Source organism: Roseateles sp. GW821-FHT02E12 (genome assembly GCF_059421665.1).
In genome coordinates this window covers 1-115078 of the sequence record NZ_JBWKVK010000005.1, presented here as the reverse complement: position 1 = coordinate 115078, position 115078 = coordinate 1, and the positions used below count along the sequence as shown (strand labels likewise).

96 protein-coding genes and 4 tRNA genes (1 of these 100 cut by a window edge) are annotated in these 115078 nt (G+C 67.3%); 32 read left to right on the top strand and 68 right to left on the bottom strand.

What is annotated here, in order from left to right; genetic code table 11:
• The 8 genes from tssH to AC07V5_RS27865 all read left to right on the top strand — a co-directional run.
• Positions 1–2516, top strand: the 3' portion of a protein-coding gene (tssH, locus tag AC07V5_RS27900) for a type VI secretion system ATPase TssH (RefSeq protein WP_495118875.1). The gene continues 160 nt to the left of window position 1, outside the view; the window shows 2516 of its 2676 coding nt (coding positions 161–2676); its start codon lies beyond the left edge, outside the window; the stop codon is at positions 2514–2516.
• 27 nt (positions 2517–2543) lie between these two features.
• Complete coding sequence (locus AC07V5_RS27895) at positions 2544–5315, top strand: type VI secretion system Vgr family protein (RefSeq protein WP_495118874.1); 2772 nt, start codon at positions 2544–2546, stop codon at positions 5313–5315.
• 63 nt (positions 5316–5378) lie between these two features.
• Positions 5379–5918, top strand: coding sequence for a DUF4123 domain-containing protein (locus AC07V5_RS27890; protein ID WP_495118873.1), 540 nt, complete (start codon positions 5379–5381; stop codon positions 5916–5918).
• A 4-nt stretch (positions 5919–5922) separates the two neighbouring features.
• Entirely contained in the window at positions 5923–7689 is a 1767-nt protein-coding gene (locus AC07V5_RS27885; RefSeq protein WP_495118872.1) for a hypothetical protein, read from the top strand.
• Positions 7689–8507 carry a hypothetical protein gene (locus AC07V5_RS27880; RefSeq protein WP_495118871.1) on the top strand — a complete coding sequence of 273 codons (819 nt, stop codon included), beginning with the start codon at positions 7689–7691 and terminating at the stop codon, positions 8505–8507. The genes AC07V5_RS27885 and AC07V5_RS27880 overlap by 1 nt, the downstream gene beginning before the upstream one ends.
• Before the next feature lie 59 nt (positions 8508–8566).
• A complete protein-coding gene (gene tagH, locus AC07V5_RS27875) occupies positions 8567–10381 on the top strand; it encodes a type VI secretion system-associated FHA domain protein TagH (protein ID WP_495118870.1) in 1815 nt (604 codons plus the stop codon).
• 10 nt (positions 10382–10391) lie between these two features.
• Positions 10392–11141: a PP2C family protein-serine/threonine phosphatase gene (locus tag AC07V5_RS27870; RefSeq protein ID WP_495118869.1), complete on the top strand. Its 750-nt coding sequence runs from the start codon at positions 10392–10394 to the stop codon at positions 11139–11141.
• A gap of 72 nt (positions 11142–11213) precedes the next feature.
• Positions 11214–11567 (top strand): energy transducer TonB, encoded by a 354-nt coding sequence (locus AC07V5_RS27865; RefSeq protein ID WP_495118868.1) that lies wholly within the window; start codon positions 11214–11216, stop codon positions 11565–11567.
• A gap of 171 nt (positions 11568–11738) precedes the next feature.
• Here the strand turns inward: AC07V5_RS27865 and AC07V5_RS27860 are convergent, their stop codons facing one another.
• Together AC07V5_RS27860 and AC07V5_RS27855 are read right to left on the bottom strand one after the other, a co-directional pair.
• Entirely contained in the window at positions 11739–12146 is a 408-nt protein-coding gene (locus AC07V5_RS27860; protein ID WP_495118867.1) for a DUF4280 domain-containing protein, read from the bottom strand.
• A 171-nt stretch (positions 12147–12317) separates the two neighbouring features.
• Complete coding sequence (locus AC07V5_RS27855; RefSeq protein ID WP_495118866.1) at positions 12318–12824, bottom strand: OmpA family protein; 507 nt, start codon at positions 12822–12824, stop codon at positions 12318–12320.
• A 243-nt stretch (positions 12825–13067) separates the two neighbouring features.
• Here AC07V5_RS27855 and tssK point away from each other — a divergent pair, with 243 nt between their 5' ends.
• From tssK to AC07V5_RS27815, 8 genes are all read left to right on the top strand, one after another.
• The gene (gene tssK, locus AC07V5_RS27850; RefSeq protein ID WP_495118865.1) at positions 13068–14405 is read left to right on the top strand and encodes a type VI secretion system baseplate subunit TssK; all 1338 of its coding nucleotides are present in this window, start codon (positions 13068–13070) and stop codon (positions 14403–14405) included.
• Between the two features lie 37 nt (positions 14406–14442).
• Positions 14443–15786 carry a DotU family type VI secretion system protein gene (locus tag AC07V5_RS27845; RefSeq protein WP_495118864.1) on the top strand — a complete coding sequence of 448 codons (1344 nt, stop codon included), beginning with the start codon at positions 14443–14445 and terminating at the stop codon, positions 15784–15786.
• A gap of 2 nt (positions 15787–15788) precedes the next feature.
• Complete coding sequence (gene tssM, locus AC07V5_RS27840; protein ID WP_495118863.1) at positions 15789–19334, top strand: type VI secretion system membrane subunit TssM; 3546 nt, start codon at positions 15789–15791, stop codon at positions 19332–19334.
• Positions 19331–19945 carry a type VI secretion system-associated protein TagF gene (gene tagF, locus AC07V5_RS27835; RefSeq protein ID WP_495118862.1) on the top strand — a complete coding sequence of 205 codons (615 nt, stop codon included), beginning with the start codon at positions 19331–19333 and terminating at the stop codon, positions 19943–19945. The genes tssM and tagF overlap by 4 nt, the downstream gene beginning before the upstream one ends.
• A gap of 9 nt (positions 19946–19954) precedes the next feature.
• Positions 19955–21706 carry a type VI secretion system contractile sheath domain-containing protein gene (locus AC07V5_RS27830; RefSeq protein WP_495118861.1) on the top strand — a complete coding sequence of 584 codons (1752 nt, stop codon included), beginning with the start codon at positions 19955–19957 and terminating at the stop codon, positions 21704–21706.
• A 37-nt stretch (positions 21707–21743) separates the two neighbouring features.
• Positions 21744–22700, top strand: a complete 957-nt coding sequence (locus tag AC07V5_RS27825) for a hypothetical protein (RefSeq protein WP_495118860.1) — start codon at positions 21744–21746, stop codon at positions 22698–22700.
• A gap of 119 nt (positions 22701–22819) precedes the next feature.
• Positions 22820–23422, top strand: coding sequence for a hypothetical protein (locus AC07V5_RS27820; protein ID WP_495118859.1), 603 nt, complete (start codon positions 22820–22822; stop codon positions 23420–23422).
• Positions 23423–23655: 233 nt separating this feature from the next.
• The gene (locus AC07V5_RS27815) at positions 23656–24342 is read left to right on the top strand and encodes a hypothetical protein (RefSeq protein WP_495118858.1); all 687 of its coding nucleotides are present in this window, start codon (positions 23656–23658) and stop codon (positions 24340–24342) included.
• Between the two features lie 177 nt (positions 24343–24519).
• Here AC07V5_RS27815 and AC07V5_RS27810 read toward each other — a convergent pair whose 3' ends face one another.
• The 3 genes from AC07V5_RS27810 to AC07V5_RS27800 are packed head-to-tail and all read right to left on the bottom strand — an operon-like array spanning position 24520 to position 40628.
• Positions 24520–25965 (bottom strand): caspase family protein, encoded by a 1446-nt coding sequence (locus AC07V5_RS27810; protein WP_495118857.1) that lies wholly within the window; start codon positions 25963–25965, stop codon positions 24520–24522.
• Positions 25962–38867, bottom strand: a complete 12906-nt coding sequence (locus AC07V5_RS27805) for a two-partner secretion domain-containing protein (protein WP_495118856.1) — start codon at positions 38865–38867, stop codon at positions 25962–25964. Before AC07V5_RS27805 ends, AC07V5_RS27810 begins: the two co-directional genes overlap by 4 nt.
• Before the next feature lie 27 nt (positions 38868–38894).
• The gene (locus AC07V5_RS27800) at positions 38895–40628 is read right to left on the bottom strand and encodes a ShlB/FhaC/HecB family hemolysin secretion/activation protein (protein ID WP_495118855.1); all 1734 of its coding nucleotides are present in this window, start codon (positions 40626–40628) and stop codon (positions 38895–38897) included.
• 210 nt (positions 40629–40838) lie between these two features.
• Here AC07V5_RS27800 and AC07V5_RS27795 point away from each other — a divergent pair, with 210 nt between their 5' ends.
• The 5 genes from AC07V5_RS27795 to AC07V5_RS27775 all read left to right on the top strand — a co-directional run bounded on the left by AC07V5_RS27795 (position 40839) and on the right by AC07V5_RS27775 (position 48062).
• On the top strand, positions 40839–41867 hold the full coding sequence (locus AC07V5_RS27795) for a ligase-associated DNA damage response exonuclease (RefSeq protein WP_495118854.1): 1029 nt from the start codon (positions 40839–40841) through the stop codon (positions 41865–41867).
• Positions 41864–43507, top strand: a complete 1644-nt coding sequence (locus tag AC07V5_RS27790) for an ATP-dependent DNA ligase (protein WP_495118853.1) — start codon at positions 41864–41866, stop codon at positions 43505–43507. The genes AC07V5_RS27795 and AC07V5_RS27790 overlap by 4 nt, the downstream gene beginning before the upstream one ends.
• A 585-nt stretch (positions 43508–44092) precedes the next feature.
• Complete coding sequence (locus AC07V5_RS27785) at positions 44093–46603, top strand: ligase-associated DNA damage response DEXH box helicase (RefSeq protein WP_495118852.1); 2511 nt, start codon at positions 44093–44095, stop codon at positions 46601–46603.
• A complete protein-coding gene (gene pdeM / locus AC07V5_RS27780) occupies positions 46600–47256 on the top strand; it encodes a ligase-associated DNA damage response endonuclease PdeM (RefSeq protein WP_495118851.1) in 657 nt (218 codons plus the stop codon). Before AC07V5_RS27785 ends, pdeM begins: the two co-directional genes overlap by 4 nt.
• A 59-nt stretch (positions 47257–47315) precedes the next feature.
• Entirely contained in the window at positions 47316–48062 is a 747-nt protein-coding gene (locus tag AC07V5_RS27775; protein WP_495118850.1) for a hypothetical protein, read from the top strand.
• A gap of 68 nt (positions 48063–48130) precedes the next feature.
• On the opposite strand, the gene AC07V5_RS27770 is transcribed toward AC07V5_RS27775, so the two are convergent.
• The 35 genes from AC07V5_RS27770 to rpsL form a co-directional block, all read right to left on the bottom strand.
• Positions 48131–48304, bottom strand: a complete 174-nt coding sequence (locus AC07V5_RS27770; protein WP_495118849.1) for a hypothetical protein — start codon at positions 48302–48304, stop codon at positions 48131–48133.
• A 179-nt stretch (positions 48305–48483) separates the two neighbouring features.
• Entirely contained in the window at positions 48484–48873 is a 390-nt protein-coding gene (rplQ, locus tag AC07V5_RS27765; protein ID WP_495118848.1) for a 50S ribosomal protein L17, read from the bottom strand.
• Positions 48874–49021: 148 nt separating this feature from the next.
• Complete coding sequence (locus AC07V5_RS27760) at positions 49022–50011, bottom strand: DNA-directed RNA polymerase subunit alpha (protein WP_056194188.1); 990 nt, start codon at positions 50009–50011, stop codon at positions 49022–49024.
• A gap of 138 nt (positions 50012–50149) precedes the next feature.
• Positions 50150–50773, bottom strand: a complete 624-nt coding sequence (gene rpsD, locus AC07V5_RS27755; RefSeq protein WP_348010325.1) for a 30S ribosomal protein S4 — start codon at positions 50771–50773, stop codon at positions 50150–50152.
• Positions 50774–51012: 239 nt separating this feature from the next.
• A complete protein-coding gene (gene rpsK / locus AC07V5_RS27750) occupies positions 51013–51417 on the bottom strand; it encodes a 30S ribosomal protein S11 (RefSeq protein WP_056194196.1) in 405 nt (134 codons plus the stop codon).
• A 26-nt stretch (positions 51418–51443) separates the two neighbouring features.
• Complete coding sequence (gene rpsM, locus AC07V5_RS27745) at positions 51444–51809, bottom strand: 30S ribosomal protein S13 (RefSeq protein WP_119046648.1); 366 nt, start codon at positions 51807–51809, stop codon at positions 51444–51446.
• 36 nt (positions 51810–51845) lie between these two features.
• Complete coding sequence (gene rpmJ / locus AC07V5_RS27740; protein ID WP_056194202.1) at positions 51846–51959, bottom strand: 50S ribosomal protein L36; 114 nt, start codon at positions 51957–51959, stop codon at positions 51846–51848.
• A gap of 58 nt (positions 51960–52017) precedes the next feature.
• Positions 52018–52236: a translation initiation factor IF-1 gene (gene infA, locus AC07V5_RS27735; protein WP_007869286.1), complete on the bottom strand. Its 219-nt coding sequence runs from the start codon at positions 52234–52236 to the stop codon at positions 52018–52020.
• A 52-nt stretch (positions 52237–52288) separates the two neighbouring features.
• Positions 52289–53599, bottom strand: a complete 1311-nt coding sequence (gene secY / locus AC07V5_RS27730) for a preprotein translocase subunit SecY (RefSeq protein ID WP_495118847.1) — start codon at positions 53597–53599, stop codon at positions 52289–52291.
• A gap of 27 nt (positions 53600–53626) precedes the next feature.
• Complete coding sequence (rplO, locus tag AC07V5_RS27725; protein WP_495118846.1) at positions 53627–54058, bottom strand: 50S ribosomal protein L15; 432 nt, start codon at positions 54056–54058, stop codon at positions 53627–53629.
• Positions 54059–54083: 25 nt separating this feature from the next.
• Entirely contained in the window at positions 54084–54266 is a 183-nt protein-coding gene (gene rpmD, locus AC07V5_RS27720; protein ID WP_056194210.1) for a 50S ribosomal protein L30, read from the bottom strand.
• Positions 54267–54280: 14 nt separating this feature from the next.
• A complete protein-coding gene (rpsE, locus tag AC07V5_RS27715; protein WP_495118845.1) occupies positions 54281–54802 on the bottom strand; it encodes a 30S ribosomal protein S5 in 522 nt (173 codons plus the stop codon).
• 18 nt (positions 54803–54820) lie between these two features.
• The gene (rplR, locus tag AC07V5_RS27710; RefSeq protein ID WP_495118844.1) at positions 54821–55180 is read right to left on the bottom strand and encodes a 50S ribosomal protein L18; all 360 of its coding nucleotides are present in this window, start codon (positions 55178–55180) and stop codon (positions 54821–54823) included.
• 11 nt (positions 55181–55191) lie between these two features.
• Entirely contained in the window at positions 55192–55725 is a 534-nt protein-coding gene (rplF, locus tag AC07V5_RS27705) for a 50S ribosomal protein L6 (RefSeq protein ID WP_495118843.1), read from the bottom strand.
• 20 nt (positions 55726–55745) lie between these two features.
• Positions 55746–56141 (bottom strand): 30S ribosomal protein S8, encoded by a 396-nt coding sequence (rpsH, locus tag AC07V5_RS27700; protein ID WP_495118842.1) that lies wholly within the window; start codon positions 56139–56141, stop codon positions 55746–55748.
• A gap of 24 nt (positions 56142–56165) precedes the next feature.
• On the bottom strand, positions 56166–56471 hold the full coding sequence (gene rpsN / locus AC07V5_RS27695; protein WP_056194224.1) for a 30S ribosomal protein S14: 306 nt from the start codon (positions 56469–56471) through the stop codon (positions 56166–56168).
• An 8-nt stretch (positions 56472–56479) separates the two neighbouring features.
• Positions 56480–57019 carry a 50S ribosomal protein L5 gene (rplE, locus tag AC07V5_RS27690; RefSeq protein WP_495118841.1) on the bottom strand — a complete coding sequence of 180 codons (540 nt, stop codon included), beginning with the start codon at positions 57017–57019 and terminating at the stop codon, positions 56480–56482.
• Between the two features lie 10 nt (positions 57020–57029).
• On the bottom strand, positions 57030–57344 hold the full coding sequence (rplX, locus tag AC07V5_RS27685) for a 50S ribosomal protein L24 (RefSeq protein WP_056264780.1): 315 nt from the start codon (positions 57342–57344) through the stop codon (positions 57030–57032).
• 23 nt (positions 57345–57367) lie between these two features.
• Positions 57368–57736 (bottom strand): 50S ribosomal protein L14, encoded by a 369-nt coding sequence (gene rplN, locus AC07V5_RS27680; protein ID WP_056194233.1) that lies wholly within the window; start codon positions 57734–57736, stop codon positions 57368–57370.
• A 263-nt stretch (positions 57737–57999) separates the two neighbouring features.
• Positions 58000–58509, bottom strand: a complete 510-nt coding sequence (locus AC07V5_RS27675) for a peroxiredoxin (RefSeq protein ID WP_495118840.1) — start codon at positions 58507–58509, stop codon at positions 58000–58002.
• Positions 58510–58604: 95 nt separating this feature from the next.
• Positions 58605–58880 (bottom strand): 30S ribosomal protein S17, encoded by a 276-nt coding sequence (rpsQ, locus tag AC07V5_RS27670; RefSeq protein ID WP_495118839.1) that lies wholly within the window; start codon positions 58878–58880, stop codon positions 58605–58607.
• A complete protein-coding gene (rpmC, locus tag AC07V5_RS27665; RefSeq protein WP_056877733.1) occupies positions 58877–59077 on the bottom strand; it encodes a 50S ribosomal protein L29 in 201 nt (66 codons plus the stop codon). Before rpmC ends, rpsQ begins: the two co-directional genes overlap by 4 nt.
• Before the next feature lie 10 nt (positions 59078–59087).
• Positions 59088–59504: a 50S ribosomal protein L16 gene (rplP, locus tag AC07V5_RS27660; RefSeq protein ID WP_056264769.1), complete on the bottom strand. Its 417-nt coding sequence runs from the start codon at positions 59502–59504 to the stop codon at positions 59088–59090.
• A gap of 2 nt (positions 59505–59506) precedes the next feature.
• A complete protein-coding gene (gene rpsC / locus AC07V5_RS27655; RefSeq protein WP_495118838.1) occupies positions 59507–60370 on the bottom strand; it encodes a 30S ribosomal protein S3 in 864 nt (287 codons plus the stop codon).
• 14 nt (positions 60371–60384) lie between these two features.
• On the bottom strand, positions 60385–60714 hold the full coding sequence (rplV, locus tag AC07V5_RS27650; RefSeq protein ID WP_057297242.1) for a 50S ribosomal protein L22: 330 nt from the start codon (positions 60712–60714) through the stop codon (positions 60385–60387).
• Positions 60715–60725: 11 nt separating this feature from the next.
• The gene (rpsS, locus tag AC07V5_RS27645) at positions 60726–61004 is read right to left on the bottom strand and encodes a 30S ribosomal protein S19 (RefSeq protein ID WP_056877737.1); all 279 of its coding nucleotides are present in this window, start codon (positions 61002–61004) and stop codon (positions 60726–60728) included.
• A 10-nt stretch (positions 61005–61014) separates the two neighbouring features.
• Positions 61015–61839 carry a 50S ribosomal protein L2 gene (rplB, locus tag AC07V5_RS27640; RefSeq protein WP_495118837.1) on the bottom strand — a complete coding sequence of 275 codons (825 nt, stop codon included), beginning with the start codon at positions 61837–61839 and terminating at the stop codon, positions 61015–61017.
• On the bottom strand, positions 61840–62154 hold the full coding sequence (gene rplW / locus AC07V5_RS27635) for a 50S ribosomal protein L23 (RefSeq protein WP_495118836.1): 315 nt from the start codon (positions 62152–62154) through the stop codon (positions 61840–61842).
• Positions 62151–62771 carry a 50S ribosomal protein L4 gene (rplD, locus tag AC07V5_RS27630; protein ID WP_457419526.1) on the bottom strand — a complete coding sequence of 207 codons (621 nt, stop codon included), beginning with the start codon at positions 62769–62771 and terminating at the stop codon, positions 62151–62153. Before rplD ends, rplW begins: the two co-directional genes overlap by 4 nt.
• Positions 62771–63442, bottom strand: a complete 672-nt coding sequence (gene rplC / locus AC07V5_RS27625; RefSeq protein WP_495119340.1) for a 50S ribosomal protein L3 — start codon at positions 63440–63442, stop codon at positions 62771–62773. Before rplC ends, rplD begins: the two co-directional genes overlap by 1 nt.
• Before the next feature lie 280 nt (positions 63443–63722).
• Positions 63723–64034: a 30S ribosomal protein S10 gene (gene rpsJ / locus AC07V5_RS27620; protein WP_056194266.1), complete on the bottom strand. Its 312-nt coding sequence runs from the start codon at positions 64032–64034 to the stop codon at positions 63723–63725.
• A 66-nt stretch (positions 64035–64100) separates the two neighbouring features.
• Entirely contained in the window at positions 64101–65291 is a 1191-nt protein-coding gene (tuf, locus tag AC07V5_RS27615; protein ID WP_444764031.1) for an elongation factor Tu, read from the bottom strand.
• A 138-nt stretch (positions 65292–65429) separates the two neighbouring features.
• Positions 65430–67532 (bottom strand): elongation factor G, encoded by a 2103-nt coding sequence (gene fusA / locus AC07V5_RS27610; protein WP_495118835.1) that lies wholly within the window; start codon positions 67530–67532, stop codon positions 65430–65432.
• A gap of 69 nt (positions 67533–67601) precedes the next feature.
• The gene (gene rpsG, locus AC07V5_RS27605; RefSeq protein WP_057297389.1) at positions 67602–68072 is read right to left on the bottom strand and encodes a 30S ribosomal protein S7; all 471 of its coding nucleotides are present in this window, start codon (positions 68070–68072) and stop codon (positions 67602–67604) included.
• Between the two features lie 146 nt (positions 68073–68218).
• Positions 68219–68593 (bottom strand): 30S ribosomal protein S12, encoded by a 375-nt coding sequence (gene rpsL, locus AC07V5_RS27600; protein ID WP_056194784.1) that lies wholly within the window; start codon positions 68591–68593, stop codon positions 68219–68221.
• A gap of 168 nt (positions 68594–68761) precedes the next feature.
• Here rpsL and AC07V5_RS27595 point away from each other — a divergent pair, with 168 nt between their 5' ends.
• Positions 68762–69235 (top strand): putative toxin-antitoxin system toxin component, PIN family, encoded by a 474-nt coding sequence (locus AC07V5_RS27595; RefSeq protein WP_495118834.1) that lies wholly within the window; start codon positions 68762–68764, stop codon positions 69233–69235.
• Positions 69236–69302: 67 nt separating this feature from the next.
• Here the strand turns inward: AC07V5_RS27595 and rpoC are convergent, their stop codons facing one another.
• The 13 genes from rpoC to AC07V5_RS27530 all read right to left on the bottom strand — a co-directional run bounded on the left by rpoC (position 69303) and on the right by AC07V5_RS27530 (position 83454).
• Positions 69303–73520: a DNA-directed RNA polymerase subunit beta' gene (gene rpoC, locus AC07V5_RS27590; protein WP_495118833.1), complete on the bottom strand. Its 4218-nt coding sequence runs from the start codon at positions 73518–73520 to the stop codon at positions 69303–69305.
• 11 nt (positions 73521–73531) lie between these two features.
• Positions 73532–77653, bottom strand: coding sequence for a DNA-directed RNA polymerase subunit beta (gene rpoB, locus AC07V5_RS27585; protein ID WP_495118832.1), 4122 nt, complete (start codon positions 77651–77653; stop codon positions 73532–73534).
• 346 nt (positions 77654–77999) lie between these two features.
• Positions 78000–78380, bottom strand: coding sequence for a 50S ribosomal protein L7/L12 (rplL, locus tag AC07V5_RS27580; RefSeq protein WP_495118831.1), 381 nt, complete (start codon positions 78378–78380; stop codon positions 78000–78002).
• 51 nt (positions 78381–78431) lie between these two features.
• Complete coding sequence (gene rplJ, locus AC07V5_RS27575; protein WP_495118830.1) at positions 78432–78968, bottom strand: 50S ribosomal protein L10; 537 nt, start codon at positions 78966–78968, stop codon at positions 78432–78434.
• 290 nt (positions 78969–79258) lie between these two features.
• Complete coding sequence (gene rplA, locus AC07V5_RS27570) at positions 79259–79969, bottom strand: 50S ribosomal protein L1 (protein ID WP_495118829.1); 711 nt, start codon at positions 79967–79969, stop codon at positions 79259–79261.
• Between the two features lies 1 nt (position 79970).
• Entirely contained in the window at positions 79971–80408 is a 438-nt protein-coding gene (gene rplK, locus AC07V5_RS27565) for a 50S ribosomal protein L11 (protein ID WP_056265790.1), read from the bottom strand.
• Positions 80409–80632: 224 nt separating this feature from the next.
• Positions 80633–81208 carry a transcription termination/antitermination protein NusG gene (nusG, locus tag AC07V5_RS27560; protein WP_495118828.1) on the bottom strand — a complete coding sequence of 192 codons (576 nt, stop codon included), beginning with the start codon at positions 81206–81208 and terminating at the stop codon, positions 80633–80635.
• Positions 81209–81244: 36 nt separating this feature from the next.
• A complete protein-coding gene (gene secE / locus AC07V5_RS27555) occupies positions 81245–81631 on the bottom strand; it encodes a preprotein translocase subunit SecE (RefSeq protein ID WP_495118827.1) in 387 nt (128 codons plus the stop codon).
• 142 nt (positions 81632–81773) lie between these two features.
• Positions 81774–81849, bottom strand: a tRNA-Trp gene (locus AC07V5_RS27550).
• A 15-nt stretch (positions 81850–81864) separates the two neighbouring features.
• Entirely contained in the window at positions 81865–83055 is a 1191-nt protein-coding gene (gene tuf, locus AC07V5_RS27545; RefSeq protein WP_444764031.1) for an elongation factor Tu, read from the bottom strand.
• A 54-nt stretch (positions 83056–83109) separates the two neighbouring features.
• A tRNA-Thr gene (locus AC07V5_RS27540) sits at positions 83110–83184 on the bottom strand.
• 72 nt (positions 83185–83256) lie between these two features.
• Positions 83257–83330 (bottom strand) — tRNA-Gly (locus AC07V5_RS27535).
• 39 nt (positions 83331–83369) lie between these two features.
• A tRNA-Tyr gene (locus AC07V5_RS27530) sits at positions 83370–83454 on the bottom strand.
• A 586-nt stretch (positions 83455–84040) separates the two neighbouring features.
• Here AC07V5_RS27530 and AC07V5_RS27525 point away from each other — a divergent pair.
• On the top strand, positions 84041–86746 hold the full coding sequence (locus AC07V5_RS27525) for a TonB-dependent receptor (RefSeq protein WP_495118826.1): 2706 nt from the start codon (positions 84041–84043) through the stop codon (positions 86744–86746).
• Positions 86747–86929: 183 nt separating this feature from the next.
• On the top strand, positions 86930–88537 hold the full coding sequence (locus AC07V5_RS27520; RefSeq protein ID WP_495118825.1) for a tryptophan halogenase family protein: 1608 nt from the start codon (positions 86930–86932) through the stop codon (positions 88535–88537).
• An 87-nt stretch (positions 88538–88624) separates the two neighbouring features.
• On the opposite strand, the gene AC07V5_RS27515 is transcribed toward AC07V5_RS27520, so the two are convergent.
• The 10 genes from AC07V5_RS27515 to AC07V5_RS27470 form a co-directional block, all read right to left on the bottom strand.
• A complete protein-coding gene (locus tag AC07V5_RS27515; RefSeq protein WP_495118824.1) occupies positions 88625–89632 on the bottom strand; it encodes a cupin-like domain-containing protein in 1008 nt (335 codons plus the stop codon).
• Between the two features lie 72 nt (positions 89633–89704).
• Entirely contained in the window at positions 89705–90775 is a 1071-nt protein-coding gene (locus tag AC07V5_RS27510) for an acyltransferase family protein (protein ID WP_495118823.1), read from the bottom strand.
• On the bottom strand, positions 90772–91902 hold the full coding sequence (locus tag AC07V5_RS27505) for a glycoside hydrolase family 18 protein (protein WP_495118822.1): 1131 nt from the start codon (positions 91900–91902) through the stop codon (positions 90772–90774). Before AC07V5_RS27505 ends, AC07V5_RS27510 begins: the two co-directional genes overlap by 4 nt.
• Entirely contained in the window at positions 91899–92744 is an 846-nt protein-coding gene (locus AC07V5_RS27500) for a glycoside hydrolase family 16 protein (RefSeq protein WP_495118821.1), read from the bottom strand. Before AC07V5_RS27500 ends, AC07V5_RS27505 begins: the two co-directional genes overlap by 4 nt.
• Complete coding sequence (locus AC07V5_RS27495; protein WP_495118820.1) at positions 92741–94018, bottom strand: MFS transporter; 1278 nt, start codon at positions 94016–94018, stop codon at positions 92741–92743. The genes AC07V5_RS27500 and AC07V5_RS27495 overlap by 4 nt, the downstream gene beginning before the upstream one ends.
• On the bottom strand, positions 94018–95490 hold the full coding sequence (gene nagZ / locus AC07V5_RS27490; RefSeq protein WP_495118819.1) for a beta-N-acetylhexosaminidase: 1473 nt from the start codon (positions 95488–95490) through the stop codon (positions 94018–94020). Before nagZ ends, AC07V5_RS27495 begins: the two co-directional genes overlap by 1 nt.
• A gap of 2 nt (positions 95491–95492) precedes the next feature.
• On the bottom strand, positions 95493–96515 hold the full coding sequence (locus AC07V5_RS27485; protein ID WP_495118818.1) for an SIS domain-containing protein: 1023 nt from the start codon (positions 96513–96515) through the stop codon (positions 95493–95495).
• On the bottom strand, positions 96496–97620 hold the full coding sequence (nagA, locus tag AC07V5_RS27480; protein ID WP_495118817.1) for an N-acetylglucosamine-6-phosphate deacetylase: 1125 nt from the start codon (positions 97618–97620) through the stop codon (positions 96496–96498). The genes AC07V5_RS27485 and nagA overlap by 20 nt, the downstream gene beginning before the upstream one ends.
• Positions 97620–98348, bottom strand: a complete 729-nt coding sequence (locus AC07V5_RS27475; protein WP_495118816.1) for a GntR family transcriptional regulator — start codon at positions 98346–98348, stop codon at positions 97620–97622. Before AC07V5_RS27475 ends, nagA begins: the two co-directional genes overlap by 1 nt.
• Entirely contained in the window at positions 98345–99250 is a 906-nt protein-coding gene (locus AC07V5_RS27470; RefSeq protein WP_495118815.1) for a glucosamine kinase nucleotide-binding domain-containing protein, read from the bottom strand. The genes AC07V5_RS27475 and AC07V5_RS27470 overlap by 4 nt, the downstream gene beginning before the upstream one ends.
• Before the next feature lie 186 nt (positions 99251–99436).
• Here AC07V5_RS27470 and AC07V5_RS27465 point away from each other — a divergent pair, with 186 nt between their 5' ends.
• Positions 99437–100927, top strand: a complete 1491-nt coding sequence (locus AC07V5_RS27465) for a hypothetical protein (RefSeq protein WP_495118814.1) — start codon at positions 99437–99439, stop codon at positions 100925–100927.
• On the opposite strand, the gene AC07V5_RS27460 is transcribed toward AC07V5_RS27465, so the two are convergent.
• On the bottom strand, positions 100924–101682 hold the full coding sequence (locus AC07V5_RS27460) for a TIGR03915 family putative DNA repair protein (RefSeq protein WP_495118813.1): 759 nt from the start codon (positions 101680–101682) through the stop codon (positions 100924–100926). The two genes, AC07V5_RS27465 and AC07V5_RS27460, sit on opposite strands and share 4 nt — an antisense overlap.
• Complete coding sequence (locus AC07V5_RS27455; protein ID WP_495118812.1) at positions 101682–102935, bottom strand: putative DNA modification/repair radical SAM protein; 1254 nt, start codon at positions 102933–102935, stop codon at positions 101682–101684. Before AC07V5_RS27455 ends, AC07V5_RS27460 begins: the two co-directional genes overlap by 1 nt.
• 124 nt (positions 102936–103059) lie before the next feature.
• Here AC07V5_RS27455 and AC07V5_RS27450 point away from each other — a divergent pair, with 124 nt between their 5' ends.
• Positions 103060–105144, top strand: coding sequence for a catalase (locus tag AC07V5_RS27450; RefSeq protein WP_495118811.1), 2085 nt, complete (start codon positions 103060–103062; stop codon positions 105142–105144).
• A gap of 57 nt (positions 105145–105201) precedes the next feature.
• A complete protein-coding gene (lplT, locus tag AC07V5_RS27445) occupies positions 105202–106500 on the top strand; it encodes a lysophospholipid transporter LplT (protein ID WP_495118810.1) in 1299 nt (432 codons plus the stop codon).
• A 142-nt stretch (positions 106501–106642) separates the two neighbouring features.
• Here lplT and AC07V5_RS27440 read toward each other — a convergent pair whose 3' ends face one another.
• On the bottom strand, positions 106643–107884 hold the full coding sequence (locus AC07V5_RS27440; protein WP_495118809.1) for a glycosyltransferase family 4 protein: 1242 nt from the start codon (positions 107882–107884) through the stop codon (positions 106643–106645).
• A gap of 116 nt (positions 107885–108000) precedes the next feature.
• Here AC07V5_RS27440 and AC07V5_RS27435 point away from each other — a divergent pair, with 116 nt between their 5' ends.
• The 3 genes from AC07V5_RS27435 to asd are packed head-to-tail and all read left to right on the top strand — an operon-like array spanning position 108001 to position 111198.
• Entirely contained in the window at positions 108001–108618 is a 618-nt protein-coding gene (locus AC07V5_RS27435) for an Mpo1-like protein (RefSeq protein ID WP_495118808.1), read from the top strand.
• Positions 108619–108622: 4 nt separating this feature from the next.
• Entirely contained in the window at positions 108623–110269 is a 1647-nt protein-coding gene (locus tag AC07V5_RS27430) for an aminotransferase class III-fold pyridoxal phosphate-dependent enzyme (protein ID WP_495118807.1), read from the top strand.
• Positions 110269–111198: an archaetidylserine decarboxylase gene (gene asd / locus AC07V5_RS27425; RefSeq protein WP_495118806.1), complete on the top strand. Its 930-nt coding sequence runs from the start codon at positions 110269–110271 to the stop codon at positions 111196–111198. The genes AC07V5_RS27430 and asd overlap by 1 nt, the downstream gene beginning before the upstream one ends.
• On the opposite strand, the gene AC07V5_RS27420 is transcribed toward asd, so the two are convergent.
• The gene (locus AC07V5_RS27420) at positions 111191–112075 is read right to left on the bottom strand and encodes a UDP-2,3-diacylglucosamine diphosphatase (protein WP_495118805.1); all 885 of its coding nucleotides are present in this window, start codon (positions 112073–112075) and stop codon (positions 111191–111193) included. The two genes, asd and AC07V5_RS27420, sit on opposite strands and share 8 nt — an antisense overlap.
• Before the next feature lie 47 nt (positions 112076–112122).
• A complete protein-coding gene (locus tag AC07V5_RS27415; protein ID WP_495118804.1) occupies positions 112123–113094 on the bottom strand; it encodes an alpha/beta hydrolase family protein in 972 nt (323 codons plus the stop codon).
• 156 nt (positions 113095–113250) lie between these two features.
• Between AC07V5_RS27415 and AC07V5_RS27410 the strand changes: the two genes are divergently transcribed.
• Both AC07V5_RS27410 and AC07V5_RS27405 read left to right on the top strand, forming a co-directional pair.
• Positions 113251–114237: a LysR family transcriptional regulator gene (locus AC07V5_RS27410; RefSeq protein WP_495118803.1), complete on the top strand. Its 987-nt coding sequence runs from the start codon at positions 113251–113253 to the stop codon at positions 114235–114237.
• Positions 114238–114273: 36 nt separating this feature from the next.
• On the top strand, positions 114274–114852 hold the full coding sequence (locus AC07V5_RS27405; RefSeq protein WP_495118802.1) for a hypothetical protein: 579 nt from the start codon (positions 114274–114276) through the stop codon (positions 114850–114852).
• Positions 114853–115078: the final 226 nt, after the last annotated feature.

Below are 115078 nucleotides of genomic sequence, written 5' to 3'. Positions count from 1 at the left end.
GCGCCATCGTGCGCCACTACGGGCTGGACGCCGCCGCGCTGGCGCGCGACGTGACGACGGCGCTGGACCGGCTGCCTCGCGGCTCCACGGCCATCAGCGACTTCTCCGAGCACATCACCCACGCCATCCAGCAGGGCTGGGTCTACTCGACCTTGATGTACGGCGACGCCCAGGTGCGCAGCGGCCACCTGCTGCTGGCGCTGCTGAGCACGCGCACGCTGCGCGACGCCCTGGTGGGCATCTCGCGCCAGTTCGAGAAGATCAAGGCCGACGACCTGGCCGACAAGCTGCAAAGCCTCGTCGGCAAGACCGGCGAAGCGGGCCTGGGTGCCACCGACGGCAGCGCGCTGAACTCCGGCCAGCCCGGCCAGGCCGAGGGCGCGATGGCACCCGCCGCCATGGGCCGCCAGGAGGCGCTGAAGAAGTTCACCGTCGACCTGACCGAGAAGGCGCGCAAGGGCGAGATCGACCCCGTGACCGGCCGCGACGACGAGATCCGCCAGATCGTCGACATCCTGATGCGCCGCCGCCAGAACAACCCGCTGCTGACCGGCGAGGCCGGCGTCGGCAAGACGGCCGTGGTGGAAGGCTTCGCGCTGCGCCTGGCGCGCGGCGACGTGCCGCCGCCGCTGCAGGGCGTGACGCTGCTGACGCTGGACATCGGCCTGCTGCAGGCCGGCGCCTCCATGAAGGGCGAGTTCGAGCAGCGCCTGCGTCAGGTCATCGACGAGGTGCAGGGCAGCCCCACGCCCATCATCCTGTTCATCGACGAGATCCACACCCTCGTTGGCGCCGGTGGCGCAGCCGGCACGGGCGACGCCGCCAACCTGCTGAAGCCCGCCCTGGCGCGCGGCAACCTGCGCACCGTGGGCGCCACCACCTGGGCCGAGTACAAGAAGTACATCGAGAAGGACCCGGCCCTGACTCGCCGCTTCCAGACCGTGCAGGTCGAGGAGCCCGACGAGAAGAAGGCCATCCTGATGCTGCGCGGCGTGGCCACCGTGCTGGAGAAGCACCACCAGGTGCAGTTGCTCGACGAAGCCATCGAGGCCGCCGTCAAGCTGTCGCACCGCTACATCCCGGCCCGCCAGCTGCCCGACAAGGCCGTCAGCCTGCTCGACACGGCCTGCGCCCGCGTGGCCGTCAGCCAGCACGCGATGCCGGCCGAGGTGGAGGACTGCAAGCGCCGCATCGAGTCGCTGGAGATCGAGCAAGGGATCATCGGCCGCGAGGCCCAGGTGGGCGTGCACATCGGGGACCGCGGCACCACGGTCGAAGAGTCACTGGCCAAGGAACGCGCTCGCCTCGCCACGCTGGAAACGCGCTGGCAGCAAGAGAAGGACGTCGTCGCCAAGATCCTGGAGCTGCGCGCCAAGCTGCGTGGTGACGGTCAACCGGTCGACGAGGCTGCGTCTTCTGCACCCGGCCGCGACGCACTGCTGGCAGACATGCACGCCACCAAGGCCCAGCTCGCCGAGCTGCAGGGCGACCACCCGCTGATCCTGCCCTCGGTGGACGCCCAGGCCGTGGCCAGCGTCGTCGCCGACTGGACGGGCATCCCCGTGGGCCGCATGGTCAAGAACGAGCTGGAAGCCGTGCTGCGCCTGGGCGCCACGCTGGGCCAGCGCGTCATCGGCCAGCAGCACGGCCTGGACATGATCGCCCGCCGCATCCAGACCTCGCGCGCCAAGCTCGACAACCCGAACAAGCCCATCGGCGTGTTCATGCTGTGCGGCACCTCGGGTGTGGGCAAGACCGAGACGGCGCTGGCGCTGGCCGAGTCGCTGTACGGCGGCGAGCAGAACGTCATCACCATCAACATGAGCGAGTACCAGGAGTCGCACACCGTCTCCACGCTCAAGGGCGCGCCTCCGGGCTATGTGGGCTACGGCGAGGGCGGCGTGCTGACCGAGGCCGTGCGCCGCCGGCCCTACAGCGTCGTGCTGCTGGACGAGGTGGAGAAGGCCCACTCCGACGTGCACGAGCTCTTCTTCCAGGTCTTCGACAAGGGCTGGATGGAGGACGGCGAAGGCCGCATGATCGACTTCAAGAACACCATCATCCTGCTGACCAGCAATGTGGGTTCCGAGCTCATCATGAACATGTGCCGCGACCCCGAGCTGCTGCCCGACCCCGAGTCGCTGGCCATGGCGATGACCGAGCCGCTGCAGAAGGTGTTCCCGCCGGCGCTGCTGGGCCGCATCGTGACCATCCCCTATTACCCGCTGAGCGACGAGATGCTGGCGCGCATCGTGCGCCTGCAGCTGGGCCGCATCGTCAAGCGCGTGGCCGAGAACCATCGCATCCCGTTCGAGTACAGCGACGAGGCGGTGGAGCTCATCGTCAAGCGCTGCAACAACGCCGAGTCGGGCGGCCGCATCATCGACGCCATCCTGACGAACACGGTGCTGCCCAAGGTGTCCATCGAGTACCTGTCGCGCACCGCCTCGGGCCAGCCGCTGCAGCGCGTCAGCCTGGGTGTGGCGGACGGCGACTTCAGCTATGCCTTCGACTGACACCACCATGCATGAGGAGTCGCGGGCATGAGCAATGTGTTGTCGATCAAGACGGAACTCGACAAGGGCCTCGGCCCCCCGAAGTTCCTGGCGCTGAGTGTCGACGGCAGGGAGCGCCTGAGCACCTTGCCGGAGTACACCATCGAGGTGGTCGGCAATGCGTCCGTGCTCACCGGCCGTGAGTACATCGACCTGCACGACCTGATCGGCACGCTGGCCAAGGTCACGCTCGACGAACTCGGCACCAAGCGCTACATCAATGGCCAGGTGATCCGGGCGATTCGCGGCGAGCGCCACGGGCGCTACGACGCCTACACCCTCATGCTGCGGCCGTGGCTGTGGTTCGCCACCCGCGGCAAGAACTCGCGGGTGTTCCAGAAGAAGACGGCGCAGAAGATCATCATCGAGGTGCTCCAGCCCTACGAGGGCGCCATCAAATGGAAGCTGGCGGAGGATCTGCCGACGCTGGAGTACTGCGTGCAGTACGAGGAGAGCGATTTCGACTTCGTCAGCCGCCTCCTTGAAGACCACGGCATCTATTACTTCTTCGAGCACGCAGAAGCCACGCACACGCTCGTGCTGGTCGACGCCATGAGCAAGCACAACCCGCCTCCGACCGAGAGCGTGAAGAGCGTGGGCTGGTCGAACAAGTTTGACGGCCAGGACCGCATGACCCAGTGGCATTCGCTGGAAGAGGCCCGCGCGGCCAAGGCCGTGGTGCGTGACTACGACTACCTGGCATCGGCCACCGAGATCGAGGCCAAGGCGTCGGGCTCCGGGGTCGCCAGCGGCAAGATCGGCGAGATCTATGAGTTTCCCGCCAAGGCGGTGCTCAACCAGGCCGTCGACGACAGCCAGCCGTCATCCCCGGCCGCCAAGGCCGCCGCCAAGCGGCTCATCGAGGCGGCGCAGTCGATGTACCAGTTGCATTCCGGCGAATGCAATGCACACCACATGACTTGCGGTGCGCTCTTCAAGCTCGAGGATGCGCCGCTGCCCAGCGACAACGCCGAGTACCTCATCGTTGCCTCCGAGTTCCATGCCGAATACGGTGACCACGAGGCCATCGCGGACCTCGGCGCCATCAAGCGCAATCGAGACGGTTTCGTCGGCACCATCGAGGCGCTGAATGCCAAGTTCGGGTTGTTCCGACCGCAGCGCAGCACACCGCGCCCGCGCATGTACGGGCCGCAGATTGCGACCGTGGTGGGCGCCTCCGGCAATGAGATCGACACCGACAAGCACGGCCGCATCAAGATCCAGTTCCCCTGGGACCGCGAGGGCAAGAAGGACGCGAACAGCTCTTGCTGGGTGCGCGTGGCCACGCCCTGGGCGGGCGAGAAGATGGGCCTGTGGATGCTGCCGCGCGTCGGCCACGAGGTGGTGGTGAGCTTCATCGGCGGCGACCCGGATCGCCCGCTGGTGACCGGCTCGGTGCACAACGACGCCAACCCGCCGCCCTACGACCTGCCCGACCATGCGGACGTGGCGACCTGGATCAGCCACTCCACCAAGGGCGGCGCTGCCGACGCGCACAACGAATTGCGCTTCTGCGATGCCAAGGACAAGGAGCATGTCTGGTTCCAGGCCCAGAAGGACAGCTACCGCTACGTCAAGGGCGACACCTTCGACCACCTGGAGATGAACGAGACCAAGAAGGTCAAGCTCACGCGCAAGGAGGTCATCGGCGAGAACTGGTACGTCAACGTCACCAAGGACGTGATGCACGAGTTGGGCAAGGACCTGCACACCAAGGTGGCCGGTGACATCTTCACCACGGGCGGCGCCACCTGGCAGATCATGCTGACCAAGGACTACGGCCTCAAGGTCGGTGCCGACGCCGGCATCGACGTCACCGGCAAGACCGCGCTCAAGTCCGGCGGCGACGTCAACGTGCAGAGCGACGGCAAGATCAACCTCAAGGCCACCGGCAACCTCGTCGGCGAGGCGACCGGCAAGGTGTCGCTCAAGTCCGCCGCCGACGTGCTGGTACAGGGCCTCAACATCAAGGCCAAGGGCGGCGCGGAGATCGTGCTGGAGGCCACCGCCGGCATCAAGATCGTCTGCGGCGCGTCCGTCATCACCTTGGGGCCGGCCGGCGTCACCATCGATGGCCCGCTGGTCAAGGTGAACTGCGGCGGCGGCGGCGGCTCGGCAGGCGCAGCGGAGTCAGCCGCAGCGGCGGAGCCCAAGGAGGTTGCCGAGGCCTTGTTCCAGGAAGAGCTCCAGCCCGCCAAGGCCGAGGACTACGACAAGCTGCTCGCCGATCCGCTGGTGCCCGCGGAGAAGGCTGTTGGCGGCCCTGCGGCTGTCGCCATCGTCACGCCCGACACCTCGGCGGCGGAAGCCCTGAAGAAGGCCGGCGAACAAGCCGCCTTGAAGGCTGCAAACGCCGCAGCGGCCAAGGCCGCCAACCTGAAAATGGCAGCGGCGGCCCTCGTCGCCGGTGCCGCCGCGGCGGCCGGTGCCGCGGCCGGCGGCATGGCCGCGACCGCGATCCAGAAGGAAGTTGACGATCCCGACAACAAGTTCGGCGGCTTCCTGGACGACGTGCAGGACATCATCGAGACCAAGACTGCCGAGGGGCTCGCGATCGAAGCGCCCATCGAAGGGGCGCTCGACGTCGCCAACGATCTGGCGGCGTCTGGCGAGCTGCTGGACAAGGGCTTGGGCAGCGTCAAGGAGGCCCTGAAAGAGGGGCTCAAGCACGGGGATGACGTGAAAATCGGTCTCGACGAGGACATCTCCAACGCCAAGACGGCGATCGACATCGGCAAAGACCTGCTGGGCGGCAGCTGACCGCATGAGCCTCGTCCGGCCGCCCCATGGGGCTGACTCTCGCTCGGCAGAACAGGTGCGCCCATGAGTGCGGCCTTCAGCCTGCCCCAACTCGAAGCTGCCCTCTGGGCGGTGGACGGCGCGCGCGTGCATGCCGTCATCGACGGCCGCGTGGTGCCGGGGCTGCCGGCCCGGCTGGCGCAAGGCAACGCCGACTGGGACTGCCTGCGGCGTGGGGCCCTGCCGCCCGCACAGGCCGCGCAGGCCGCCTACATCGCCGAGCTGGCCCCCGACAGCGCCTTGTTGCGCTGGCTGATCGACGAAGCCACCACCGCCTTCACCGGCTGGGGCGTGCTGATGCGCTCCAACCGCCCGCTGCTGACCATGCGCGAGCTCGCGCGTGACCTCGGCGAAGTGCGCCTGCCCAACGGCGACCGCCGCCCGTGGGCCTGGTGGGACCCGGAGCTGCTGGAGAACTTCCTGCCTGGCTGCAGCCACTCGCAGCGTGACCAGGTTTTCGCGGCTGGCCAGTCGATGGTGGCGCTGAAACCGTCGAGCTGGGTCTGGTGGGCGCAGGCCGACGGCGTCCTGCAACGCGACGAGCGCACCGTCCAGCCGAAGTGAATCCATGCTGAACCTCACCGCACAGCAGCTCGAGCTGGTCGATCAATTGCAGGCACGCCGTGATGCCGCCTCACTCGTGCAACTGCTGGGCGAGGCCTGGCCGGCGGTGGCCGAGCGCCTGCAGGACCGCTGGCCGGCTTTCGTCGAAGCGGCCTTGCAACGCGCGCTGCAACTGGGCCTCAAACAGGCCGTCGAGCAGGCGCGCTTTGCCAGCCTGTGCTGCCTGTGGGGTGCCGGCTTCGAAACCCGCAAGGGCTTCGAATGGGCAGCCGCCATCTGCGCCGACACCAAGCTGCGCCCCACCGTCGCGCTGCATCAGCTGAGCCACCGCTCACGTGAGGAGCTGGTGCGCCGCCACGCCAAGGCCGCCCCCGCGACCACCGTCGACGCCCTCACCCCCGCCACCTTCGACCAGGCCCTGGCCGCCGTCGAAGCCGGCCTGGCCCGCGTGCTGCTGGGGCGGTCCGTCTATCTCGACCTGCCGCTGCCGCCGGTTCCCAAGGCCTGCGATCTCGGCAGCGTGAGCTTCGCCGTCATCGAACCCAAGCTGCTGCAGGCCTATGCCGCGGTGGAGGACCGCTGGGATCGGGTCGACCTGCCACCCTGGGCGCCCAAGCCTCACACGCTGACCTCGCCGCCACCGCAGGCCCTGCTGCTGCCCGTGCTGAGCCGCGCCGTGGGCGCCGGCGCCAGCGCCCGGCTGCAGCTCGTGGTGCAGCAGCTCGCGACCTGCAACGCCAAGCTGCATCCGGAAGTCGTGCATCACAGCGCCGCCGGCCGCCTGCAGTGGCACGGGCCCGATACCGCCCGGCTCAGCCTGACGCTGCACGCCCCCGCGACACCTCCGCCCGACTCCAAGCTCGGGCCGGGCGGCATCGGCCACGGCGAGCCGCCGGACGCGCAGCGCGTGGCCGTGGCCAGCTGCGGCATCCGCGACGCGGGCGCGCCGCTGGGCAGCCTGGACATCGGCCTGCAGGTGCACGCCGCCACGCAGTGCTTGCTCAAGATCCGCCACGGCGCCTTGATGGCTCAGTCCTGGCCCGATGCCGAACTCACGCTGGCGCCGCCCGCCAAGACGATCTGCCGGCTGGAAGCAGACGGCGAGGAGCAGCCGACGCCGGTGTGGCTCAAGGACTGGAAGGGCCTGCAGCCGATGACCCGCAGCGGGCTCGAGAAGCTGTTCAATGCCTGGGCGCGCCAGATGGACGGCACCACCGGGCGCCTGGAAGGCGAGGCCGCGCCGCTGGTGGGCAAGGCGGCGGTGACCTGGGGTTGGCAGCACGGCGACGATGACCAAATCGCAGTGCGACTGCAAGGCGCCATCGACTTCGCCGCGCTGATGCTCGACCTGCGCCTCTCCGGTGAAGTGGAGTGGGCCGGCAGCCGCGCCCGCGTCGGCGCGCGCGCCCAGGGCCAGACCGAGTGGCGCATGACGCTGGATCAGCGCGGCGCCACGGCGGCCGAGGGCCACGGCCTGGCCCACGCCAAATGCGTGTGGCGCCATCCCTTCGTGCTGAGCGTGGACGCCATCGCCACCGGCGACCCGGCCCTGCTGTCGGCCGGCCCGCTGGACGAGTCGCTGCGCGGTGCGGTGGTGGGCGAGTGCGGCCTGCGCGAACGGCCCGACGGCCGCGGCAGCCAGTGGTTCTACCGTCTGGCCATCGAGCCCGTGAACGTCATGCTGCTGCGCCACAACCCTCAAGGCGGTACGCAGCGTCAGCGGCGCGAGCTGCTACCCGCGCTGACGCTGGTCGACTGGAGTGCCGGCTGATGGACCGCCTCATGTGCCTCCATGTGCAGACCAGTGGCGAACCCGTCGAGGCGCTGGTCAACGGCGTGCCGGTGCTGAGCCTGCCGGCCGGCGTCGGCAGCCAGTCGGTGACGGTGCACGAATACCTGCAGAACGGCAGCAACCGCATCAGCCTGGTCATCGCACCGCCCCCCATCGCCCAGGCCGTGGCCGCACCCAACGCGCCGGCCCAGCCGCGCCTGGCATCGCGGCCGGCCCAGGCGCGTGCCCGCCTGGTGCTGCTACGCCTGGGCAAGAGCCTGGCGGACGAAGCGGTGCGCGTGCTCGCCGAGGTGAACTGGGCGGTGGAGGAAGGCGCCAGCTTTGAGGCGCCGACGACCCAGCACCAGGACCTGGAGCTGCCGGTCGGCTTCCCGCGCTGGCGCTGGCTGGATGCTCCGGTGCTCAATCCCGGCCCGCAGGACCGCCAGACCGTGCTGGCGCTGATCCAGCGCATCGCCTTCGACCTGTCGCGCGGCAACCCCGACAGCCTGCTCACCGCCTGCCGCCTGCGGCTGGAGGAGGTGGACCAGGCCTACCAACGCCCGGCCGGCCAGGGTGCGGCTGCCTTGCGCGAGCAGGTGCAGCAGCTATGGCAGGCCGGCGCGCTCGCGACGCTGGAGCCTCCCACGGCCGAGACGCTGCTGCTACGCCTATCGGCCGGCGGGCGGTTGCTGGAATGCCTCAATCCGCTGGGCACCCCGGTGCTCGGCACCCAGAACGATGATGCAACGATCGGCAACATGGCCTGGGCCCTGCGGCTGACGCTGATCGACGGCAAGGTTTATGTGCTGAGATGAGCACCAACCCGTTTTGCAGGGGTCGTCGCCGGCGCATGCCGCGCTGAGAATCGCTCACCATGATTCGCCTCAACGTCACCACCTTCAACGGCGCGCCCGTGAGCCAGCCGCTGTCCGCCCAGTTCGACGAACTCGGCGGGGACATCGGCCGTGCGGACACCAACCAGCTGGTGCTTCCCGACCCCGAGCGCACCATCTCTCGCGTGCATGCCCGCGTGCTGTTCCGCGCCGCCAGCGGCTTCGGCATCGTCGACCAGGGCAGCAACGCCATCAGCGTGAATGGCGTCCAGCTCGGCAAGGGCCGCGAAGCCGCCATCAAGCCCGGCGACCAGATCCAGATCGGCGGCTACGTCCTCACCGTCGAAGCCGGCAGCCCCACCGGCGCAGCGGCCGACCCCTTCGCCGACTTCTTCGGCATGGCACCGGCCACAGCCCTCACCCAGCCCGGCATCCGCCGCGATGTGGCGGCCGCCGACCCGCTGGGCCTGTTCGGCGGCACCAATCCCCCCATGCCGCGCGCACCCGCACCCGCATCGTTCAACGCACCGCCACCACCGCCTGCCGCGATGGGCGGCATCCCCGCCGACTGGGACCCCTTCGCACCCGCGGCCGCGCCCAGGCAGGCGGCCGCCCCCCAAGCTTCGGCCGGCGCACGCGCCCTTGGCCTGGACCTGGGCGCCGGCGCGCCCGCGCCGCTGATCCCCGACCTGCCCGGTGCCAGCAGCGGCCGCGGCGCGGGTGGCGATTCGCTGGACATGCTGTTCGGCCTGGGCGCGCCCTCGCCGGCCAGCAACAACCCGCTGGCCCAGTCCCTGCTCGGCGAGGCTGTCGCCCAGCCGAACATGGCCGGCCATGCCGACCCCATGCAGGCGCTGGGCATGCTGCCCGCCGCAGCCGGCCAGGCGCTGCCCGACACGGCCTCGGAGCTGAACCGGCCCTTCCTTCCTCCGAACGCGCCGGTCAGCGCCCCGCCATCGTCGCGCTCCTCCGCCCAGCATCCCCGCCCCTCGGCCGCCTCCATGGCCGCGCTGAACGCGCTCGACCCGTCCGGCACGCTGTCGGGCGCCGTCGTGTCCTGGAACGACAGCGCCGGCGAGGGCCGCACCATCATCCGCGCCGGCAAGAAGGCCGAGGCTCCTGCGCCGGTCACCATCGCGCAGACTGTTGCCCCGGTCATTGCCCCGGTTGCAGCAGCGCCAGCGCCCTTGATGCCGCCGCCGGCCCCTGTTGCAGCCTCCGCGGCGCCAACGGCACCAGTCGCCAGCGCTGTGCCGGCCGACCAGGCCGCCCTACTGGCCGCCTTCCGCGAAGGCCTGGGAATTCCCAACCTGCCCGCCAGCGGCCTGACGCCCGAGTTCATGCGGCTGCTGGGCCAGCTCGTGCACGAGTCGGCCCGCGGCACGGTGGACCTGCTGGTCGCCCGCGCCGCGCTGAAGCGCGAGGTGCGCGCCGAGGCGACCATGATCGTTGCCAAGGAAAACAACCCGCTGAAGTTCTCGCCCACGGCCGAGGTGGCGCTGGGCCATCTGCTGGGCCCATCGGTGCGCGGCTTCATCCCCCCGCAGCAGGCCATGCGCGACGCCTTCGACGACCTGCGCGCCCACCAGCTCGCGTTCCTGGCCGGCATGCGCGCCGCGCTGGAAGGCCTGCTGCAGCGCTTCGACCCCGCCTCGCTGGAGTCGCGGCTGACGCAGAAGTCGGTGCTGTCCAGCCTGCTGCCGGCCGCGCGCAAGGCCCAGCTGTGGTCGGTGTTCCAGCAGGAATACCAGCAGATCGCCGGCGAACTGTCGGATGACTTCCACCAGGTCTTCGGGCGCGAGTTCCTGCGCGCCTATGAAGCGCAACTCGACGCGCTGAACTCAGAACAACGCTAGAAGGAGCCCTGTGCAAATCGAGCTCGCATTGATGTCGGAACAGGGCGGCCGCGACTACAACGAGGACGCCTGCGGCCATTGGCATTCCGAGCGCTACCTCTGCTGCGTGCTGGCCGATGGCGCCGGTGGCCATGGCGGCGGCGACATCGCGTCCAAGCTCGCCGTGAGCCATGTGCTGCAGGGCTATGCCAGCCTGCCCGCCCACCACCCGCAGGCGCTGGAAGCCCTGCTGGCGGACACCAACCGCGCCCTGCTCGCGCAGCGCGCGGCCAACCCGCAGCTGCGCAACATGCATTCCACGGTGGTCGTGCTGTCCATCGACCTGCAGGAGCGCACCGCGCTGTGGGGCCACTGTGGCGACTCGCGCTTCTATGCCTTCCGCGACGGCCGCCTGGCCCAGCGCACCCGCGACCACAGCCTGGTGCAGTCCCTCATCGACGGCGGCATGCTCGACGAAGCCGGCGCCCGCGTGCACCCCAAGCGCAGCGAGCTCTACTCGGCGCTGGGCACCCAGGGCGAGGACCTGCACATCAGCGTCGCGCCCGAGCCCTGGCCGCTGGAAGGCCGCGAGGCCCTGATGCTGTGCACAGACGGCCTGTGGGAATGGGTGACCGACGAGGAGATCGCCGTCGCCCTGTCCTTCGCGCCGGAACCGCAGTCCTGGCTGAACGACCTGGGCCAGCGCGTTCGGCTGGCCGCGGCCAACAAGCCCAACCACGACAACTACACCGCCTTGGCGTTGTGGTTAGGGAACGATTGAGCCTGAGCGCTCAGTCGCCATTGAAAACAACAAAGCCGTCGAGGGCGGCTTTTCTCCTCATGGAGGGACGCGATGCGTGGCCTGGCTCTGCTTAGTTGCGGTTTGGCAATCCTTCTAGCGGGCTGCGCCACGAAGCTCGCACGGGCGCCGGTGCTGCCTGAACCTCCCCACCAGCTTCTGAGTGCCGAGTGCGCCGCGCTGGGGCAATTCGACTACAACATCCCACCGCCCAAAATCAACCCGCACCCCTATGGCTGGGGGCTGGTGCGCTACGACGTCGAGGGCGGTGTGATCACCAAGGCGGAGATCGTGGCGTCCAGCCCCCAGGGGCTGTTTGATGCCGAGACCATCGCCAATGTCAAGAGGCAGCGCTATCCGTCCCTGGGCACAGCACAGGGTTGTCTGTGGTTCCATAAATGGGAGTGATGGCGGCGCTGCCATAGGCCCCTGAACTTGCGCTCCTGATGGCAAACGCAATCATCAATCGCGGTGCCAGCACCCGCGTACGCTGCAGCTGGAGCGATCTCGCAAACCCAGTCGTGCTCAAGAACCAGCAGAAGCCTTGCCTGCAGGGCAGCTGGGGCCACCAGCCTTTTGCTAGGGCACCATCTCGGTCACCTGCCCCGGCACGGTGATGCTGACGACGCCGGCATAGGCGCACATCAGCTTGGAGGTGTTGTTCAGCACGGGCATGTTGCCCAGCATGACCGTCGGCGCACCCGGCACCCAGGGCGCGGGAAAGACCGGCATGCAGGGCATGGGCGTCAGCGTGAACACGCCCTGGGCGGCGGCTGTGGCGGCGGCCGTGGCAGACGCGACAGCCGGGTTGGCCATGCTCTTGCACGGGCCAAACGGCTGGATGTTCACCATGGGCTTGTTGTCCATGATGTTGGCCGCGAACTGGTTGCTGGTCTTCATCTTGTTCAGCGGCAGCACTTCCAGCGCGCTGGGCTTGGAGCCGAAGGTGCACAGCAGTTGCGCACCCTTGCAGACATGTTGAGGCATGACCTTCTCCTTGGTCGCGAAAACCTGAGCATTCCGGGCCGAGCGCCGGGCCGCCCCAAGCCGGCCCGCGCGGGCGATGTGCTTGCGGCTCGATGCCGCAAGCATCGCCGTCCCCTCGGGGGACCGACCGGGCTCGCCGCGTTCAGCAGGCGAGACCGGGCGAGGGGCTCCCTACTTCCTGCCGATTTCCACCCGACGGTTCTCGTCGGCCTTGGGCTTGGCGGGGTTCTTCGGCTCGCTGGCGCCCACGCCCTCGATCACCAGCAGCGCCGGGTCGGTGCCCTTGCTGACCAGGTAGTTGCGCACCGACTCGGCCCGCTTGATGGACAGGGCCTGGTTGGCTTGCGGCGTGCCGGAGGCGTCGGCGTGGCCGATGACGCGCACCTTGCGGTCGCTGTTCTTCTTGGTCTTGAGCACGTCGGCGAAGACGTCGAGCTGCTTCTTGAGCACCGGGGGCAGCTCGGCCGAGCCGACCTTGAAGGCCGTGGCCGGCAGCGAGTACTTCAAGGCCGGCTTGAAGCCCATGCACTTGAAGCCCGAAGCTTCCAGTTCCTTGCACTTGTCGTCGGGGAACAGGCCCTCGGCGATGGACTCGGCCGTGGGCACGGTCTTGCCCAGGTCCACGGCCTCGGCAGCCGAAGCGGCGGGCGGCGGGATTTCGGGCGTCTGTGCTGCCACCCAGGAACTCAGGGTGAGACCGCACAATGAAAGAACCAGGAGGGGGGCAAACTTCTTCATGACGGGCACTCGTGTCGGCGGTGGGAATGAACCGCTGACTGAGTGACCGCCAGCCGCGAATGGTTCCCGACGGAGCGGGGAACCAAGCCGGCGCCGCAGTCACTCACTGCCTGATCGCAGGCCGCCGAGGCTGTCCCATGCCCCCTGTCCGTCCACCATGCTCCTCCTGAGGCTATCCCATCCATGACCTGGCGTGATCGAGTGATCTGGACGGAGGGCATGTTCCTCCAGCCGCAGCACTTCCAGCAGCACGACCGCCACTGGGAGCACCAGTGGCGCCAACGGCTGCAGCAAGCCGTCGCCTATGCCTGGGGCTTCGCGGCCCTGAGCCTGGACGAAGCCTCCCTGCCCCTGGGCAAGGTCGGCCTGGCCGCCGCCCAGGGCCTGTTGCCCGACGGCACGGCCTTCTCCGCGCCCGGCGGCGACGCCGCACCCGCGGCCCTGGACATTCCTGCCGACGCCCGCAACGAGATCGTCGTGCTGGCCGTCACGCTGCAGCGCCCCGGTGTCGTCGAGACCGATGCCGAGCAAGCTGCCGGCGCCATGGGCCCGCGCTTTCAGGCTGCGGAGGTCAATGTCGGCGACAGCAACTCCCAGCTCGACCGCGACGCCGCCCTGCAGATCGGCCGGCTGAACCTGCGCCTGATGCTGCAGCGTGATGCCGGCGAGGGCTATGCCACGCTGGGCGTGGCCCGCGTCGTGGAGCGCCGCGCCGACAACCGCGTCGTGCTGGACCCCAGCTTCGTGCCACCGCTGCTGCACGCGCCCGCCCACCCGGTGCTGGACGGCTATGTGCGCGAGCTCTGCGGCCTGCTCAACCAGCGCGGCGAGGCCCTGGCCGCCCGCCTGGCTGCACCCGGCCGCGGCGGCGTGGGTGAGATTTCCGACTTCCTGCTGCTGGAAGCCGTCAACCGCAACCAGGCCCTGTTCAACCACCTGCGCTCGGTGTCGCTGCTGCACCCGGAGCGGCTGTACAGCGACTGCCTGGCACTGGCCGGCGACCTCGCCACCTTCCGCGACAGCCGCCGCCCCGCGAACTACGCCGACTACGTCCACGACGACCTCGCCGCCACCTTCCGGCCCGTCATCGACGACCTGCGCCAGTCGCTGTCCATGGTGATGGAGCAGACGGCCATCCCCATCGAGCTGCAAGACCGCGCCTACGGTGTGCGCGTGGCCCTCATCCCCGACGTGACCCTGCAGCGCAGCGCCACCTTCGTGCTCGCCGTGTCGGCACAGCTGCCCGGCGACGCGCTGCGCGCCCGCTTCCCCACCCAGGTCAAGATCGGCCCGGTCGAGCGCATCCGTGACCTCGTCAACCTGCAGCTGCCCGGCGTCACGCTGCGCCCGCTGCCGGTGGCGCCGCGCCAGATCCCGTACCACGCGGGCCACAACTACTTCGAGCTGGAGACCCGCGGCAACGAGCTGTGGAAGCAGCTCGAAAGCTCGGGCGGCCTGGCCATGCACATCGCCGGTGAGTTCCCGGGGCTCGAACTCGAGTTCTGGGCAATTCGTGCTTGAAAAGCGCCTGACGACCTCTTTCTGATCGGTCCGCCCCATGAGCGATCCCAACAACGACGACCCCTTTGCCGCCTTCGGGCAGGACCGCACCGTCATCAAGCCCAGCGCAGGCCGGCCGATGACGGGCATCCAGCAGCCGGCCAAGCCTGCCGGGCCCACAGGCCAGGCGCCTGCGGGCATGCCCGCCGCCCCTGCCGGCAGGGAGGCGCCGATGGCGCTGGAAGCGCTGACGACCGCCAGCCTCAACCCGCTGGTGGCCGCCGCCATGCCGCTGCTGTCGGCCGCGCCGCGCGTGCGCCACAGTGCCCAGCACCCCAACCCCGCAGGGCTGAAGGAGGCGCTGTCCGAAGGCGTCAAGGCCTTCGAGGCCAAGGCGCGTGCCGAGGGCCTGCCCAACGAGCAGGTCATCGCCGGCCGCTACATCCTGTGCACGCTGCTCGACGAATCCGCCGCCAGCACGCCCTGGGGCGGCTCGGGCGCCTGGGCGGCGCAGAGCCTGCTGGTGCAGTTCCACAACGAGTCCTGGGGCGGTGAGAAGGTCTTTGCACTGATGGCCAAGCTGGCAGAGAACGTGCCGGCCAACCGCAACCTGCTGGAGCTGCTCTACGTCTGCCTGGCCTTCGGCTTCGAGGGCCGCTACCGAGTCATCGACAACGGCCGCGCCCAGCTCGACGGCGTGCGTGCCCGCCTGGCGCAGATGCTGCGCCAGGGCAGCAACCCCGACCCGGCGCTGTCGCCGCGCTGGCAGGGTGCCGAGCCGGGCGAAGCCGGCCTGCGCCAGCGACTGCCGCTGTGGGCCATCGCCGCCGCCACGGCGCTGCTGCTGCTCGTCGCCTACATGGCGCTGCGCTTCAGCATCAACGGCGCGTCGGACGAGGCCTTCACGTCGCTGCGCAGCTTCGACGTGAAGACCGCCGCCGTCGCCGCACCCACGCCGCCGCCCGCCGCACCGCGCCTGGCCGGGCTGCTGGACCTGGACATCAAGGCCGGCCTGATCCAGGTGAACGACCTGGCGGACCGCTCCGTCGTCGTCATCAAGGGCGACGGCCTGTTCGGCCCCGGCAGCGCCGAGGTGTCGAGCGAGCTGCGGCCGCTGGTGCTGCGCATCGGCGAGGCCCTGCAGCGCATGAAGGGCCAAGTGCAGATCACCGGCCATACCGACAACCAGCCCATCCGCTCGCTGCGTTTCCCGTCCAACTGGCATCTGTCCCAGGCCCGCGCCGAAGCCTTCCGCAACCTGCTGGCCGAGCGTGTCGAGGTCGGTCGACTTCGTGCTGAAGGCCGTGCCGACGCTGAAGCCGTGGCAGACAACGCCACCCCTGCCGGTCGCTCCAAGAACCGCCGAGTCGAAGTCACGCTGATGGTTCAGGACGGCCGCTGATCATGAAGAAACTCCTGTCCATCCTGTTCCACCCGATCACCCTCGGGGTGTTCGTGCTGCTCGTCATCTCGGCCCTCGTCTGGTGGGTCGGCCCGCTGATCGCCTTCGGCGAGCACCGGCCGCTGGACACCAGCTTCGCGCGCTGGATCGCGCTGGCCGTCGTCTGGCTGCTGGGCGGCCTGCGCCTCGTCTGGGCGCAGATGCGCCGGCGCCGCATCAACGCCGCCCTCGTCAAGGGCATGGGCTCCGGGCCGTCGGCTTCCGCCAAGGAAGAGGTGGTGCTGCAGGAGCGTTTCTCGCAAGCCATCGGCCTGCTGAAGAAGGCGCCGGGCTCCAAGAAGGGCCTGTTCAGTGGCGGCACGTCGCTGTACGAGCTGCCCTGGTACATCTTTGTCGGCGCCCCGGGCTCGGGCAAGACGACGGCGCTGCTGAATGCTGGCCTGAACTTCCCGCTGACCGAGAAGCTCGGCCAGGCCAGCGTGCGCGGCGTGGGCGGCACGCGCAACTGCGAATGGTGGTTCAGCGACGAGGCCGTGCTGATTGACACCGCCGGCCGCTACGCCACGCAGGACTCCGACAAGGACACCGACGCTGCGGCCTGGGACACCTTCCTGGGCTTGCTGCGCAAGGCGCGCCCGCGCCGCCCCATCAACGGCGTGCTGTTGACCATCAGCGTGCAGGACCTGCTGGCCCTGCCGCCCGACCAGCGCAAGGAGCAGGCCTCGCGCATGCGCGGCCGCATGCAGGAGCTGCAGCAGCGCCTGGGCGTGCGCGTGCCGGTCTATGTGCTGGTCACCAAGTGCGACCTGCTGGCCGGCTTCAACGAGACCTTCGGCCCCATGGGCAAGGAGGAGCGCGACCAGGTCTTCGGCTTCACCTTCCCGCTGGCTGCCCAGCCGGGCGAGGAGCTGATGGCCAACTTCGGCGGCGAGTTCGCGTCGCTGGAGAAGCGCCTGCGCGAGCGCCTCATCGAGCGCATGGAGGCTGAGAGCGACACGCTCAAGCGCGCCACCATCTTCGCCTTCCCGCAGCAGTTCGGCGGGCTCAAGGGCCTGCTCGGCGGCTACCTGGAAACCGTGTTCGGCGGCGGTGGTGCGCTGGACGAAGCCCCGCGCCTGCGCGGCGTCTACTTCACCAGCGGCACGCAAGAAGGCACGCCCATCGACCGCGTGCTCGGTGCACTGGCCCGCACCTTCGGCGTCGAGCGCCGCCTCACGCCGCCGGCAGCGGCCAAGGGCCGCAGCTATTTCCTGAACCACCTGCTGCGCAAGGTCGTCTTCGTCGAACAAGGCCTCGTCGGGCAGAACGCGCAGGTCGAACGGCGCAGCGCGCGCCTGCGACTGGCCGGCCTGGCGGTGCTCGGCATCGTCACGCTGACGCTTCTCGTCGGCTGGGGCTTCAGCTACTTCGGCAACCAGCGCTACATCGCCGACATCGAAGCCAAGCTGCCGGGGCTGAAGGACACCATCACCGCCCTGCCGCCCACCAGCGGCAGCGACCCCTCGGCCCTGCCCGAGGCGCTGGCCGCCATCCGCGATGCCGCCCAGCCTCCGGGCTTCGCGCTGAACGCGCCGCCGCTGTCCCTGGGCTTCGGCCTCTTCCAGGGCGACAAGCTCGACGCCGGTGCCCAGGTCTCCTACCACCGCCTGCTGCAACGTGCGTTGGCACCACGCGTGGCGGCCCGGCTGGAGGAACGGCTGCGCACCGCCAACCGCGACAACCTCGAGTTCGCCTACGAGTCGCTGAAGGCCTACCTGATGCTCTACACGCCCGAGCATCTGGACGCCCCCGGCCTGCAGGCCTGGGTGGGGCTGGACTGGGACGCCAACCTCGAAGGCAGCCTCGGCGCCGAGAAGGTGGCGCTGCTCAAGAACCACCTCGACGCCCTGCTGTCGCGCGGCGCGTTTGAAGTGGCCCAGCCGATGGACAAGACGCTGGTGTCCAGCGTGCGCGAGATGCTGGGTGCCTACCCGCTGGAGTACCGCATCTTCAGCCGCCTGCGCCGCGCGCAGATCGACGGCGACCTGCCCCCCTTCACGGTGGCGGCTGCCGCCGGCCCGCAGAGCCCCAACGTCTTCGTGCGCGCCACCGGCCTGCCGCTGACCCAGGGCATCCCGGGCATGTTCACCAAGGATGGCTACAAGAAGGCCTTCCAGACCTCGGTAGACAAGACCGCCAAGCAGCTGGCCGACGAGGAAGCCTGGGTGCTGGGCACCAACGCCGCCACCGCCAAGCGCCAGGCGGCCGACAAGACGCTGGTGGAGCGCGTGCGCCGCCTCTACCTGGAGGAGTACGTCAAGGTCTGGGACGCGTATCTGGCTGACGTGCGCCTCGTGAAGCTCAACGGCCTGGACCGCGGCATTGCCGTGTCGCGCCTGGTGTCGGCGGTGGACTCGCCGCTGGCCGCCTTCCTGCGCGCCGCGTCTAAGGAGACGACGCTGATCGATCCGGTCAGCAACGACAACAGCATCGACAAGGAGCTGACCAAGCGCAAGGACGATGCCATCTTCGCCAAGGGCGGCGAGCTGGCCCGCCTGGCCGGCAACCAGGCCAAGGCGCCGACGTCCATCTCGCGTGACGGCCCGCTGGAGAAGATCGTCGACGACCACTTCGCCGCGCTGCGCCGCTTGGTGACCGGCACGCCGCCGCCGCTGGACGACGTGATGAAGATGTTCAACGAGGTCTATGTGCAGCTCAGCGCCGTGCAGGAAGCCTTGAAGAGCAAGTCGCCGCCGCCCGCGGGTGGCGGAGGCGGCAAGCTCAAAGCCGCTGCGGGCCAGCAGCCCGAGCCGCTGCGCGGCGCGCTGGAGGCGCTGGCCGAGGCATCGGACAACCAGAGCCGCCTCGTCGAGCGCCAGAGCCTGACCGGCGAGCTGCAGCCCGTCAGCGAGTTCTGCGCCCGCGCCATCGCCGGCCGCTATCCGGTCGCTCAAGGCTCCAAGGTCGACGTGCTGCCCGAGGACTTCGGCCAGTTCTTTGCCCCCGGCGGCATGATGGACGACTTCTTCACGCGCAAGCTCAGCCCCCTGGTGGACGTGGGCACCAACCCCTGGAGCTTCCGGCCCACGGGTGACGGCACCAAGCCGGTGTCGCCGGCGGCCCTGGCCGACTTCCAGCGCGCCACCCGCGTGCGGGAGGTCTTCTTCCGCGGCGGCGGCAAGTCGCCGGCCTTCCGCGTCGACGTGCGCGTGCTGGAGCTCAACGATGGCCTGAAGGAACTGACGTTGGACATCGACGGCCAGGTCAGCAAGTTCACCGCCGGCAGCAACCAGGCCGTCAGCCTGCAATGGCCGGGCGCGCGGCTGAGTTCGCAGATCAAGCTCAGCGGCCAGCCGGGCGGCACGCCGGTCACCTTCGACGGCCCTTGGGCGCTGTTCCGCCTCTTCGACCGCTTCGAGGTGCAAGGCTCGCCACAGCAGCCGGAGCGCTTCATCGTCGTCATCAACCTCGACGGCCACCGCGCCCGCCTGGAAGTGACGGCCAGCAGCGTCTTCAACCCCTTCCGGCTGCGCGAGCTGCAGCAGTTCCGTTGCCCGGGGGCGCTGTGAATGCGATTGCTGGCTGGTATGGCAAGTTGCCTGCGCTGGGTGATTTCGCCTCGCGGCGCCTTACGCCGGAATGGATCGCGCAATGGGATGGCTGGCTCGCCGCCGGCCTGCATCAGCTGCGCGTGGCCGCGCCCGACACCTGGCTGAACGACTACCTCGCCAGCCCCGCCTGGCGCTTTGCGCTGCTGCCAGGCGCCCTGCCCGATGAGTCCGGTGACAGCATGCGCGTCGGCGTGATGATCCCTTCGGTGGACCGCGTCGGCCGCTACTTCCCCCTCGTCGTCGTCAGCGAGCCGCTGCCTCGGCCCGTCGACGGCGCCCAGGTGGCCGCGCTGTGGCATTGGGCCGGCCAGCTGGAGGACATTGCCGTCCAGGCCCTGCAGGACGACTGGACGGCGGAAGCCCTGGACGCGGCGCTGGCCAACGCGCCGCTGCCCGCCAGCCCAGCCGCGATTGGCGCAGCGCCCGCCGCACTGGCGGCCCTGCTCAGCAAGGCCGCCTGGGACGGCCTGCAGGGCTGCTCCCTGTGGCTGCATGACGGCAGCAGCCCCAGCGTGCAGCCCGCCCTGCCCAGCGGCGCGGCCTTCGCGACCCTCTTCAGACCGAACTAGAGACTTGCCATGCCCCACAGCGACTGGACCCCGAACTACGGCGACCTCGACACCACGCCCCCGAGTTGGGCGGCCAAGCGCCCGGTGCGCGTGGCACTGCTGGGCGACTTCGGTGCCGGCGCCGCTGCCGGCCGCCTGGACAGCAGCGATGACCTGGCCCGCCGCAAGCCGCGCTCGGTCGAGTTCGATTCGCTCGAAGACTGGTTGGGCCAGCAGGACATCACGCTGAGCCTGCCCATCGGTGCCCACGGTGCCCCGGTCGAGATCGCGCTCAGCGACCTGGAGTCATTCCACCCGGACACGCTGTTCCGCGAGCTGGAGCTGTTCAAGAAGCTCAACGATCTGCGCAAGCGCCTCAACAACGCGGCCAGCTTCGAGAAGGCCGCAGCGGAGGTCGCCAAGCTCAGCGGCACGAAGAGGAAGGCCTCGCGCGCCGGGCGCGGCGTGCGCGCCCGCGGTGCCGCGCCCGCCGCCGGCGCCAGGCTGGATGACTTCGCCCGCCTGACGGGCCGCGCCAGTGCTCCCACCAGCGGTGGTGGCATCGACGCGCTGCTGCGCGACGTCATCGGCCCCTTCGTCGTGCCCTCGGCCAAGCCCGAGAAGGTGGCGCTGCTGAACACGCTGGACGGAGCAATAGCCGACGGCATGCGTGCCGTGCTGCACCAGTCCGACTTCCAGACCACCGAATCGCTGTGGCGCGGCGTGGACTTCCTGCTGCGCCGGCTCGAGACCGGGCCGATGCTGCAGGTGCATCTCATCGACATCAGCGCCGAGGAATTCGCCGCCGACCTCAGCGCCAGCGACGACCTCAGCGAAAGCGGCCTGCACCGCCTGCTGGTGGACCAGCCCGCCCAGGCCAAGGATGGCGGCTACACCTATATCGCCGGCCTCTACCAGTTCGAAGCCACGCCGCCGCACACCGAGCTGCTGGGCCGCATGGCCAAGATCGCCAACGCGGCCGGCGCGACCTTCTTCACCTCTGTGGCGGTGGACGACCTGACCAACCCCAAGAAGCCGCCCCACCCGCTGGTGGCCGAGGCCTTCAACGCGCTGAAGGCGCTGCCGGAAGCCAAGCGCCTCGTGCTGCTCGGCCCGCGCTTCCTGCTGCGCCACCCCTATGGCAAGCGCAGCGACCCGATCTCGTCCTTCGCCTTCGAGGAGTTCACGATGGCCGACGGCCTCGGCGGCCTGCTGTGGGGCCACCCGGCCCTGTTGGCGCTGACGGCGCTGGCCGGCCAGGGCGGCACGCCGACGGTGGGCGACCTACCCTTTCACCACTACGTCGACAGCGATGGCGACAGCACCGCCCTGCCCTGCACGGAACGCTTCATGTCCACCACCGCCGTGTCCGCGCTGAGCCAATGGGGCGTGGGCGTGCTCGTCGCTCACAAGGGCGAACCCAGCGTGCGCCTGTCGGGCCTCGCCGGTATCGCCGCGACGGGCGCCGCTTCCAAGGCCGGCGCGCGCGCGGGTATCGAAATGAGCGTCAAGTCCAAGCTGGCCGATGCAGAGGAGCGCAGCCCGCATCGCAGCGCCGCGCGCAGCGAAGACGGCGACAGCGACGATCCGCTGGCCAATCTGGGTGGGTCGGGCGACGACAGCAGCAGCAGCAGCGACCCCGAGCTCGACGCCCTGCTGGCTGGCCTGAGTGGCGGCAGCGACGAACCTTCGAGCACGGACGATGTCTCAACCGACGCCGCCTCGTCATCTGATGATGAGATGGACGCTGACCTTGCGGAGTTGCTGAAAGCACTCGGCTGAACGCCACCATCGCCAGACCCAGTAAACGGAGACCAAGATGGCATTGACCAAGTTCGCGAAGGAATGGGGCGACGTCTACAACAAGGCGGAGACGATGTTCCACCGCGACATCACCGCCACCAGGAAGACGGACAAGAAGATGGCCGACTTCCTCGTCGAGGAGCTGGAACCCATCCGCAGGCCGCTGGCTCTGCTGGCCGCGCTGGTGGCTGTCGACAAGATCGACATGGCCAAGGGCAGCGCCAAGGAACTGGCTGCTCTGCCGGGCCAGATCAAGCTCTTCAAGCCCGCACTGGCCAAGCTGGATGCCGAGGCCAAGAAGCTCGACAAGGTCCTGGTCGCGGCCCAGAAGCTGCAGCCCACGATGAAGGACAAGAACGGCTTGCTGACGCCCACCCCCATCAAGGGCTGGCTGCCCGACAGCTATCGCCAGCTGAAGATGCTGGAGACCGAGCTCGGGGCCCTCGTGGCACGCGCGGGGGTGGTGCTGGCCGGTGCGGTCAACGATGCCGAGGTCACCAAGATCAACGCCGCCAAGGACAAGGCCGACAGCAAGATCAAGGGCGACGACGAGGCAGCGCGCAAGGCCAATGAGGAAGAGGCCAATATGAAGAAGCTGGTGCTGCAGTTCGGCGTCAACTTCAAGAGCAGCATGGCCAAGGGCGCCGCGGTCATCCAGCGCATCAAGGCGTCGCCCGACGCCGCGACGTACAACAAGGAGATGGACCGCGGTGGCCGCGACATCTCGCAGAACCTGGTCAACATCGTCAAGCTCAAGGCCAACCCCAAGATGAAGGGCAGCAGCCTGGCCAAGAAGCTGCCCGATCCTGGCCGCCTGGCCACCGACATCACGCCGTTCGCCAACGGCAACAAGCGCACCGTCGACGGCGCGGCCACGACCGAGCAGGTCAAGGTGCTGCTGGCGGAGTTCACCAAGGTCTTCAAACAGATCGCCGAGACCTATGCCGATGTGATCAGCGGCAAGCTGGGCTGACCGGCGTCCCGCGCGCTCGCCGGGCCATCATTGCATTTCACCGTTCCCCGCTGTTCCCTGCCCACGCTGATCGAACTGGCGCGCATTGTTCTTAGACCATCCCAACCGAGGAGAGATCCATGCCACTCAAAACCGTCGATCAATACGCCGATGAAGTCGTCAAGATGGGCTTCGCAGGCATCAAGAAGGACAACGAGCTCTTCAACGCGGTCAGCAAGGGGCTGGCGTCCGGGCTCTGCAAGGATCAGTTCAACTACCTGAACGACAAGAAGCGCGACGCCGAGCATCTGTACCTGAAGTACATCAAGCCCAACGACGTCAACGTCTCCAAGAAGCTCCAGGAGGCCGCGGCCGAAAGCTGCACGGGGCCCAAGGCCGACAAGACCAAGGCGGCCAAGGCCATCAAGGACATCGATGCCGAGGTCAACAAGCTGTTCGATCAGAACCTGAAGCAGAACATCATCAAGCACGCCTCCTTCAAGGTCTGGGTCGACATGCAGAACACGCCTGAGGCCAAGAAGATGGCGGCGAAGAACGCCCAGGTCGCCGGCAAGAAGCTCGGCATCACCAACACGGTCCTGCTGGCCAAGGGCATGGAAGCCATGATCCTCGGCGACAAGGCGACCGCGCAGACGGCGTTCAACAAGCTGGTCGCCGAGGAAAAGCTCAAGTTCAAGGCCGAGATGATCATGAAGTCCCTGGAGGCATCCGGCTTGGCCTGATGCCCGATGTGCCGGTCACGGCACTGGACAGTCCTGCGGTGCCCCTGTGGCGCCGTTGTGTTTTCTGGGGACGGGGACGGCTTGCCGGCCTGGGTGGTGTTAGCGAGCCCCCCGCATCGGGGGCGGCGATGTCGCATCGGACGTCGTCGCAGCGTCTGATGAGGTGAAGGATATGAATCTCGGCCGACCGCACGGCCTTCTTTTCAAACTGCGGAATCCAAGGAGAACTGCACATGGACAAGAAGATCAAAGTCATCCTCACGCAGCGCTGGTGGGACGCCAACCGCGCGAAGACGCTGACTGACAAGGGCAACCTGGGTAAGGCACTCAAGGCCTTTGAGCCAGCGTTCGACATTGCCGTGGAGGACAAAGGCGGCATCGACCAGAAGGCAAAACAGTTCGTCGCCGCGGAGCAGGCCTGCGCAGCGCTGCACATCGCCGCTGCGGCCACGGCGAAAGCCTGCGTCACTGGCGTGCACGGCGACACGCAATGGGTCCTCAAAAACTCGTTCGTGCTCGCCGTTGACGAAAAAGAAAGGGCAGTCAAGGCGAAGCGCGATAGCTTCAACGCTATGGTCAATGGGCTGAAAGTCGATGCCATCGTCAAGAATGCGGAGTTGCGCAAGCTGCTGGCGAAGCACTGCGCGAAAGAACACTCGACGGAAAACCTTGAATTCCTGTTGATCGCCGGAGTGGCGGGGAAACGCGACCCAGCAACGTTCAAAGCCTTCGTCAAGGGCGGCGCTCCAAAGGAGGTGAACCTGCCCGCAGCCACGGCGGCGGGGCTAAAAGCGGCTGACGGAAATGGAACGCTGGAACGCAGCCCGTTTTGGGACACTGCCGTCAAGGACATCGAGAAACTGATGGCGGCGGATACCCTCAAGCGCTTCAAAGAGGCCGTCTTGACAGGCAAGCTCTAGCAGACCGCCTGAGCGGCCGCCACCGTGACTGGCGAATGGCGGGCGCCCTCCTCAAGGGCGCGCGACTCGAACTGCAGGGCCATTCGGCCTCATGCCGAGCTTGCCCGCCTTGGCCGCCAGCCCCGAAGGTACGCTGGGCAGCGAACCGATCGACGCGGCCTGACGGAAGTCGCGTACTTACTTCCGCACGTTGTCCAGATCCGGCGGCGGCGTGTAGCCCAAGTCGCGGGCGCGGGCCTCGAACTGCGAGGCCAGCAGGGGCTGGCCGGTGTTGCGGAAATGCAGGGCCAGCTCGTAGCTCGCAATGCCGTTGCCCAGGGCCACGGCGAACTGCATCCAGCCTTCGTAGCGCGACTGCGCGGCCGACGCGCCGCCGCCGTACCCACCACCATAACTGCCGCTACCGGCCGCAGCACCGGCATTGCCGCGGACGCGCCAGGCCATGCGGGCGGCCGCGTCCTTGTCGCCACGGCCGCAGCGCAGCAGGTCCTGGCGCTGCTCGATGGGTAGGTCGTCGTTGAAGGCGAACGCCGAGCGATAGAGGCGCACGTCGCTGCGCTGCAGAGCCTTGAGTGCCGCGCGCGCGCCGTCGCGCGCCACCTGCACGCCGGGCGCGAACGGGCTCTCGGGCCGCGCCTTCAGGAAGGCCTCGGCCACCTGCACCACCTCGGCCGGCCAGGTGAGCCGCTCGAGCTTCTTCAGCTCGGCTTCTTCGTCGATGTCGGGCGCCGCCGGCGCCACGGCGCCCTCGCGCCTGGGCTCCACGGTCAGGCGCACGCGGGTGTGGTCGGCGATGAAGGGGTCTTGCGCGAGCTGGCGGATGGCGGCCACCGGGTGGTTGAGCATGGTCTCGCGCACGTCGCTGCGCACCAGCTGCAACAGCTCGGGGAAGGTGGTCTGGTCCGACACGCTGGCCATCAGCTTGACGAGCGAACCCGTGTAGAAGGTGTTCTGCGTCTCCACGGCCGGCGCGATGGCCGGCTTGCCGGCGCCGGTGGAGAAGGTGATGAGGCACCCGGGCGGCGCCTCGACCTGGTTCAGGCCCACCAGCTCGCCGGCACGCAGGCCGGTGCGGCAGGCGTCCACGACGGCAATGATCATGCCGTCGCGGCGGGCGGGAATGCGCCGCACCACGTCGCTGAGCAGCTGCATGCTGCTGTTCTGCAGCAGCTCGCCTTTGGCCGATGGGTTCAGCCCGGCGGGCAGCAGCAGGTTGGACGCGTCCACCTGCACGCCGTGGCCGCTGAAGTAGAAGAACACCGTCGCATCCGGCGGGCTGGCGGCGGCCTCGGCGATGAACTGCTCCAGCACCCGGCGCGCGGCCGGCAGGTCCAGGTCCAGAGCCGACGTGACCTTGAAGCCGCGCCGCTCCAGCACCACGTCCAGGTCGCGCAGGTTCTTGGGGATGGGCGGCAGGTCGAAGGGGGTCGGGTAGCTGCGGTTGCCCAGCAGCAGGGCCAGGCGAACCTCGCTGCTCGGCAACAGCGGCGGCAGCGGCGCCGCGGCCTCGGCCGCTCCGGCGATAGGCAGCCCCGCCAGGCCACCCAGCAACGAGCCGCACAGCAGGCGGCGGCGGTCCAGGTCGGGCGTCGGCAGGGGCAGATCGGTGTCGGAACGGGTCACTTGCAGCTCAGCAGAGGTTGGGTCGAGGGATCACAGGCGGCGGGCGGCGTCGCGCCTTCGCTGCCCTGGGTAGACGGCCGGCCGGGGCCGACCTCGGCGATGACGCCGGAGCGCAGGCGCACGGTGACGTTCTCGGTGCGCACGGTTTCCTGGAAGCGGGCACGGCGGGCGTCCTCGGCGTCGCCGTTGATGGAAGAGATCGCGCCGGAGGCCGCCGGCGTCAACGGCAGGACTCCGTTATAGACCACTGGGACTTCCGTTGCTTGACTGGCCCCATCGTGGAAGAAGCGGTAGCCCGAGCCGCCGGTCGCCGGCGCGCTGCCCACCTTGGGGCCAACCAGCACGACGGCGGTGGCACCTTGCGCGCCGGCCTTGGGCAGCACGGTCAGGTAGCCGGCATTCGGGCCGGTCGTGCGGCTGCCCGTCTCGGCGGAGCCCACGGCGATCTGGATAGGCTGGCCGTTGACGGAACCGAAGCTGCCGGGCACGCCAAAAGCGCCGGGCGCCAGCTCCAGCGTCATGCCGGGCGCCGACAGTGCGCGGCCCAGCACGATCTCGTCGAAGGGCATGCGGGCCACGAGCTTGGCACTGCCCACCGTGGCGAGCTGGTCGGCGCGGATGTTGACCGTGTCGGCCTCGATGCCGCTGCCGCCCACCAGCACCTGCTGGCCGGCCACCCGCACCAGGGACTGGATGGCCTGGCTGCCCTTGGCGTTCGGCACCCAGGCGGTGTCGAACTTGGCGCCGCTGAGCACCGACAGCTGGCCCTTGAAGCTGTTGGCATCCTGGCCCAGCAACACCGAGCCGCCGCCGCTGGCCGCAACGGCAAGGCTGGCGCCCTCGGCCAGCGTGATCGCGCCGCCCGTCCCCTGCTGAATGGTGGCCTCGGCCACGGCCATCGGCTGGCCGACGACGGGCACCTGGGCCGTGCCCACGAGCGTGGCCTTGGCGTCATCGGGTGCCGCGGTGGCCACCACGGCCAGGCTGCCGCCGGTCAGTTGCAGCTTGCCGTCCAGCGCCAGGCGCTCAGCCTCGATGCGGCCGCCGCTCGAGAGGCTCACGCCGCCCAGCTTCAGCGCCTCCTTCACCGTCACCAGCGCCTGGCCACCGGACAGGCTCAGCGGCGTGCCGGCGAACTGGTTCGTGCTGCGGCTGGCGTCGATCAGCGTGCCGCTCAGCGTGATGCCCGCCGGGTTGGCCAGCGTCAGGCTGCCGGTGTAGACCTGCTCGGCGCGCGTCGTCAGGTTGCCGGCCAGACGCACGCTGCCGGCGGCCTGCAGCGAGAAGAGGGTCTCGTTGCCACCCAGTTGCAGCTGCGCGCCGGCGGCGATCTGCACGGCGCTCGCGTCGGGCAGGCGCTCCACGGCCGTCGTGATGAGGCTGCCACCCAGCACCTGGGTCGCGCCGCTGTAGCTGTTGCCGCCGTTGGCCAGCGTCACCTGGCCCTGCGTGATGACGAGGCTGCCGCGGCCGGTGATGGCGGGGGCCAGCGTGAAGGCGTCGCTGCGTTCCAGGCGCAGCTGGCCCTGGTTCTGGATCTCGCCCGAGCCCAGGCCGCCCTGGCCGTTGAGCCTGACCGTGCCGGCCTCGATGACGGTGCCGCCGCCATAGCTGTTGGCCGCCGTGAGCGTCATCGTGCCGGCACCCTGCTTGACGAGACCGCCGCTGCCGCTGGCCACGCCATCGAACTGGCTGTCGGCCCCATCGGCACCGCTGGCCAGCGTGGCGCCATTCAGCGCGAGGCTGCCGGCACCGTTCAGCGACGCCACGGTCTGCGCGGCATTCACCTGCACGCGGGCCGGTGCGTCGATGACCAGCGCGCTGGCACCCGCCAAGGCTTGAGCGACGTCCAACGTCAGCGTGCCGCCGGCCACGCGGGTGCTGCCGGTGAAGAGGTTGGCGCCGCCCAGCGCCAGCGTGCCGACGCCCTGTTTGACGAGGCCGCCGCTGCCGCTGATGACGCCGTCGAAGCGGCTGTCGCGGCCACTGGCGCCCAGCGTCAGCGTGAAGGGGTTGAGCAGCACGCGGCCGCTGCCCGACAGCGCGCCGAGGACCTGGTCGGACAGCAGTTCCAGCGTCGCGCCGCCGGCCACACTGAAGCCAGCCGCGGCCGGCACGACGGGCACCGCGGCCACACTGGCTGCGAAGGGGCGGACGCCCACGCCTTCGAGCTGCAGCGTGCCGGCGTTGACCTGCAGGTCGCCCGCGAACGTGTTGTGTCCGGCCAGCGTGAACGTGCCCGCGCCGAGCTTGGCCAGGCCGCCGCTGCCGGTGATGGCGCCGTCCCACCGCGTGCTGCTGCCATTGCTGCCAATGCCGAGCTGGGCGGCTTGCAGGTTCACCGTGCCCGCGCCGGCCAGCGAACCCAGGCCGGTGCTCTGTTGGATCGTCAGCAGTGCGCCGGCATCGACGGTCACGGCGGTGATGTCGTTCAACGCACCGGCGCTCGCGAGGACCAGCTCGCCCGCCTCCACGCGCGTCGCGCCGGTGTGGGCGCCGCTGCCGGCCAGCGTGAAGCGGCCGCTGCCGAGCTTGCTCAGCCCGCCACTGCCAAAGACGCTGCCGCTGAAGCTCGTGTCGCGGCCATCGGCGCCGGTGGCCAGCGTGAAGCTGCCCAGCTCGACGCGGCCGGCGCCAGCCAGCGAGCCGATGGCCTGGTCCTGCCCCAGCGCCAGCACCGCGCCGGCCGCCAGCTGCACGGCGCTCGTCACCGGCAGCGCGCCCGCGCCGGTGGCACGCAGCGCGCCGGCGGCGATGTCGGTCGTGCCGCTGTAGTGGTTGCTGCCGGCCAGCGTCAGCGTGCCGGCACCGGCCAGACGCAGGCCGAGGCCGGCGCCCGCGTCGCTGATGGCACCGCTGATCGTCAGCCCACCGGCGCCGGGCAGGAAGCTCGTCGTCGCCTGCAGCGTCACGGCGCCGGCCAGCGTGCCGCTGCCCGAGGTGTTGAGCACGTCGCCGCCCTGGGCCACGAGCTCGCTGGCCAGCGTGGCGCCATCGCGCAGGTCCAACTGGCCGGCGGCGCCGAGCTGCACCGCGCCACTGCCAGCCTGTGCCGCGGTGCCTTGCAGCACGACGCGGCCGGAGGGGATGCGCGTGCCGCCGGTGTAGCTCTGCGCGGTGGTGATCGTCAGGCTGCCGCTGCCGCTCATCAGCAGCTCGCCACTGCCCGACAGCGGGCCGGCGAGCGTGATGGCGCCCGGGCCGCCGAGTTCCAGCCGCGTGGACACGTTGCTCGCGTTGACCGTGTAGCCACCCGCGCTGACGAGGCTGGCGACGCCGGCGCTGGCGACGGTGAAGCTGGGCAGGACGTTGTCCGCCCGGGCCAGCGTGATGCTGCCGCTGCCGGCCTTCAGCGTCGTCAGCCCGCTGACCGCGAGCGCGCCGCTCTGCGTGATGGCGGCGCCGGTGGCGGCCGTGTCGGCAACCAGGCTGGCATGGCTGCCACCGGCGAGGTCGAGGGCGCCGGCCGAGGTGATCTCCAGGCTGCTCGCGTCGCCACCGATCCGCAGGCCATCGTGGCGGCTCGCATCGCCGTCGCGCAACTGCACGGCGCCGAAGCTGCCGCCAGACTGGCTTTGCAGCGCCACGCGGTTGAAATCATTGCCCGCGTGGTTCAGGTCCACCGGCATGGCCGCGCCGCCCTTGGCGATCAGCGTCGTCTGGCCGCTGACTTCCAGCGCGCCGGTCTGCACGATGCCGGTCTTCGCCGCGGCGGTCAGCGTGGTGCTGCGGCCGCCGCCCAACGTCAGCCGGCCACCGCTGCTCAGGCTCAGCGTCCGCACGTCGCCGCTGAAGCTCAGGTCCAGCGCGCTGCTGAGGTTGGCGCCGACAAAGCTGCCACCGTTGATACCGCGCATGGTGATGGCGCCCAGCAACTGGTTGCCGGGCTGGTCCAGCACGAGGTCGACCAGGCTGCCGTCGGCGATGAAGGTCGAAGCGCCCTTGACCGTGAGCGCGCCGGTCTGGCCGATCAGCGTGCCCTGGGTGCTGGCCAGCAGGTTGCCGTTGACGCTGCTGCCGCCGAGGTTGATGTCGCCACCGGCATGGATCGTCAGGTCGGCGCTGCTGAAGCTGCCCAGGCGCACGGCGCCGCCGCCGGCGGTGAAGCTGGCTGAACCCACGACCGCCAGCAAGCCCGTCTGGTTGATCTGTCCGCCGCTCGTGTCGGCCACGAGCAGGCCGTTGACCGTGCCGCCACCCAGCTCGATGCCGCTGCCGGCAGTGATGCTCAGGTCGCCTGTGGTGAAGCCACCCAGCCGCACCGCGCCGTTGCCGGCCGTGAAGCTGGCTGAACCCGCGACGGTCAGCGGGCCGGCTTGGCTGATCTGCGTGCCGCCGGAGCTGGCCACGAGCTTGCCGTTGACCGTGCCGCCGCCCAGGTCGAGGTCCCCGCCGGCGCTGACCGTGAGGTCGCGCACCGTGAAGCTGCCCAGGCGCAGCGCGATGCGGTTGACCAGCGCCACGTCGCCGGCGTTCAGGTTGACGATGCCGGCCAGGGCATTGCCCGCGTCGCCGAGCTGGATGGATGCGCTGCCGGCGTCGAGCGTGGCCGTGCCGCCGACGCTCAAGCCGCCCGCGGCCTGCGTGATCGCGGCGCCGCCGCTGCCGGCCTTCAGCGCGCCGCTGACCGAGCCCGTGCCGAGCCGCAGGGGCCCGCTCGACTGCACCGTCAGGTCGCCGACGTTCAGGCTGGCGAGGCTGAGTGCGCCGCCGTTGGTGAGCAGCGTGTTGCCGCCGCGCAGGCTGACGGGGCCGGCAAAGGCATTGCCCGCCTGGCCCAGCGTGATGGCGGCGCTGCCGGCATCCAGCGTGCTGCTGCCGCTGACCGCGAGTGCACCGGCCTGCGTGAGGGCGCCGCTGCTGGTGGCCGCCAGGTTGCCGGCGATGCTGCCCGAGCCGAGATCCAGCGCGCCGGTGACGTTCAGCGTCAGCGCGCCGGTCGCCACGTTGCCCAGACCCAGGTCGACGGCGTTGCTCAGCGCGGTGTTGCCACCGCTCAGGTTGACCTTGCCCTGCAGCCGGTTGGCGGCTTCGGTCAGCGTGATGGCACCGCTGGCCTGCAGCGTCGTCGTGCCGCCCGCTGTGATGCCGCCGGCAGTCTGCGTGATCGTGCCGCCCAGCGCGCGCGCGGTCAGCGGCCCCGTCAGGCTGCCGCTGCCCAGCGTCACGCTGCCGTTGCTGGTGGCGTCCAGGCTGTTGAAGCTCAGCGCGCCGAGCACGAGGTTGGGCCGGTTGAAGAGGGACACGGCATTGCCGGTCAGGTTCAGCGGGCCGAGGAAGCGGTTGCCGGTATTCGTCAGCGTGATGTCGGCGCTGCCCGCATTGATCGTCGTGCTGCCGTTCACCTGAAGCGCACCGGCCTGGATGACCACGCCGCCGCTGTTGGCGAGCAAGTTGCCGCCGATGGTGCCCTGGCCCAGGTTGAGCGCGCCGGTCGAGATCGCACTGAGGTTGCCGGTGGCGAGCGTGCCCAGGCTCAGCACGCCCGCGCCAGTGATCTGCGTGGCGCCGCCGCTGAGCTGCACCACGCCACGCCAGCGGTTGCCGGCCTGGGTGAGCGTGATGCCTCCGCCGCCGGCCTGCAGCGCCGCCGGGCCGCCAACGTCCAGCGCGCCGCTCTGCGTGAAGGTGCCGCCGTGGCTGTTGGCCGTGAGGCTGCCAGCCACGCTGCCCTGTCCCAGGCTCAGCGGCCCGGTCGCATCAGCCGACAGCGAGCCTACGGCCAGCGTGCCCAGGCTCAGCCCGGCATTGCTGGTGACCTGCGCGACGCCGCCGGCCAGGCTCAGCACGCCGCCCCACTGGTTGCCGCCCTGGGTCAGCGTGATGCTGCCGCTGCCAGCCTGGATGTCGGCCGTGCCGCTGACGCTGAGCAGCCCCGACTGCGTGACCGCGCCGCCACCGCTGTTGGCCAGGAGGTTGCCGCCGATCGTGCCCTGGCCGAGGTTGAGGTTGCCGCCGGACTGCAGCGTCAGCGCGCCGACGGACAAGTTGCCCAGGCTCAGCGCGCCTGCAGTGGCGATCTGCGTCGTGCCGCCGCTCAGCGTGACGCTGCCGTTCAGCTGGTTGCTGCCGTTGCCCAGCAGGATGGATGCGCTGCCGGCGTTGATCGTCAGCGCGCCGCCGACACCCACCGCTGCGCTCTGGCTCACGCCGCCCGGTGCCGTCAGCGTCAGCGAGCTCACGCTGCCGCCACCCAGCATGACCGCGCCGCTGCCGTAGAGCTGGGTGGTACCCCCGCTCAGCGACACCGCGCCGCCCCAGGCATTGGCCGTGTCCAGCAGTGTGGTGGCGCTGCTGCTGAAGCTGGAATTGCCCGTCACGCGCAGGCCACCGGCGGCCTGGGTGATGGAGCCGCCGGCCGTGGCCGTGAGGCTGCCGCTCAGCGTGCCCGTGCCAAGCTGCAGCGCACCACCGGCCTGGGCCTGCAGGCTGTTGACGGCCATGGTCGCCAGCGTTAGGTCGTGCAGGCTGACGATGCCGGCCGAGGTGCCCGTGAGGCTGACATTGCCCTGGAAGTCGTTCAGCGACCGGTTCAGCGTGATGCCGGAGCCGCCGGCATTGAAGAGGCTGGTGCCGGCCACGCTGATGCGGCCACCGTTCTGGGTGATGGCGCCAGCGGTGGTGCGCAGGTCGAGGTTGCCGCTGGCCGTGATGTCATGGCCCAGCGTGGCCGACTGGCCCTTGAGCGTGACGTTGCCGCCCTTGAGCGTGCCGAAGGTGCTGAACACGCCACCGCTGGACAGCGTCAGCGCCGCCGTGCCGGTGTCGATGTTGGTGGTGCCGGACGGCAGCGTGAGGGTGCCGCCGGCCTCCAGCACCAGCGCCTTGTTGGAAGGCTGGGTCAGCGCGAAGAGGTTGAGGTTGTTGGCGCTGCGCAGCGACACCGCGCCGCCGATGGCCGTGATGGCGCCCTGCAGGTTGTTGGTGGCCTCGTCGAGCGTGATGTCGGCCGTGCCGCCAGCGCCGACGGACAGCGTCGTCGCGCCGGTCAGCGTGAGCCCGGCGCCCGCGCCCGTGGCCTGGGTGATGGCGCCGCCGTGGCTGTTCACGTTGAGCGTGCCGGTGACCGTGCCCTTGCCGAGGCTGAGCGGGCCGGTGGACGACACCGTCAGGTTGCCGGTGGCCAGCGTGCCCAGCGTCAGCGCGTTGAGGTCGGTCACGCTGGTGGTGCCACCGGCCAGGCTGACGGCGCCGGTGAAGTCGTTGGTCGGCCGGGCAAGGCTTATGGGGGTGCCGCCGGAAGACACGGTTGTTGTGCCGGCAACGAGGATCGTGCCGGCCGTCTGACTGATGCCGACGCTCGCGGTGGTGAGCTTCAGGTTGCCGGTGGCCGTGATGTTCTGGCTCAGGCTCAGGCTGGTGTGGGCCTCCAGCTCGATGTCATGGCCCTTGAGCACGCCGCCCACGAGGAAGCTGCCGCCCAGGCTGGCGAGCTTGAGGTCGGCCGTGCCTGTGTCGATGCTGGCGGCCGGGCCGAGGATGAGATCGGCGCCGGCCAACAGCGTCAGCGCCTGGTTGGAGGGCTGGACCAGGCTGAGGATCTCGAGGTCGCTACTCGAGCGCAGGTCCAGCGATTTGCCGGTGAGGTTCAGGCCATGCCACTGGTTGCTGGTGTTGGCCAGGATGATGTCGCCGCCGATGGTGGCGTCCAGCGTCGCGATGCCGGTGACCGACAGCGCCGCGGTCTGGCCGATGGCGCCGCCCAGGGTGCTGGCGTCCAGCGTGCCGGTGACGTTGCCGCCGCCGAGGTTCAAGGCACCGCCTGCGGTACTGACCGTCAGGTCGCCGGTGATGTTCAGCGCGCCCAGCGTCAGCGTGCTCGTGCCGGTGCGCGTGCTGGTGAGCTGGGTCGTGCCGCCGGTCAGCGAGACGGCGGCGCCCCAGTTGTTGGCGGCGTCATTGAGCGTGATGGCGGCCGCGCCGGCGTTGAGGCTGGCAAGGCCCGCCACGACGAGGCCGCCGGCGATCTGGTCGATGGTGCCGCCGCCGGTCACCGCGGTCAGCGTGCCAGTGAGGGTGCCTGTGCCCAGCGTCAGCGTGCCGCCCGCCGTCGTCGCGCTCAGCCCGCCGCTGCCGAAGTTGCCCAGCGCGATGCTGCCGGCACCGGCGTTGAGGGTGCTCAGGCCGGTCACCGACAGACTGCCGGCCGTCTGCGTGATGGCGCCGCCGCTGCTGCTGGCGGTCAGCGTGCCCGTGACCGAGCCCGGGCCGATCTCGATGTCGCCGCCGGCTGTCGTCAGGCCGAGGTTGCCGGTGGTCGTCACGCTGGCCAGCTTCAGTGCGGTCGCGCCGGCGCTGGTGAGCTGCGTGGTGCGGCCGGTCAGCGTGATGGTGTCGTTCAGGTGGTTGGCCTGATCAAGCGTGATGTCGCCGGCACCCGTGTTCAGGCTGGAGGTGCTGGTGACTGTCAGGCCGCCCGCGGCCTGGCCGACGTTGCCGCCGCCGGTCAGCACGCCCATCGTGCCGGTGATGGTGCCGGTGCCCAGCGTCAGCGCGCCGCCTGCCGTCGTGGCGCTGAAGTTGCCGCTGCTGAAGCTGCCCAGCGTGATCGCGCCAGTGGACGACGTGAGTGTGGCCCCACCCGTCACCGTGAGGCCGCCCGCCGCCTGCGTGATGCTGCCGCTGCCGCCGGTGGAAGCCGTCAACCCGGCGACCGTGCCGGTGCCCAGCCTGAGGTTGCCAGCGGTGCTCGTCATGCTGAGGGCGCCGGTGCTGAGGCCGCCCAGCAGGATGTCGCCAGCACCGGCATTCAGCGTCGCGCTGCCGGTCACGGAGAGGCTGCCGGCGGCCTGCGTGATGGCGCCGCCGCCTGTCGTCGCGACCAAGGTGCTGCTGATGTTGCTGGCGCCCAGCTTGAGCACGCTGGCCGCCGTCTTGTTGCTGATGATGGTGGTGGCGGCACCGGTCAGGCTGACCGTGTCCTGCAGGTCGTTGGCGGCACCCAGCGTGATGGCGCCGGCGCCGGCATTGAGGCTGGACGTGCCGGTGACGGTCAGGCCGCCCGCGGCCTGCGTGATCAACGTGCCGCCGCTGCTGGCGCCCAGGTTCCCGGTGATGGTGCCGGCGCCCAGCGTCACGCCACCGCCCGACGCCGTGACGCTCAAGCCGTGGCTGTCGAAGCTGGTGAGCGTGACGCCGCCGCTGCCCGCCGTCAGCGTGGCCAGGCCGCCGGCGGTGATGCCGCTGCCGGTCTGCGTGATCGCGCCGGCGCCGCCGGTGCTGGCCGTCAACGCGCCGGTGATGTTGGCCGTGCCGAGCGTGATGGCGCCGGTGCCGGTGGTCAGCGAGGCGCCGCTCGTCACGGTGATGGCACCGGCCTGCGAGATCGTGCCGGCGCCGGTTGTGGTGGCGGTCAGCGCGCCGGTGATGGTGCCCGCGCCCAGCGTGATGCCGGCGTTGCTCGCGTTGGCGGTGAGGCCGAGGCTGTCGAAGCTGCTCAGCGTGATGCCGCCGCTGCCCGCCGTCAGCGTGGCCAGGCCGCCCGCAGTCAGGCCGCCACCCGCCTGGGTGATGGCGCCGGTGCCGGCGGTGGTGGCCGTCAGCGTGCCGGTGATGTTGCCGGTGCCGAGGGTGATGGCACCCGCCGTCGAGCTGATGCCGAGGTTGCCGCTGCTGCCGAAACTGCCCAGCGTGACGCTGCCGGCACCGGCGGTCAGCGTGGTGTTGCCGGTCACGCTGAGGGCACCCGCCTGCGAGATGTCGCCGCCGCCGCTGTTGACTGTGAGCGCGCCCGTGATCGCGCCGGCACCCAGCGTGATGGCGGCATTGCTCGCGCTGACGCTCAGGCCCTGGCTGTCGACACTGCTCAGCGTGACGCCACCGCTGCCCGCCGTCAGCGTGCTCAGCCCACCCGCGGTCATGCCACCGGCGATTTGAGTGATGGCCCCGGCACCGCCGGTGCTGGCCGTCACCGTGCCGCTGATGGTGCCGGTGCCCAGCCTGATGGAACCGCTCGTCGAGCCGATGCCAAGATCGCCGCCGCTGCCGAACGTGCCCAGCGTGACGGCGCCAGTGCCGGTGGTCAGCGTGGCATTGCCGGTCACGCTCAGGGCGCCGATTTGGCCGATGGTGCCGGCGCCGCCGGTCGTCGCGATCAGCGTGCCGGTGATGGTGCCGGCGCCGAGCGTGAGGGCACCGGTGGTCGCGCTGACGTCCAGGCCATGGCCGCTGAAGCTGCTCAGCGTGACACCACCGCCGCCCGCCGCCAGCGTGGTCGCCCCGCCCACGGTCAGGCCGCCCACGGCCTGGGTGATGGCGCCGGCACCACCAGTGCTGGCCGTCAGCGCGCCGGCGATGTTGCCGGTGCCCAGCGTGATGGACCCGCTCGTCGAGACGATGCCAAGATCGCCGCCGCCGCCGAAGCTTCCCAGCGTCACGGCGCCGGTGGCGGTCGTCAGCGTGACGTCGCTGGTCACGCTCAGCGCGCCGGCCTGGCCGATGGTGCCAGCGCCGCCGGTCGTCGCGATCAGCGTGCCGGTGATGGTGCCGATGCCGAGCGTGAGGCTGCCGGTGGTGGCGCTGATGTCCAGGCCGTTGCTGCTGAAGGTACCGAGCGTGACGCCGCCGCTGCCGGCGGCCAGCGTGGCGGCACCGTTTACCGCGAGGCTGCCGGAGGCCTGGGTGATGGCGCCGGTGCCGCTGGTGGAGGCGTTGAGCCCGGCGACCGTGCCGGTGCCGAGTGTCACGTTGCCAGCCGTTGTCGCTGCCGTCAGCAAGCCGGTGCTGAGGCCGGCCAGCGTGATGTCGCCGCTGCCGGCATCCAGCGTCGCCGTGCCGCTCACCGTGAGCGTGCCGGTCTGGGTGATGTCGCCGCCGCCGGTCGTCGCGATCAGCGTGCTGCTGATGTTGCTGGTGCCGATCTTCAACTCGCGCGTTGCCGTCTTGTTGCTGACGATGTGCGTGGCGGCGCCGGTCAGGGTCACCGTGTCGCGCAGGTCGTTGGCCTCGGTCAGCGTGATGGCGCCAGCGCCGGCATTGAAGCCGGCCGTGCCGGTGACGGTCAGGCCGCCTGCAGCCTGCGTGATCAATGCGCCGCCGCTGGTGGCGCTCAGGTTGCCGGTGATGGTGCCGGTGCCCAGCGTGATCGGCCCGCCCGCCGTCGTGATGCCGAGGCCGTGGCTGTCGAAGCTGCCCAGCGTCACGGCGGCAGCGGCCGTGGTGGACAGCGTCGCCAGGCCGCCAACCGTCAGTGCGCCGCCCTGGGCGATGGCGCCGCCGGTCGTCACATCGAGCGCGCCGGCCACGCTGCCACCGGGCAGGGTCACGGTGCCGCTGCCGCCGAGGATGGTCAGTGTGCTGCTGGTGACGGTGCCCAGCGAGATGGCACCCGAGCTCGTGGCTGTGAGGGTGCCGCCCCCGGTGTTGATGGTGGTGCCTGTGATGCTGCCGTTCGGCGCCCGCAGGTCGACGTCGAGCGCACCGGCACCGGCGCCAATGCTGCCCGTGCTGAAGTTGATATTGCCCAGGGCCTTCAGGACCAGTTTGGCCTGCCCCGTGGACACGATGGCGGCCTGCACGTCGATGTTGCCGGACTGCACGCTGGTGGGACCGGTGGTCGTCTCCACCGTCACCGTCGTGTTGCCGGTGAGCGCCGTGTTGAGGGCCAGCACGTCGACCACAGCGCTGTCGTCCGTGCTGCTGAAATTGGGCGCGGCGCCGACGTGGCTGTTGCCCGGGCCGGTCGGCACGATGGCAATGTCGTTGGGGTCCAGCAGCCATTGGCCCGGCAGGCCGCGCGGGGCGCTGGCGTCGACCCTGCCGAACAGGTTGAGGCGCTGCCGGCCCGAGGTCTCGACCATGCCGCCGTTGCCACCAAGAGCCCCGCCACGCGCCCAGATGCTGCCGAACATATCGGTGCGCTGGTCGGCCCAGACGGCGATGCGGCCGCCGTCGCCCTGTTCGGTCGCATCGGCGCGCAGTTCGGCGCCGGCGCCAATCCATGTGCGCTCGGCGTTGTGGGCCGTGCCCTCGCCCTTGAAGCCCCCGCCCACCTCCAGGCTGCCGCCGCCCAGGCGGCCGGAGGCATCCAGCCGCGCACCGTCCAGCAGCGCGAGCTTCTGGCCCAGCACGGTGATGTTGCCGCCCCGCTCGCCCGTGGCGTCCAGGCTGCCGTTGACCGTGGTGATACCCGCCGTGCCGCCGTCGATGACGATGCGGCCGCCCTGCTGGCTGAAGCCCCGCGCCTGCACGAGGCCGTCCATGTTCAGCACCTGGCCGGCCGCACCGGCGCGGGCCTGGGCGCGCAGCTCGGCGCTGCCGCCCTCGGCCAACACGCGGCCGCTGAACTTCAGCGCCACGTCGCGGTCGTCATCGTTGCGCAGGTTGAAGAGCACCAGGCCGTCGCCCTCGACGTCCACTTGCACGGTGCTGGCGGCGGCAAGACCGACGCGGCGGGCCTCGATGCTGCCGCCGACGCTGAGCTGCGGCGCGATCAGCGCGACGGTGCCGCCCGTGGCGGTGATGCGGCCGTCGGCTTGCAGGGCGCCGGCCTGCGAACCTGCCGAGAAGCGATAGCTGCCGGCGAGGAAGTCGGTGTCGGACAGGTTCAGCGTGGACGCGACGAGGCCGCCCACGTCCACCTGCGAGCCGCGCCCGAAGACGATGCCGCGCGGGTTGACGAGGAAGACGCGGCCGTTGGCCTGCAGCTGGCCGAGGATGAGCGATGGGTCACCGCCCACCACGCGGTTGAGCAGCACGGAGTTCACGCCGGGCTGCTGCACGCGCAGCGTCTCGCCCGCCGCGATGGAGAAGCTTTGCCAGTTGACGATGGCCTTGTCGCTGGCCTGCTGGATCAGCCCGGGATTGATGGCGACCTGGCCCTGCACGACCTGGGCACCTTGCGGCAGCGCATGGGCCGCGGGGTAGGCCAGCGCCAGGCTCAGAGCCAGGCCGAGCGGTTGCATGCGGGAGAGGCTGAAAGCGCGCATGGCCTAGAAGCTCCAGCTGCCCTGCGCATAGAAGCGCAGCTTGCGGGCCTGGCTGTCGCTGCTCGCCTGCCCGTGGGTCGGCGTGGCCAGGCTCATGCGGAAGGAGTAGGCATTGCCGCGCGCCCAGACCAGCGACAGCCCCGCACCGCCGAGCCACGCATGGTTGATGTAACCGGGGTTGCCCTGGAGCTGCACGCTCTCGTCGTGGCGGTACTGGATGAAGGCGCCGTCGTAGAAGGCGGCCAGCACCAGCTCGCTGGCCCAGCGCCCGAGCAGGCTGACCGGCGGCAGCCAGCGCAGCTCCAGACTGCCCACGGCGCCGCTGTCGCCCGTGCCCTCACCCGGTGCAAAGGCGCGCACGCCGTTGGGCCCGCCGGCGCGGAACTGCTCGGTGGAGTCGAGGTTGTGCAGGGCCCACTGACCGCGCACCGTGAGGTAGGCCAGCAGCCGGTTGCTGACCAGGTTCTGCAGCCGCGACGCGGCGAAGCCCACCTTGGTGAAGCGGGCCGCATCGTCGCTGCCGGCCGGCATGCCGTTGGCGAAATCGAGGCGCCCCTGGGACAGGTTGAGCTCGAAGGTGTTGACGCTGCCGGTCAGCAGGCTGTCGCGGAAGTCGCCGCTGATGCCGACGTTGACGTCGTCCACGCGCTTCTTCGTGCTCAGCGATGCCGCGTTGTCGACATAGCGCTTGGCGTTGACAGCGCCGAGCGCGAACAGGTTGAGGTTGCGCGAGCGCACCCAGGGATAGAGGGCGAAGAGATTGAAGGTCGTGCCGGTGCCGTCGAGCCCGAGCGGGAACTGCTTCTTGTCGAGCTGGTAGCTCACGGCCGACAGCGAGACGCCGGCCTTGAAGCCGTCGGCGCCGATGGGGCTGGTGTAGCCCAGCAGCGCGAATCGCAGGCCGCCGGTGCTGGAGCTGAGCACCGAGGCCGAGAGGCCGTCGCCACGGCCCAGCGGGCTGGCCATGATGACCTGGGCGCCCAGGCGCTGGCCGCCGATGTAGTGCGAGCCGTTGAGATCGCCGTCGACGCTGCCGCTGTAGCGCGCCTCGGCGCGTGGCGTGAATTCGAGGATGGCGGTGCCGGGCGTGGCGCCGGCCTTGACCTCGGCACGCGTGACGATGCCGCGCAGGTCGTTGATGAGGAAGACGGTGCGCTCGACGGCGTCCACCGTCAGCACGTCGCCCGGCTTCAGCCGCGCGAGGTAGGCCTCGACGACCTCGCGGCTGACGGGCAGGCCCTCACGCCAGTTCAGCACGACGCGGTCCAGCCGCCCTTCCAGCACGGCGATGCGCACGGTCTGGCCGTCGAAGACCTGCTCGGGGATGTAGGCGTAGCCGAGGTAGAGCCCCAGGTCGCGCTGCAGGAAGCGGGTCACCTCGTTGGCGGCGTTGACGAGGTCCTCGAAACCGCGCTCCTTGCCGACGAAGGCGGCCGTCAACCGCGGCAGGGCCTCGCGCAGCGCGGCCGGCGCGTCCGGCGGCAGGCTGTAGGCCTGGACGTCGATCTTGAGTTCGTCCTCGGGCTTGCCCAGTTCGCGCGGCACTGCCGGCCGCTCGGGTGGCAGCTCGGCGTTGCGGCTGGCCTCGGGCGGGCGGGCCAGCTCGGCCGGCGTGGGCACCACCGGTGGCGTGCCGGCGGCCCAGGCTGGCGGTGCACCCGACAACGCAGCCAGCAGCGCAACCAGCAGGCTGAGGCGCGGGGGCAGGCATCGGCAGTGGCGAGGAGCGATCAGCAAGGGTCGGGTCCGGAACAGGGCAGCAAGGCGTGCAGCACAGGATGTGGCCGCCCACGAAGCCTCTTCTCCGGGTCGCGGCCTGCCATCGACCTGGCGGTCGCACCCGTGGTGAGTCACGGCGGCGGCGTTTGAGTTCCGCGGCTGTCCCGTAAATGGGCGGGGCGGCGCCGTCCGACAGCGGGCATTTGCCGGCATCGGCACACTCGGGCCATGGCTGACCTGATCACCCGCCGAGCCGAAGGCCTGTACTGCGAGGCGGGCGGCTTCTACATCGACCCCTGGCGCCCGGTGGCCCGCGCCGTCATCACCCACGCCCATGCCGACCACTGCCGCGAGGGCCACGGCGCCTACCTCGCCCACCGCGACGCCGAGGGGCTGATGCGCTCGCGGGTGGGCCCCGACATGGCCTTTCAAGGCCTGGCTTACGGCGAGCCGTTACATCTTGGCAACGTGACCGTCAGCCTGCACCCGGCCGGCCACGTGCTGGGCTCGGCCCAGGTGCGGGTGGAACACCGCGGCGAGGTGTGGGTGGTGTCGGGCGACTACTTCGTCAGCGGCGCGGGCGACGCCAACACCACCTGCGCGCCCTTCGAGCCGGTGCGCTGCGAGGTGTTCATCACCGAGGCCACGTTTGCCCTGCCCATCTACCGCTGGGCGCCGCAGACCGAGGTGCTGGCCGAGATGCGCGCCTGGTGGGCCGATTGCGCTGCGCAGGGCAAGCACGCGCTGCTGATGGGTTACAGCCTGGGCAAGGCACAGCGGCTGCTGGCCGGCCTGGCGACGGCGGATGCGCCCGGGCCGGTGCTGGTGCACGCCGCGGTGGCGCGGCTGAACACGGCCTACCGCGAAGCGGGCATTGCGCTGCCGGCGGCCGAGACGGTCACGCCGGAGACGAACTTCAAGGCGCTGCGCGGCGCCCTCGTCATCGCGCCGCCGGCCGTGCACGGCAGCCGCTGGGCCAAGGCGATGGGGCCGCACAGCGACGCCTTCGCCAGCGGCTGGATGCGCCTGCGCGGTGCGCGCCGGCGCCGGGGTGTGGACCGCGGCTTTGTCTTCAGCGACCACGCGGACTGGCCGGGGCTGCTGTCGGCCATCCACGCGACTGGCGCGCAGCGCATCATCGTCACGCATGGCGACGAGGGCGCGCTGGTGCGCCACCTGGGCGAGCTGGGCCTGCAGGCCGAGGCCTTCGTGACCGAGTACGGCGACGAGACGCATGGCGTGGAGGCTGCCGAATGAAGCGCTTCGTGGCGCTCTACCTCGCGCTGGACGCCAGCACGTCGACGCTGGCCAAGGTGGCGGCGCTGAAGCGCTACCTGGCTGATGCGCCGGCACGCGACGCGGCCTGGGGCCTCTACCTGCTGGCCGGTGGCACACCGCGGCGCGCGGTGCCGACGAAGGAGTTGCGCGCGCTGGCATGCGAGGCGGCAGCGCTGCCCGAGTGGCTGTTCGAGGCCGGCTACGCCGTGACGGGCGACTTGGCCGAGGCCATCGCCTACGTGCTGCCCGACCCCGAGGACCGGTTCGACGAGCCGCTGGCCGACTGGATGGAGCAGCGCATCCTGCCGCTGCGCAAGGCGGACGCAGCCACCCGGCGCGACGCCGTGCTGGCGGCATGGCGAGGGCTGTCGGCGGACGAGCGCTTCATGTTCGTCAAGCTGGTGGGTGGCGGCTTTCGCGTTGGCGTCAGCAAGCTGCTGGTGCAGCGCGCGATGACCGAGTGGTCCGGCCGGGACGCGGCCGGCATCGCGCAGCGCATGATGGGCTACACCGACATCGACACGCCGCCCACGGTGGAGCGCTTCCAGGCGCTGCTGGCCGAGGATGCAAGTGGCAATCGCGGCGGCCAGCCCTACCCTTTCTTCCTGGCGCATGCGCTGACGGGCGAACCGGCTGCGCTCGGCGCGCGCGGCGACTGGCTGGCGGAGTGGAAGTACGACGGCATCCGTGCCCAGGTCGTCAAGCGCGACGGCCAGGTGTGGATCTGGTCGCGCGGCGAGGAGCTGGTGACGGAGCGCTTTCCGGAGGTTGTGACCGAAGCCGGCGGGTGGCCGGATGGCACCGTCGTCGACGGCGAGCTGCTGGCCTGGCGGCCGGGCGAGACCGAGCCGGCTCCGTTCGCGCTGCTGCAAAAGCGCATCGGCCGCACCAAGCTATCCAAGGCCATCCTGGCCGAAGCGCCGGTGCGGCTGTTGGCCTACGACCTGCTGGAGGGCGAAGGCGTGGACCGGCGGCAGGAGCCCCTGCATCAGCGCCGCGCGCGGCTGGAGCAACTCGGCATCACGACGTCGCCGCTGGTGGAAGCGGTGGATTGGCCCGGCCTTGCGGCGGCTCGCGAGGGCTCACGCGAGCGGCGCGTCGAGGGCCTGATGCTCAAGCACCGCGAGTCGGCCTATGGCATCGGCCGCACGGTGGGTGCGTGGTGGAAATGGAAGGTCGCGCCGCTGAGCGTGGACGCCGTGCTGATCTACGCCCAGGCTGGCCACGGGCGGCGGGCCAACCTGTACACCGACTACAGCTTCGCCGTGTGGAACCGCGCGCCGCGCGATGCGGCGGAAGCGGAGGCCGCGCTGGACGCGACGGGCGGTGAGCTGGTGCTGGTGCCGTTTGCGAAGGCCTACTCGGGGTTGACCGACGAGGAGATCCGCGGCGTGGACCGCGTGATCCGCAAGACGACCGTGGAGAAGTTCGGACCCGTGCGGCGCGTGCGGCCCAGCCTGGTGTTCGAGCTGGGGTTCGAGGGCATCCAGGCCAGCACGCGGCACAAGAGCGGCATCGCGGTGCGGTTTCCGCGGATGCTGCGGATTCGGGAGGACAAGCCGTTGTGGGAGGCGGATACGCTGGAGACGTTGCGGGAGTTGATGGGAGTGGTGAGTTGATTCGGGTTGCTTTAGCGGCTGTCCTCATGACTCGGTGCCGTGTTGCCGGGAGTCCGCCCCGGCGGGCGGGTAACTTTCTTCTGCGGGGCCAGAAGAAAGTCACCAAAGAAGAGGCCCTAAACCGCACACCATCGCAGCGCCGCTATCAGCGGCGCGCGAAAACAAATAGGGGTGATCGCGGTACGAAGCGACCCGCTTCGCTCTCGCTGCTGTCCTTATCACCCCCATCACTCATCGCACCGGCACCCCGCCTAACGCGCGGCTGCACGCCGGGCTCACGAGAAATACGAATTCAGCGTCGCTCGGGCGACGCGGTACTCCCTGATAAGCCCGGCATGCAGCCGGCGTTAACCGGCGTGAAGGGGCAATGGATGGTGCTCGTCACAGGGACAGCAGCGAGAGCGCAGCGGGTCGCGTCTGGGCGCCAAACCGTTGACGCTTTGTCCCCTGCACACGGCACTTGCTGCTCGTGTGCGGTTCAGCGCCTCTTCTTTGGTGACTTTCTTCTGGCCCCGCAGAAGAAAGTTACCCCGCCGCCGGGCGGGACTCCCGGCATGGGCCCGGCCTTTCAAGACGCAGCAACGAATGGCTAACCCCATCACAACGTGGCTTGAAAACAAGGGCTGGAAAGCCTTCCCGTTCCAACGCAACGTCTGGAAGGAAATGAAAGCCGGCCACTCCGGCCTCCTCCATGCCACCACCGGCTCCGGCAAGACCCTCGCCGTCTGGCTCGGCGCCCTACAAGCCCTCTTCAACCAAGAGGCCCCGCTGACCGTCCTTTGGGTGACCCCTATGCGCGCCCTCAGCCACGACACACTGCTGGCCTTGCAGGACGCAGCCTCCACCCTCGCCCCGCACTGGACCCTCGCCGCCCGCACCGGCGACACCACGAGCGGCGAACGCGCCGCCCAGCAACGCCGCTGGCCCACCGCGTTGGTGACGACGCCGGAGTCCCTGAGCCTGATGCTCTCCCGCGCCGACGCCCCCGACGTGATGAAACGCGTGCGCCTCGTCGTCGTCGACGAATGGCATGAACTGCTCGGCACCAAGCGCGGCGTACAGCTGCAACTCGCCCTCGCCCGCCTGCGCCGCTGGAACCCGTCGCTGATGACCTGGGGCCTGTCCGCCACGCTGGCCAACCTGGACGAAGCGCGCGACACGCTGGCGCCAGATGCCGTGCTCGTGCAGGGCGCGAAGGACAAGGCCATCGACATCGACACACTACTACCGCGCCGCATCGAACGCTTCGCCTGGGCCGGTCACATGGGTCTGGCGATGCTGCCCGGCGTCATCGCTCGCATCGAGTCTACGGCCAGCACGCTGGTGTTCACCAACACCCGCTCACAATGCGAACGATGGTTCCAGGCTCTCCTGGACGCGCGGCCGGACTGGGCGGGGCAGGTGGCGCTGCACCATGGCTCGGTGGATGCGGAAGTGCGCCGCTGGGTGGAGGCGGCGATGAAGGCCGGCCAGCTGAAGGCCGTCGTCTGCACCGCCAGCCTGGATCTGGGTGTGGACTTTCTGCCCGTTGAGCAGGTGCTGCAGATCGGCTCGGCCAAAGGCGTCGCACGGCTGCTGCAGCGTGCCGGCCGCAGCGGCCACGCGCCCGGCCGCCGCTCGCGCGTGACCATGGTGCCCACGCACAGCCTTGAAATCGTCGAAGCCTCGGCCGTGCGTGCGGCCGTCAAGGCCGGCCACATCGAGCCGCGCCGCCAGCCTAAGGCGCCGCTGGACGTGCTGGTGCAGCACCTTGTCACGGTCGCACTAGGCGGCGGCTTTCGACCCGACGAGCTGCTGGCCGAAGTGCGCACCGCGCCGAGCTACCGGCAGCTGAGCGACGACGCTTGGCAATGGGCGCTGGCTTTCGTTCGCCACGGCGGCGAGAGCCTGCGCATCTACCCGGATTTCCAACGCGTCGTGCCGGATGAGGATGGCATCTGGCGCGTGCCCGATGCGCGGCTGGCACGGCGGCACCGCAGCAACATCGGCACCATCGTGTCGGACGCGACGATGAGCGTGCAGTTCCTGACTGGCGGGCGCATCGCAACCGTGGAGGAAAGCTTCATCGCGCGGCTGAAGGCGGGCGATGTCTTCCTGCTCGGCGGCCGCGCGCTGGAGCTGGTGCGCACGGAGGGGCTGACCGCCTATGTGCGCCTGGCCAAGGCCGGCCGCGCGCTGCTGCCGCGCTGGGGCGGCGGGCAATTCCCGCTGTCCGACACGCTGGCCGACGCGATGTTGGTGCGCCTGGACGAAGCCGCGCAGGGCCGCTACGCCGACGCGGAGATGCGCTTCGTCGCGCCGTTGCTGAAGCTGCAGGCCGAGTGGTCCGCCCTGCCCGGCCCGCAGCGGCTGCTGGCCGAGGTGCAGAAGAGTGCCGACGGCTTTCACCTCTTCCTCTACCCGTTTGCCGGCCGCACGGTGCACCTGGGGCTGGCATCGCTGCTGGCCTGGCGCGTGGGGCGGGACACGCCGGCCACGTTCACGATGGCGATCAACGACTACGGCATGGAGCTGCTGAGCGCCACCGACGTGGACTGGGCCGCGCGCCTGCCCGCACTGCTGGCACCGGTGAGCCGCGAACAGTTGCGCGACGAGGTGCTGGCCAGCCTCAACGCCAGCGAGCTGGCGCGCCGGCGCTTTCGCCAGATCGCGCGCATCTCGGGCCTGATCTTCCAGAGCCACCCCGGCGAGGCGCGCAGCCAACGGCAGTTGCAGGCCTCGTCGTCGTTGTACTTCGACGTGTTCCGCCAGCACGACCCGACCAACCGGCTGCTGCGCCAGGCCGAAGACGAACTGCTGTCCGCCGAGCTGGACGTGGGTGCGCTGGCGCGCACATTGGACAAGCTCGCTGCACTGCCGCTGGACGTGCAGCGGCCGGCGCGCACGTCGCCGCTGGCCTTCCCTTTGCTGGTGGAGATGCTGCGCGAGCGTGTGACGACGGAGTCGCTCGCACAGCGGCTGTCGCGCATGCTGGCGGAGCTGGAAGCGGCAGCTGGCGGCGGCGAGGCGCCGCAGAATGTGGGCGAGCGGCTGTCGTTCGGGCAGGAGCGCGACAAAGCGGCGCCACGCACGCGGGAACGGCGGAGGCGGCGATGAGCCTGCAGCTGAACGTGTCAGGCGAGACGCTATGGCTGCTGCCGGACGGCGCGGTGTGGTGGCCGGCCACGCGCACGCTGTTCGCGGCGGACCTGCACCTGGGCAAGGGCGCCGCCTTCCGTGCACAGGGCCAGGCCGTGCCGGCTGGCAGCAGCGCCAGGACGCTGGCGCGGCTGGAGGCGCTGGTCACCTCGCACAGCGCGGCACGGTTGATCGTGCTGGGAGATTTCTGGCACGGCGCGCAGGGCATGGTGGCGGCGCTGATCGACGCGGTGGCCGCCTTCGCCACCCGTGTGCCGACGACGCTGGTGCTGGGCAACCACGACCGGCGCATCCACCCCGAAGGCTTGCCCATGGCAGTGGTCAGCAAGCCTTTGCCGTTAGGCGTCCTGACGGCAGCGCATGAGCCGCCACCGGTCGGCGCACCGGGCTTCACGCTTGCAGGCCACTTGCACCCGGCCATCGTGGTGCACAGTCGCGCGGGCGACCGGCTGCGCCGGCCGTGCTTCGTGCGCTACCCGCACGCGCTGGTGCTGCCGGCGTTCGGCGGGCTGACGGGTGCACTGACGCTGCGCCGTACCGACCTTGCCGCGCTGGGCGCGCAGGTGGCTGTGCTCGGGGATGGCAGCCTGCACTGGTTGCCTCTGGGCTGAGGCTTGCAATCGAACCGCCACTGCATCAAGATTGAATACTGTTTTTTTATACAGTCTTCATGATGGAAAAGCATGCGAAAGGCCGGCCCGCCCAGCCGTTGCTGAACCCCTGGGAGACCTCGGGCTACGAACCGGTCAGGGACCCGGTCGAGCTACGGCGCTTCATGAGCGCCTTTCGTGGCACGGCTCTTCACACCCAGTTGCCTCTGGCCGGGATGGAACCGCGCTCATCCAGGTACCTGCCTTCGCGCCTTGCCGGCGAACGCGACCCACTCGGCTACAGCCTGTTCTTTGCCGGATTCGCTGAGCCGGAAGACAGCAATCGCCTCTGCGCGCACGGCGGTGCTCTAGCGCGCGGACATGGGTTGCGAAACGCTGTTCAAGTGCCTGAGCGCGCCCACGTCACGCTCTGCAGCCTGAACAAGCACGACGTGCTGGATCAAGCGGTGATCGCCGCTGCCAACGCCGCAGCGAGCCGGTTCCCGTGCCCCGCCCTGCCCATGGTGTTTGATCGCGCGTGCAGCTTTTCCGCGGATGGTGCTTTCATGCTGCTGGGTGACACGGCGACCAACGCGGCCGTAGCAAGGCTGTCTCGTCCTCTGATAGCCATGCTCCGCCGCTTCGGCCTGAAGCCCGATGCAGTCGACAAGCCGCACATGACGATGGTCTACAACTGCGGCAAGGTGGTGCCTGAGCACACCATTTCGCCCGTGGCTTGGACGATGCGCCGCTTTGCGTTGGTGCTGAGCCATGTGGGCAACGCCCGCCACGAGTACCGCGGCGAATGGACGCTGCCGCGGGCGTGAATGACGGCTTTGCCGGACGGGCTGGCGTCCCCGCATGTGCTGTCGGCCGGCGGGCGGCGCTGGCGATGCTAGATCTTGTGCTGGGGCGGGCCTTTTGGAGCGTCACGGGCCGTGCCGTCATCCTGACGGGCGGGCGCCTTGGCGTTCTTGGTCAGCGTCTGGCCTTGGGTCGACTTGGTGGTCGCGAAATCGCTGACCTTGTGTTCCACCGGTCCGCCGCGGTTACCGTGGGTCTTGGGCATGGGACGTCCTTTGCTGAGATCTGTCGCCCACACTGTGCACCCGTCAGCGCAGACGCACCGTCAGGCCCGGTGAACCGATGGCGTAGGCCGTCACCGACGCCGCCACAAAGAAGCCCGCACAACGGCGGGCGCAAAAAAGCCCGCTCGAAGCGGGCTTTGCAGATCAGCTGAGGCTGAACTTATTCGACGGCTTCGCCAGCGGTCTCGCCTTCGGCGCGATCCACCAGTTCAACGAAAGCCATGGGCGCGTTGTCGCCAACACGGAAGCCCATCTTCAGGATGCGGGTGTAGCCGCCCGGCCGTGCGGCGAAGCGCGGGCCCAGTTCATTGAAGAGCTTGCTGACGATGTCGCGGTCGCGCAGGCGGTCGAAAGCCAGGCGGCGGTTGGCCAGCGTGGGTTCCTTGGCGAGCGTGATGAGGGGCTCAACAACGCGACGCAGTTCCTTGGCCTTCGGGACCGTGGTCTTGATGGCTTCGTGCTGCAGCAGCGAGACGCACATGTTGCGCAGCATCGCTTGGCGATGGGCGCTGGTGCGGTTGAGTTTACGGAGGCCGTTACGGTGACGCATGGTGCTATTCCTTTCACTTCGTTAATGCCAGCAGCCGTATCAGGTACTGCCGGGTGCACCGGGTGGCGTTGGTCAACGCGCCACCCATCTTTCAAACTTCTGCCCTGTGGGGGGCGGGCCGGTGGATCCACCGGCCGGGGGGACATGCTTAGCGCTTGTCCAGGCCTTGCGGCGGCCAGTTTTCCAGGCGGGCGCCCAGAGTCAGGCCGCGCGAAGCCAGCACTTCCTTGATTTCGTTGAGCGACTTGCGACCCAGGTTCGGGGTCTTCAGCAACTCGGTCTCGGTGCGCTGGATCAGGTCGCCGATGTAGTAGATGTTTTCGGCCTTCAGGCAGTTGGCCGAACGCACCGTCAGTTCGAGCTCGTCGACCGGGCGCAGCAGGATCGGGTCGAAGCTGCTGGAGCGCTGGGCCGGCTGGTCGAAGGCGTCGACCAGGTCGGTGCCTTGCAACTGGGCGAACACGGCGAGCTGTTCAACCAGGATCTTGGCCGAAGCACGGATCGCTTCCTCGGGCGAGATGGCGCCGTTGGTTTCGATTTCCATGACCAGCTTGTCCAGGTCGGTACGCTGCTCGACGCGAGCGTTTTCAACGGCGTAGCTGACGCGCTTGACGGGCGAGAACGACGCATCGAGGACGATGCGGCCAATGCTCTTGGTCGGCTCGTCGCCGAAGCGGCGCATCGTGCCGGGCACGTAGCCACGGCCCTTCTCGACCTTGATCTGCATGTCGAGCTTGCCGCCTTGCGACAGGTGGGCGATGACGTGCTCGGGATTGATGATCTCGACGTCGTGCGGGGTCTGGATGTCAGCCGCAGTGACGGGGCCTTCGCCTTCCTTGCGAAGGACCAGGGTCACTTCTTCACGGTTGTGCAGGCGGAAGACGACGCCCTTCAGGTTCAACATGATGTGAACCACGTCCTCTTGCACGCCGTCGATGGCCGAGTACTCATGGAGCACGCCAGCAATCGTCACTTCCGTAGGCGCATACCCCACCATCGACGAGAGCAGCACACGGCGCAGGGCGTTGCCCAGGGTGTGACCGTAGCCGCGTTCGAACGGCTCCAGGGTGACCTTGGCGCGATGACCGCCCAGGGGCTCCACATTGATGGACTTGGGTTTGAGCAAGTTGGTTTGCATGAGGTCTTTCTTTCAATACCCTCGGTTCGTTACACCGATAAGGCTGAGGACCAGCCGGGGCAGAGCCTTCGAAGGGCAAAAGCCCGGACGAGGAAACGCCGACCGCACCCGGGTGGGCGTGGTCGGCGGGGGAAAACATTAACGCGAGTACAACTCGACGATCAGCGATTCGTTGATCTCGGCGCCGAACTCGTCGCGGTCAGGAGCCTTCTTGAACACGCCTTCGAGCTTGGTGCCGTCGACGGTCACCCAAGCCGGCAGGCCAATGGAGTCGGCGAGCTTGAACGACTCGGTCACGCGCAGCTGCTTCTTGGCCTTGTCGCGCACGGCGACGGCGTCACCAGCCTTGACCATGTACGACGCGATGTTGACGACTTCGCCGTTCACCGTGACACCCTTGTGCGAAACCAGCTGACGGGCTTCTGCGCGGGTCGAGCCGAAGCCCATGCGGTAGACGACGTTGTCCAGACGCGATTCCAGCAGTTGCAGCAGGTTCACGCCGGTCGAGCCCTTGCGGCGCTCGGCTTCGGCGAAGTAACGGCGGAACTGACGCTCCAGCACGCCGTACATGCGCTTGACCTTCTGCTTTTCACGCAGTTGCAGACCGAAGTCAGACGTGCGCTGACCCGAGGTGCGGCCGTGCTGGCCGGGCTTGGAGTCGAACTTGACCTTGTCGCTGATGGCGCGGCGGGCGCTCTTCAGGTAGAGGTCAGTGCCTTCACGGCGGGAAAGTTTGCCCTTGGGGCCGAGGTAACGTGCCACTTTGCGTGTCCTTGTTCAATCTGACGCCTGCAGCCGTCGCTGCCTGGCGCGAGTCCAGCCGGTGTTTTTATGGGCTTGGACGGTGGGCTTATGAGGCGCCCCTAAATGGGGTCGACTCAAGACTGAAGCCGGCGAGGCACTGAAGTGCCCGCCGGCTCCGGGAAAACGAGCGATTATCGCACCGCCATCCGATTCTGCAATATACGTGTCACCAAGTGGTGGGGACTTGGGTGCAGGTATTAGATGCGACGACGCTTCTGCGGACGGCAGCCGTTGTGCGGCACCGGCGTCACGTCAGAGATCGAGTTGATGCGGATGCCGAGCGCAGCCAGGGCGCGCACCGACGATTCGCGACCCGGGCCAGGGCCCTTGATCTTGACGTCGAGGTTCTTGATGCCTTGCTCTTGAGCGGCACGACCAGCCACTTCAGCCGCCACCTGGGCTGCGAAGGGGGTCGACTTGCGCGAGCCCTTGAAGCCTTGTCCACCCGACGATGCCCAGGACAGGGCGCCGCCTTGACGGTCGGTGATGGTGATGATGGTGTTGTTGAACGAAGCGTGGACGTGCGCAATGCCGTCAGCAACGTTCTTGCGGACCTTCTTGCGAACGCGCTGAGCCGCCGAATTGTTGGGAGCCTTTGCCATATTGACCTTCTTTCAGTTCGGGCAGCTTACTTCTTGCCGGTCGCAGCCGACTTGCGCGGACCCTTGCGGGTACGGGCATTCGTACGGGTGCGTTGACCGCGCATCGGCAGGCCACGGCGATGACGGAAACCACGGTAGCAACCGAGGTCCATCAGACGCTTGATGTTGATGGACTGCTCACGGCGCAGATCACCTTCGATGGTCAGCTTGTTGACCTCGTCGCGGATCTTTTCGAGATCGCTGTCAGTCAGGTCCTTGACCTTCTTGTCGAACGGGATGCCGCTGTTCGTGCAGATCTTCTGGGCGGTCGTACGGCCAATGCCGTAGATCGAGGTCAGACCGATCTCAGTGTGCTTTTGCGGCGGAATGTTGATACCAGCAATACGTGCCATGGTTGTCCTCTAGTCCTGTCGTGCGCTGCTCGGGGCTCAGCCCTGGCGCTGCTTGTGGCGCGGGTCGGTGCAGATCACACGCACCACGCCCTTGCGGCGGATGATCTTGCAATTGCGGCACATCTGCTTCACGGATGCCGAAACTTTCATGGTCTGCTCCTTGGCCTAACTTCTTTTGCGCTCACACGCGTCCGGGGGTTCAAACAGCTCACTTCGCCCGGAACACGATGCGAGCACGACTCAAATCGTAGGGTGTCAATTCCACGGTCACTTTGTCACCGGGAAGGATACGGATGTAATGCATCCGCATCTTGCCGGAGATGTGCCCGAGGACGACATGCCCGTTTTCTAACTTCACACGAAACGTTGCGTTGGGCAGGTTTTCAACAACCTCACCCTGCATCTGAATGACGTCGTCTTTCGACATGACAACACTTCGTGTGGGTTAAAACAGATATTTCCTTAGAACAGCTTGGCCCTCAATTGGGCTTGAAGCTGGCCTTCTTCAGCAGTGATTCGTACTGCTGACTCATGATGTAGCTTTGCACTTGAGCCCAGAAGTCCATCGTCACGACGACGATGATCAACAGGGAGGTGCCACCGAAGTAGAACGGAACGTTGTACTTGAGTGTCAAAAATTCGGGCAGCAAGCAGACCAGCGTGATGTAGATCGCACCAGCCAGCGTCAGCCGAGACAGGATCTTGTCGATGTGCTTCGCCGTCTGCTCACCCGGACGAATGCCCGGAATGAACGCGCCACTCTTCTTCAGGTTGTCTGCCGTCTCACGGCTGTTGAAGACCAGCGCCGTGTAGAAGAAGCAGAAGAAGATGATCGCGGCCGCGTACAGCAACACATAGATCGGCTGCCCCGGGGCAATCATCCCGGCCAGATCCTTCAACCAGCGCAGGCCATCACCAGTCGCGAACCAGCTCACCACCGTCGTCGGCAGCAAGATGATCGACGACGCGAAGATCGGCGGAATCACGCCCGACATGTTCAGCTTCAGCGGCAGGTGCGACGACTGGCCGCCATAAACCTTGTTACCGACCTGGCGCTTCGCATAGTTCACAAGGATCTTGCGTTGACCACGTTCGACGAACACGACTGCGAAGGTCACCAGCACGACCAGCGAGATCACGACCAGCGCAGAGCCGTAACCCATCGCGCCGGTACGCACCAGCTCGAACAAGCCACCGATCGCACCCGGCAGACCTGCAGCGATACCGCCGAAGATCAGGATCGAGATGCCATTGCCCAGACCACGCTCGGTGATCTGCTCACCCAGCCACATCAGGAACATCGTGCCGGCCACCAGGCTGGACACCGCGGTCAGGCGGAAGCCAAAACCAGGGTTCAGCACCAGACCGGCGGAACCTTCCAGCGCCAGCGCGATCGACAGACTCTGGAACAGAGCCAAACCCAGCGTCGCATAGCGCGTGTACTGAGTGATCTTGCGGCGTCCGGCTTCGCCTTCCTTCTTCAGCTGTTCCAGCGTCGGCACGACGTAGGTCATCAGCTGCAGAACGATGGACGCCGAGATGTAAGGCGTGATGCCCAACGCGAACACGGTGAAGCGCGACAGCGCGCCGCCCGAGAACATGTTGAACAGGCTCAGGATGCCACCGGCCTGACCCTTGAAGAATTGGGCGAGCTGGTTCGGGTCGATACCGGGCACCGGGATATGCGCCCCGATGCGGTAGACGACCAGAGCCAACAGCAAGAACACAAGTCGACGACGCAGGTCGCCGAACTTGCCGCTCTTGGCCAGCTGATTCGCGTTGGTAGCCACGCTGAGTCAGTTCCTTGTGCGCTGGATTTAAGCGACAGAGCCGCCAGCCGCCTCGATGGCCGCCTTGGCGCCCTTCGTGGCGTTCACGCCCTTCAGCGTGACCTTGCGCTCGATGGCGCCGGACAGAATGACCTTGACCGACTTGGCCAGCTGCGGCACCAGGCCGACAGCTTTCAGCGTCGACACGTCGATCTCTTCGCCGGCCAGCACTTGCAGGTCCGACAACGTGATCTCGGCGTTGTACTTCAGCGTCAGCGACTTGAAACCACGCTTGGGCAGGCGACGCTGCAGCGGCATCTGGCCGCCTTCGAAGCCAACCTTGTGGTAACCGCCAGCGCGGGACTTCTGACCCTTGTGGCCGCGACCTGCGGTCTTGCCCAGGCCCGAGCCAATGCCGCGGCCGACGCGGCGCTTGGCGTGCTTGGAGCCCTCTGCGGGCTTGATCGTGTTGAGTTCCATCGTCTTGTCCTCTTGTGTGCCGTGCTTAGAGCACCTGCACCAGATAGGCGATCTTGTTGATCATGCCGCGCACTGCGGGCGTGTCTTCCAGGGTGCTTTGGCTGTTCAGCCGACGCAGACCCAGGCCGACCACGGTGGCACGGTGCGAGGCACGGCAGCCGATGGGGCTACGCACCAACTTGACCGTCACGGTTTTCTTGTCAGACATGTTGTGCTCCGCGATCAGTTGAAGATTTCTTCAACCGTCTTGCCGCGCTTGGCAGCGACAGAGGCTGGCGTGGTCGAACGCTTCAGAGCGTCCAACGTGGCGCGAACCATGTTGTAAGGGTTGGTCGAACCGTGGCTCTTGGTCACGATGTCGGTCACGCCCATCACTTCGAAGACGGCGCGCATCGGGCCGCCGGCGATGACGCCGGTACCAGCAGGAGCCGGAGCCATGATCACGTGCGCAGCGCCGTGCTCGCCCACCACGTTGTGGTGAATGGTGCCGTTCTTCAGGTTGACCTTGACCATGTTGCGGCGAGCCGACTCCATGGCCTTCTGCACAGCAACCGGCACTTCCTTCGCCTTGCCCTTGCCCATGCCGATGCGGCCATCGCCGTCACCGACCACGGTTAAAGCAGCGAAGGACAGCGTACGACCACCCTTGACAACCTTGGTGACGCGGTTAACCGCGATCATCTTTTCCTTCAGGCCGTCGTCGTTGGCTTCAGCCTGCGCGCCGCGGGGTTGAAACTTTGCCATTTCGTATTCCTTGATGCGTCAGAACTGCAGGCCGGCTTCGCGGGCTGCTTCGGCCAGGGCCTTGACACGGCCGTGGTAGGCAAAACCGGAGCGGTCGAAGGCAACCTTCTCGACGCCAGCGGCCTTGGCCTTCTCGGCGATGAGCTTGCCCACCAGCGTGGCAGCGGCGACGTTGCCGCCGTTGCTGCTCAGCTGTTCGCGAACCGACTTCTCGGCCGTCGAGGCTGCAGCCAACACCTTGCCGCCGTCTTCCGAGACGACTTGGGCGTAGATATGCAGGTTGGAGCGGAACACCGTCAGACGGGCCACGCGCTGGATCGCAATGCGAGCGCGGGTCTGGCGCGAACGACGCAGGCGTTGTTCTTTCTTGGTCATCATGGCGCTGCTCCTTACTTCTTCTTGGTCTCTTTGAGGGAGACCTTCTCATCCGAATATCGGATGCCCTTGCCCTTGTAGGGCTCAGGCGGACGGAAGGCACGCACCTCGGCGGCGATCTGGCCGACGACCTGACGGTCAGCGCCCTTGATGATGATCTCGGTCTGGGTGGGGCACTCGACCTTGATACCAGCCGGCATGTCCTTCACCACGGGGTGAGAGAAACCGATCTGCAGGTTGAGCTTCTGACCCTGGGCTTGGGCGCGGAAACCCACGCCAACCAGGTTCAGTTTGCGCTCGAAGCCCTTGCTGACACCGTTGACCATGTTGGCCACCAGCGCGCGCATCGTGCCGCTCATCGCATCGGCTTCAGCCGAGTCGTTGGCCGGCGCGAAGTTCAGCTTGCCAGCTTCGTTCGTGACGTTGACGAGCTTGTTCGCGGTACGCACCAGCGTGCCGAGAGAACCCTTGATGCTGATCGACTCAGCCGACACGGTCACATCCACGCCTTGCGGAATGGCGACCGGCATTTTTCCTACGCGGGACATTGCTTGTCTCTCTTTCTCGCTTAGGCGACGTAGCAGAGGACTTCGCCACCGATACCGGCTTGGCGTGCCTTGCGGTCGGTCATCACGCCTTGCGGCGTGGTGACGATGGCCACACCCAGGCCATTCATGACCTGAGGAATGTCGTGGCGGCCCTTGTAGATGCGCAGGCCGGGGCGGCTGACGCGCTCGATACGCTCGATGACCGGACGGCCAGCGTAGTACTTCAGCGCGATTTCCAGCTCCGGGCGGGCAGCTTCGCCACGAATGGCGAAGTCATCGATGTAGCCTTCGTCCTTCAGGACCTTGGCGATCGCGGCCTTCAATTTCGACGACGGCATGACGACACTGGGCTTCTCAACGATCTGTGCGTTGCGAATCCGGGTCAGCATATCGGCGATAGGATCACTCATGCTCATTGCGATTTCTCCTAATCGGGCCGATTACCAGCTGGCCTTGACGACACCGGGGATGTCGCCCTTGAAGGCCAGCTCACGAATCTTGTTACGGGCCAGGCCGAACTTGCGGAAGGTGCCGCGCGGACGACCGGTCAACTCGCAGCGGTTGCGCAGGCGGGTCGGGTAGGCGTTGCGGGGAAGCTTCTGCAGCTCCAGGCGAGCGGCGTAACGCTCTTCATCCGACTTCTTGCTGTCGTCGATGATGGCCTTCAGCTCTGCGTACTTCTTCGCGAACTTGGCGACGAGTGCTTCGCGCTTCAGTTCACGTTGCTTGATGGAAGTTTTAGCCACAGATCACCTCAGTTCTTGAACGGGAACTTGAACGCAGCCAGGAGAGCCTTGGCTTCGTCGTCCGTCTTGGCAGTCGTCGTGATGCTGATGTTCAGACCACGCAGAGCATCCACCTTGTCGTATTCGATCTCGGGGAAGATGATCTGTTCTTTGACGCCGATGTTGTAGTTGCCACGACCGTCGAACGAGCGACCGGAGATACCCCGGAAGTCGCGAACTCGCGGCAGTGCGATCGTCACGAAACGATCCAGGAATTCATACATCTGGACGCCGCGCAGGGTCACCATCGCACCGATGGGCACCGCGTCACGGATTTTGAAGCCGGCGATAGCCTTCTTCGACTTCGTGACGACGGGCTTCTGGCCGGCGATCTTGGTCAGGTCACCCACAGCGTGGTCCATGACCTTCTTGTCGGCGACGGCCTCGCTCACGCCCATGTTGAGCGTGATCTTGGTGATGCGGGGCACCTCCATAACCGACTTGTAGCCGAATTTCTCGACCAGGCCGGGCACGATTGTTTCGCGGTAATGCGTTTGAAGACGAGCCATGTCGGACCTCTTAAGCCTTGATCTCTTCGCCGGTCGACTTGAACACGCGCACCCGCTTGCCGTCGACGAGCTTGACGCCCACTCGATCAGCCTTGCCGGATGCGGCGTTGAAAATCGCCACGTTGGATTGATGGATAGGCATGGTCTTGTCGACGACGCCGCCGGTGGTCCCCTTCATGGGGTTGGGCTTGACGTGCTTCTTGACGACATTGATGCCGTCAACCACCACGTGGTCGACATCGGTGCGAGCGGACACAGTGCCGCGCTTACCCTTGTCGCGGCCGGTCAGCACAATGACCTGGTCGCCGGTACGAATCTTGTTCATGGCTTACCTCAGACAGTGGGGGCTCAAAGCACCTCGGGCGCCAGCGACACGATCTTCATGAAGCGCTCGGTACGCAGTTCACGCGTCACCGGGCCGAAGATGCGGGTGCCGATCGGCTCCAGCTTGGCATTGAGCAGCACGGCGGCATTGCCGTCGAACTTGACGAGCGAGCCGTCTTGGCGGCGCACGCCCTTGGCGGTACGAACCACCACGGCGCTGTAGACCTCGCCCTTCTTCACGCGACCACGCGGGGCAGCTTCTTTGATGCTGACCTTGATGATGTCGCCAATGTGCGCATAGCGGCGCTTGGAGCCGCCCAGCACCTTGATGCACTGAACGGACTTCGCACCAGTGTTGTCCGCGACATCAAGCCGCGATTGCATTTGGATCATGTCTGTCCCCAACTTGCCCCGAGTTGCAGCGAGCTGCGCGTCGGTCAGTCTTGGGCCCGTAAGTCAGTCAGCGTGCGGCTTGGCGCCACTTGCTGCCCAACGGTTGAGGGCGGATCCGAAACCAGCATGGGCAGCTGCGTAGCAGGTGCGCTAGTGTTCGGCGAAGCTGCGCATTATGCAGTGAGAACCCACGGGCCGTCAATGCCTGTCGCAGAAGTTTTTGCAGGGCCGGCGGTTGCCGACCCGCAGTAGCGCCTGTCTGTTCAGGCGGCCTTGGCCTGCGCCAGCATCGTGGCGGCGTCGCTGACCTCGAACTTGCCGGGGCCTTCAACGTTCAGCGTCTTGACCACGCCGTCCTTGACCAGCATCGAGTAGCGCTGCGAGCGCACGCCCATGCCCTTGGCGGTCAGGTCCAGCGTCAGGCCGGTAGCCTGAGTAAACAACGCGCTCCCGTCGGCCATCATGCGCACCTTGCCGCCAGTCTTCTGCTCACGGCCCCAGGCGCCCATGACAAAGGCATCGTTGACCGAGACGCACCAGATCTCGTCTACGCCGGCGGCCTTCAGCGCCTCGGCGGACTCGACGTAACCCGGCACATGCTTGGCCGAACAGGTCGGCGTGTAAGCGCCCGGCAGGGCAAAGATGGCGACGGTCTTGCCGGCCGTAGCCTTCTCGATGTCGAAGCTGTTGGGGCCGAGCGAGCAGCCCTCGCCCTCCACTTCGATGAATTCCTGCAGGCTGCCCGCGGGCAGCTTGTCGCCAACCTTGATCATGGTGTCGGTCCTCAATGAGGGTTCTGAAAATGAAAAACCGGCGCGCCAGTTACCCAGCGCGCCGGTTGTGCAGCGGTCATGCGACCGGTGTCTTCTTAGACGATCTCGGCCTTCTCGACCAGGCGGGTCACGACCCAGCTCTTGGTCTTGGAGATCGGACGGCCTTCGCTGATTTCGACCACGTCACCCATCTTGTACTCGCCCTTTTCATCATGGGCGTGGTACTTGCGGGAACGGGCCACGATCTTGCCGTAGAGCTCGTGCTTGGCGCGACGCTCGACCAGGACGGTGACCGTCTTGGCGCGCTTGTCGCTGACGACGCGGCCCACCAGGGTGCGCGTGTTCTTCACTTGGGCTTGGGCCTCAGTCATTTCGTGGCCTCCTTCTTCTTTTGTGCCAGAACAGTCTTGGCACGCGCGATATCGCGGCGGGTCTTGCCCAGCTGGCTGTGGTTGGTCAGCTGCTGGGTGGCCTTTTGCATGCGCAGGCCGAAGTGGGCCTTCAGCAGATCGGTCACTTCCTTTTCGAGGGCAGCGACGTCCTTGGCGCGGAGTTCAGTTGCTTTCATGGTGTCTTCCTCAGGTACCGACCTGGCGGGCCACAAAGGTGCAACGCAGCGGCAGCTTGGCAGCAGCCAGCGTGAACGCCTCACGAGCCAGCGTCTCGGGAACGCCGTTGACCTCGTAGATCACCTTGCCGGGCTGGATTTCAGCGACGTAGTACTCGGGGTTGCCCTTGCCGTTACCCATCCGAACTTCGGCGGGCTTTTGCGAGATGGGCTTGTCCGGGAACACGCGGATGAAGATCCGACCCCCGCGCTTGATGTGGCGCGAGATCGCGCGGCGAGCCGCTTCGATCTGGCGGGCCGTCAGACGGCCACGCTCAGTGGCCTTGAGGCCGAAATCACCGAAAGACACCGCAGCGCCACGGGTTGCAACACCCGTGTTGCGGCCCTTCTGCTCTTTGCGGTATTTACGACGAGCGGGTTGCAGCATGCTTATTCTCCTTTGGCCTCGCCGCCGGCTGCGGGGACCTTGCGGACCACGCGCTTGGCGGCGGGCTTGGCTGCGTCACCCGTGGGGGCGGCGGCAGCGGGCTGATCTGCTCCGTCACGCGGGCCACGGTCGCCACCCGGACGGCCACGGCCACCAGGGGCGCCCGGACGGGCGTTACGGCGCGGGCGACGATCGTCTTCGGCGCCTGCGGGGGTGTTGATGACCGGAGCCTCGCCATTGGCAAGACGGTCACCGCGGTAGACCCAGACCTTGACGCCGATGACGCCGTAGGTGGTCTTGGCTTCGGAGAAGCCGTAGTCGATGTCGGCCTTCAGGGTGTGCAGGGGCACACGACCTTCGCGATACCACTCGGTACGAGCGATTTCGATGCCGTTCAGACGACCAGCGCTCATGATCTTGATGCCCTGGGCACCCAGACGCATCGCGTTCTGCATCGCGCGCTTCATGGCGCGGCGGAACATGATGCGCTTCTCGAGCTGCTGGGTGATCGAGTCGGCGATCAGCTGAGCATCGACTTCAGGCTTGCGCACTTCTTCGATGTTGACGGCGACGGGCACGCCCAGACGCTTGGTCAGTTCAGCCTTCAGCGCTTCGATGTCCTCACCCTTCTTGCCGATCACGACACCCGGACGAGCCGAGAAGATCGTGATGCGGGCGTTCTTGGCGGGGCGCTCGATCAGGATGCGCGAGACGGCGGCATTCTTGAGCTTGGTCTTCAGGTAGTCACGAACCTTCAGATCTTCGGCCAGCATCGTGGCGAAGTTCTGGTTGTTCGCATACCAGCGCGAAGCCCAGTTACGGGTGACAGGAAGGCGGAAGCCAACCGGATGGATTTTTTGTCCCATAGTCTTCTTGCGCCTTAGTTGCCGACGGCCACAAAGATGTGGCAAGTGGGCTTGCTGATGCGGTTGCCGCGGCCCTTGGCGCGAGCCGAGAAGCGCTTCAGCGTGGCACCTTGTTCGACGTAGATCGAGGTGACCTTGAGCTCATCAATGTCAGCGCCGTCGTTGTGCTCGGCGTTGGCGATGGCGCTTTCCAGCGCCTTCTTGATGATCAGGGCCGCCTTCTTCTGGGTGAACTCCAGGATGTTCAGCGCTTGGTCCACCTTCTTGCCGCGGATCAGGTCAGCCACGAGGCGACCCTTGTCACACGAGAGGCGAACGCCACGAACGATTGCTTTGGTTTCCATCGTTGGCATCCTTACTTCTTCCCGGCCTTCTTGTCGGCCGGGTGGCCCTTGAAGGTGCGGGTCAGTGCGAATTCACCCAGCTTGTGGCCGACCATCTGGTCAGACACATAGACCGGCACGTGTTGCTTGCCGTTGTGCACGGCGATCGTCAGACCGATGAACTCGGGCAGGATCGTCGAGCGGCGCGACCAGGTCTTGATGGGCTTCTTGTCTTTGATGGCGACAGCCTTGTCGACCTTGGCCAGCAAGTGGTGGTCAACAAAGGGGCCCTTCTTCAGCGAACGAGTCATGGCCTAGCCCTTACTTCTTGCGACGCGAGACGATGAACGTCTGCGTGCGCTTGTTGTTGCGAGTGCGGTAACCCTTCGTCAGGGTGTTCCACGGCGACACAGGAACCTGGCCCTCGCCGGTGCGGCCTTCGCCACCACCGTGCGGGTGATCCACCGGGTTCATCGCCACACCGCGAACGGTCGGACGGATACCCTTCCAGCGGATCGCGCCGGCCTTGCCGTACTGGCGCAGGCTGTGCTCTTCGTTGCTCACTTCACCGATGGTGGCGCGGCATTCGACGTGCACGCGGCGGACTTCGCCGGAGCGCAGACGGATCTGAGCGTAGACGCCCTCACGAGCCATCAGGACGGCAGAAGTGCCGGCCGAACGGATCATCTGGGCACCCTTGCCAGGCTGCAGCTCGATGCAATGGATCGTCGAGCCCACCGGGATGTTGCGGATCGGCAGCGTATTGCCAGCCTTGATCGGCGCTTCCGAGCCGCTCAGGATGGTTGCGCCCACTTCGAGACCGCGCGGAGCGATCACGTAGCGGCGCTCGCCGTCGGCGTACACCACGAGCGCGATGTGGGCGGTGCGGTTCGGGTCGTACTCGATGGTCTCGACCTTGGCCGGAATGCCGTCCTTGTTGCGCTTGAAGTCGACCACGCGGTAGTGGTGCTTGTGACCACCGCCCTTGTGGCGAATCGTGATGTGACCGTTGTTGTTACGGCCCGAATTCTGGATTTGGGGCTCAAGCAAAGCTGCATGGGGCGCGCCCTTGTGCAGGTGCTTGTGCACCACCTTGACAACGCCACGGCGACCGGGCGAGGTAGGTTTGACTTTGACGATGGCCATTTACGCGGCCTCCCCGGAGAAATTGAGCTCTTGACCCGCCTTGAGGGCGACATACGCCTTCTTGATGTGGTCACGGCGGCCGGCACGGCCACCGAAGCGCTTCGTCTTGCCCTTGACCTGGACGACGTTGACCGACTCGACCTCAACCTTGAACATCAGTTCAACAGCGGCCTTGATCTCGGGCTTGGTGGCGTCGCGCAGGACCTTGAACAGGACCTGGTTGTGCTTCTCGGCAACTTGCGTGGCCTTTTCGGACACGATGGGCGCGAGCAGCACGGAGGCCAGACGACCTTCGGAATACTTGGGGGCGCTCATGCCAGCATCTCCTTGAGTTGCTCGACCGCAGCCTTGGTCACCAGCACCTTCTTGTAGAAGACGAGGGACAGCGGGTCGGCGTAACGCGGCTCGACGACCAGCACATTGGCTAGGTTGCGCGAAGCCAGCAGCAGGTTGTCATCCACGACGTCGGAGATGACCAGCACCGAGTCCAGGCCCATGGCCTTGAACTTGGCGGCCAGCAACTTGGTCTTGGGGGCTTCGATCGAGATCGAGTCCACCACGGCCAGGCGGCCTTCACGGGCCAGCTGCGACAGGATCGCAGCCATGCCGGCGCGGTACATCTTCTTGTTCAGCTTGTGCGAGAAGTTCTCGTCAGGCATGTTCGGGAAGATGCGACCGCCCCCGCGCCACAGCGGCGACGAGGTCATACCGGCGCGAGCGCGGCCGGTGCCCTTCTGGCGGAAAGGCTTCTTGGTCGAGTGATGGACCTGTTCACGGTCCTTCTGGGCGCGGGTGCCTTGACGGGCGTTGGCCTGGAAGGCCACAACCACCTGGTGCACCAGGGCTTCGTTGTAGTCGCGAGCGAAGATGGTGTCAGGCGCGTCCACCTTGGCGGTGGCCTGACCCTGCTCGTTCAGGAGCTCGAGCTGCATCAGTTGGCTCCCTTCTTGACTTTGACCTTGACGGCGGGGCGAACGACAACGTGGCCGTTCTTGGAGCCCGGCACCGCACCGCGGACCAGCAGCAGCTGACGAGCTTCGTCAACGCGCACGATGTCCAGGTTCTGCGTGGTGCAGGTTTCGTCACCCATGTGGCCGGTCATCTTCTTGCCCGGGAACACACGACCCGGATCCTGCGCCATAGAGATCGAGCCCGGCACGTTGTGCGAACGGCTGTTGCCGTGCGACGCGCGCTGCGAGCTGAAGTTGTGACGCTTGATGGTGCCTGCGAAGCCCTTGCCGATGGAGGTGCCCTGCACGTCGACCAACTGGCCGGCGGCAAACAGGGTCACCGGCACGGTGCCGCCAGCCTGGTATTGGGCTGCGACGTCGGCTTCGACGCGGAATTCCTTGAGGATTCGACCAGCTTCGACACCCGCCTTGGCGAGGTGGCCAGCTTCCGGCTTGGTCACGCGCGATGCTTTGCGCGTACCGAACGCCACTTGAATGGCGCTGTAGCCGTCGGTCTGTTCGGTCTTGATCTGGGTCACGCGGTTGTTGGACACGTCCAGCACCGTCACAGGGATGGCATCGCCATCGTCCGTGAAGATGCGCATCATGCCCACCTTGCGGCCCAGCAATCCGAGACGATTGCTAAGACTCATGTTTTTTCTCCAGCCCCCGCCACTTGAACTTGCGCTCACGCCTTGGAAGCTATTGCGAACACCCGACATCGATTGGCCGGGCTGACTTGTGTGACGACGCTTGCGAATCGCCACGCGAACCTCCAGGGCAGGCATAGGCCAACCCGGGAAAGCTGGCGAGTATAGCGCGAGGGATTGTCCTGATGCAAGCCTGCGGCACGCCGCCTCCTCAAAAGACAAGGCCCCGGCCTGTCGAAACAGGGCCGGGGCCTTGGATTCTTGGCCCGAAGGCTTCGAATAATTACTGCAGCTTGATTTCGACGTCGACGCCGGCGGGCAGGTCGAGCTTCATCAGCGCGTCAACCGTCTTGTCGGTCGGGTCGACGATGTCCATCAGGCGCTGGTGGGTGCGGATCTCGAACTGGTCGCGGCTCGTCTTGTTGACGTGGGGCGAACGCAGGATGTCGAAACGCTCCATGCGCGTCGGCAGGGGCACGGGCCCCTTGACGATGGCGCCGGTGCGCTTGGCGGTCTCGACGATTTCGAGGGCCGACTGGTCGATCAGCTTGTAGTCAAACGCCTTCAGGCGGATGCGGATCTTTTGCTTTTGCATGACGGTTCCTTAAAGAGCAGGTGGTGAGCACCGAGCGGAGGCCGCCCGGCGCACGTCACGCAGTGATTACGCGAGGATCGTTGCGACGACGCCCGAGCCGACGGTACGGCCGCCTTCACGGATGGCGAAGCGCAGGCCCGTCTCCATGGCGATCGGTGCAATCAGCTTCACGGTGATGCCGACGTTGTCGCCCGGCATGACCATTTCCTTGTCCTTCGGCAGCTCCACGGCACCGGTCACGTCCGTCGTGCGGAAGTAGAACTGGGGACGGTAGTTGTTGAAGAACGGGGTGTGGCGGCCGCCCTCTTCCTTGGACAAGACGTAGATCTCGGCCGTGAAGTGGGTGTGGGGCTTGATCGAGCCGGGCTTGGCCAGCACTTGGCCGCGCTCGACGTCTTCGCGCTTGGTGCCGCGCAGCAGGATGCCGACGTTGTCGCCTGCTTGACCTTGGTCCAGCAGCTTGCGGAACATTTCGACGCCCGTGACCGTGGTCTTCTGGACTTCGCGGATGCCCACGATTTCGATTTCTTCGCCGACCTTGATGATGCCGCGCTCGACGCGACCGGTCACGACGGTGCCGCGGCCAGAGATCGAGAACACGTCTTCAACCGGCAGCAGGAAGGCGCCGTCGATGGCACGGTCCGGCTGGGGGATGTAGGTGTCCAGCGCGTCAGCAAGACGCATGATGGCTTGCTCGCCCAGGTCGCCCGTGTCGCCTTCCAGCGCCAGCTTGGCCGAACCCTTGATGATGGGGGTGTCGTCGCCGGGGAAGTCGTACTTGGACAGGAGCTCGCGCACTTCCATTTCGACCAGCTCGAGCAGCTCGGCGTCGTCGACCATGTCGCACTTGTTCAGGAAGACGATGATGAACTTCACGCCGACCTGGCGAGCCAGCAGGATGTGCTCGCGGGTCTGGGGCATCGGGCCGTCAGCGGCCGAGCACACCAGGATGGCGCCGTCCATCTGGGCGGCACCGGTGATCATGTTCTTGACGTAGTCGGCGTGGCCGGGGCAGTCAACGTGCGCGTAGTGGCGGTTGGCCGTCTCGTACTCGACGTGGGCGGTGTTGATCGTGATGCCGCGGGCCTTTTCTTCGGGCGCTGCGTCGATCTGGTCGTAGGCCTTGGCCTCGCCGCCGAACTTCTTGGACAGCACGGTCGCGATTGCCGCGGTCAGCGTGGTCTTGCCGTGGTCAACGTGGCCAATCGTGCCCACGTTCACGTGCGGCTTGGTCCGTTCAAACTTGCCTTTTGCCATTTTCTTGACTCCAGAGAAAGAGCATTGCCAGTCGGTTGGTTTTGCGTTTCCTCGCGGATCGAAACTCCCTGGTGACTGGCAACCCAGGGCGATCCACGAGAAGACGGCGGCGCAGGCCTCAGGCCCGCGCCGGCTTGATCACTTGCCGCGAGCGGTAATGATGGCGTCAGCCACGTTCTTCGGAGCTTCGCTGTAGTGCTTGAACTCCATCGTGTACGTGGCACGGCCTTGCGACATCGAGCGCAGGGTCGTCGAGTAGCCGAACATTTCCGACAGCGGGACTTCAGCCTTGATGACCTTGCCGCCACCGACCATGTCGTCCATGCCCTGAACCATGCCGCGACGGCTGGACAGGTCGCCCATGACGTTACCGGCGTAGTCTTCAGGCGTTTCGACTTCCACGGCCATCATCGGCTCAAGGATCACCGGCGAAGCCCTGCGGCAGCCTTCCTTGAAGCCCATGGACGCAGCCATCTTGAACGCGTTTTCGTTCGAGTCGACTTCGTGGTACGAACCGAAGGTCAGCGTGACCTTGACGTCCACGACCGGGAAGCCGGCCAGCACGCCATTCGGCAGAGAGTCGATGACGCCCTTTTCGACCGCGGGGATGAATTCGCGAGGAACTACACCGCCCTTGATGGCGTCGACGAACTCGAAGCCCTTGCCGGCCTCTTGCGGCTCGACGGTCAGCACGACGTGGCCGTATTGGCCCTTGCCGCCGGACTGGCGCACGAACTTGCCTTCGACGTCCGAGGCTGTCTTGCGGATGGTTTCGCGGTAGGCCACTTGCGGCTTGCCGACGTTGGCCTCCACACCGAACTCGCGCTTCATGCGGTCAACGATGATTTCCAGGTGGAGCTCGCCCATGCCGGAGATGATGGTCTGGCCCGACTCCTCATCGGTGCGCAGACGGAAGGACGGATCCTCCTTGGCCAGACGGCCCAGGGCGATACCCATCTTTTCCTGGTCGGCCTTGGTCTTGGGCTCGACGGCCTGCGAGATCACGGGCTCGGGGAAGACCATCTTTTCCAGCGTGATGATGCTGTCCGGATCGCACAGGGTTTCGCCCGTGGTGACGTCCTTCAAGCCCACGCAGGCGGCGATGTCGCCGGCCAGAATTTCCGAGATTTCTTCACGCTGGTTGGCGTGCATCTGCAGGATCCGGCCGATACGTTCCTTCTTGCCGCGGATCGGGTTGTAGACCGAGTCGCCCGACTTCAGCACGCCGGAGTAGACGCGCACGAAAGTCAGCTGGCCGACGTAGGGGTCGGTCATCAGCTTGAAGGCCAGCGCAGCGAACTTCTCTTCGTCGACGCGCTCACGCACGACCGGCTTGTCGTCGTCGTCGGTGCCAGGCACAGGCGGGATGTCAGCCGGCGAGGGCATGAAGTCGATGATGCCGTCGAGCATGCGTTGCACACCCTTGTTCTTGAAGGCGGTGCCGCAGAACATCGGCTGGATTTCAGCGGCGATGGTGCGCTTGCGGATGGCCGAGACGATTTCGTCTTCAGTCAGCTCGCCCGACTCCAGGTACTTGTTCATCAGCTCTTCGCTGGATTCAGCGGCGGCTTCGATGAGGTTTTCACGCCACTTGACGGCCTCGGCCTGCAGATCAGCCGGGATGTCTTCGTAGTTGAACTTCATGCCCTGCGAGGCTTCGTCCCAAATGATCGCCTTCATCTTGATGAGGTCGATCACACCGGTGAACTTGTCTTCGGCGCCGATGGGGATCACGACGGGCACGGGGTTGGCCTTCAGGCGAACCTTCATCTGGTCGTAGACCTTGAAGAAGTTCGCGCCGGTGCGGTCCATCTTGTTGACGAACGCAAGGCGGGGCACCTTGTACTTGTTGGCCTGGCGCCAGACGGTTTCCGACTGGGGCTGCACGCCACCCACGGCGCAATAGACCATGCAAGCACCGTCCAGCACGCGCATCGAGCGCTCGACTTCAATCGTGAAGTCGACGTGTCCGGGGGTGTCGATGATGTTGATGCGGTGCTCAGGGCGAGCCAGATCCATGCCCTTCCAGAAGCAGGTCGTGGCAGCAGAGGTGATCGTGATGCCACGCTCTTGCTCTTGCTCCATCCAGTCCATCGTGGCGGCGCCGTCATGCACCTCACCGATCTTGTGGTTCACGCCGGTGTAGTAAAGGATGCGCTCGGTCGTGGTGGTCTTGCCGGCATCGATGTGCGCGGAGATACCGATGTTGCGGTAGCGCTCGATGGGGGTTTTGCGGGCCATGGTTTGCTCCAGAAGACAGGAGCCGCCAGCGGGTTGGTAGAAACCCGAGGCGGCTGAAAGACAGTGAGTTTAGAAGCGGAAGTGCGAGAAAGCCTTGTTGGCTTCAGCCATGCGGTGAACTTCGTCGCGCTTCTTCATCGCGCCGCCACGGCCTTCAGCGGCCTCCAGCAGTTCATTGGCCAGGCGCTGGGCCATCGACTTCTCACCGCGCTTGCGAGCGGATTCCTTCAACCAGCGCATGGCGAGGGCCATCCGGCGGACGGGGCGAACTTCCACGGGAACTTGGTAGTTCGCACCACCGACACGGCGGGACTTCACTTCAACCATGGGCTTCACGTTGTTCAGGGCGACCATGAACACTTCCAGCGGATCCTTGCCGATCTTCTTCTCGACCTGCTCCAGGGCACCGTAAATGATGCGCTCGGCGATGGCCTTCTTGCCCGATTCCATGATGACGTTCATGAACTTGGACAGATCGACGGAACCGAACTTGGGGTCCGGCAGGATTTCGCGCTTGGGTACTTCGCGACGACGTGGCATGGGATTCTTCCTTCTGCTTCAGTTGGAGGCGGCCGTTTGGCCTGTCTCCGCTGGACAACCACCGACATCTGGGGTCATCCACTTACTCGGCCGAAATGGCCGCAACAACGTTGGGTCAGCTAGAGAGCTGAGCCCGAACAAACGATTTACTTCTTCGGACGCTTCGCGCCGTACTTGGAGCGCGATTGCTTGCGATCCTTGACGCCTTGCAGGTCGAGCGAACCACGGACGATGTGGTAACGCACGCCAGGCAAGTCCTTCACACGGCCGCCGCGCACGAGCACGACGCTGTGTTCTTGCAGGTTGTGGCCTTCACCGCCGATGTACGAGATGACCTCGAAACCGTTGGTCAGGCGCACCTTGGCGACCTTACGAAGAGCCGAGTTCGGCTTCTTGGGCGTGGTGGTGTAGACGCGGGTGCAGACACCGCGGCGCTGCGGGCAGTTCTGCATCGCAGGCGACTTGGACTTGGTGACCTCGGCCTCTCGACCGTGGCGCACCAGTTGATTGATGGTTGGCATTACGACTTGTTCCCGTTTGAAGTCAGTGAACCTCGCCACTTTTTCAAGTTGTTTTGAGCGCGCAGCAATACGCCGCCCAAAAGGCGAAGAGCCGAGGATTGTAGACCGCTGGTGAAATCGGCACAAGGGTCTGCCCGCATGCCACTCCCTGACCGGTAAGCTGACGGCATGGATGTAGCCCTGCCCGCCTCAACAGCCCTCGCAACTGACGCCACGGATCGGCCGGCCATCGTCATCGACACCCAGGTCGTCATGGACTGGCTGGTGTTTCGCGACGCGCGGGTGCAGGCACTGACAACCGCCGTCACATCGGGCGCGCTGCGTTGGCTGGTGGCGCCGGCCATGCGCGACGAGATCCGCCATGTGCTGGGCCGCGGCGTCGCGGCGAGCTACGCCCCGGATCTGGCCTTCATCGAGGCGCAATTCGATGCCCACTCGCTGCCAGTCGAAGCCGCCGAGCCGCAGCCACTGGCTTCACGCCTGGTCTGCCGCGACCCGGATGACCAGAAGTTCATCGATCTGGCTCTCGCCACCAGCGCCCGCTGGCTGATCTCCCGCGACAAGGCGGTGCTGGCGCTGGCCAAGCGCGCCCGGCCGCGAGGCTTGCTCATCGTGACGCCGGAGCGCTGGTCGCTCGACTGAAGCCACCAAAGAAAAAGCCGCCCGCGGCCTGAGCCGGGGCGGCTTTGCAGGGCCTCAGCCCTGTGGCTTATTCAGCCGAGTGGTCGCCAGCGTCCACGCCAGCCATCTGTGCAGCGGCCAATTCCTCGGCCTCCTGCAGCGCGATGGCACGGCGCTCGGCGTCGTCCATGGCTTCCTTGACGCGACGCGCCTCGTGGAAGGCCATGCCGGTGCCTGCAGGGATCAGCCGGCCGACGATGACGTTTTCCTTCAGGCCACGCAGCTCGTCGCGCTTGCCCATGATGGCAGCCTCGGTCAGCACGCGGGTCGTTTCCTGGAAGGAAGCGGCCGAGATGAACGAGTCCGTCGACAGCGAGGCCTTGGTGATACCCAGCAGCACATCCGCGTGGATGGCAATCATCTTGCCTTCCTTGCGCAGACGGTCGTTGGTGTCCAGCAGCTCCGAACGCTCGACCTGCTCGTTCAGGATGTACGTCGAGTCGCCCGGGTTGGTGATCATCACGCGGCGCAGCATCTGGCGAACGATCACCTCGATGTGCTTGTCGTTGATCTTCACGCCCTGGAGTCGGTAGACGTCCTGCACCTCGTCGACGATGTAGCGCGCCAGTTCCTCGATGCCCAGCAGGCGCAGGATGTCCTGCGGATCTGCAGCGCCGTCGACGATCAGCTCGCCGCGGTTGACCACCTGACCTTCGTGCACCAGGATGTTCTTTTCCTTGGGCACGAGTTCCTCGTGGGCCTTGCCGTCCGGATCGGTGATCTGCAGGCGAATCTTGCCCTTGGTCTCCTTGCCGAACGACACCGTGCCGGTCTGCTCGGCCAGCACGCCGACGTCCTTGGGCGAACGGGCTTCGAACAACTCGGCCACACGCGGCAGACCGCCGGTAATGTCGCGAGTCTTCTGGCCTTCGACCGGGATACGGGCGAGCACTTCACCAGGCAGCAATTCCTGGCCGTCGCGGATCTGGATCAGCGAGCCGACCTGGAAGCCGATGGCCACCGAGTGGTCGGTACCGGGGATCTTGACCTCGTGGCCGCCAGCGTCCAGCAGCTTGACCTGCGGGCGGATGACCTTGGCGGCGCCGCGGCGCTTCGGGTCGATGACAACCAGGGTCGACAGACCGGTCACTTCGTCCACCTGCTTGGCGACGGTCACGCCTTCCTCGACGTTCTCGAACTTCGCCTTGCCGGCGAATTCCGTGATGATCGGGCGGGTCAGCGGATCCCAGTTCGCGAGCACCAGGCCGGCCTTGACGACTTGGCTGGCCTTGATGTTCAGGATCGCGCCGTAAGGCACCTTGTGACGCTCACGCTCACGGCCGTGCGGGTCGGAGATGACGATCTCGCCGGAGCGGGAAATCACGACCAACTCGCCCTTGCCATTCGTGACGTAGCGCATCGTGGCGTTGAAGCCGATGATGCCGTCCGACTTGGCTTCGACGCTGGAAGCGACAGCTGCACGCGACGCGGCACCGCCGATGTGGAAGGTCCGCATCGTCAGCTGCGTGCCGGGTTCGCCGATGGACTGCGCGGCGATGACGCCGACAGCTTCACCAACGTTCACCAGGCCACCGCGGCCGAGGTCGCGGCCGTAGCACTTGGCGCACAGGCCGAAACGCGTGGCGCAGGTCAGCGGCGTGCGGACCTTGATCTCGTCAACGCCGGCAGCTTCCAGCACGTCGAGCGTGTCTTCGTCCAGCATGTGGCTGGCGCCCAGCAGCGAAGCCTGGGTTTCGGGGTGCACGACATCGATGGCGGTGACGCGGCCGAGGACGCGGTCGCGCAGCGATTCGATGACTTCACCACCTTCAACCAGGGCGCGCATCGCCATGCCGTTGTCGGTACCGCAGTCGTCCTCGATGACCACCAGATCCTGGGTCACGTCGACCAGACGACGCGTCAGGTAGCCGGAGTTCGCGGTCTTCAGCGCCGTATCCGCCAGGCCCTTACGAGCACCGTGGGTGGAGATGAAGTACTGCAGAACGTTCAGGCCTTCACGGAAGTTCGCCGTGATGGGCGTCTCGATGATGGAGCCGTCAGGCTTGGCCATCAGGCCCCGCATGCCGGCCAGCTGGCGAATCTGGGCCGCGCTACCGCGGGCACCCGAGTCGGCCATCATGTAGATCGAGTTGAAGGACTCCTGATCGACGGTCTTGCCGTGGCGATCAATCGTCTTCTCGACCTTCAGGTGGTCCATCATCTTCTTGCCGATTTCGTCACCGGCCTTGCCCCAGATGTCCACCACCTTGTTGTAGCGCTCGCCGGCCGTCACGAGACCCGAGACGTACTGCTGCTCGATCTCCTTGACTTCCTTTTCGGCGCGCTCGATCAGCGTGTGCTTCTGAGCGGGCACCAGCATGTCGTCGATGGCGATCGAGATGCCGGCGCGCGTAGCGAGCTTGAAGCCGCTTTGCAGCAGCTTGTCGGCCAGCACGACGGTTTCCTTCAGGCCGCACTTGCGGAAGGAGGTGTTGATCAGCTTGCTGATCTCCTTCTTCTTCAGCGCCTTGTTGATGTTCGAGAACGGCAGGCCCTTGGGCAGGATTTCCGACAGCAGCGCACGGCCGACGGTGGTGTCCGTCAGCTTGGTCTCGGCCACGAACTCGCCCGTGTCCTTGTCCTTCGTCCACTCGACCAGACGCACGCTGATCTTGGCGGTGATCTCGACAGCACCGTTTTCCAGCGCACGGATCATCTCGGGAATGTCCGAGAAGATCATGCCCTCACCCTTGCCGTTGGTGCGCTCGCGGGTGGCGTAGTACAGACCCAGCACCACGTCTTGCGACGGCACGATCGACGGTTCGCCGGAGGCCGGGAACAGTACGTTGTTGGAGGCCAGCATCAGCGTGCGGGCTTCCATCTGCGCTTCGATGGACAGCGGCACGTGGACGGCCATCTGGTCACCGTCGAAGTCGGCGTTGAAGGCCGAGCAGACGAGCGGGTGCAGCTGGATGGCCTTGCCTTCGATCAGCACGGGCTCGAAGGCCTGGATGCCGAGGCGGTGCAGCGTCGGGGCGCGGTTCAGCAGGACCGGGTGTTCCTTGATGACTTCTTCAAGAATGTCCCAGACCACCGGCGTGCCGGATTCGACTTCCTTCTTCGCAGCCTTGATCGTCGTCGCGATGCCCATGGCTTCGAGACGGCTGAAGATGAAGGGCTTGAAGAGTTCGAGCGCCATCAGCTTGGGCAGGCCGCACTGATGCAGCTTGAGCGTGGGGCCGACCACGATGACCGAACGGCCCGAGTAGTCGACGCGCTTGCCCAGCAAGTTCTGACGGAAGCGGCCGCTCTTGCCCTTGATCATGTCGGCCAGCGACTTGAGGGCACGCTTGTTCGCGCCGGTCATCGCCTTGCCGCGGCGGCCGTTGTCCAGCAGCGAGTCGACGGCTTCCTGCAGCATGCGCTTTTCGTTGCGCACGATGATTTCAGGGGCCTTCAGCTCGAGCAGACGGGCCAGGCGGTTGTTGCGGTTGATGACGCGACGGTAGAGGTCGTTCAGGTCGGAGGTCGCGAAGCGGCCGCCGTCCAGCGGCACCAGCGGACGCAGGTCCGGCGGCAGCACGGGCAGCACGTCCAGCACCATCCAGTTCGGCTTGATGCCGGACTTCTTGAAGGCCTCCATGACCTTCAGGCGCTTGGAGTTCTTCTTGACCTTGAGCTCGGAGCCGGTCATGTCGTTGCGCAGGCGGTCGATCTCGACGTCGAGATCCATCTCCTCCAGCAGCTTCTTGATGCCCTCGGCGCCCATCAGCGCAATGAACTCGTCGCCGAATTCGATGCGCTTCGCGTCGTAGTCGTCCTCGGTCATGATCGAGAACTTCTTCAGCGGCGTCATACCGCTGTCGACGACGACATACGCCTCGAAGTACAGCACGCGTTCGATGTCGCGCAGCGTCATGTCGAGCACCAGGCCCAGACGGGACGGCAGGCTCTTCAGGAACCAGATGTGCGCGCAAGGCGCCGCCAGGTCGATGTGACCCATGCGGTCACGACGAACCTTGGTCTGCGTGACTTCAACGCCGCACTTCTCGCAGATGACACCGCGATGCTTCAGGCGCTTGTACTTGCCGCACAGGCACTCGTAGTCCTTGATCGGGCCAAAGATCTTGGCGCAGAACAGGCCGTCGCGTTCCGGCTTGAAGGTGCGGTAGTTGATGGTCTCGGGCTTCTTCACCTCGCCGAACGACCAGCTGCGGATCTTCTCCGGGGAAGCCAGGCCGATCTGGATGGCATCGAAATGCTCATCGGGGGTGAATTGCTTGAATAGGTCGAGTAGTCCCTTCATGCATCTGCTCCTTAGTTCTTAACCAATTCAATGTCGATGCCAAGGGAACGGATTTCCTTGACCAAGACATTGAAGGATTCCGGCATGCCGGCTTCGATGGCGTGTTCGCCCTTGACGATGGACTCGTAGACCTTGGTCCGGCCGTTCACGTCGTCGGACTTGACCGTCAGCATTTCCTGCAGGATGTAGGAGGCGCCATAGGCTTCCAGCGCCCAGACTTCCATTTCGCCGAAACGCTGGCCGCCGAACTGCGCCTTGCCGCCCAGCGGTTGCTGCGTGACGAGCGAGTACGGGCCGGTCGAACGGGCGTGCATCTTGTCGTCCACCAAGTGGTGCAGCTTCAGCACGTGCATGTAGCCGACGGTGACCGGGCGCTCGAACTGCTCGCCAGTGCGGCCATCGCACAGCCAGGCCTGGGTGCGCGTGGCGGTCAGACCCTTCTTGGCGGCGATGTCGTCCGGGTAGGCCAGCTTCAGCATGCCGCGGATTTCTTCTTCCTTGGCGCCGTCGAAGACCGGCGTCGCGAAGGGCACGCCCTTGGCGAGGTTGGCGGCCATCTCCAGCACTTCAGCGTCGGACAGGGAGTCGATGCTCTCGGTCTTGCCACCGCTCTGGTTGTAGAGCTCGTCGAACAGCTTGCGCAGTTCGGCCACCTTGGTGTGCTCCTGCAGCATGTCGCCGATGCGCTGGCCAATGCCCTTGCCGGCCCAGCCCAAGTGCACTTCCAGCACCTGGCCCACGTTCATCCGCGACGGGACGCCCAGCGGGTTCAGCACGATGTCGGCGGGCGTGCCGTCGGCCATGTAAGGCATGTCTTCGATCGGGGTGACCTTGGACACGACACCCTTGTTGCCGTGACGGCCGGCCATCTTGTCGCCAGGCTGCAGGCGACGCTTGACGGCCAGGTAGACCTTGACCATCTTCAGCACGCCGGCAGGCAGCTCGTCGCCCTGCGTCAGCTTCTTGCGCTTTTCTTCAAAAGCCAGATCGAAGCTGTGGCGCGTCTGCTCGAGCGAGTTCTTGATCGACTCGAGCTGGTTGGCGACCTCTTCCTCGGCCGGGCGGATATCGAACCAGTGGAACTTCTCGACCGAAGCCAGGTAGTCCTTGTCGATGGCCGTGCCCTTGGCGATCTTCTGCGGGCCGCCGTTGGCGATCTTGCCGACCAGCAGCTTCTCGATCCGGTCGAAGGCGTCGCTCTCGACGATGCGCAGCTGGTCGTTCAGGTCCAGGCGGTAGCGCTTCAGCTCGTCGTCGATGATCTGCTGGGCGCGCTTGTCGCGCTGGATGCCTTCACGGGTGAAGACCTGCACGTCGATGACGGTGCCGTTGGTGCCTTGGTCGACACGCAGCGACGTGTCCTTCACGTCCGAAGCCTTCTCGCCGAAGATGGCGCGCAGCAGCTTCTCTTCCGGCGTCAGCGTCGTCTCGCCCTTGGGCGTAACCTTGCCAACCAGCACGTCGCCCGGGTTCACTTCGGCACCGACGTAGACGATGCCCGACTCGTCCAGACGGCCGAGTTGTTGCTCCGACAGGTTCGGGATGTCGCGGGTGATTTCCTCGGCGCCCAGCTTGGTGTCACGCGCGTTGACGACCAGCTCCTCGATGTGGATCGAGGTGTAGCGGTCTTCGGCGATGACGCGTTCGCTGATGAGGATCGAGTCCTCGAAGTTGTAGCCGTTCCAGGGCATGAACGCGACCAGCATGTTCTGGCCCAGGGCCAGTTCACCGATGTCGGTCGACGCGCCGTCGGCAATGATGTCCTCGGCCGCCACCTTGTCGCCACGGCGCACGATCGGGCGCTGGTGGATGTTGGTGTTCTGGTTGGAACGCTGGTACTTGATCAGGTTGTAGATGTCGACACCGACCTCACCGGCCACGGTCTCGTCATCGTTCACGCGGATCACGATCCGGTTCGTGTCGACATAGTCGACCACGCCGCCGCGGCGAGCCGCGACCACCGTACCCGAGTCCTTCGCAGCCACGCGCTCGACGCCCGTACCCACGAAAGCCTTCTCAGGACGCAGCACCGGCACGGCCTGACGCTGCATGTTGGCGCCCATCAGCGCGCGGTTCGCGTCATCGTGCTCCAGGAAGGGCACGAGCGAGGCAGCGACCGACACGATCTGCGTCGGCGCCACGTCCATGTACTGGATGCGCTCAGGCGACGTCAGCACCGACTCGCCGTTCTCACGAGCCGAGACCAGCTCGTCCGTCAGTTCGCCGGTGGTGTTCAGCGTCGCATTCGCCTGGGCGATGACGTACTTGCCTTCCTCGATGGCAGACAGGTAGTCGATCTGGTCGGTGACGTGGCCGTCGACGACGCGGCGATACGGCGTTTCCAGGAAGCCGTACTCGTTGAGCTGAGCGAACAGCGCCAGCGAGTTGATCAGGCCGATGTTCGGGCCTTCCGGCGTTTCGATCGGGCAGACGCGGCCGTAATGGGTCGGATGCACGTCGCGGACTTCGAAGCCAGCGCGCTCGCGGGTCAAACCACCCGGGCCAAGAGCGGAAACACGGCGCTTGTGCGTGATTTCCGACAGCGGGTTGGTCTGGTCCATGAACTGCGACAGCTGCGACGCACCGAAGAACTCCTTCAGCGCCGCGGAGATCGGCTTGGAGTTGATCAGGTCGTGCGGCATCAGGGCTTCGGTCTCGGCCTGGCCCAGACGCTCCTTGACGGCCTTCTCGATACGGGCGAGGCCCGAGCGGTACTGGTTTTCGGCCAGTTCGCCCACGCAGCGCACGCGACGGTTGCCCAAGTGGTCGATGTCGTCCACTTCGCCGCGGCCATTGCGCAGCTCGACGAGGATCTTGACGACGTCAAGGATGTCCTCGTTGGACAGGTTCATGTTGCCCTCGGGCGTGTCACGGCCGACACGCGCGTTGAACTTCATGCGGCCGACACGGCTCAGGTCGTAGGTGTCGGTGCTGTAGAACAGGCGGTTGAACAGGGCCTCGACGGCATCTTCCGTCGGCGGCTCGCCGGGGCGCATCATGCGATAGATCGCGACGCGGGCAGCCAGTTGGGTCTCGGTCTCGTCAGACGCCAGCGTCTGCGAGATGTAGGCGCCTTCGTCCAGCTCGTTCGTGAACAGGCACTGGATTTCCTTGACGCCGGCCTGGCGCAGCTTCTTCAGCAGCGCGTCGGTCAGTTCGTCGTTGGCCTTCGCAATGATCTCGCCGGTGTCGGCGTCGATCATGTTCTTGGCCAGCACGCGGCCGACCAGGAAGTCTTCCGGCACCGAGATGTGCTGCGTGCCGGATTGCTCCAGCTGGCGAGCGTGACGCGCGGTGATGCGCTTGTCCTTCTCGACGATGACGGCACCCGACTTGTCGACGATGTCGAAGCGGGCGACTTCACCCTTCAGGCGGTCGGCAACGAATTCGAGCTGCGCGCCAACGTCCATCAGGCGGAAGTTGTCGAACACGAAGAAGTGGGCCAGGATTTGTTCCGGCTTCAGGCCGATGGCCTTCAGCAGGATGGTGACCGGCATCTTGCGGCGGCGGTCGACGCGGAAGTACAGGATGTCCTTCGGGTCGAACTCGAAGTCCAGCCAGGAGCCGCGGTAAGGAATGATGCGGGCGCTGAACAGCAGCTTGCCCGACGAGTGCGTCTTGCCCTTGTCGTGCTCGAAGAACACGCCCGGCGAACGGTGCAGCTGCGACACGATGACGCGCTCGGTACCGTTGACGATGAAACTGCCGTAGTCGGTCATCAGGGGCACTTCGCCCATGTAGACCTCTTGTTCCTTGATCTCCTTGACGGTCTTCGCCTGGGGCGACTCACGGTCATAGATGATCATCTGCAGGCGCGCGCGCACGGCGGCTGCGTAGGTCAACCCCCGCTGTTGGCACTCACGGGTGTCGAACGGCGGCTTGGCGATGTTGAACTCGAGGAACTTCATCTCGACGAAACCGTTGTGCGAAACAATCGGGAACGCTGAGAGGAAAGCCGCCTGAAGCCCTTCGGGCTTGCGTTTGGCGGGGGCCACGTCCTTCTGCAGGAAGGCCACGTAGCTGTCCTTCTGCATGGTCAGCAGATAGGGAACGTTGAGAACGCTCTCGCGCTTGCCGAAGCTCTTGCGGATCCGCTTGCGCTCGGTATAGCTGTAGGGGGTTGCTTGCGCCATAAACACTCCGTGTCGAGCCCACCCCTGGCCGTGGGGCGAGCCGCGTCGGCGACTGGCTGGCTCATCCGCCCAGAACGGGCGAATGCCTAGCTTGGTGGTTGGCCACTACCAACCGCTGGCGGACAACTCAGGCCTCACCTGGGAAGGTTTACCGGAGTCCGACCAAACTGGTTCTCTGCAGTCGGATCAGAGAACACTTGAAAGAACTGCGCATCATACTGCGCCGAGTGCTTTCAGCTGTTCTCAAGCAGGATTAACCCGCAAAGACGAAAAAGGGGAAGCCCAAAGGCAACCCCTTTTCTAGCCCGTGGGATTGGAGCTGCTGCGCAGATCCAATCCCAAAGTCTTACTTCAGCTCGGCCTTGGCGCCGGCTTCGATCAGCTTCTTGACAGCGGCTTCGGCGTCGGCCTTGGCAATGGCTTCCTTGACGTTCTTCGGAGCGCCATCGACCAGGTCCTTGGCTTCCTTCAGGCCCAGGCCCGTGATTTCGCGAACGGCCTTGATGACGGAGACCTTCTGAGCGCCGGCTTCGAGCAGCACGACGTTGAATTCGGTCTTTTCTTCAGCAACAGCAGCAGCAGCGCCGCCGCCACCGCCGCCGCCGGCAGCAGCCATCGAAGCGGCGGACACGCCGAACTTCTCTTCAATTGCCTTGACCAGATCGTTCAGTTCCAGAACGGTCATGCTGTCCAGAGCGGACAGGAAAGCGTCTTTGTCGAATGCCATGATGAATTTCCTTAAAACAGATTGATTGCGTGTAACGCGTTAGTTCGTCGATCAGGCAGCAGCCGGGGCTTCTTCAGCGGCAGCTTCCGTAGAAGCGGCGCCTTCGCCGCGCTTTGCAGCCAGGGCAGCCAGCACGGCCGCGGTGCGCTGCACCGGCGACAGCAGCAGGCCTGCGATTTGCGACAGCAGCACTTCCTTGCTCGGGACGGATGCCAGCGCTTTCACGCCGTTCACGTCCAGAGCCTTGCCGCCGTACGCACCGCCCTTGATGACGAGCTTGTCGTTGGTCTTGGCAAAGTCAGCGATGACTTTGGCAGCAGCGACAGCGTCTTCCGAAAAGCCGTAGATCAGCGGGCCGACCATGCTCTCCGCAGCAGCCTCGAACGGGGTGCCGGCAACAGCACGACGCGCCAGGGTGTTCTTCAGCACGTGAAGATACACACCTTGGGCACGCGCGGTGATGCGCAGCTTGTTCAAGGCTTCCACGGTGAGGCCACGGTACTCGGCCAGCGCCAGCGTCTGCGACTTGGCAGCTTGCGCTGCGACGTCGGAGACAACGACTGCCTTCTCGTTGCGATTGAGACTCAAGGTCTACTCCTCACATTTGCTCTCTCAGCCTTGCGGCTTCGGGAGCGCCAGGGAATTAGCGACCATCTGTCAGGAAACCCGCTCCGATGGCTCGAAGCGCACAACCCTACAGCGGGACCGCCATCTGCGTTGGTTCCCGACTTGCGCCGAGATTTAAGGGGTCTCCACCAACGGTCTTGGATGACGCGCCGCCCCGGCGAACCGGAGCGACGCCCCACCAATCTTGTTGCCCAGGGCCAGACTCGCCCCGGACAGATTCAGTGCCCAGGCCACCAAGGCCTGGTCTTTGTTCAGGCCGCGTTGGCCTGGGCGTTGATCGACGCGATTTCGACGCGGGCGCCGACGCCCATCGTCGAAGAGATGGCGACCTTGCGCAGGTAGATGCCCTTGCTCGACGCCGGCTTGGACTTGTTCAGAGCCTCGATCAGCGCGCGCAGGTTGCCTTCCAGCTTGTCGGTGTCGAACGAACGACGGCCGAGGGTGCCGTGGATGATGCCGGCCTTGTCGACGCGGAACTGGACCTGGCCAGCCTTGGCGTTCTTGACGGCGGTGGCGACGTCCGGGGTCACGGTGCCAACCTTGGGGTTAGGCATCAGGCCGCGCGGGCCCAGGATCTGACCCAAGGTACCGACGACACGCATCGTGTCCGGCGAGGCGATGACCACGTCGAAGGGCATGTCGCCCGCCTTGACGCGCTCGGCCAGGTCTTCCATGCCGACAACGTCAGCACCAGCGGCACGGGCTTCGTCAGCCTTGGCGCCTTGGGCGAAGACGGCGACGCGCTTGGTCTTGCCGGTGCCATTGGGCAGCACGACGGCGCCGCGAACGACTTGGTCCGACTTCTTGGCATCGATGCCAAGTTGCACGGCAACGTCGATGGACTCATCGAACTTGGCGGAGGCCAGGCCCTTGACCAGTTCGAGGGCTTCGGTCAGCGGGTACAGCTTGGTCGATTCGACCTTGCCAGCCAGCGCCTTTTGCTTCTTGGTGAGCTTGGCCATGTCAGACCCCTTCCACGATGATGCCCATCGAGCGGGCGGAGCCGGCGATGGTCTTGACTGCGGCGTCCATGCTGGCAGCCGTCAGGTCCTTGGTCTTGATCGTTGCGATCTCTTCCAGCTGGGCGCGGGTCAGCTTGCCGACCTTGTCCAGATGGGGGCGCTGCGAGCCCTTTTCGATCTTGGCAGCCTTCTTGATCAGCACGGTCGCCGGGGGCGACTTGATGACGAAGGTGAAGCTCTTGTCCGCGAACGCGGTGATGACCACCGGCAGCTTCATGCCCGGCTCGAAGCCAGCGCCCGAAGTCTGGGCGTTGAACGCCTTGCAGAACTCCATGATGTTCAGGCCACGCTGACCCAGCGCGGGACCAACCGGCGGCGAGGGGTTAGCCTTGCCTGCGGCGACTTGCAGCTTGATGAAGCCGACAATTTTCTTTGCCATGTTTTCTCCAATCCAGTGCCCGGGCGGCAAAGCCTGGGCACCTGAGTGCTAGCGCATCGGACTCGGAACTTGCGTTCCTACCTTTGCTCCTCTTGTCCGCCTCTCGTTGCAGACTGATCACGGGCCGACGTTAGGGACGCCGGCCGAACCCAGGATTCTAGTCCGTCAGACTTTGCCTTAGGCCCTCCAGGCCAGCGGCGAAGTTTGACGAACCTCTCGATTCGTCAAACTTTCTCGACCTGCGAGAAGTCCAGCTCGACCGGCGTAGCGCGGCCGAAGATCGTGACCGACACACGTACCTTGGACTTGTCGTAGTTGACTTCCTCGACCGAACCGTTGAAGTCGGTGAAGGGGCCTTCCTTGACGCGCACGACCTCGCCGACCGTCCACTCGACCTTGGGCCGGGGCTTCTCGACGCCTTCCTGCATCTGGTTGACGATCTTCATGACCTCGGCTTCCGAGATCGGAGCGGGGCGGTTCTTGGCGCCGCCGACGAAGCCCGTCACCTTGGACGTGTGCTTCACCAGGTGCCAGGACTCGTCGTCCATGAACATCTCGACCAGCACGTAGCCCGGGAAGAAGCGGCGCTCGGTGACGGCCTTCTTGCCGTTCTTCAGCTCGACGACTTCTTCGGTCGGCACCAGGATGCGGCCGAACTTGTCCTGCATGGCGGCGCGGTCGATGCGCTCGCGCAGATTGCGTTCGACGGCTTTCTCCATGCCCGAGTAAGCATGGACGACGTACCAACGCTTGGGCGGGCCAACCGGGGCTTCAACCGTGACGACTTGTTCTTCAGACATTCGGATTCCTTGCCTTCGCTTGCGTATCGCTGTTGATCAGCGCTTCCAGCCCAGGATCAGGTCGTAAAGCACCCATTCCAGCGTCTTGTCGGTCAGCCACAGGAAAAGCGCCATGACGACGACGAAGGCGAACACATAACCGGTCATCTGGGTCGCTTCCTTGCGAGTCGGCCAGACCACCTTCTTGACTTCGCGCGACGAGTCGCGGCCGTAGGCGATCAAGGCCTTGCCGTGCTCGGACGTGAAGAAGGCCGCCACACCGGCAGCCAGCAACACGATCAGCGAGGCCCACTGCACCAGCGCGCCTTGCTTGGACAGGCCGTAATAGGCCGCCAGCGCGCCGATCAGCAGCAGCACCGCAAGGGCCAGCTTGGCCTTGTCGGCGCCGCTCGTCACGGTCTCGACTTGGGGAGGATTCGCCATCACTTCACTTTCACGCGCCGCTTTTAAGCGGCTGTCAGGTGCTGCCAAGGCTTGCAGCCATCAGCAGCAAGGCCCGCCGAGATCACTCTCGCGGGCCGATGCTTGGTTAGCCAGAAAACCAACCGCCGTGATCAGTGGCGGGTGGCAGGGGCAGAGGGTCTCGAACCCCCAACCTTCGGTTTTGGAGACCGACGCTCTGCCAATTGAGCTATGCCCCTGTGGCCTTGAAAAACTTACGCGAGGATCGTTGCGACGACGCCCGAGCCGACGGTACGGCCGCCTTCACGGATGGCGAAGCGCAGGCCCGTCTCCATGGCGATCGGTGCAATCAGCTTCACGGTGATGCCGACGTTGTCGCCCGGCATGACCATTTCCTTGTCCTTCGGCAGCTCCACGGCACCGGTCACGTCCGTCGTGCGGAAGTAGAACTGGGGACGGTAGTTGTTGAAGAACGGGGTGTGGCGGCCGCCCTCTTCCTTGGACAAGACGTAGATCTCGGCCGTGAAGTGGGTGTGGGGCTTGATCGAGCCGGGCTTGGCCAGCACTTGGCCGCGCTCGACGTCTTCGCGCTTGGTGCCGCGCAGCAGGATGCCGACGTTGTCGCCTGCTTGACCTTGGTCCAGCAGCTTGCGGAACATTTCGACGCCCGTGACCGTGGTCTTCTGGACTTCGCGGATGCCCACGATTTCGATTTCTTCGCCGACCTTGATGATGCCGCGCTCGACGCGACCGGTCACGACGGTGCCGCGGCCAGAGATCGAGAACACGTCTTCAACCGGCAGCAGGAAGGCGCCGTCGATGGCACGGTCCGGCTGGGGGATGTAGGTGTCCAGCGCGTCAGCAAGACGCATGATGGCTTGCTCGCCCAGGTCGCCCGTGTCGCCTTCCAGCGCCAGCTTGGCCGAACCCTTGATGATGGGGGTGTCGTCGCCGGGGAAGTCGTACTTGGACAGGAGCTCGCGCACTTCCATTTCGACCAGCTCGAGCAGCTCGGCGTCGTCGACCATGTCGCACTTGTTCAGGAAGACGATGATGAACTTCACGCCGACCTGGCGAGCCAGCAGGATGTGCTCGCGGGTCTGGGGCATCGGGCCGTCAGCGGCCGAGCACACCAGGATGGCGCCGTCCATCTGGGCGGCACCGGTGATCATGTTCTTGACGTAGTCGGCGTGGCCGGGGCAGTCAACGTGCGCGTAGTGGCGGTTGGCCGTCTCGTACTCGACGTGGGCGGTGTTGATCGTGATGCCGCGGGCCTTTTCTTCGGGCGCTGCGTCGATCTGGTCGTAGGCCTTGGCCTCGCCGCCGAACTTCTTGGACAGCACGGTCGCGATTGCCGCGGTCAGCGTGGTCTTGCCATGGTCAACGTGGCCAATCGTGCCCACGTTCACGTGCGGCTTGGTCCGTTCAAACTTGCCTTTTGCCATCTTGCGCTCCTGAGGCGAACCCGTTGAGACGAGTAGAAGAAAAAAGAGAATAGGTGGTGCCCTTGACGCGGATCGAACGCGTGACCTCTCCCTTACCAAGGGAGTGCTCTACCACTGAGCCACAAGGGCATCGGCACGGGTTTGACGCCAATGAAGGCCGGCAAACCGGTGTCGACGCACGCCAACCAAGTCACTCCGAAATGGAGCGGGAAACGGGAATCGAACCCGTGTCATTAGCTTGGAAGGCTAAGGTTCTACCATTGAACTACTCCCGCCCTGGGAGCCTTGCCACAACCGCCAGCAACGGCAGCTTTTGGTGGAGGAGGCTGGATTCGAACCAGCGTACGCTATGCGGGCAGATTTACAGTCTGCTGCCTTTAACCACTCGGCCACCCCTCCTGAGGCAAGCCCGCAACTATAGCACAGGGCGATGGAGGCGCAACAGCGCCTTCGCCAAGAAGAGCAAAAGAGGTCCGGAGCGCTCCGCGGCACTCGGCGCAAGCCCCGCGGGAGCCCGCTACCGCGCACGCCGACCGGCACGAAGCAGGACGCGCCCAACGCCCCGTTCGAGCGCCGGCCATCCAGCAGATACGCGCAGCCGACCAATTCCGGACCAGATCAAGGCCACCCGACTACCGGCTGACAGCCACCCGACGGCAAAGTCGAGCCCAAAGACAAGCCCTTCGTCGCCGAAGCGCAACAGTTTTTGACACGCACCAATGCCAATCAAGTACCAATTCCAGATGCGAAACCACTCGCATACAGGGGCGAGCACCCATGGAAAGCAGGTTGCGCCGCTACCACCCGGGAAACCCCCCAGTAAAAATTGGTAGCAAAGTGGCGTTATCAGTCGTTACAGTGGCATCGCACTGGTTGAGAGCCGTCGCTGAGGCCAGCGACGGCAGCAACCGGACCCAAGGTGGTATGCACGCACTGGACGCAGTCACCGCCGCCCCGATTCATTGGCCACAACGAGGAACAGTAAATGAAGGTCAAGCAGACCCCCATCTCGCAGGCGGTATTCATCGCCCTACTCGGCGCCAGCGGCGTCGCCATGGCGCAGCAGGCGCCGGCTGCTCAGCAACTCGACACCGTGACCATCACGGGCATCCGGGCGTCGCAGGAGAAATCCCTCGCCGTCAAGCGCAACGCTGACGCCCACATCGACGTCATCTCCGCCGAAGACATCGGCAAGATGCCCGACAAGAACGTGGCCGACTCGCTGGCCCGCGTGCCTGGCGTCACCATCCTGAACAGCCCTGCCGGCGGCTCCGGTGGCTTCGACGAGCGCGACCGCGTGGGTCTGCGCGGCACCAACCCCAGCCTGACGCAGACGCTGCTGGACGGCCACGGCATCGCCAACGGCGACTGGTTCGTGCTGGACCAGACCGGCGCCGGCGTCGGCCGCAGCGTCAGCTACTCGCTGCTGCCCTCCGAACTGGTGAGCCGCGTCGAAGTGCGCAAGAGCGCCGAAGCCTCCCTGGTGGAAGGTGGCACCGCAGGTTCGGTGAACATCATCACCCGCAAGCCTCTGGAGTTCTCCAAGGCACTGACCATTGAAGCCGGCATCGGCGCCGTCTACGCCAGCCTGCCCAAGAAAACGGACCCGCAACTGAGCGTGCTGGCCAACTTCAAGAACGACTCCAAGACTTTCGGCGTCCTGGTGCAAGCCTTCTCGGAAAAGCGCAGCCTGCGTCGTGACGGCGTGGAAGCGCTCGGCTACATCAACCAGCTGAGCAGCGCCAACGCGCCGACCCTGATCGCCGCTCACCCTGAACTGGCCGGCGTCTACACCCCCGACCTGATCGGTGCGGCCTACTTCACGCAAGAGCGCGAGCGCAAGGGCGGCCTGATTCGCGCCGAGTTCAAGCCCACCCAGGACGTGGACATCACGCTGACCGGCTTCTCGTCCAAGATGGATGCGGACAACTACAACCGCAACTTCCTGATCGCGCCGCGCGCCGGCCTGATCAACAGCGCCACGATCTCGAACTATTCGATCGCCACCGACAGCAAGGGCGTGAAGACGCTGACGAGCGCGACGTTCGACTGGGCCTCGGCTTCGACCGCTGGCTACTACGACATGATCTCGCGCAAGGCCTCGGCCGAGAGCGGCTACCTGAGCCTGGACGGTTCCTGGAAGGTGAACAACGCGCTGACGCTGACCGTCAACGCCGGTTCGTCCAAGGGCAAGGGCCAGACCCTCAGCCAGGACGTGCTCGAAGAGCACATCAACACGACCCACGCCAGCTACCAGCTCAACGGCACGGATACGGCGCCTTCCTTCGGCTTTACCGCGCCGGTCCTGGGTGCCGACTGGATCTTCGGCAACCAGCACACCATCGTGCACGACAAGGAAAGCTGGGCCCAGGTGGACGGCGAGTACTCGCTGGACGCCGGCGTGCTGAAGAGCCTGAAGTTCGGCGTGCGCAGCGCCGAGCACAAGCGCTACACCGACCCGACCATCAGCCAAGGTCCTCTTGGCGCGTGGGGCGCGAACGTGCCGGCCCTCAGCAGCACCTATCCGGGCAACTTCGGTAGCGGCCTGGGAAGCGGTTTCCCGACCAACATCGCCTACATCCCCGCGGATGCGCTGGCTGCCTACAACGCCGCCTACACCAACCGCGACCCCATCGCGCGTCGCTCGCCCTTCGACGGCGGCGAGTACAGCGTGAAGGAAACCAGCACCGCTGCCTACCTGCAGGGCACGCTGGAAGGCGACAGCTGGAGCGGCAACGTGGGCCTGCGCGCGGTTCGCACCAAGCAAAGCTCGGGCGCCTTCCGCCCGACCCTGCCGGGTGAAACGCCTGACGTGGCATCCTTGTTCGGCAACTTCGCTGCGACCACCTCGGACCGCAGCTACACCGACCTGCTGCCCAGCGCCAGCATCCGCATCGATGTCACCAAGAGCGTGGTTGCACGCCTGGCGCTCAGCCGCACGCTGACCCGTGCCGACTACACGGCGCTGTCTGCCTTCACGTCGCTGAACACCGCCGGCATGTATGGCAACAACACCGTCGTGGGCAGTGGCACCGCCGGCAACGCCGACCTGAAGCCGATCCGCTCGACCAACTTCGATGCCAACATCGAGTGGTACTTCGCGCCTCGTGCCTTCGTGTCGATGGGTGCCTTCCACATGCAGATGGCCAGCTACATCACGAACGGCACCTTCACCGGCACCTACCCGGCCCTGCTCGGCAATGCGCCCGGCGGCTCGACGCAGGCTGTGGCAAACCGCCAGTTCGTCATCACCGGCCTGACCAACAAGAAGGCTTCTGTCACCGGCCTGGAGTTCGCGTTCGAAACGCCGATCGCCAACAACTTCGGCGTCAGCGCGAACTACACCTTTGCGGATGGTCATGACCAAGACGGCCACGTGCTGCGCGGCGACGTGAAGAACTCGTTCACCCTGGGCGGCTTCTTCGAGAACGACCAGTTCTCGGCCCGCCTGAACTACAGCTACACGGACGACATCTTCATCGGCACCGACCGCAGCACCGACTACTACCAGAAGGGCAACGGCGTGCTGTCGGCATCGCTGGGCTACAAGTTCAGCGAGAACTTCGCCCTGAGCCTGGATGCACAGAACCTGAACGACCCGAAGCTGAAGTACTACGCCTCGGAAGTGCAGCCGCGCGGCATCTACAAGAACGGCCGCCAGTTCTACCTGACCGCCCGCATCAAGTTCTGAGATCGGACCGAGCAGAGTCCCTGCGGACTCTGCGACGCCTATCGAAGGACTGCCGGCATGCAAGCCGGCAGGCATGATGACCACCGACCCTGCTGGAACTCTCGGGTTCCGGCAGGCGCCGCAGGTGACCAAAATCGAAGGGGAGCGTGGCAACACGTTCCCCTTTTTCATTTCGACAGCCGCATGACCGAAACCGCCACCACCCTCGCCTCGTCCAGCGCCGCGCGCCCGTTGAGCCGCAGCACGGATGCGCCGCCCGTGCAGCATGTCTGCGTCGTCGGCGGCGGCTCGGCGGGCTGGATGACGGCCCTGATGCTGGCGAACACGGCCTACGGCCCTCGCCTGAAAGTGACGGTGCTGGAGTCCCCCCAGGTCGGGATCATCGGCGTGGGTGAAGGCTCGACGCCCTGGCTGCGCAAGTTCTTCGAGGACCTGGGCATCGAGGAGTCCGAATGGATGCCCGCGTGCAACGCCACGTACAAGAGCGGCATCACGTTCGATGGCTGGTCCACCAAGCCTGGCTTCGAGCGCTACTTCCACCCCTTCGTCTCGATGCTGGACAACCTGACCATGCATCAGTTCGTGGACAACGTGCATGCGCGGCTGGACGGCGCGGACGTGCACGCCCATCCAGACCGCTTCTTCGTCACCGCGGCACTGGCCCGCCAGGCCCGCGGCCCGCGCGCCAGGCCCGACTTCCCGTTCGACGTCTGGTACGGGTATCACTTCGACGCGACGCTGCTGGGCCAGTTCCTTGGGGCCAAGGCGGTGGAGCGGGGCGTGACCCACCTGCAGCGCCACGTCACCCAGGTGCAGCTCAACGAGCGCGGCGACATCAGCCACCTGCAGCTCGACGGCGGCGAGACGCTGGCCGCCGACTTCTTCGTCGACTGCTCCGGCTTTGCGTCGCTGATGATCGGCAAGGCGCTGCAGACGCCCTTCCTCCCCTACGCGGAGAACCTGTTCAACGACGCGGCCATCGCGATGCCGACACCGCTCGTTGGCCGCATCGAGTCTCAGACCGTGTCCACCGCGCTGCGCCACGGCTGGGCGTGGAAGATCCCGCTCACCACACGCCACGGCAACGGCTACGTCTACAGCAGCGCGCACTGCTCGGCGGACGAGGCCGAGACCGAGCTGCGCCGGCACCTGGGCCTGCTGGACGCCGACGTGCCCGCACGCCACCTCAAGATGCGCGTGGGCCGCATGTCCAAGATCTGGAGCCGCAACTGCGTGGCCGTGGGCCTGTCGCAAGGCTTCATCGAGCCGCTGGAAGCCACTGCCCTGCTGTTCGTGCAGCGCACCGCCGCCATGCTGGTGGAAGTGCTGGAGAAACGCGACCTCGGCCCCGCCGCGCAGGAAGCGTTCAACGATGCCATGAAGGTGCGCTTCGAGAACACCCGCGACTACATCGTGGCGCACTACAAGACCAACTCCCGCACCGACACCGAATACTGGCGCGCCAACGCCGAGAACATGAAGCTGTCGGACTCGCTGCAAGGCGTGCTGATGACATGGATGTCCCGCAAGCCGCTGGTCGCCGGCCTCAAGGCCGGCCGTTTCGGGCAGGGCTATCCCACCGTGTCCTGGTACGCGCTGCTGGCCGGTATGGGCATCTTTCCGGATGCCGCAGACCTGCAGCCGCCGACCGCCCAGCAGGCACAGCACCAGCTGGAAACGGTGGACGACTTCGTCGCGCGCAGCGCGCTGAACTTCCCCGACCACCGCGAGCTGCTCGCCAACATCCCGCCGCGCGCGGGCGACAAGACCTTGCAGATGTACCTGTGGTGACGAATGCCTGCCCCTGGGCCGACGAGTACGTCGGCCGGTCCCCCGGGGGGACGACCGCTTGCTTGGGGCGGCCCGGCGCCGCGCGGCTCAGGGCTTGAGGCGGCCGACGAGGTCGTCGCGGATCTCGGCATCACGCGCCGCGTCCACGTCGCCGAACAGATGGCGCTGCCCCTCGGGGATGTGCGCCAAGCCCTCACCTCGCGCGCCAAACACGTAGTGCGCGAACAGCGCGCGCCAGCCTTCGCGCTCGCCATCCGGCAAGTGGCGCAAGGCCAGCATCGCCAGCCGCATCGCGGCCAGGTGCAGGTCGTCGTTGCGCGCGGGTGCTGCCAGCGGCCGCCACCAGTAGTTCATCAGGATGTTCAGGTGCGGCGCCAGCGCCTCGACCTGGTGGAACCACAACGGCGGCATGTAGATCGCGTCGCCCGGCTCCAGCTCGGCCACCACGGCGCGCTCCAGCGCCTCGCTCACCAACGGGAACTGCGCCGGGTCGGCCCGGTGCAGGTCGGGCACCACGGACATCGGCGCTGGCGTGGGCGCGTAGTCGGGCGGGCCGAGATACAGCAGCGGCGCGCACTGAGGCGGCAGCAGCGTGAAGCGGCGCCGCCCGGCCGCCACGCAGGCGATGTTGTGCGAGTCATCGAAATGCGCGGGCACGGTGGCGCGGTTGCCGATCCAGATGCGCGGCGGGATGGTGGCGTCAAGCAGCGGCAGCGCGTTCGCCTGCTCCAGGCCCGGCAGCGCCTCCGACACCAGCGCGCTCTGCGCCGCCAGGCTGGGCGGGTCCGGAAAGTGGCTGTAGCGCCAGAGCTGCTCGAACAAGGCGGCGTAGGGCCGCTTGTCGCGCATGAAGTTGAAGCCGTCCAGGCCCGGCTTGTAGCTGAAGGCCCGTGTGGGCTCGGGCTTGGCCAGCACGGCATCCACAGGCTGGCCGCCATCGAAGCCCATCAGGTACTTCAGGCAGCCTTCCAGGCCCGCGCGGCCTTGCGCCACCAGCGGCCAATGCTTCACCGCGCCGCGCATCACCACCGGCTCGTAGGCGGGCACCACGTCGCGCTCAAAGCGCTCGCGCGTGATCCCGTCAACTTCCTTCATCGGCTGCATAGGTTCCACGTTCAGGGGTGCGCCATTGTCGGCGGCATGCGGAGGGCAAACCGGTCAGGCAAGTCAGACCTTCCAGTACCAACCACGCTTGTCCAGCGCCCAGACGATGACTGCCCACACGGCCACGAAGGCGCCGGCAAAGGCCAGCGACTGCCCATGCGGCCCGACCAGCGCGCCCAGTGGACCGAACACGCTGCGATACAGCGGCCCCATCCAGCCGGTGGCCACGAGCAGCACCGTGCACATCCAGGCCCCGGCATAGGCGCCGATGGCGTTCAGGCCAAAGGCGCGGCCCAAAGCGTGGTGGCCGAGGTGGTCGATCCACTGATGCGCTGCGGCCAGCGCCACCGCCGCCAGGCCGCCGGTCCACAGCACGAAGGACGGCGTCCACAGCTGCTTGTTCCAGGGCAGCCAGCTCGTCCACCACCAGCCCACCAGCGCCGCGGCAATACCCGTCAACAGCAGGGGCCGCGTCTGCTCGCGCCGCAACAGGCCGCCGCAGATCAGGCCGAAGACCGTGGTGCCCAGCGCACCCAGCGTGGAGAGCAAGCCTTCGGGGTCGAAGGCGACGCCGGTTGCCGCATCCCATTCATAGGCCCAGCGGCCGAGCACGACGGTGTCGACGCGCTGGTTCAGGCTGCCGAGCTTGTCCAGCGTGGGGCTGGCGAACAGCAGCAGCCCGCCAGAGCCGATCAGCAGCACCAGCAGCAAGGCCCATTGCCCGCGGGCCCGCAGATGGATGGCCGCCACGCCCGCGAACGCAAAGCAAAGGCCGATGCGCTGCAGCACACCCAGCAGGCGGAACTCGGGCTTGTGCATCAACCACCAGGCCAGCAGGTGCAACACCAGGCCCAGGCCGACGATGCGCAGGCCGCGCTGGACCACGGCGGCGCGCAGCGGCCCTGGCGCGGCACCGGCGTCCACCCGCGGCCCGAGGGCGAGTGCGGCGGAGACGCCGACGATGAACAGGAAGAACGGAAAGATCAGGTCGGTCGGCGTGCAGCCATGCCAGGCCGCATGCTCCAGCGGCCAGTAGACCGCGCCCCAGTCGCCCGGGTTGTTGACGAGCAGCATGGCGGCCACGGCCAGGCCGCGCAGCGCGTCAACCGACGCGATGCGCCTGCTCTTGATCACGGCTTCATCGTGTTCATGGCGTTCAGGATTTCGCCGTTGTCCTGGCTCAGCTCCCAGGCAAAGACCCCGGCCAGGCCCGCACGCTTGGCGAACGCGACCTTGGCGCGCACGGCGCGCGGGTCGTCGTAACCAACGAAGCGGCCGCCGCCAACCATCGCCCAGGACTGGGTGCGCTTGTCGAAATGCGCCTTCATGCCTGTCAGCGAATCGATGTCCTTGAAAGGCACCGAGCCGTCCTCGTTGGGCCAGGGCTTGGCATAGCTGCCATCGGCCTTCACACCATCAAAGCCGCGGCCGTACATCGCCACGCCGGCAACGAGCTTGGCCGCCGGCACGCCCTCGCGCTTCAGGTTGGCCACCGACGCCTCCAGGCTGGTGTCGTCGCTGGGCTTGGCGCTGCGCAGCGCGGTGTGGTTGGCGGCCTTCTTCGTCCAGGGGCCGGCGAAGTCGTAGGTCATCATGAAGACCAGGTCCAGCGACGGTGCCGCGCGGCCCATGGCCATGCGGGCAAGCTGCTCCTTGGTGGTGGCGATCGCGGTGGTCAGCGCGTAGCGCTTGCCCGCCTCGCGACCCAGGGCGTCCAGGCCCACGCGCAGGTCCTGCATCAGCAGCACGTAGTTCTCGGCGTCGGCCGGGCTGCCCAGCGGCACGCCGTTGACCGACCCGTTGGAGCCGGGGTGTTCCCAGTCGATGTCCAGGCCGTCGAAGCCGGGGTGGGCCCGCAGCCAGGCGATGGAATGCTTCACGAAGGCCGCACGGCCCTCAGGCTTGGCGGCCAGATGGAAGAAGGGATCGGAGCCACCCCAGCCGCCCACCGAAGCCAGCACCTGCACCTGCGGGTCGCGCGTCTTCAGGCGCTGGAAGGCGGCGGAGAAGGTGTCCTGGTCGGCATGCGGCGCGATGCTGAAGTTGGGCTTGCCGGCGCAGGCGGCGGCCTCCGAAGTGCGCTGGCCTTCGCCGCAGATCAGCAGGAAGGCGTAGAGCAGGTGCGTGACGCGGCCGGGGGGCAGTTGCTCGACGACATCGACGCCGCGCTCGGCCAGGATGTAGGTGCCGACGACGGGCTTCGGTTGAGCCTGGGCGATGGCGGCTGCCAGCGCGAGGGCGGCGATCAGGGTTTTCTTCATAGATTGCATTCGCTGGTCAGGCCGGCGTCCGGCACGGTGTCGCGGCGGGCCACGCCCTGCTTGCGCAATTGCGCAGCGCGGGCCTGCATGGCGGTGGGGCCCAGCGTCTTGCCGGCCTCATGCAGCACCCAGTCGACTTCAAACTCGTAGTCGCGCGGCGCACCGGCCACGGCGCCGCCGGCCAGCCAGTGGTTGAAGCTGATCGCCATGGGCTTGCTCGGCACATTGCGGCCGGTGTGCTCGCCCATCAATTTGCCGTTGACGTAGTGGCGGGTGCGCGTGGCCTCAACCTGCACGGTCAGCAGCTGCCAGCCGTCGAAGGAGCCTTGCACGATGGACGCCTGGTTGAAGGACTCCCAGGGATCGATGCGCACCGTGTGCCAGCTCACGCCGTAGAGGCGCGTCTCGGGTTCGCCCCAGCCGCCGTGCGGCAGGTATTCGAAGTCGACCTCGCTGAAGTCGGGGTCGTAGTCGTGCTTCAGCGGGCCGGCCAGGAAGAAGCTCTGGATGACCGGGTCACGCGAGCCCGCCGTGTCGCGAAAGCGCACGCGTGCCGTCGTCGTGCCGACGAGGAACTTGCGGGCCGCGCAGAGCTGGGCCAATGTGGTGTTGGCGGGCGTGCCGTCGGTGGACATCTTCAGCTTCAGCAGGCCGCCGTCCAGCGCGAGCTGGCTCGGGGCGAAGCGCGAACCGGGCAGGCCGGGGTGGCCGATGCCTTCGCGCAGCACCCAACCGCTCTGGCGCAGCGCCTCGAGGCTGGGCTGCGAAAAGTCATCGAAGAACTCGCCCGCCGCGAAAGCGGGAGCCGCGGCAAAGAGCAAAGCGACGGCAGCCACTTTCATGCTGGCACGCCTTCAACGGGCGCGCTCTTGCGCGGCATCGGCACCCACAACAGCAGCAGCAGGGCCGGCAGGCCGCAGCCAATCGTCCAGGCGAAGAACTGCTGGTAGCCCATGGCGATCTGGATGTCGCCGCTGATGGACTTGGCGAAGATGAAGCCCAGCTGCATGACGCCCGAGCCCAGCGCGTAGTGGGCCGTCTGGAAACGGCCCGGCGCCACGGCCTGCATGATGTACAGGATCATGCCGACGAAGCCGAAGCCGTAGCCGAACATCTCCACGCCCACGGCAGCGGCGATGTGCGGCATGTCGGCAGGCAACTGCGCAGCCAGGTAGTAGAAGGTCACGTTGGGCACGCTCATGGCCACCAGCAGCAGCGGCATCGCGCGCTTGAGGCTGAGCTTGCTGGTCACCCAGCCGCCGAGCACCGAACCAACGAGAAAGGCGCCCGTGCCCACCCAGCCGTAGACGTCGGCCACCTGCCCGGTCGTCAGGCCCAGGCCGCCCTTGTCGCGCGCTTCCAGCAGGAAGAGCGGGCCGATGGTCTGCACCTGGCCTTCGGCGAAGCGGAACATGACGATGAAGAGCACGGCGCGCCAGATGCCGGGCTTCTGGAAGAAGTCGACGACGACCTCCTTCAACATCGCGGCCACGCCCGAGGCCGTCAGCTCGCTGTGCTCGGTGGAGAGCGTGCCGGGCAGGAAACGCGCGTTGTAGGTGGCCAGCACGGCCACCAGGCCAGCCAGCACCAGGAAGACGGTGGACCAGGCGCTGACCGCGCCCATCGTGCCTTCCAGATGGCCCGCCAGCTTCAGGATCACGCCGGTGATGAAGAAGCGCGCGCCGTTGAAGAAGGCGCCTTGCCAGCCCGCATAGGCGGCCTGGCGCTTTTCGTCGAGCGACGCCATGTAGAGGCCGTCGCAGGCGATGTCATGCGTGGCGGACGCGTAAGCGATCAGGAAGAGCACGACGATGGCCGCGCCGAACCAATGCGGCAGGTGCAGGGCCAGGGCCATCAGCCCCAGGCCCACCGCGCCCACGTACTGCGCCGCCACGACGATGAGCTTCTTGCTGCGCGCCAGTTCCAGGAAGGGGCTCCACAGCGGCTTGATGGCCCAGGCCAGGCCCAGCACCGCCGTCCAGCGGGCGATCTGGTCGTTCTCGACGCCCAGGTTCTTGAACATCAGGCCCGCAATGAGCATGACGACGAAGAACTGCATGCCCTGCACGAAGTACAGGGTGGGCACCCACCGCATCGGGTTCTTGGCTTGCTCCATCACTGCAGTCCTTGTGGCGCACGGCCGGTGGCTTGAGCCTGGCCTTCCAGCCAGGCCTTGATCCCCGCCAGCGCGCCGGGCGCGAAGCCCCAGCTCAGCAGCGTCGGGCCGGCCACGTCCAGGGCCTGGTAGGGGTTCCACAGCGACAGGTGCAGATCGGGCCGCCACTCGGACGCAGCCAGACCGTAGCGGGCGCGGCGGGTGGACACGAGCACGTTGAGGCGGCCGTCCTTGGGCACGGTCGTCCAGTCGAGCTGGGCGATGTCGTCGACCATCTGCACCTGGGCGTCCGTGAAGCCGTCGAACAGCGCGACGGCCTGGCGGCCGGTGGGGCCGGCTTCCGACACCATGTCGGTCGGCACGTCGCCCTGCACGATGACGCGGATGGGGGCATTCAGCGCCGGCGGCTGGGCACCGCGGAGCGCGGTGAGTCCCGCGGCCCAGGCCTCGGCCATCAGCGTGTGGTCGGCGGCGCGGGCGGTGCTGTCGTCAACCACACGGGCCGGGTAGGCAGCGGCCAGCGTGTCCAGCCGGCGGTTGGCCGTCTCGCCCTGTGCGGGCGTCAACCGGCCGCTGGCGAAGGCGTCGCGCAGCGCGTTGATGGCCACCAGTTGCTCGGCCAGCGAGCCTTGCGCCAGCACCATGTCGGCACCGGCCTCGATGGCCATGACGGCGCTCTTGGCATAGCCGAAGCGCTCCGCCACGGCCTTCATCATCAGCGCGTCGGTGATGACGACGCCGTCGTAGCCCCAGTCCTGGCGCAGGATGCCGCCGATGAGCTGCGGCGACAGCGTGGCCGGCCGGTCGGGGTCGATCTGCGGGTAGACGATGTGGGCCGTCATCATGGCCGGCGCTTGGCTGGCCAGCGCCTTGAAGGGCGCGAGTTCCAGCGCGTTCAGCTCGGCGCGCGACTTGTCGACGGTGGGCAGCGCATGGTGCGAGTCGACGTGCGTGTCGCCGTGGCCGGGGAAGTGCTTCACGCAGCAGGCCACGCCTTGGCTCAGCGACCCGCGCATCCACGCGGCCGCCAGGCGGCTGACCTCGACCGGGTCGTTGGAGAAGCTGCGCTCGCCGATGACGGGGTTGGCCGGGTTGTTGTTGACGTCCAGCACCGGCGCGAAGTTCCAGTTGATGCCCAGCGACTTCAGCCCGCGCGCCACCGCCGCACCCACGGTCTCGGCCCGGTCGGCGTCGCCGCTGGCACCCAGCGCCATCGCCGACGGCGGCTGCGGCAGGAAGGTCACGCGCACGACGGCGCCGCCTTCCTGGTCGATGCCGATCAGCGCCTCGGGTCCCAGCACCTCGATGAGATCGCTCATCAGCGCGCGCACCTCGCTCTCGGTGCCGATGTTCTTGCGGAACAGGCAGACGGAGCGGATCTTCTGCTCGCGCAGGAAGGTCGCGGTCTCGGCGTCGAGGCTCTGGCCCGGGATGTCGACCATCACCAGGCGGCCGGGATCAAAGGTGCTCATGATCAATGCGTCTTCGTGACTTTGGCGAGGTTGGGCGGCACGTCGGGGTTGAAGCCACGCGCACGCGCCAGCGCCTCGACCATGGGATAGAAGCTCTGCACGAGGGCGATGGGATCGAGGTCCTCGTTGCCCGTCGTGACCAGCGGCAGCTCGGCGCCCGGGGTGCCCAGCGGCGCGGCCAGCAGCACGCGGCCACCACGCGAGCGCATCTCTTCGGCGATGGCCAACAGGCCGGCCTGGGCCGGGCCACGCGGCGCGAAGACGAGCAGCGGGTAGCCGTCGCGCACCAGCGCCATCGGGCCGTGCTTGACCTCGGCGCCCGAGAAGGCCTCGGCCTGGATGCCGCAGGTTTCCTTGAGCTTGAGCGCCGCTTCCATCGCGACGGCCAGGCCCGTGCCACGGCCGAGCACGAACAGGCGGTCGGCGTTCTGCAGCACCGGCAGGGCGGCGGTCCAGTCCAGCTTGGCAGCCTGCTCCAGCGCGATGGGCAGCACGTTCAGCGCGGCGCGCAGCGTGTCGTCCTGCTGCCAGGCCGCCACCACGCGTGCACCGGCCACGAGCTGGGCGATGTAGCTCTTGGTTGCGGCCACGCTCTTCTCGGGGCCGGCGTGCAGCTCGAACACATGCTCGGCCGCGGCGGCGAGCGGCGAGCCGCTGGCGTTGACGAAGGCCACCGTGCGCGCACCGCCTTCGCGGAAGAATTGGGTCGGCGCGATCAGGTCCGGGCTCTGGCCCGACTGCGAGAAGGCCATCGACAGCAGGCCCTGGCAGTGGATGCGGCTCTGGTAGAGCGTGATCAGCGACATCGGCAGCGACGTGACCAGCCGGCCCAGGCGCGCCATGACGAGATAGGCCAGGTAGTGGGCCGCGTGGTCGGAGCTGCCGCGCGCAATGGTCAGCACGCTGGCGGGCGGCTGTTCCTGCAGCGCCTGGCCCAGGCGGGTGTAACTGAGCGGGTCGGCCGCCAACTGGCGGGCCACCGCGTCCGGCGCACTCAGCGCCTCTTCAAGCATCAGCGACGACATCGATCTCTTCACCTTCCACAAACACGCGCCGCAGCTGAAGCCCGGCATCCATCACAACCACATCGCCCCACGCACCGGCGGCAAGCCGCCCGCGGTCGGGCAGGCCCAGGTATTCGGCCGCCGCCGTCGACACACGCCGCGAGGCCTCGGGCAGCGTCAGGCCCACGGCCTGCACGAGGTTGCGCAGCGCCTGGTCCATCGTCAGCGCGCTGCCGGCCAAGGTGCCATCGGCCAGGCGCACACCGCCCAGGCACTTCTGCACCGTGTATTCGCCGAGGCGGTATTCGCCATCGGGCATGCCGGCGGCGGCGGTCGAGTCGGTCACGCAGAACAGGCCCGGGATGCAGCGCAGCGCGACGCGGATGGCGCCTGGGTGCACGTGCAGCAGGTCGGGAATCAGCTCGGCGTGCTGGCCGTGCGCGAGTGCCGCGCCCACCATGCCGGGCTCGCGGTGGTGCAGGCCCGTCATGGCGTTGAAGAGATGGGTGAAGCCGGCAGCGCCCGCGTTGAGCGCGGCGACGCCGTCGTCGTAGCTGCCAGCGCTGTGGCCGATCTGCACGCGGATGCCGGCGTCGCGCAGCGGGCCGATCAGCGCGAGGTGGCCGGCCATCTCGGGCGCAATCGTCAGCACCTTGATGGGCGCGAATTCATTCAGCCGCTGCACCTCGGCCAGCGTGGCAGGAATAGCGTGCGCGGGCTGGGCACCGAGGCGATCGGGGTTGATGTAGGGGCCTTCGAGGTGCACGCCGAGCACGCGCGAACTCTGCGCGCTGCGCTCACGGCAGACCGGGCCGAGGGCCTTCAGCGCGGCCTCGATCTCGCCGACGGGCGCGGTCATCGTCGTCGCGAGAAAGGCCGTCGTGCCATGGCGGGCGTGGCGCCTGGCAATCGTGGCGATGGCATCGCCACCTTCCATCGTGTCGCGCCCGCCGCCACCGTGCACATGGGTGTCGATGAAGCCGGGCAGCAAGATGGGGCGGCCGCCCTCACCGGCGCGCGCCGCGTCGATGGGCGCGCCGCTGACGGCTGTGATGCGGCCGTTCTCGATGCTCAGGTGGCCCGAGATCACGCCCTGCGGCGTGACGATGTCGCCCTCAAGCCGCATCAGTCACGCCTCATCTCGGCAACGAAGTCGTAGTAGTCGCTGCGGCAATAGGAATGCGTCAGCTCGACGGCCTGGCCCGAGGCGAGATAGCCGACTCGCGTGATGAAGAGCACCGCGGCACCTAACGGCACCTCCAGCAGACCGGCCAGCTTCGCGTCTGCGTTGAGCGCACGGATGTGCTGCAGCGCGCGTACCGGGGCGCGGTCGCCCAGGTGGGTGTACAGCGAAGCCTCGACCTTCTGCGGATCGGGCAGCACCGACTGCGGCAGCACCGACACCTCGTAGGCCATGACGACCAGATCCGCCAGCCGCAGCCGCTCCAGGCGCGCAACGCGCTCGCCGCTCTTCAGTTCGAGCGACAGCTGCTCATCCGGTGCCGCCGGCGTGAAGCCACGCAGCAGCCAGCGCGAGCTGGGCACGAAGCCGCGCTGGTGCAGTTCCTCGGAGAAGCTGGTCAGGCGCGTCAGCGGCTGCTCCAGCTTGGGCGCGATGTAGTTGCCCGAGCCGCGCTTGCGGATGATGAGCCCCTGCTCGACGAGGCGGTCGATGGCCTTGCGCGCCGTGACGCGCGACAGCTCCAGCTGCTCGGCCAGCACGCGCTCGGAGGGCAGGGCCTCGTCGGCGTGGAAGATGCCATCACGGATGGCCTGCGCGAGGCTCTGCGCCAGTTGCATGTAGAGCGGCGAAGCCGCGTTGGGATCAGGCTTGAAATCAAAAACAGCGCTCATGCGGAAATCGTTTCCTGTTGTTGAATCAGCCAGAGCGCGCCACTGGCGGCGTCGCCCTGGGGTTCGACACGGCGGGACTGCAAGGCCGGGCTGAGGCGCGCGCCCAGGCGCTGCGCGATGCTGCCGGCCAGGGCCAGCGGCAGGGTGGGGTGAACGGCGGCTGCGAGCGCGTCCAGCGAGCGCGCGGCTTGCTCCAGCAGCGCGACCGCGGCCGGGTCGTCGGCTTCGTGCTCAAAGACGAGGGGCGCCAGGCTGGCATAGCCGCCCTGCCCCGCCTGGGCGCAAAAGCCCAGCAGTTCCTCACGCGTGGTGCCCGCCTGGCGCCAGACGGACTGCACCAGCGGGCCGGCCGCCGCGCGGCTGTCGTAGGCGGCCTGCGCCAGCTTCATGGCTTGCTGGCCCAGCCAGGCGCCGCTGCCTTCGTCGCCGATCTGCCAGCCCCAGCCGCCCACCATGCGCCGGCTGCCATCCGGCATCAGCGCCTCGGCGACGGAACCGGTACCGGAGATCAGCAGTGCACCCGGCTTGCCGCCGTGGGCGCCGAGCAGGGCCACGAGGCCGTCGGTGACGAGGGTGAAGCGAGCCACGCCTGGGTCGCCCGCGACAAAGGCCTGCAATTGCGCCGGCACGCCGGTGCCGGACAGGCCCAGGCCCAGCGCGCAGTCCTGCAGGGCCAGGCCCGGCACGGCGGCAGCAACGGCCTCGCCGATATGCCGCCAGGCCTGCTCGGCGCCCTGGCCCAGCGCCGACGCGCCGGCCTCACCGCGGCCAAGGATGCGGCCCTCGGCATCCGCCACGATCGCCCGGGTGCTGGTACCGCCACCATCGATGCCGACCCAGTGATGCGCGGGGCGGCCGGAGTGGCGGGAAGTCAGAAGGGAGGGATCGAGAACGAGTGGCATGGTCGACGGGAATCAGTCGATACCACTCTAATACCAACGACGAGGCTCGTCAATTGGTTTTAAACTGGTCTACGGCCACTCAGGTAGGCTAAAGATCAGCCCCAGTCAGGGTGTGGCTGGCTCTCAGAATCGACAAGAATACCAGTGAGAAACCAACCCGATCTACCTCTACCCGGACCTGCCGCCGTGTTCACCCTTCAACCCGCCGCCAGCGAGGCCCTGGCCGACCTGCTGGGCCGTATCGCCCGCGTCGCCCACCGCCACCCGGCAGCGGCCGACCGCTTGCTCGACAGGCTGAGCGTAAACGCTTTCATGGGCGGCGACATCGCTGTCGGTGTGGACGCCCTCTACGCCCGCTTCGGCCTGCTGGAGCCGCGCGGCCGCGCGCTGGATCTGCTGCCCGCGCTGGAGCAGGCGGGTGCCCTCGCCGCGGCCGGGCATTTCCCGATCCAGGCGGCCCGGGTCTGCGAAGCGCTGGGGCGAATTGCCTACCAGCAGGGCGAATATCAACTCGCCAGCGAGCAATGGTCGCGCGCGCTGGACCTGTCCGAAGTCAACGGCCATCTGCAGACCGACGTGGCTGCGCGCATCGGCCTGGGCCAGATCCATTACGCGCACGCGGACTGGGCCCGCGGGCTGCGCCAGATGCGCGATGCCGGCGAGCACCTGACCCGGCTCAGCAGCCAGGGCGACGACAGCTACCTCGCGGCCAAGCTGGCGCTGAACATTGGCGTCGGCAGTTTCGAGACCGGCGACCTGCCGGCCGCCGAGCGCCATTTCAGCCACGGCCTGGCCGCCGCGCGGCGCGGTGCGCACCGCGTCTTCGAGGCCGAGGCGCATTGGCACCTGGCCCGCGCGGCCCTGGCCCGCCAGCGCATGGACTGGGCGGTGGCCGACTGCCGTCTGGCGCTGGACATCGCGGCCCGCCAGGGCTACCCCTGGCTGGAGGCTGCCGCCAGCCGCACCTGGACCGAGATCGCCCTGGCCCGCGGCGACAACGCCGCCGCCGTGCGCTCCACCCGCCACGCCCTGGCGCTGGCTCAACGCATCCAGTCCCGCGCGCAGGCCCGCCAGGCTCACCTGCAGCTCGCCGAGCTGCTGCAGGCCGAGAACGACGCGCCCGGCGCGCTGGACCACCTCTGGCAACACCTGGCCCTGCAATCCGAGATCGAGCGCCTCAGCCTGCCGGCCCGCGCCACGCTGGCCGCACCGCCGGCAGAGGACGGCGGCACGCCGCTGGCGCCGGTAACGCCGGAAGAGCTGTTGCTGCATCTGTGCGGCCAGCGCCAGCGCCTGGCCGCCACGACACCGCCCGAAGCCCTGGCGGAGCTGAAGGCCGCCAGCGCCCGCATCCTCGGCCTGGCCAGCGTCGTCCGCTGGCAGCTTGGCGGCGAAGCCGGGTTGAGCGGCACGGCCCAGCCGCGTTATCTCGACCTGCTGACCCGCCACGGCGCGCCCCTGGCCCTGCCCGACGCAGCCCTGCACCCCTGTCATGCCGAACTGAGCGGCCTGCGCGGCGCGGCCCAGGCGCGCATCGAGGTGCCGCTGTATGACGGCGCCGAGCTCGCTGGCGCGCTCTGGTTGGTCGACGCACGCGCCACGCGGGCCTGGACACGGCAGGACCTGCTCATCGCCAGCCAGCTGGCGTTGCTGTTTGAGGCGCAAGGCCGGCCCTAGACGCCGCGCATGCGCCCTTCACGCCGCGGCGCGTCGCGCACCAGTTCGCTGATGAGTGCCGCCTCCGGCAGCTGCGCCCAGTAGCGCACCGGCATCTCCTTCTTCATGGCCGCGATCTTCAGGCGCGCTGGGTTGAAGATGCTGCGGTAGTAGGTCAGCCACAGCGCTTCGCCGGCGTCCTCGGGCGGTGCGTCCTCGCGGCTTGCGGGGCCGGCGCCCGAGAGGCGTTGACCGTCCCAGTGCAGGCAACCCAGCGGCGTCAGGATGGCCCAGGGATGCTGGGCGAAGCGGCGCACGAAGAAGGGCGCGACGGCCCGCAGCACGTGATGCGCGGGCACGAACCAGGCGACATGGCGGCGCCCTCCGGCGGCGGCGGCGTCCTCCACTTCGCGAAAGCGCACGAAGGCATGCATCTTGTGGATCTCTCGGTCCACCTGGCGGGCCAGTGACTGCAGGCGGCGGCGCTCGGGGTCGAGCACATCGGCCCACAGCGACGGCTCGCGCTGCAGGCGGCGCGCAAAGGCGAGCAGCCGCGCGTAGCGCGTGTCGTCGGCGTGCATGGCGACGCGGCGGCCCAGGTCATCCCAGCCGTCGGGCGGTGCCCACGGGCCCGAACCTGCCTCGGCCTGCGTCGCGAAGAGCGCGGGCTGGGCGCCGACCTCGTCCGTCCAGCCTGCATCGCCCGTGCTCAACAGCATCGGCAGTTGCGCTGCAAAGCCGGGCCAGTTGGACGGGTGGCGCAGCGCCAGCTTCATCAGAACAACGCCGCCTGTTGCGGCTGCGGCGCCGGCCGCGCAAGCGCCTGCACATCGGCCGCGCGTGGGCGGTGGTCCACGGCGATGAGAAAGGGCAGTGCACGCTTGGCGGTGGCGCCCAGCGCCAGCAGGTCGGCCCGGCGCAGGCGGCGATGCTGGCGCGTGGCCAGCAGCTTGTCGACCGAGCCCACGCCCAGGCCCGGCACCCGCAGCAGCGACTCGCGCGGCGCGCGGTCCACGTCGAGCGGAAAGCTGCCGGGGTGGGCCAGCGCCCAGGCCAGCTTGGGGTCGTGGTGCAGCGACAGAAAGCCCGCCTCGGCGACGATCTCGTCCGCGCCGAAGCCGTAGAAGCGCATCAGCCAGTCGGCCTGGTAGAGGCGGTGCTCGCGCAGCAGCGGCGCAGCCTGCGGCGGCAGCTGGCTGCTGGCATGCGGGATGGGGCTGTAGGCCGAGTAGTAGACGCGCCTGAGCCCCTGGCCGGTGTAGAGCCGGCTGGAAAGCCTCAGCACGGCGATGTCGTCCGACGCGTCGGCGCCGACGATGAGCTGGGTGCTCTGCCCTGCGGGCGCGAACGCTGGCGGCTTGGCCGCGCGCGCAGCAGCGCCGGGCAAGGCGCGCACCGCGGTGGCCTCGCGCCTTGCCTCCTTCGTGGCCTGCAAGCGTAGGTGGATGCGGGACATCGTGCGTTCGATGCCCACGGCGTCTTTCTCCGGCGCCAATGCCTTGAGGCTCTCCGCGCTCGGCAGCTCGACGTTGATGGACAGGCGATCGGCGTACCGGCCTGCACGCTCCACCAACTCGGGCGACGCGTCGGGAATCGTCTTGAGGTGGATGTAACCCTTGAAGTGCTCCTGCTCGCGCAGCCGCCGCGCCACCTCGATGACCTGCTCCATCGTGTAGTCAGGCGTGCGGATGATGCCGCTGGACAGGAACAGCCCCTCGATGACGTTGCGGCGGTAGAAGGACAGCGTCAGCTGCACGACCTCGTCAGTGCTGAAGCGGGCGCGCTTCACGTCGCTGGACTTGCGGTTGATGCAGTACAGGCAGTCGTACACGCACCAGTTGGTCAGCAGGATCTTCAGCAGCGAGACGCAGCGGCCGTCGGGCGTGTAGGCGTGGCAGATGCCGCCACCCGTCGTCGAGCCGATGCCTTTGCCGTCGCGCGAGTCGCGCTTGTTGCCGCCACTGCTGGCACACGAGGCGTCGTATTTTGCGGCGTCGGCCAGGGTGGCGAGCTTGTCCTGAACTTCCATAGAGATACTGTATATAAATACAGTACAACGCGCGGACCCAAGGTGTATCAAGCGCCAAGTCCTACAGCCCCGTGCCCGCTGGCTTCCTAGAGTGCGTCGTACCCCGCTATCGCCAGGAGCCCGCATGCCCAAGTCGCCCCGCTCTTCAGCCCCTTCGCCTAAGGTTCGAGTCGGCACGGGTGGCGAGCTGCATCACGCCGCCGGCGGCACACACCCGCCACTGACGACCAACCAGGGCATCCCCGTTCCCGACAACCAGAACTCGCTGAAGGCCGGTGCGCGCGGGCCGACGCTGCTGGAAGACTTCATCCTGCGCGAGAAGATCACGCACTTCGACCACGAGCGCATTCCCGAGCGCATCGTGCATGCACGCGGCTCGGCAGCGCACGGCGTGTTCGAGCTGCACACGTCGCTCGCCAAATACACGACCGCCCGCGTGCTGACCGAGGTGGGCGTGAAGACGCCGGTATTCACGCGCTTCTCGACCGTGGCGGGCGGCGCGGGCTCCGTAGACACGCCGCGCGACGTGCGCGGGTTTGCCGTCAAGCTCTACACGTCAGAGGGCAACTGGGACCTGGTGGGCAACAACATCCCGGTGTTCTTCATCCAGGACGCGATGAAGTTCCCCGACCTCATCCATGCCGTGAAGATGGAGCCCGACCGAGGCTTCCCGCAGGCCGCCAGCGCCCACGACACCTTCTGGGACTTCATCTCGCTGATGCCCGAGAGCATGCACATGGTGATGTGGGCGATGAGCGACCGCACGCTGCCGCGCTCGCTGCGCTTCATCGAGGGCTTCGGCATCCACAGCTTCCGGTTGCTGGATGCGAAGGGCAAGAGCACCTTCTGCAAGTTCCACTGGCGCCCCGTGCTGGGCCTGCAGAGCACGCTGTGGGACGAGGCCGTGCAGTTGGCGGGCGCTGACCCCGACGCGCACCGCCGCGACCTGTGGACGGCCATCGACGACAAGCGCTTCCCCGCGTGGGACCTGGCCGTGCAGCTTTTCACCGAGGAAGACGCCGCGGGGTTCCCGTTCGATCACCTGGACCCGACCAAGCTCATCCCCGAAGAGCTGGTGCCGCTGACCGCCATCGGCCGCATGACGTTGAACCGCAACCCGGCCAACCACTTTGCCGAGAACGAGCAGGTGGCCTTCTGCCCGGCCAACCTGCCGCCGGGCGTGGATTTCTCCAACGACCCGCTGCTGCAGGGGCGCCTGTTCAGCTACCTGGACACACAGCTGTCGCGACTGGGCACGCCCAACTTCGATCAACTGCCCATCAACGCGCCGAAGTGCCCGTTCCACACACAGACGCGTGACGGCCACATGCAAACGCGCGTGCCCACCGGCCGGGTGGCCTACGAGCCCAGCAGCCTGCAAGCGGATGCGCCCTACGAGGCGCCACGCGGCTTCGCGAGCGTTGCCGCGCCGGGCGAGCCCGACCCCAAGGGTCGGGTGCGCCCCGAGAGCTTTGCGGACCACTACAGCCAGGCCCGCATGTTCTTCCGCAGCCAGAACGCGCTGGAGCAGGCCCACATCGTCTCAGCGCTGGTGTTCGAGCTGAGCAAGGTCGAAACGCCAGCGGTGCGCGAACGCATGGTGGGCCATCTGCGCGTCATCGAAGCCGACCTGGCAAAGCGCGTGGCGGCCGGCCTGGGCATGGGGCAACTGCCGCCCGCTGCCAAGCCGGCCGCGCCAGTGCAGGACCTGCCGCGCTCGCCCGCCCTGAGCATCATCGACAAGACCCTGCCGTCGCTGCGGGACCGCTGCGTGGCCATCCTCTTCAGCGACAACTCCGACGCCAAGCGCCTGGCCGCCGTCGACAAGGCCCTGCGCAAGGCCGGCGCGAAGGTGCAGAAACTCAGCCCCCGCATCGGTGGCGCCACGTTAAACGACGGCACGCTGCAGCCCGCCGACGCGCGCCTGGCCGGCAGCCCGGCGGCGGCCTTCGACGCTGTCGCGCTGGTGCTGTCCGCTGCTGCCGCACAACAGCTCGCGCAGGACGACACCGCTGCCACCTTCGTGCGCCAGGCCTACTCGCACCTGAAGGCCATCGGCCATGACGAGGGCGGCAAGTTGCTCGTGGAAGCCCTGCACCTCGTGCCGGATGACGGCGTTTGCGCGCTGGAGCGCAATGCCAGCGCCTTTGTCGAGGCCGCCGCCACCCGGCAGTGGGACCGCGAGGAGCGCGTGCACCCGCTGCCCTGAGGACAGGCGCAGCTGCGTCATCGGCAATTCACGCAGCGCCGCCACAGTGCGGCGCTCGTGCATGCCAGTTCCCTCTCCGACGCCGCCCTGCTGGGCGGCGCTCGCTCCTCCCTGCCGCGCGGCTTCGGCCTCGTCATTGCCGCGCAATTCGCGTCGGCGCTGGCAGATAACGCGCTGCTGATCGTCGCCATCGCGCTGCTGGTCAGCCAAGGCTTCGCGCCGTGGTGGGCGCCGCTGCTGAAGGTCGGGTTCATGGCCGCGTATGTCGTGCTGGCACCCTGGGTTGGGCCGCTGGCCGACGCCTTTGCCAAGGGCCGCGTGATGGCGGCCATGAACGTCGTGAAGATGCTCGGCTTGGCGCTGCTGGCGCTGGGCCTGCATCCCGTCGCCGCGCTGGCCGTCGTCGGCCTGGGCGCGGCGGCGTATGCGCCGGCCAAGTACGGCCTCATCACCGAGATGGCCGCGCCCGAGGCGCTGGTGAAGGCGAATGGCTGGATCGAGATCAGCGTCGTGTCTGCGGCCCTGCTGGGCGCCGTGCTGGGCGGGCTGCTGGTGAGCCCGTGGTGGCTGGCCTCGGGGCTGGCGGACTTGTGCGATGGGCTGCAACTGCCGGCCGACAAACTGACCGGCTCGCTGGCGGCGCTGCTGGTGATCTACGCGGTGAGCAGCCTGCTGAACGTCGGCATCCAGGACAGCGGGCAGCGCCAGCGCAGCGTGGCCCACGACCCGGCGACGCTGCTGCGCGAGTTCCGCGCGGCCAACCGCAAGCTGTGGCGGGACCGCGAGGGCGGGCTGTCGCTCGCGGCGACGACGCTGTTCTGGGGCGTGGGCGCAACGCTGCAATTTGCGGTGCTGCGCTGGGCTGGCGAGGCGCTGAAGTTACCGCTCAGCCAGGCGGCGTACCTGCAGGCGGCGGTGGCGGTGGGCGTCATCGGTGGCGCGGCGGCAGCGGGGCGGTGGCTGGCGTTGCATCAGGCGCGGCATGGGCTGTGGGCGGGAGTGGTGCTGGGACTGCTGATGCCGGTCGTGGCTCAGGTCAGCGAGGTGGCCACGGCCGCGGTGATGCTGGCCCTCGTCGGCGCCGTGGGCGGCGCGATGGTCGTGCCCTTGAACGCGCTGCTGCAGCACCGCGGCGCAACGCTGCTGAGCGCCGGGCGGTCCATTGCCGTGCAGGGCTTCAACGAGAACCTGAGCGTGCTGGTGATGCTGGCGGCCTACGCGGGGTGCGAGGCGGCGGGGGTGCCGATTGGGGTGACGCTCAGCGGGCTGGGTGTCTTGGTGGCTGCAGCAATCGCTGCGCTCATCGGGCTGGACACCCACAGCAGACGTCAGACACCGACGCCAGGCAAGCAATAGGCTTTGGATGCGCCGAGCTCGAGCTCGGTTGCCACACAGCTCATCAGCGACGAGCAAGCCATGCGCATCGTTGCGCATGGCTTGCTAGCGATACCTGAGCGCGGGCAGCGGTCCAGCAGCCCTGATCGTCAAAGAGCAGCCATCAGGCAGCCGGCTGCAAACCCTGCAGGCCGAACGCCGGCTCCACTCGCGAAATGGCGCCCTCGAGCACCGACTCGAACCGAGCCGTGATGTCGCTCCAGTCCAGCCGCTGCGCCGTCATTCGCGCGGCTTGTGCCGCCGATCGCCGCGCCACCGAATCGAGTGCCACTACGCGCGCCGCTGCCACGAAGTCGGACTCCTTGCCCGCGCCCGCCAGCCAGCCATTCACGCCCGTGCGGATCAACTCACCGGCCGCTGCGCTCTCGAAGGCGACGACGGCGCAGCCGCTGGCCATGGCCTCGGTTGTCACGTTGCCGAAGGTCTCGGTCAGGCTCGGAAACAGGAACAGGTCCAGCCCCGCATAGTGAGCCGCCAGGTCCTCGCCGCTGCGCTGGCCGGCGAACACGGCGTCAGGCACGCGCGCGGTCAGCTCGGCGCGCATCGGGCCGTCGCCAACGAACACGAGGCGTGCCCGTGGCTGCGCCGCCTTCACGGCTTCGAACGCGGCGAGAACGACGCCGAGGTTCTTCTCCGGCGCCAGGCGGCCGACGTAGCCGAGCACGAGATCGTCCGGCCCCGCACCCCAGCTCTCGCGCATCGCGGCGCTGCGGCGCGCCGGGTCGAAGCGCTGCGCATCCACGCCGCGCCCCACCACGTTCAACCGCTCGAAGCCGCGGTCCGCCAGCAGCACGCGCATGGCCTCGGTGGGCACCATGGTCGCGTCGCAGCGGTTATGGAACTTGCGCAGGTAGCCCATGATGGGCTTGGACAGCAGGCCCAGACGGTAGTGCTTGCCGTAGGCGTGGAAGTTGGTGCGGTAGTCGGACGTGACCGGCAGGGCCAGGTGCTGGGCCGCCTGCAGCGCCGACCAGCCGAGTGGCCCTTCCGTCGCGATGTGAACGACATCGGGGCGGCGCAGCGACCACAGCTTCACGAGCGCCCGCTTGCTCGGCACGCCCATGCGCAGGTTGGGGTACAGCGGCACGGGCAGGCCCTTGGTCAGCACCTCGTCCACCTCGGGCCTGCCGGTGGCCGGGGCACCCATGCTGGCCGGCTGGCGCGGGCGGATGAGCTGCACGTCGTGGTTGCGGCGGTTGAGGCCGTCGACAACGCGGGCCATGGACATGGCGACGCCGTTGACTTCGGGCGGGTAGGTCTCCGTCACCACGGCGAGCCGGCGCGAATGGCGCGGCGCGGGGAGCTCGTTGACCAGGATGTCGTCGGCGTCGAGTGGGGTGTTCATGGCGCGCATGGTCACAAGCTCATGCAACAGAACGATGACAACCGGACCGTCACGGCGTTTTCACGCAAGCGGCCCACCATCCGCTCCGCTTGCCACCCAAACGACGAGGACGGGACGTGAACGAGTTCTTTCAAACCCTGAAGACCCAGCGCTGGGACGACCACCGCTACTACCACCACAGCCGCATCAACCAGAGCCTGCACCTGATCAGCGCTTTGAGTTTCCTGGTGTCGTATGCGCTGCTGTTCGTAAACCCGGCATGGTCGGCGCTGCTGGCGTGGTGCGTGTCGATGACGACGCGCCAGGCGGGTCATTTCTTCTTCGAGCCGCGCGGCTATGACCACGTCAACCAGGCCACCGACGAGTACAAGGAAGAGATCAAGATTGGCTACAACATCCGCCGCAAGATCGTGCTGATGGCGGTGTGGGTCGCGCTACCGGCGGTGCTGTGGTTTGCGCCGTCGCTGGGTGGCCTGATCCAGCCCGCCGTGGGCTTGCAGGGTTATGTCGAGGACGTCGGCATGGCCTGGTTCTGCCTGGGCGTGACGGGCCTGGTGTTCCGCGTGGTGCAGCTGTGGGTGACGCAGAACCTGATGCAAGGCCTGGCCTGGGGCTTCAAGATCATCACCGACCCCTTCCATGACGTGCTGCTGTACTGGAAGTCGCCCTTCTATCTGCTGCGCGGCCAGCTGATCGACCCGATGGACCACGTCGGCCACAGCCAGGCGCACTGAGCCGATGGACGAAACCCTCACCCTGTCGGCGCTGGCGCTGGGCGTGCTGGCGCTGCTGCCGGCCGCCAAGCGGCGGCTGGAGTTGTCGCGGGCCAAGCATCGGTCGCTCGCCGGGCATTCGCGCATGGCCAAGCGGCTGGCGCGCTGGGTGCCGGGCTACGCGTACGACGAGGCGCAGTTCTTCGCCGCCGACGGCGCGCCGGCCAACGTGGCCGCGGGTCGCCGTGCCGCGCTGCAACGGCTGGGCGCCGAGTTCGACACAAGCTTTGCGAAGACGCTCGCCGCCACTGAAGCAGCCCGCGACGCCATCTCCGACCTGAAGTTCACCGGCCGCTACCGCGTGCCGTTCCAGTTCAGCCCGGTGCTCCGCGAGCACCTGAAGGTGGGCGCCTTCCTGCAGCACAGCGACGGCGTGCAGGTCGAGGACCTGGACGGCAACCGGCTCTATGACCTGACCGGCTCCTACGGCGTCAACGTGCTGGGCTACGACGCGTACAAGGAATGCATCGACGAGGCCGTCGCCACGGCGCGCGAGCTGGGTCCGGTGCTCGGCGCCTACCACCCCTGTGTGCTGGACGTGCTGTCGCGCCTGAAGGCCATCTCCGGGCAGGACGAAGTGAGCTTCCACATGTCCGGCACCGAAGCCGTCATGCAGGCCGTGCGGCTGGCGCGTTATCACACGAAGAAGAAGCGCCTGGTGCGCTTTGCCGGCGCGTATCACGGCTGGTGGGAGGACGTGCAGCCCGGCCCCGGCAACCCGCTGCCGCCGCGCGAGACCTTCACGCTGCAGGACATGGCCGAGCGCTCGCTGAAGGTGCTGGCCACCCGCCGCGACATCGCCTGCGTGCTGGTCAATCCGCTGCAGGCCCTGCACCCCAATGCGAGTGCGCCGGGTGACTCCGCGCTGATCGACGGCAGCCGCCGCGCGAGCTATGACCGCGAGGCCTACACGGCCTGGCTCAAGAAGCTGCGCGAGGTGTGCACCGCCCGCGGCATTGTGCTGATCTTCGACGAGGTGTTCGTGGGCTTCCGCCTGGCACCCGGTGGCGCGCAACAGTACTTCGGCATGAAGGCCGACCTCGTCACCTACGGCAAGACGCTGGGCGGCGGCCTGCCGGTGGGTGTGGTGTGCGGCAGCCGCGCGCTGATGCAGCGCTACCGCGAGGACCGGCCGGCCGACATCTGCTTTGCGCGCGGCACCTTCAACGCCCACCCCTACGTGGTGGCGGCGATGGCGTCGTTCCTGAAGCGCATCGAGCGCCCGGAGACGAAGGCGCTGTATGACGGCCTCGACGAGCGCTGGAACGCTCGCTGTGCGCAATTCAATGCCCGCCTGCAGGCGGCCGGCGCACCCGTGCGCATGGCCAACCTGTCGACCATCTGGACGGTGATGTACGACCAGCCCGGCCGCTATCACTGGATGCTGCAGTTCTACCTGCGCAAGCACGGCCTGGCGCTGAGCTGGGTGGGCACGGGGCGGCTGATCTTCAGCCTGAACTACGGCGACGCCGAGTTCGCCGAAGTCATGGACCGCTTCATCGCCGCCTGCGACGAGATGCGCGCCGACGGCTGGTGGTGGACGGCGCCCGAGCTGACCGCCAAGGCCATCCGCCGCAGCGTGTTCCGCGAAATGCTCGGCCAGAAATTCTGATGAAAAACCATGAAGCTTCTCCCGCGCTGGACGCCGGGATGAATGAGGCCGCCCTGCCTCGCCCGGGATGGTTCAAGCGGTTGGTGGCGCAGGAGGACTTGAACTTCCTGCTGACCAACCGCGTGCCGCGCATCGCGTTGACGAAGCTGATGGGCCGCTTCTCGCGCATTCAGAGCCCGTGGCTGACGAAGCTGACCATCTCGGTGTGGCGGATGTTCACGCCGCTCGACCTGAGCGAGGCCAAGCACACCGGGTTCCGTTCGCTGAAGGACTGCTTCACCCGCGAGCTGAAGCCCGGCTCGCGCGCGTTCGATGCGCGGCCCGAGGTCTTAGCCAGCCCTAGCGACGCCATCGTCGGCGCGACGGGCGTGGTGCAGCAGGGCCAGGTCTACCAGGCCAAAGGCTTTCCGTACTCGACCGAAGAGCTGTTCGGCCCGACGCAGGACGCCAGCGCTTTCGAGGGTGGCCGCTTCGTCACGCTGCGGCTGACGTCGGCGATGTACCACCGCTTCCACGCGCCGGCCGACGGCACCGTGGAGCATGTGACCTATCTCAGCGGCGACACCTGGAATGTGAACCCGGTGGCGCTGAAACGCGTGGAGCGGCTGTTCTGCCGCAACGAGCGCGCCGTGGTGCGCATGACGCTCTCAAGCGGCCACGCGATCGCACTGGTGCCCGTGGCGGCCATCCTCGTCGCCAGCATCCGCCTGCACTTCCTCGATGTGCTGCTGCACCTCGGCCGCAAGGGCGCCAATGAGATGCCTTGCTCGGCGCCGCACGTGAAGGGCCAGGAGATGGGCTGGTTCGAGCACGGCTCGACCATCATCGTCTTCGTGCCCCAGGGCTTCGAACTGGCCGAGGGCATTGCCGCGGGCGCACAGATCCGCGCCGGCCAGGCCTTGCTGAAGCTGGTGAAGCAGCTCAGCTGACGGTGTCCGGTGCCGCGGCCTTCGCGGCTACCGGCACCGGCAGCCTGGCAGGCTCCGGTCGGGCTTGAGGGGCGGGCAGCATGCCCGGCAGCGCGGCTTCGTCGCCGCGGTCGATGATCTCGAGCCGGCCGTCGAAGTGCTCGACCAGCGCCGTCAGGCTCTCGACCCAGTCGCCGTCGTTGCAGTACAGGATGCCGTCGATCTCGCGGATCTCGGCATGGTGGATGTGGCCGCAGACGACGCCATGCGCGCCGCGCTTCTTGGCCTCGCGGGCGACGGCGTTCTCGAACTCGTTGATATAGCTGACCGCGCGCTTGACCTTGTGCTTCAGGTAGCGCGACAGGCTCCAGTACGGCAGCCCGCACTTGGCGCGGATGCGGTTGAACCAGCGATTCACCTTGAGCGTGAACTCATAGGCCAGGTCGCCCATGATGGCCAGCCAGCGCGCGCACTGGATGACGCCGTCGTAGAGGTCGCCATGAGTGACCCACAGCCGCTTGCCGTCGGCCGTTACGTGCATGGCCTCTTCCATCACGTCGACGCCGCCGAAGTTGTGCGTGAGGTACTTGCGGGCGAACTCGTCGTGGTTGCCGGGGATGAAGATGACCCGCGTGCCCTTGCGCGCCTTGCGCAACAGCTTCTGCACGACGTCGTTGTGCGCCTGCGGCCAGTACCAACTGCGGCGCAGCTGCCAGCCGTCGATGATGTCGCCCACGAGGTAGAGCGTCTCGCACTCGACGTCACGCAGGAAGTCGAGCAGGGCCTTGGCCTGGCAACCGGGCGTACCCAGGTGCAGGTCCGAGATCCAGACGGTGCGCACCGACAGCGTGGGCGTGTCGGCGGCAGCGGAGTCTTGCGGCGTCGGCATGGCAGTCATGCTGCCCGCCGGTCATGACGCGACCGTGAATGTGTGGCGCGAGACGCCTATGCGGAGGGCAGGCGCGCCGCCAGCCGGGGCGTTGCGGCCTCGATGGGCGCCAGCAGCCGGGGCCAGAGCTTGGCGCCGAGGTCGCGGCGAAACGGGCCGAAGTGCTCGATCTTCTTCACGCCCAGCTCGGCCGGCGCAACGACGTGGCGCTGCACCCGTGCGGCACTGAACTGCCCCGCCAGTGCGTCTACCGCCGCCGCGGGGCCGAAGAGGTGGTCGTCCGTGATGCTCCACAGGTGCACGGCGCCGCCGAAGCGGTCGTAGGTGCGCTCGCGCGCCAGGCTCTTGTCACCGAACAGGAAGCCCGGCGTGCGGCCCCACGCCGCCCACTCCAGCGCAGCGCCGGCCGGCAGGTCCTGCGCACGCGGCCCGAGCATGCGCCCGGGCGCGTGCCCCAGCAGGCGCACCAGCAGCGGCAGCATCCAGTGGAAGAACACCCAGGCCTGCACACGCGCGAAGCCCGACCAGTGGCCCAGGTAGGCCACCTGGGCCGCAACGCCCAGCACGGCATCCACCTTGTCGACAAAGCCCGGCACCAGGCCGACGGAGTTGCCGCCCAGCGAATGCCCCACCCACAGCAGGCCCAGCTCACGCCCTTGGCGATCCGACTCCTCGCCGCGACGCTTGTCGGCGGCATGCAGCGCGGCGGCCATGTCGACGCGGGCCCAGTCGCGCAGGCGCACATCCTCGCCCTGGCGCAGCGCTTCGCGCGATGCGGCGATGCCGCGGTAGTCGAAGCTCAGCACCGCGTAGCCGCGCAGGGCCATCCACTCGGCGAAGTGCCGGTAGTAGCTGGCCGGCACCGCCGTCGCGGCGCCGATCACGGCGATCGCCTTCACGCCGACGGCCGGCGGCGGCTCAAACCACTGCGCCGCCAGCAACCGGCCGTCGCTGCAGCGCAGCGGTGTCGGTATGTGGCGAACCTGTAGATCACCGCTTTCCGAGTCGTCGTCATCGAGGGCAGTCATCGTCGGGATAGGCCGCGGCAGGGCGTCAGATGGTGTCAAAGGCAGGCTGGACATTAGGAAACCTCACATCAGCGCCCTTGTGGCGCCAGTGAAAGCAGTCTAGATTGGCAATATTTGAGGCGGTAGATCGCTACCAAGCCTCATATCGTCAATCAAATGTCGACAAAAGAACCCCCGCTACCCGGCGTTGGCCGGCGCCGCCAGACCGTTGCCGAAGAGGCCCTGGACGCCAACGCACTGGAGCTCTTCGCCCGCATCGCCCAGGCCGGCAGCTTTGCCCAGGCCGCCCGCGAGCTGGGCCTGACCCGCGCCGCCATCAGCCGCCGCATCGCCGCCATCGAGAGTGCCGTTGGGCTGGCACTGTTTGCCCGCAGCACCCGCAGCCTGGGTCTCACCGAAGCCGGCCGCCGCCTGCATACCCGCGCCCGCGCCGTCCGCGAAGCCGCTGAGGGCGCTCGTCTGGCCCTGCGCCACACCCGCGACCAGCTCGACGGCACCATCCGCATCAGCGCCACCGCTGGTTTCGGCCGCCATGTGCTGGCGCCGCTGCTGGCGCGCTTCCAGGCGTTGCATCCCGCGGTGCGGTACGAGCTCTTCTTCACCGACCGCCGCGTCGACCTGCTTCGCGAGGGCCTCGACATCGCCTTCCGCGTGACCAGCAAGCCGCCCGAGGCATGGGTGGCCCAGGCCGTGATGCGGTTTGAAGTCCGCGCCTACGGCAATGATCGACAGCCCATCGCGCAGAGTCCGCAAGATCTGGCGACCGCGCCCGCGCTGCTGCTGGGCCAGAGCGAAGAGCCGTTCGCGAGCCAGTGGCAGCACAACGATGGCCGGCGAGAGGACGTTTCACTACAGGCCTCGGCCTGGGGCAGCGACCTGGACGGGCTGATCGCGCTGGCCCGCCACGGCGCTGGCATCGTCGTCGCGCCGGACTTCTGCGTCGAACCTATCCCGGCCTTGCGCAACATCGGCGAGATGCCCGACTTGAACCCAACGCCCTTGCTGCGGAATGTGCTGCCAGGTTGGCGGCTGCTGGTCGGGCTGGACACCGTGCAGGCGCTGACCCTCCCGTTGCCCGCGGGCTCAGAGACCGCCCGAGCGCTGGTGCGCTTCGTGAGGGACGCACTGCTGCTGCCGCGCTAGGCTAAAGGGTCCGGCAGAAAGACAGCATCCTTCACCATGCTTCCCGCAGCGTCTCGTTGCCTCTTCATGGGCGTGCCATCGGCGGACGCATGCCAAAGCCTGGCCGCCGAACTTGAGCGATTGGGGCTGACGGCACGGCTCGGCGACGACTTGTTCGCGTCGTCGAACTGGCATCAGTCACTGTCCGACCGCTTTGAGGATGAGCCGCGCATCGTGGAGCAACTGCGGAGCGCGGGGGCGACGCTTACTGCACGCTCGGTACGCTTCAGGATGGATCGCATCGAAAGCCAGGTCGGCCCGGACGGCGTGCACTGGGCATTCCGAGCTGACCGAGTGCCGGCCGAATTTACGTCGTTGCTGCAAAGCTTAGGGGCTGCGATTACGGCCACTACCGGCCGCCAACCGGTCCGGCCTACGGCTCATCTCACCATCAGCTACTGGGCGCGCGAGCACTTGAGGCGCATGGTCCAGATCGAACCCGTTGAATGGGTACTGGCCGAGGTGCTGCTGGTTCGCGGCGGCGGTCGCCCCTATCACTACGAAATCATCGACAGATGGCAGCTTGCACCGCCCCGGGCGGAGCCGGTCGGAGAGCAATTCCCACTGTTCTGCTGAATTTGGCAGCCCGGAATCAACTCACTTCAGCGCCGCAACTGCCTCGCATGCCGTGATTTCAATCGCCATTTCAGCTATCTACTGAGTTTTATGCGCGGCAGTTTGGCACGCCCAAGTAAGTCGGCATCGACAAACCATTGTTTTCAATTCCCCAAAAGCAAAACCCCCACTATCTTTCGATAGTGGGGGTTGGCTTTAATAATAGCCTGACGATGACCTACTTTCA

Excerpts from the sequence above, each read along its gene's own strand:
- rpsJ (WP_056194266.1), bottom strand. The coding sequence starts at position 64,034 with ATGCAAAAGCAAAAGATCCGCATCCGCCTGAAGGCGTTTGACTACAAG.
- rpsE (WP_495118845.1), bottom strand. The coding sequence starts at position 54,802 with ATGGCAAAGTTTCAACCCCGCGGCGCGCAGGCTGAAGCCAACGACGAC.
- rpoB (WP_495118832.1), bottom strand. The coding sequence starts at position 77,653 with ATGGCGCAAGCAACCCCCTACAGCTATACCGAGCGCAAGCGGATCCGC.
- AC07V5_RS27595 (WP_495118834.1), top strand. The coding sequence starts at position 68,762 with ATGGATGTAGCCCTGCCCGCCTCAACAGCCCTCGCAACTGACGCCACG.
- rplP (WP_056264769.1), bottom strand. The coding sequence starts at position 59,504 with ATGCTGCAACCCGCTCGTCGTAAATACCGCAAAGAGCAGAAGGGCCGC.
- AC07V5_RS27420 (WP_495118805.1), bottom strand. The coding sequence starts at position 112,075 with ATGACTGCCATGCCGACGCCGCAAGACTCCGCTGCCGCCGACACGCCC.
- tuf (WP_444764031.1), bottom strand. The coding sequence starts at position 83,055 with ATGGCAAAAGGCAAGTTTGAACGGACCAAGCCGCACGTGAACGTGGGC.
- AC07V5_RS27845 (WP_495118864.1), top strand. The coding sequence starts at position 14,443 with ATGAGCGATCCCAACAACGACGACCCCTTTGCCGCCTTCGGGCAGGAC.
- fusA (WP_495118835.1), bottom strand. The coding sequence starts at position 67,532 with ATGGCCCGCAAAACCCCCATCGAGCGCTACCGCAACATCGGTATCTCC.
- AC07V5_RS27880 (WP_495118871.1), top strand. The coding sequence starts at position 7,689 with ATGGACCGCCTCATGTGCCTCCATGTGCAGACCAGTGGCGAACCCGTC.
- rpsS (WP_056877737.1), bottom strand. The coding sequence starts at position 61,004 with ATGACTCGTTCGCTGAAGAAGGGCCCCTTTGTTGACCACCACTTGCTG.
- AC07V5_RS27770 (WP_495118849.1), bottom strand. The coding sequence starts at position 48,304 with ATGCCCAAGACCCACGGTAACCGCGGCGGACCGGTGGAACACAAGGTC.
- rpsK (WP_056194196.1), bottom strand. The coding sequence starts at position 51,417 with ATGGCAAAGGCTCCCAACAATTCGGCGGCTCAGCGCGTTCGCAAGAAG.
- rplL (WP_495118831.1), bottom strand. The coding sequence starts at position 78,380 with ATGGCATTCGACAAAGACGCTTTCCTGTCCGCTCTGGACAGCATGACC.
- nagA (WP_495118817.1), bottom strand. The coding sequence starts at position 97,620 with ATGCGGCTTGAGGGCGACATCGTCACGCCGCAGGGCGTGATCTCGGGC.
- AC07V5_RS27815 (WP_495118858.1), top strand. The coding sequence starts at position 23,656 with ATGGACAAGAAGATCAAAGTCATCCTCACGCAGCGCTGGTGGGACGCC.
- rplV (WP_057297242.1), bottom strand. The coding sequence starts at position 60,714 with ATGGAAACCAAAGCAATCGTTCGTGGCGTTCGCCTCTCGTGTGACAAG.
- AC07V5_RS27405 (WP_495118802.1), top strand. The coding sequence starts at position 114,274 with ATGCTTCCCGCAGCGTCTCGTTGCCTCTTCATGGGCGTGCCATCGGCG.
- rplE (WP_495118841.1), bottom strand. The coding sequence starts at position 57,019 with ATGGCTCGTCTTCAAACGCATTACCGCGAAACAATCGTGCCCGGCCTG.
- AC07V5_RS27460 (WP_495118813.1), bottom strand. The coding sequence starts at position 101,682 with ATGAAGCTGGCGCTGCGCCACCCGTCCAACTGGCCCGGCTTTGCAGCG.
- AC07V5_RS27860 (WP_495118867.1), bottom strand. The coding sequence starts at position 12,146 with ATGCCTCAACATGTCTGCAAGGGTGCGCAACTGCTGTGCACCTTCGGC.
- rpmC (WP_056877733.1), bottom strand. The coding sequence starts at position 59,077 with ATGAAAGCAACTGAACTCCGCGCCAAGGACGTCGCTGCCCTCGAAAAG.
- rplF (WP_495118843.1), bottom strand. The coding sequence starts at position 55,725 with ATGTCCCGCGTAGGAAAAATGCCGGTCGCCATTCCGCAAGGCGTGGAT.
- rpoC (WP_495118833.1), bottom strand. The coding sequence starts at position 73,520 with ATGAAGGGACTACTCGACCTATTCAAGCAATTCACCCCCGATGAGCAT.
- AC07V5_RS27475 (WP_495118816.1), bottom strand. The coding sequence starts at position 98,348 with ATGAGCGCTGTTTTTGATTTCAAGCCTGATCCCAACGCGGCTTCGCCG.
- AC07V5_RS27885 (WP_495118872.1), top strand. The coding sequence starts at position 5,923 with ATGCTGAACCTCACCGCACAGCAGCTCGAGCTGGTCGATCAATTGCAG.
- rplR (WP_495118844.1), bottom strand. The coding sequence starts at position 55,180 with ATGATGACCAAGAAAGAACAACGCCTGCGTCGTTCGCGCCAGACCCGC.
- infA (WP_007869286.1), bottom strand. The coding sequence starts at position 52,236 with ATGTCGAAAGACGACGTCATTCAGATGCAGGGTGAGGTTGTTGAAAAC.
- rplQ (WP_495118848.1), bottom strand. The coding sequence starts at position 48,873 with ATGCGTCACCGTAACGGCCTCCGTAAACTCAACCGCACCAGCGCCCAT.
- rpmJ (WP_056194202.1), bottom strand. The coding sequence starts at position 51,959 with ATGAAAGTTTCGGCATCCGTGAAGCAGATGTGCCGCAATTGCAAGATC.
- AC07V5_RS27820 (WP_495118859.1), top strand. The coding sequence starts at position 22,820 with ATGCCACTCAAAACCGTCGATCAATACGCCGATGAAGTCGTCAAGATG.
- AC07V5_RS27805 (WP_495118856.1), bottom strand. The coding sequence starts at position 38,867 with ATGCAACCGCTCGGCCTGGCTCTGAGCCTGGCGCTGGCCTACCCCGCG.
- AC07V5_RS27520 (WP_495118825.1), top strand. The coding sequence starts at position 86,930 with ATGACCGAAACCGCCACCACCCTCGCCTCGTCCAGCGCCGCGCGCCCG.
- rplB (WP_495118837.1), bottom strand. The coding sequence starts at position 61,839 with ATGGCCATCGTCAAAGTCAAACCTACCTCGCCCGGTCGCCGTGGCGTT.
- pdeM (WP_495118851.1), top strand. The coding sequence starts at position 46,600 with ATGAGCCTGCAGCTGAACGTGTCAGGCGAGACGCTATGGCTGCTGCCG.
- AC07V5_RS27470 (WP_495118815.1), bottom strand. The coding sequence starts at position 99,250 with ATGCCACTCGTTCTCGATCCCTCCCTTCTGACTTCCCGCCACTCCGGC.
- rplD (WP_457419526.1), bottom strand. The coding sequence starts at position 62,771 with ATGCAGCTCGAGCTCCTGAACGAGCAGGGTCAGGCCACCGCCAAGGTG.
- AC07V5_RS27495 (WP_495118820.1), bottom strand. The coding sequence starts at position 94,018 with ATGGAGCAAGCCAAGAACCCGATGCGGTGGGTGCCCACCCTGTACTTC.
- rplA (WP_495118829.1), bottom strand. The coding sequence starts at position 79,969 with ATGGCCAAGCTCACCAAGAAGCAAAAGGCGCTGGCTGGCAAGGTCGAA.
- AC07V5_RS27775 (WP_495118850.1), top strand. The coding sequence starts at position 47,316 with ATGATGGAAAAGCATGCGAAAGGCCGGCCCGCCCAGCCGTTGCTGAAC.
- rplX (WP_056264780.1), bottom strand. The coding sequence starts at position 57,344 with ATGAACAAGATTCGTACCGGCGACCAGGTCATTGTGCTGACCGGCCGC.
- AC07V5_RS27830 (WP_495118861.1), top strand. The coding sequence starts at position 19,955 with ATGCCCCACAGCGACTGGACCCCGAACTACGGCGACCTCGACACCACG.
- AC07V5_RS27450 (WP_495118811.1), top strand. The coding sequence starts at position 103,060 with ATGCCCAAGTCGCCCCGCTCTTCAGCCCCTTCGCCTAAGGTTCGAGTC.
- AC07V5_RS27410 (WP_495118803.1), top strand. The coding sequence starts at position 113,251 with ATGTCGACAAAAGAACCCCCGCTACCCGGCGTTGGCCGGCGCCGCCAG.
- AC07V5_RS27505 (WP_495118822.1), bottom strand. The coding sequence starts at position 91,902 with ATGAAGAAAACCCTGATCGCCGCCCTCGCGCTGGCAGCCGCCATCGCC.
- AC07V5_RS27795 (WP_495118854.1), top strand. The coding sequence starts at position 40,839 with ATGGCTGACCTGATCACCCGCCGAGCCGAAGGCCTGTACTGCGAGGCG.
- tagH (WP_495118870.1), top strand. The coding sequence starts at position 8,567 with ATGATTCGCCTCAACGTCACCACCTTCAACGGCGCGCCCGTGAGCCAG.
- rpmD (WP_056194210.1), bottom strand. The coding sequence starts at position 54,266 with ATGTCTGACAAGAAAACCGTGACGGTCAAGTTGGTGCGTAGCCCCATC.
- tssM (WP_495118863.1), top strand. The coding sequence starts at position 15,789 with ATGAAGAAACTCCTGTCCATCCTGTTCCACCCGATCACCCTCGGGGTG.
- AC07V5_RS27525 (WP_495118826.1), top strand. The coding sequence starts at position 84,041 with ATGAAGGTCAAGCAGACCCCCATCTCGCAGGCGGTATTCATCGCCCTA.
- secE (WP_495118827.1), bottom strand. The coding sequence starts at position 81,631 with ATGGCGAATCCTCCCCAAGTCGAGACCGTGACGAGCGGCGCCGACAAG.
- AC07V5_RS27760 (WP_056194188.1), bottom strand. The coding sequence starts at position 50,011 with ATGCAAACCAACTTGCTCAAACCCAAGTCCATCAATGTGGAGCCCCTG.
- AC07V5_RS27895 (WP_495118874.1), top strand. The coding sequence starts at position 2,544 with ATGAGCAATGTGTTGTCGATCAAGACGGAACTCGACAAGGGCCTCGGC.
- rpsM (WP_119046648.1), bottom strand. The coding sequence starts at position 51,809 with ATGGCACGTATTGCTGGTATCAACATTCCGCCGCAAAAGCACACTGAG.
- AC07V5_RS27790 (WP_495118853.1), top strand. The coding sequence starts at position 41,864 with ATGAAGCGCTTCGTGGCGCTCTACCTCGCGCTGGACGCCAGCACGTCG.
- rpsC (WP_495118838.1), bottom strand. The coding sequence starts at position 60,370 with ATGGGACAAAAAATCCATCCGGTTGGCTTCCGCCTTCCTGTCACCCGT.
- tssK (WP_495118865.1), top strand. The coding sequence starts at position 13,068 with ATGACCTGGCGTGATCGAGTGATCTGGACGGAGGGCATGTTCCTCCAG.
- AC07V5_RS27785 (WP_495118852.1), top strand. The coding sequence starts at position 44,093 with ATGGCTAACCCCATCACAACGTGGCTTGAAAACAAGGGCTGGAAAGCC.
- asd (WP_495118806.1), top strand. The coding sequence starts at position 110,269 with ATGAAAAACCATGAAGCTTCTCCCGCGCTGGACGCCGGGATGAATGAG.
- rpsL (WP_056194784.1), bottom strand. The coding sequence starts at position 68,593 with ATGCCAACCATCAATCAACTGGTGCGCCACGGTCGAGAGGCCGAGGTC.
- AC07V5_RS27675 (WP_495118840.1), bottom strand. The coding sequence starts at position 58,509 with ATGATCAAGGTTGGCGACAAGCTGCCCGCGGGCAGCCTGCAGGAATTC.
- AC07V5_RS27515 (WP_495118824.1), bottom strand. The coding sequence starts at position 89,632 with ATGAAGGAAGTTGACGGGATCACGCGCGAGCGCTTTGAGCGCGACGTG.
- rplO (WP_495118846.1), bottom strand. The coding sequence starts at position 54,058 with ATGGAACTCAACACGATCAAGCCCGCAGAGGGCTCCAAGCACGCCAAG.
- AC07V5_RS27430 (WP_495118807.1), top strand. The coding sequence starts at position 108,623 with ATGGACGAAACCCTCACCCTGTCGGCGCTGGCGCTGGGCGTGCTGGCG.
- AC07V5_RS27500 (WP_495118821.1), bottom strand. The coding sequence starts at position 92,744 with ATGAAAGTGGCTGCCGTCGCTTTGCTCTTTGCCGCGGCTCCCGCTTTC.
- rplW (WP_495118836.1), bottom strand. The coding sequence starts at position 62,154 with ATGAGCGCCCCCAAGTATTCCGAAGGTCGTCTGGCCTCCGTGCTGCTC.
- rpsH (WP_495118842.1), bottom strand. The coding sequence starts at position 56,141 with ATGAGCATGAGTGATCCTATCGCCGATATGCTGACCCGGATTCGCAAC.
- rplN (WP_056194233.1), bottom strand. The coding sequence starts at position 57,736 with ATGATCCAAATGCAATCGCGGCTTGATGTCGCGGACAACACTGGTGCG.
- rpsQ (WP_495118839.1), bottom strand. The coding sequence starts at position 58,880 with ATGACTGAGGCCCAAGCCCAAGTGAAGAACACGCGCACCCTGGTGGGC.
- rpsG (WP_057297389.1), bottom strand. The coding sequence starts at position 68,072 with ATGCCACGTCGTCGCGAAGTACCCAAGCGCGAAATCCTGCCGGACCCC.
- AC07V5_RS27890 (WP_495118873.1), top strand. The coding sequence starts at position 5,379 with ATGAGTGCGGCCTTCAGCCTGCCCCAACTCGAAGCTGCCCTCTGGGCG.
- nusG (WP_495118828.1), bottom strand. The coding sequence starts at position 81,208 with ATGTCTGAAGAACAAGTCGTCACGGTTGAAGCCCCGGTTGGCCCGCCC.
- AC07V5_RS27415 (WP_495118804.1), bottom strand. The coding sequence starts at position 113,094 with ATGACTGCCCTCGATGACGACGACTCGGAAAGCGGTGATCTACAGGTT.
- nagZ (WP_495118819.1), bottom strand. The coding sequence starts at position 95,490 with ATGAGCACCTTTGATCCCGGCCGCCTGGTGATGGTCGACATCCCGGGC.
- AC07V5_RS27455 (WP_495118812.1), bottom strand. The coding sequence starts at position 102,935 with ATGGAAGTTCAGGACAAGCTCGCCACCCTGGCCGACGCCGCAAAATAC.
- rplK (WP_056265790.1), bottom strand. The coding sequence starts at position 80,408 with ATGGCAAAGAAAATTGTCGGCTTCATCAAGCTGCAAGTCGCCGCAGGC.
- AC07V5_RS27485 (WP_495118818.1), bottom strand. The coding sequence starts at position 96,515 with ATGTCGTCGCTGATGCTTGAAGAGGCGCTGAGTGCGCCGGACGCGGTG.
- AC07V5_RS27440 (WP_495118809.1), bottom strand. The coding sequence starts at position 107,884 with ATGAACACCCCACTCGACGCCGACGACATCCTGGTCAACGAGCTCCCC.
- AC07V5_RS27865 (WP_495118868.1), top strand. The coding sequence starts at position 11,214 with ATGCGTGGCCTGGCTCTGCTTAGTTGCGGTTTGGCAATCCTTCTAGCG.
- AC07V5_RS27825 (WP_495118860.1), top strand. The coding sequence starts at position 21,744 with ATGGCATTGACCAAGTTCGCGAAGGAATGGGGCGACGTCTACAACAAG.
- rplC (WP_495119340.1), bottom strand. The coding sequence starts at position 63,442 with ATGAGTCTTAGCAATCGTCTCGGATTGCTGGGCCGCAAGGTGGGCATG.
- tuf (WP_444764031.1), bottom strand. The coding sequence starts at position 65,291 with ATGGCAAAAGGCAAGTTTGAACGGACCAAGCCGCACGTGAACGTGGGC.